The sequence below is a fragment of the Pseudomonas sp. Soil_N_39 genome, from assembly GCF_057655955.1.
Genome location: NZ_JBDGLI010000006.1, coordinates 184,486 through 295,302, shown reverse-complemented (window position 1 = coordinate 295,302; position 110,817 = coordinate 184,486). Strand labels below are relative to the sequence as shown.

Below are 110,817 nucleotides of genomic sequence, written 5' to 3'. Positions count from 1 at the left end.
GATGCGACGGCTGCTTGGATCTCTATTCCAAATGAAAGCTTCACCTTCACCGGCTCAGGCACCAGTTTCGTGTTCAAGCAGGGTGACGTGGCCACGCATCCGGGCACCAACAGCCAGAGCATCTTCCGCTGGGCCAGTCCTGTCACCGGCAATATCAACGTGCTGGGGCGGGTCAATGACCTGCATAACGCCTGCGGGGATGGTGTTGGCTGGTCGCTGAACCTGGGCGACACCGTGCTCCAGTCCGGGAGCCTGGTAAACGGCGGCAGCACTACCTTCATGTTGAACAGCGTCGCAGTCACGCCGACGTCTTTGCTTTATCTGGTCATCGACAGAAAGGCTAACAACTCTTGCGACGCGACCAGTGTGGACATGCTGATTACTCGCTAAGAACCTACTTAGCTAAAGGAAGTAAACCAATGAAAAAATTGTTCAGCATGTTGATCGCAGCCGTTCTGGCTACCCAGGCCATCCAAGCCATTGCCGAAACCTCACCTGTCGGCTCCTGGCAATTCGCTTACTACCACGTTCCGGGCGGTGGTTTTTATGCCAACCAAACGATCTGCTTCAAAGCGGACAATACCTGGTACTCAAGCTCGCAGGCTGGCTGGAAGGGCGCATGGTTCCAGAACGGCGACGATCTCCAATGGAATGGGAGTGTGCCAATGCCAGGGGCAGGGAGTGCCAACAATCTCGCGACCATTGCCATGGGTAAATTGGTGGTTGCTGGCTCGATGTCGGGTAACTACGCGGAATGGGCAGCACCCAGTACGCTGCCGCTGTCGTGGGACAGGCACTACACCTACACCATGACTTACAAAGGCGCGACCTGCGCTGCTCCGAAGTGACGCCAACCCTGTTCCATTAAAGGCATGTCGAAAGATCAGGCGTATTACTGAAAAGCCTGGGCAACCGGGCTTTTTGGAATGCCTGTGCAAGGCACTTCAAACCGCCGCCAATGGGAGGGCTTTCAATGCTGAAGGATTTCAGATGCGGTCACTGCAAGAGACTTCTGGCCCGCATGGGCGAGAACACCGAACTCCAGATCAAATGTGCCCGATGCGGGACGTTGAATCATGTGAAGGCCGCGAGCCTCGAGTTATCGCCTTTGAGCGGCATGGATGCGGAATTCTCCGCGATAGCTCATTTGACTTATAGGTAATCATATGGCTGGACGTACACGTATCCCCTTTCAAGGTAGCGGCACTTCCGTTCTTCCCGCCTACCAAACAATGACTGCAGGACAGTTCCTTCTCTCGCCGAACGGCCGCTTTAAGCTGCTGCTTCAGGCCGATGGGAATTTAGTATTGCAGGATAATGGCACGGTAGTGTGGGTGGCCAACGAGAAACAGCCCTACAGCTCAACGGTCCCACTGCGTTACCAGGTGCCGCCGCAGCTTTACGTTCAATATGGCGCATTCCTGGATGATCCTATCCGTAAGCGCACCTGGCTGACCGATAACAGCACCTTCACCAGTGACGATCAGTGGAACCGAACTCATATGGTGCTCCAGGATGACGGGAATATCGTCCTGATCGACTCGGTAGCAATCTGGAATGGCACGCCGTCTATTCCGCTGATGCCAGGTGCTAATGCGTCGGTAATTTTCTCAAGCCCCGTCGAGTTGGCACCCGGGATTCCGTATTTTTCTGGTGATGGTGCCTTGATATTCCAAGGGGACGGTAACGTAGTGAACTACGGTCCGAACTGGAGTGTGCGATGGTCCAGTTACACCCAAAACAAGGGAGCCGTGAAGGCTGTATTCCAAGCTGATGGGAATTTCGTGGTCTACGCCGCGAACGACAAACCCCTCTGGAACTCCGGCACGGATGGACATCCGGGCGCGGTACTTCGTTTACAACCAAATGGTGGCCTGGCCGTAATCAAGGATACGCCTGTTTGGGCGCGGTTCGGCTTCCAACCAACCTACCGCCCGATCCGCTTGTTCGATCCAAATTCTTTCAGGACGTTCGATATCTGGACGTGGAAGATTTGATAGCTAAAGCGCGTTTGGAGTGATGCCCAAGCGGGTACGAACGGGGTCTTCCCCGGGATACCTACTCGATACCAATCGGAGCCCCGCCATGATGCGGGGCTTTTTCATATCTCAAATGACTTGGCGCAACCGTCGGAAAATTCTGGCGGAGAGATGCCAGGGAAACATCTTGGTTCCTACACAATTATCAATCCCCCCAGGAAGCCTGACATGACAAACGAGCAACAAGCGTTGCTGGACATGCCGATCTGGCTGGTCATCGTGCTCGCCCTGGTGGGCGGGGTGTCCGGCGAGATGTGGCGCGCCGACAAGGAGGGCGCCCGTGGCTGGTCGTTATTGCGGCGCCTGGCCTTGCGCTCCGGTGCCTGCGTGGTCTGCGGCGTATCGGCAACCATGCTTTTGTACGCCCTCGGCATGTCGATCTGGAGCGCTTGCGCCCTGGGTTGCCTGACTGCCATGGCCGGTGCCGATGTGGCGATCGGTCTTTACGAGCGCTGGGTCGCCAAGCGGATCGGCGTTTGCGAAGTCCCTCCGCGGGACGTTCCTCCCGACCAGCCGTGAACCCACATCGCTGATCCCTACACAAGGAGGCGATCAATGCCCGTCCTTATCGAAAAACCGTCGCAGCTGTTCTTCGCCATTGCCCAGACGCTGCGCACCACTTACCCCACTTTGAAAATCGGCAGCCCCCAGGACTTCGATGGCACCGACGATCAACCCTGGGTGCTGATTGCCCTTGAGCGTGATGGACCCGGCCACCGTGCGAACGACGGGCGTATCGCCCATGTCCTGACGGTTTCCCTGCAAGTGGTCATGGCGGTTCCGGGCTGGGATGCCTGCGACTTGGCCGCTGAGCTGAAACACCTGGTTGTGGATAACCGCTGGGGGCTGTCGGGCGATCAATGCGACCTGCCCACGGAGCTCGACGGCCTGCCGTCCACGTTCATCAACCCGGCACGGCAATACACCGCCTGGACCCTTTCCTTCAACCAAACCCTGTACCTCGGCCCGACACTGCTGGAGGACCCACTGGGTATCCCGAAGTTTGCCCGCACCTGGGAAGTGTCGAACATCGACGACCCGGACCAATACACCGCACTCGAGGGGTGAGCCATGTTTGATGCGCTGTTACGGATGCATCTGGGGCCGATCATCGAGCGTCTGGCGCAGATGGAAACCGAGCTGGAAGACATGCATCGGCGGGCGGAGAGTTTCTGCCGCATCGGCGTTTGCCAGGAAGTCGACGCGGCCAGCAACACCTGCAAAGTCAGCCATGGCGGACTGCTGACCCCAGCGATCCGTTTTTTCAACCCGAGCGCCGGCGCCCAGAGCGAGTCGCGGATTCCGTCCGTGGGCGAGCAGTGCCTGTTGCTGAACCACGGCGGCGGCGAGAGCGGCGGGCAGGCGGTGGCGTTGTTCGGCCTCAACGGCGGCCAGTTCCCGCCCGTCTCGACCCAGGCCTCGCTGACGCGTCGCCTCTATCAGGACGGTACGGAAAACGGCTACGACCACGCCAGCCATGTCCTGCACTGGCAAAACGGCCCGGCGGCGTTCAGCGGTTCCCGTGAAGCCCTCCAACTGAGCATCGGCCCGTCGCAGTTGGCGATGACACCCGAGGCCATCGAATTGAAAGTCGGCGCCGTCGGCATTCGGCTCGACGCCTCCGGTGTGCACCTGAGCGGCCCGGTGGTGGATCACCAGGGACGCGTCATCAGTACCGCATAAGAGATTTCCTCATGATTGGAATCGATCGAAATACCGGCGCCACGGTCGACGACTGGCTGCAGTTCGTGCAGCGCGCCACCCGTGCATTGACCACGCCGTTGGGCACTCGCCAGAAGCGCCCGTTGTATGGCTGCGCCCTCACGCAGTTGCTGGGGCAGAACCTCGGCGACGACCTGCTGATCCTTGCCCAGAGCCACGCGGCCCAAGCGTTCTACAACCCGGACAACGGCATCGATGATTTCGAGCCGCAGGTCATTGTCGCCAGTCGGCACGGCGCCGGATTGTTGCTGCGTTTCGCTGGCACCTGGAAGAACCGCAAACAGACTTTCGAGGTGGTGACATGAGCATGTTGATACCCGGCCAGAACCAACTGGCCGAACCGACCATCGTCACCGTCGAAGCCTTCGAGGACTTGCTCGCAGAGTTCAAGACCTTCGTGGTCGAATACGTCGCCGCACGCTCTCCCGGTAGCGCCACCAAGTTGCTGGACAGCCTCGAAAACGAAAGCGAACTGCTGACCCTGGCCCTCGAGGCATTCTGTGTCCGGCTGCAAACCCACGAACGCAAATACAATGCCCGCATCAAGCAGATGTTGGCGTGGTGGGCCACGGGCACCAACCTCGACGCTCGCCTCGCGGACATGGGCCTTGAGCGTCAGCTGCTCGACCCGGGCGACCCGGCGGCCTTCCCGCCCATTCCCCCGGTCTATGAGAGCGATGATGATGCCCGGTTGCGTTATTACCTGGCGCCCCATGCTCCGGCGGCCGGCTCGCGCATGCAGTATCGGCGGGAGATTTTTACATTGGGGGAACGGCCGGTGGTGAAGGTGGATAGCACCGCATCCGGTGTCGTGACAGTGACCTACACCTTTGACCCTGACGGTTTTGCCGCTCAAATCAAGGACGGCAATGCCCGCCGTACCGCGCCTGGCGAGGTGATGGTGACGGTGCTGTCTCGTGAAGGCGATGGCAGGCCCTCTGCACAGTTGCTCGAAGGTGTTCGTCGACATTTCGCCCGTCCCGATGTCCGGCCGGAAACCGATCTGGTGACGGTGCAGGGCGCGCAGATAAAACCCTACAAGATTCGGGTCATCGCCAGGATCAACAGTGGTCCTGATTCAGGACTGACCCGCGCAGCGGCACAGCAGCAATTGCAAGGCTATGCCAATACATGTCATCGGTTGGAAGGCCGGGTGGATCCTAGTTGGATCGATTACACCCTCCATTCGGCCGGAGCGGTGCAACTTGAGATTCTCGAGCCGCTGGAGCCCATCGTGACCAGCGCTTTCGAAGCGCCCTATTGCACGACGGTAGACGTGGAGGTGCTCACGCTATGAGTGATTTCGCTGTGTTGCCGAGTCTGCTGCCGGCCAACAGTTCACCCCTGGAAAGGGCACTGGATCTGGGTTTCACCAAGCTGCTCGATCGCGTTCAGCCGCCGTTCCCCGAATTGATGAACCCGAGTGAGACGCCGTCCGCATTCTTGCCTTATCTGGCGGCGGATCGGGGCGTCAGTGAGTGGAATGCGGGAGCCAGTGAACTGGAAAAACGCCTGACCGTTTCATTGTCCTGGCAGATCCAGCGCCAGGCGGGCACCCGTCAAGCCTTGAACCACGCCGTTGAATCACTGGGGTTCACGCCTCACGTCACCGCTTGGTACGAGCAGCAACCTCGTGCCCACCCTTACACCTTTGATGTACAGGCGATCATTGGCCAGGACTGGTCCAGTGGCGATCACAATCGCTTGATTCAGCGGATCAATGCAGCCAAGAGCGAGCGCGACCAGGCCACCATCACCCTCGTGCATCAAACCCGCGGTGGCCTGGCAGCGGCGGCAGTTTTGTACGGGCCGCTGACTGACGGTGAGCTGTTTTTGTGCGGGGCACTGCCGCTACTCGATCTCGGTGCGCGGCTTATCGGCATTGGGATTTCCCAACGCTACACCATTAACGATTACGACCTCAGGGCGCAGTCATGACAGAAGACATTACGCGCTTGGTTCGCTTCACTTCCGCCGGCCTGGCCGAAGTGTTGCAGGCAAAGAACCAAGGCTTGAAAGGTGAGATCACTCACATCGGTGCCGGCACCGCCCGCTACGATCCCAATGGATCGGAAACGGCGCTTCGCAATGAGCGACAGCGTGTGCCAATCGTGGATTACGAAGACCTGGACCCAGGGCAGCTGAGAATGGCCGCTTTGTTTGAGGGGCCGGATGAATATGAGATTGGCGAGTTCGGTTTCTATCTTTCCACCGGCACGCTGCTGGCGGTGTATTCGGTGGCTGGAAAGCTGCTGACCTACAAAGCGGCTGCAGCACGAGTCTTGCAAAAGTTCACGCTGGATATTTCACCGTTGCCGGCGCAAAGCGTCACGGTGGTGGTCGGGTCCGACAACCTGAACATTCTATTGAGTGAAGAAATCGCCACGTTGGCTACCGCCAATATCGACAACATGGCGCGGCACGTGGGCCTGATGTTTCGAGTGATAGCGCTCGAAGCCAAATAATCAAATAGCACAAGGAACCTGAATGTGAGTCTGGAAACCACTATCGCGTCGCTGGTATCGGCGGCCAATAATTTGACCACGGTGGTCAATGGAAAAATCGGCAGTATCAACACAACCATGGCCACGGCTTTGACACAGTTCAATGAGTGGCGAAGCCAGAAGGATGTGGAAGGGGATCCAAGCGCCCTTGGCACGATTCGTCGCAATATCCTGCAGGGACACGTATACGGAACTGGCGGCGTCTATGGCGCAACAGCACAGGGGGATTTTGTTTCCACCAACCTGGGTGCCAGTTCAAATGTGTACATGCATTTCAAAGTGCCGCTTAACATCAATGTCAATTCGGAGATGTTCTGGTTCAACATCAAGGGCTACAGCTACGGCACAGCCAAAATAATCGACGAAACGCTGGTGGGGTATTCCTATCAGCCCACTCGGGTCCTGCAAAGCGTTTCGACCTTTGGGAATATGGCCCCTGCTGTCTATGCCGACACAAACGGTAATGTCGTCATGCGAATTCTGATTCCCAACGTTTATTACACCACCGTGCGTATCGACACCATGCGCGTGGGCAATGGTCGGCTATTCAATCTTGGGGATTTGACCACCAAGTTGTCGCTGGCCGAAACCGTTGTTTTCAGCTAAGGAATGAACATGTCTGATCTGTCCAACAATGACACACCCGAAATTCCACTTGCCGTACCGTCGCGTGAAATCGAATGGGCCGCCATCCGCACGCGTCGCAACCAACTTCTGCGAGACACGGATTTCACCCAACTACCGGACTTCCCAGCAACAGAAACTCAGCTTGCCGAGATCAAGGCTTATCGCCAGGCCTTGCGAGATATCCCCGAAACGGATGCGGAGCCGTCCAGGCTGCTCTGGCCTGTACTGCCAGATTTCATCAAGTAGACCACGACCGCGAGAGCGGTTTTTTTTCGCCCGCAATAAGCCCCGTGACGGGGCTTTTGTGTTTTTCGCGTCTGGAGAACCCGTAGATGCCCATTCGTAAGCAATACACCGTGCTGCTGCCATTTCCTGCCGGCGGCGGCCACTGGTCGAGCATCGGCCAGAAGCTCGAACTGCTGGATGTCGAGGCTAATGCCTTGCGCAGCGCCGGTCGCCTCGAGCTGACCAGCGTCCTGGAGGCGCACAAACAGGCTGTCGACACGCAAGCCATCCCAACCCAACCGGCCAAAAAGGCCACCACCAAAAAGGCTGAATAACCATGGCTGAGGTTTTGAACTTCGAGCACAACGGCATTACCGTCAATGCCACTGAATCTCCCGAGGCCATGGGTGGCCTGGGTGACAACGTCATTGGGCTGATCGGCACCGCGCCGAATGCCAACCCGCTGATCCCGAAAAACACCCCGTTCCGTATCAACAGCTTCACCACCCAGGCCCAGTTGGACCCGACCGGTGCCGAGGCGGGCACGCTGTTCCAGGCGGTCTACCAAATCCTCAAGGTGGTCAAGGTGCCGGTCTACGTCGTCATCGTCGAAGAGGGCGCGACCCCGGCCGACACCCAGAACAATGTGATCGGCGGCATCGAAGCGCAGACCGGTCGCAAGTTGGGCTTGGCGGCGTTGAGTGGGGTGGCCGAGGACCTGACCATCATCGGCGCGCCAGGCTTCACCGGCACCAAGGCCGTGGCCGGCGAGTTCGCTTCGTTCGGCAAGCGCATCAAGGCGCGTGTGGTGCTCGATGGCAAGGACGCCGCGGTCGCTGACCAAGTGACTTACAGCCAGGAGTTGGGCGGCGCTGACCTCGGTTTTGACCGTTGCCTGGTGGTGCACAACATGCCGGCGGTGTACTCCAAGGCGGCGAAGAAAAACGTCTTCCTCGCGCCGTCGAGCCTGGCCATCGCCGCGCTGGCCAAGGTCAAGCAATGGGAGAGTCCGGGCAACCAGGTGACCTTCGCCGAAGACGTCTCGCGCACGGTCGAATACAACATCCTCGACACCTCCACCGAAGGCGATCTGCTCAACCGCTACGGCGTCAGCTACTACGCCCGGACCATCCTTGGCGGCTTCTCGTTGTTGGGTAACCGCTCCATCACCGGCAAGTTCATCAGCTACGTCGGCCTGGAGGATGCCATCAGCCGCAAGCTGGTGAAGGCCGGCCAGAAAGCCATGGCCAAGAACCTGACCAAATCGTTCATGGACCAGGAGGTCAAGCGCATCAACGACTGGCTGCAAACCCTGGTGGCCGATGAAACCATTCCCGGCGGCAGCGTGTACCTGCACCCGGAATTGAACAGCGTCGAGAAGTACAAGAACGGCACCTGGTACGTGGTCATCGACTACGGCCGCTACGCGCCGAACGAACACATGATTTATCAACTCAATGCCCGCGATGAAATCATCGAGCAGTTCCTGGAGGACGTTCTCTAATGTTTACCAACCGCGTAAGACAGGCCATCGCGGCCACTCTGCAAGGCCTGCCGTTGTCGGCGACCGTGGAAGATTTCACTCCGCCGAAGATCGAATTCGAGATGGAAGAGATGCGTGGCGGCCGTTTCATTGGCGAGGAAATGGCCAAGGGCGGCAAAGTGCTGACAGCCAAGCTGACGCTGCAAGGTCTTGGTCCGGAAGTCATGCTGGCATTGGGCGTGACGGTGGGCGACGACATTCTGCTGAACGTGCGTGAAGCCGGCCAGGATCAGGACGGCAACACCTGGTTCACCTACCACACGGTGGGCGGCAAGTTGAAATCGCTCGAGGAGACCACGCTGAAAATGGGCGAGAAGCCCAAGACCATTCTTGATCTGTCCTGCCGCACCTACAACCGCCTGGAAAACGGCGTTCCGGTGATCGACATCGACGTGCGCACCCAGAAGTTCGTGCTCAACGGCGTCGACATCCTCGGTGATGCGCGTCGTGCGGTGTTGTTGCCCTAAGTCACTGCCAGCCCCTGTGGGAGCGAGCTTGCTCGCGATGGCGGAGTATCAGTCGACATCAATAGTGAATGTCAGGCCGCTATCGCGAGCAAGCTCGCTCCCACAGGTTGTCCCCCGATTTACCAAGGAATTGATTCATGTCCTGGATGCCTCCTACCCATGAGCTGTTGTCGCCGATCACCGGTGACGACGGCTCGCAGATCGAGCAACTCCCACTCAAGCCGCTGTACTACGCTGCGCAGAAAGACGCCCTGGCCCGCGCTGGCGATGACGAAGACGACCAGTTCTTCGAACTGGCCAAACTGGCCACCGGCCTGTCGGTCAAGGAACTCGACCAACTCAAGCGCCCGGACTACGTGACCATTGCGCAATACGTGCACGAAATGTCCACCCGCCCGGCGTCGCACTTTCTGGAATCGGTGGACGGCGCAGCGGCCGATCCCGACCAGGTGCCGCTGCTGCAACCGCTCGACGTCGCGGGCCGCAGCATGACTTCGCTGACCCTGGAAATGCCGGTGCTGCGCGCCACCAAGGCGATGAAAAAACTGAAGACGGCCAAGGAACGCGCCGAGTTCATCACCGCCCATTGCACCGGCCTGATGATCCCCGATCTCGATCGGCTGACCGTGCCCGACTGGACCCAGTTGCAGGTACGCATCGACGATTTTTTAAACAAACCGGCGGACTTCTTTCGGAGCGCGACATCGAAGTGATCCTCGATGTGGTGCCGCTCATTTACTCGGTAAGTGAGGCGGAAATCCTGGAGTGGGACGCCGGCAAGGCCTTGCGCCGCTACGACATCGCGATCACTCGCCTTGGCGTGAAACAGGAGTAGAGCGGGATGGCAGACGATAGATATTCGCTCAAATACACAGCCTTCGATGAGCGTGGGTTGGCGTTCGGTGATACCAGCCTCACCAGTGGCGTGTCGGCGCAAGGTGCGTTCGCCAGGGATCAACTGGCGAGCCTCGATCTGGCGCTGGAAACACTCGGGCTCAAGCTCGGACTGCTGACCACGGCGATCGAGTCGCTGACCGTGAAGCTGTCGGCGCAACGATTGTTCTCCCAAACGATGGGCGCCGACGCCAAGGGTGAGTCGGCCAATGAGCCCAAGGCTAAGTCGGGCGGTGGTATCGAACCACCGGCGCTGCTCAAACCCGCGATAGCGATGGATTCGGCCATGGCCGATCTGAAAAAGGCCACCCAATTTGGGCCGCGCCAGATTCAACAGGTGGCTGAGGCAACCCAGCAGATCGCCGCCGCTCCGCTGGTGGCGGCCGGGGGCACCACGGCGGTTGAAGTGGTGAAGATGCAAAGCCTGGCGGCCAGGAAAGGCATCGGTAGCGATGTGCACGATGCCTCGGAGCGACAGCTAGTCCTGTCGAATTTCGCCTCGGATGCTGGCGTCACCGCGGCGGCGTTCGAGATGCCGGCCATGAAGGCCGCCGAAATGCTGGCCGAATGGCGCATCTCCATGAAGCTCAGCGGCGCCCAAGCCTTTGACTTGGCGGATGCCGCCAACCAGTTGGGCAAATTACCCAATGGTGCGAAAGCGGCTGAGATCGGTGCGGTCTTGCAGAGTGACGGTGCGGCGGCGACGACGGCAGGCCTGGCCCCTGCGCAAGCCGCCGCGTTGACGGCGGCATTGCTCAATACCGGGGCCAAGCAAGCTGAAGCCGGCTTGGCACTGGATAGCTTCACGACGGCCCTTAGTAAGGGGGACCAGGCCTCCGTCACCGAACAAACGGCCTGGAAACAGCTGGGCCTGGCGCCCACGGCGGTGGCGGGCGGTTTGCGTGACAAGGACACGGCGCCTGGCACGGTGATGACGGTGCTGGCGGCCTTGAATGCGCAACCGGCCGACAAGCGCTCGGCCCTTGCCGCCACGTTATTCGGCAACGGCGATGAGGCGGTGTTGCGCATGGCGCAGAAACTGCCCGATGTGAACGCCGCCTTCTTGCAGGTGAAAGACCCAAGCCAGTACGCCACTTCACAATTGGGCAACGACGGCTCGGTGCGGCAGGACGCGTTGGCGCTGTCGAAAACCCAGCAAGGCCAGCTGAATATCCTCAACGCCCGCAGCGAGCGTTTGTCGGTGGCCACGGGCAATGCCTTGATGCCTTCGGCGGATACCTCGTTCCAGTGGCTGGGTTCGCTGGCCGATGGCATGAGTGAGTTGGCTGAATCCTCACCTAAAGCCGCCGCGGCCATCATATTGATTGGCGCAGCGATCAAACCGCTGGTGGGGGCGCTGCTCAAAGCGGTAGGGGATGAGATATCCAGTCAGGTGGCCAAGCGGGTGTTGGGGAGGGCCGCTCCGCGCCTTCCCGGCCGATTGGGTGAGGTGATCACCGAAGATTTCAGAAATTCTCGTGTGAACAAGCTGGATACAAGCAATGCCAACCAGCGTCCCGAATCCAGGCCGAAAATACGCGTCAGTACACGAGGCTCACAGGGGGGCGCAGGGCGTTTGTCACTCGGGCCAACCGCCTCGTTACGCTCGATGACTCGCAGGGCGCCCGGCCCATTAAAAGTCGTCGGCGCCGTCGCTGATGTGGCCGAGGGTGTGCTGACCGGCGACAAGCGAATGATGGGCGCAGGCCTGGGAGCCGCCGGTGGTGGCTGGGCAGGTGCTGCTGCGGGGTCTGCGGCCGGTGCCGCTTTGGGGAGTGTCGTTCCGGTGCTCGGCACTGCCATTGGTGGTGTGATTGGCGGACTGCTGGGCGGCTGGTTGGGGAGCGATGCCGGCGCGTCTCTGGGTGAAAAACTCGTTGCCCCCGCCGACAGGCTCGCCGCGCCAGACCAGGTCAGCAAAGACCTGGCCAGCACCCAGGCAACCACACAGCAAAACACCATGACCGCAAACATCTACATCAACGGCCAGGACCAGGCCAGCGCGAGTCAGTTGGCCAACCTGGTGGTGCAGCAGCTCTCGGGCCAATTCGGCTTAACGACCATGCCCAACTCACTGGCCATGCGCAGTGATGCGGCCCTGACCGACGGAGGTACGTGATGCGTCAACAAATGGCCCTCGGCAGCTTCATCTTTGGCCTGTCGAGAAATTTTGCGTACCACCAACTGGTGCATACGTCGGACGGTGGCTGGAAAAGCATCGACATTCTCACCAGCAAACCCAAGTCCAGCCAGATCGGCCAAGGCCTGCAAGGGCTGACGATCACGGGCAAGTCGATGTATGCGACCGCCATGGATCGTCTCGATGAGTTGCGCGCATTGCAGGCGCAGCGCGTCCCGCTGCCGTTGGTCGATGGCATCGGCCGCAACTGGGGCCTGTGGCAGATCAACAAGGTCACGGAAACCCAGACCGAAATCATTGATGACGGCACGGCGATGGTGGTCGGCTGGGTGGTTGAATTGATGGAGTTCGCCAATGCGTAGGGTTCGAAGTATCGCCGGTGATTCGGTGAATCTGTTGCTGTACCGCGAGCTGGAGCGTTGCGACGACATCGTCGAGGAAGCGCTCTGGCGGCTCAATCCAGGGCTGGCGGAATGGGGCCCGGTATTGCCGGCGGGCGTGTGGGTGGTCTTGCCGGAAGTGGACCTCAAGCCCGTGGCAACCCCACCGGTTTCGGCCTGGGATTAAGGAGGCGACATGTCATTGGGTTTCACGCCAGCGGTGGAAATTTATGGCGCGAACGCCGCGCTGCTCAACGAACGATTGCTCAGTTGGACACACGTCGACGCGGCGGGGATCGAGTCCGATCAGTTGACGCTCACCATCAGCCTGGACGGGCTTGAAGGATTGCCCAGTTTCGGTGGGAAAATCGGTCTGCGGGTCGGTTACCTGGAGTCGGGGCTGGTGGACAAAGGCGAGTTCGTCATTACCCGGCGCACGCCAACGCTGTTTCCCTTGAATCTCACACTAGTGGCCATGGCGGCCCCATTCAGCGCGGCGGACCAGACCGGGTTCAAGCAGCGTCGATCCGTCAGCCATGGCCCGACGACCCTGGGTGCGCTGTTTCGTCAGTTGACCTCCAGGCACGGGTTTTCACCCCGTGTGGCGCCGGACCTGTCGCTGATCAAAATCGAGCACATCGACCAGACCAACGAGACCGACATGGGGTTCCTGACGCGCTTGGCTCACCGTTATGACGCCGTCGCCAAGCCGATCAACGAGCTGTATGTGCTGGCCCGGCGCGGCCAGGTGAAGTCGCTATCGGGCAAGGTCCTGCCCGAGATGAAACTGTCGGTGACGACCAACAATCGCCCGGGCGACCACGCCTTCATTTCGGCCAAGTTTGATGAAACCGCCCGGGCCAAGTACCAGGGCTGCAAGACCCGGTGGTGGGATGCGGCGGCCGGCAAGCTGCAGGTCGAGGAGAGCGGCATCGCGCCGTTCAAGACCCTGCGCCAGCGCTTCCAGAGCGCCGACGACGCCCGAGCTGCCGGCGAAGGGGAGGTGCGCCGGATGCTGCGCGAAGCACTCAAGGTGACCATCGAATGCCCTGGCAACCCTGGACTGTCCGCCGAGGGCATCGTACTGCTGGACCCCACCTGGCCGGATTTCATGCGCGGTCGCTGGTCGATCGACAAGGTCACCGCCAGTGGCGACCGGGAAAAAAGCTACCGCTGCCTGATTCATGCAACCTGCCTGGATGCCAAAGCCTGACGCCACCAGCCCTTCTGTGGGAGCGAGCTTGCTCGCGATAGCGCCCTTACATTCAACATCCCCATTGCCTGACACACCGCAATCGCGAGCAAGCTCGCTCCCACAGTTTTTGTTCAGCGTTGTACATGCACGGCGTGCAACCGAGACCCTGGTGGGAGCGAGCTTGCTCGCGATTGCTGTAGGTCCGTCAACGCCATCCTGAATGTCAGACCGCAATCGTGAGCAGCACGCCGCCGGCGTTCTTGTGCTCACTTAAAAGGGATTTTTTCTAGAGGAAAATATGACTGCAATCGAAAAGGACTGCGACATCCTCGCCCGAACCCTGTGGGGTGAGGCTCGCGGCGAAGGATTGTCCGGCCAGATAGCCGTGGCCTGGACCATCCGTAACCGCGTGTTCGACGGTAACGCCAGATCCTGGTGGGGTGAAGGCTATGTCGGTGTCTGCCTGAAGCCCTATCAGTTCAGTTGCTGGAACAAAAGCGACCCGAACTTCCCGTACCTGAGTGGAGCAAAGGAAATCCCGTCGAAGCAGTTCGCCCAGGCGAAGCGGGCGGCTGACCTGGTGATCTCCGGCGCAGAGCCTGACATCACAGGCGGGGCCACCCACTACTACGCGAGCACGATGCTCAAGCCACCGGTCTGGGCCGAGCAGGCGAAACAGACCTTGCGCCTGGGCAATCACATCTTCTTCAAGGACGTGCCATGAACCCACTGGCATTGAAGGCGCTGGTCGTGGGCGGCTTGGCGCTGCTGCTGGTCGGCGCGACATGGAAGGTCCAGGACTGGCGCTACGGCAAACAGTTGGCGGAGCAGACCAGCTTGCATCAATCCGACCTGGAGCAGATCAGCAGCGCGGCTGTCGCTCAGGTACAGGCAGAGCAGAATAAGCGTCTCGCGCTCGAGCAACGCCTGTTTGTCAGCGAACAAACCCACTATCAGGTAATGACCGATGCCCAAAAAAATCAGGCTCATCTTCGCGATCGTCTCGCTACTTCTGATCTTAGGCTGTCAGTCCTCCTTGCCGAGGAACCGGCCGGTAGCTGCTCGGTGCCTGCCGCCGCCAGCGCCAGCGGCGTGGTTCATGGAAGAGCGAGAGCCGGACTTGACCCAGCGCATGCTCAACGAATTATCGCCATCACCGACGCAGGCGACCGCGGACTGATTGCCTTGCAGGCTTGCCAGGCCTACGTCAGGGCGCTGGGTCGGTAATCCGGCGAGCCTTGCAAGCGTCGACTGCTCGTGTACGGTAGGCCTCAATCGCGTGGAATCAGGAGAGCACCATGGACGACATTACCGAACTGGCCGCTGAACTGGGCAGGCGCCTGCAGTTGCTCAATGCCCACGTCACCACGGCCGAGTCCTGCACCGGCGGGGGTATTGCCGAGGCGATTACCCGGATTCCCGGGAGTTCGGCCTGGTTCGAGGCCGGTTACGTCACTTATTCCAATCGCCAGAAGAGCCAGCAGCTCGACGTACCGGCCGAGTTGTTCGAGAAGGTCGGGGCGGTCAGCCGCGAGGTAGTCGAGGCCATGGCACAAGGCGCCCAGCGCAAAAGCCTGGCGCGTTTTGCCGTGGCGGTCAGCGGGGTGGCCGGGCCGGACGGGGGCTCGCCGAGCAAACCGGTGGGCACCGTGTGGCTGGCTTGGGGCGTAGGCGAGACGCTGATCAGCGAGCTGCGCTTCTTTGCAGGCAACCGCGACGAGGTCCGCCGACAAACGGTGAAGGCCGCGCTAGAGGGGCTGTTGCAACATGCCGCTGTAGAAATCTCAAATCAGGGGTAGGCGATCCTCAATCGCTGTGGAATAATACTGGCTACTTATACAGGTGTTGGCCGTCAGGCCTTATTGATTACGTGAGGACTTTAATGGACGACAACAAGAAGAAAGCCTTGGCTGCGGCCTTGGGTCAGATCGAACGTCAATTCGGCAAGGGTGCCGTAATGCGTATGGGCGATCAGGACCGTCAGGCTATTCCTTCCATCTCCACCGGCTCCCTGGGCCTGGACATTGCGCTTGGCATTGGCGGTCTGCCAAAAGGCCGAATCGTTGAAATCTACGGTCCTGAATCTTCCGGTAAAACCACACTGACCTTGTCCGTGATCGCCCAGGCCCAAAAAGCCGGCGCGACCTGCGCCTTCGTCGACGCCGAACACGCCCTGGATCCGGAATACGCCGGCAAACTGGGCGTCAACGTCGACGACCTGCTGGTTTCCCAGCCGGACACCGGCGAGCAGGCCCTTGAAATCACCGACATGCTGGTACGTTCCAACGCGGTAGACGTGATCATCGTCGACTCCGTGGCGGCACTGGTGCCAAAGGCTGAAATCGAAGGTGAAATGGGCGACATGCACGTGGGCCTCCAGGCCCGCCTGATGTCCCAGGCCCTGCGCAAGATCACCGGTAACATCAAGAATGCCAACTGCCTGGTGATCTTCATCAACCAGATCCGTATGAAGATCGGTGTGATGTTCGGTAGCCCGGAAACCACCACTGGTGGTAACGCACTGAAGTTCTACGCCTCGGTTCGCCTCGACATCCGCCGTACTGGCGCGGTGAAAGAAGGTGATGAAGTGGTTGGCAGTGAAACCCGCGTCAAGGTCGTGAAGAACAAGGTGGCTTCGCCGTTCCGTCAGGCCGAATTCCAGATTCTTTACGGCAAGGGCATCTACCTCAATGGCGAGATGATCGACCTGGGTGTGTTGCACGGTTTTGTTGAGAAGTCGGGCGCCTGGTATGCCTACAACGGCACCAAGATCGGTCAGGGCAAGGCTAACTCGGCCAAGTTCCTGGCGGATAACCCGGAAGTTGCCGCTGCTCTCGAGAAGCAACTGCGTGACAAACTGTTGAGCCCGGTTGCAGACGTCAAGTCCGTGGCTAATCGCGAGCCCGTTGACGACCTGGCTGACGCTGACATCTGATTGATCCGATGACCGCCGTACTCGATACCCTCGTCGCGGTGCGGCGAACCGCGATGGACCTGCTCGCCAGGCGCGAGCACGGTCGAGTCGAGCTGACGCGTAAACTGCGTCAGCGCGGCGCGCCCGATGAGTTGATCGACACGGCCCTCGACCGTTTGACTGAAGAGGGCCTGCTATCGGAATCCCGTTACCTGGAAAGTTTCGTCGCTTATCGCGCCCGCTCCGGCTATGGTCCTTTGCGCATTCGTGAGGAACTGGGTCAGCGTGGCTTGCAACGCCCGGATATCGAGCTCGCCTTGCGCGAAAGCGGTATCGATTGGCAGGAGCAACTGACGGACACCTGGCGCCGCAAGTTCTCAGGGCATTTGCCCATCGATGCACGAGAGCGAGCCAAGCAAGGGCGTTTCCTGGCGTACCGAGGCTACTCCATGGAAATGATCAACCGTTTGTTCAGCGGTCGCGGTATGGATGATTAAACAAAAACGGCCCGCTATTTCGATAGCGGGCCGTTTTTTTATGGGCTCAGGTTACCTTGATCGGTTCCCAGGTGAGGGGATGGGGTTTTTGGGCGGGCTGGGCCCAGTTTTCCGGCAGGTTGATGTAGTCCACCAGTTCCCTCAAACGACCATGATTGCGGGCGTTGAAGGTAAACGTCAGCCGTGTCAGATGACTGAACCGCGCCTCGTCGTGCTCTTCGCCGCTGTAGTCATGTTGATGAAAACAATCGTTCAGGCACAGGTCGGCAAAATCTACCTGCATCTGCTGCAAGGCCTGCTCGCTTAGCTTGTGATTCATGCGGATCACGAACTGATGCTTGAGCCAGCGACTGGAGTGGAAGTTGCGGTAGAACTGATTGATTTCTTCCACGGCCTCTTCGGCGTTGTACACCAGGCGCATGAGTTTCATGTCAGTGGGCAGGATGTAGCGGTTTTCCTCCAACTGCTCGCGGATAAAGTCCAGGGCGCCTTGCCAGAACTTGCCCCCGGGCACATCCAGCAGGACCACCGGTACCAGTGGGCTTTTACCGGTCTGTATCAGCGTCAGGACTTCCAGCGCCTCATCAAGCGTGCCGAAACCGCCGGGACAGAGCACCAGTGCGTCGGCCTCCTTGACGAAAAACAGCTTGCGGGTGAAGAAGAAGTGGAACGGCAGCAGGTTCGACGTGCCTTCGACGGTCGGGTTTGCGTGCTGCTCGAAAGGCAGGGTGATATTGAATCCCAGGCTATGGTCACGCCCCGCGCCTTCATGGGCAGCGGCCATGATGCCACCGCCGGCACCGGTGATGACCATCATGTCCGAACGCGCCAACGAAGCGCCCAGCTCTCGGGCCAGGCCGTACAACGGATGTTCAATGGGCGTTCGGGCCGAGCCGAAGACCGTGACTTTGCGCCGGCCCTTGAATTGTTCGAGCGTACGAAAGGCCTGTTCCAGCTCCCTCAGGGCCTGCAGCGTGATCTTGGCATTCCAGCGGTTGTGATCTTCCTGGGCCATGCGCAGCACAGTCAGGATCATGTCACGGTAAATGGGGAGGTTGGGACTGTTGGGAGACACCAGGTTGAGTTGTTCTTCAACCTTGCGGGTGAGGTCGTGGCCGTGGTTCTCAAAATGACGACTGAGCAGGTCATTCGGTTTATAAGGCATTCAACTTCTCCTTCTTAACAGGACCCCGGCCCGGACGAGAGATTCGTCAGGGCCACGACACTTCGTGTGTCGTTGTCAGCTCAGGCATCTGCCTGGAGGGTAACCTGGCTTGACGCGGTCTGCGGCAGGGCGACCAAGCCATCCAGCGGGTTCTGCTTTTCCCTTTGATAAAAACAAGCACGCCAAAGTGTTGGCCGGGCAGCCTCTTTCTGCCCGATGCAAATACTAAGGATACTTCTGAATCTAGCTGATCTTTGCTGCCCTGATCATGGCGCTCAAAAGTGACCGTTGGCAACCGCTGGATAAGCGCACGGCAATATCGCGCCGCTCGTCAGATTGCCGGCCAGGTGCGTGCCGCTCTGATTTACTGATAACAAGCGTGCCAATGCAATTTGACGCCCAGGGCTGGGTGCCACGTGATGGATTGAAGCGGATCGGGCATGGAGGCGGGAGAGATGGCCAGGGTGACTCTGGAACTCGACAGGCAGTTGCACTTGATGCTGGTGGAATCGGCAAAGGCCAATCGGGTGAGTCTTGAGGAAGAATGCTGTCGTCGACTGGGCGGGCGGGCATGGCGCTCGCGCTACCTGCAGGCGCTGGTAGCGGAATTGCGCGCCGACGATGAGCAGCGGCGCGCAAGCTCGGGTTGATTACTTCTTCGTCTTGGCCGGTTTCGGGCAATCCGATTCCTGGAAGCGTTCGGTCGCGACCGGGCGGTTGGTCTTAACCTCGGTGAATTCGTAGCGCATCGTCGCGCCCTTGGCCATCAACTTGCGAAAGCCCGGATTGGTGCACACCGTGGAACCCAACTGGAAATACACGGCCTTGGGGTCTGCGCGCATTTTCTGGGCATGGCTGCTTTGCACGCTGAGGTGGTTGATCAACTCGGTGCCTTCGACGGTATAACCCTGGTCGAGAATGTCTTCGTTGATCGCCCGCGGCGTACCGACGCTACTTTCCTTGGCAACGTTCTGCAGCATCTTGTTCAGTTCGAGTTCTTTCAGCGAGGCAGCCTGAGCGCTGAAGGACGTCGCCAGCAGAACGGCAACGGTAGGGACGATAAGGCGCAGCATGAAACTCTCCTGGTTCAGTGACTGGTGGTTCGACCGATCACATGACTGTGCGTTCAGTGGTCGGGGATTATAGGGGAGCCCGGGTGGACGGTACAGGCTCGTGCGCTCTGGTAGACTGCCGGCCTTTATTGCCCTGCCGAGTGTTGTTCGTGTCGAGTTTTCCTGTCTGTCGGCGTCGTCCACGATGAATCACGCCCCTAATGCCGTAGCCCGCCTGCGTGACCAGCGCATCGATGAGGGCATCAAGCCGATTCAGGCCCGTGGCTGGCGCGCGCCCCGTTGCAGCGCCTGCCGGGTGATCGAGAGCCATTGCCTGTGCGCCTGGCGACCAAGCGTCGAGACACGTTCCGGGGTCTGCCTGATCATGACCAACAAAGAGGTGTTCAAGCCTAGCAACACCGGTTGGCTGATTGCCGATGTGGTGCGCGACAACCATGCGTTCATCTGGTCGCGCACCGAGGTCGATGAGCAACTGCTGGCGTTGCTGAACGACCCGCAATGGCAACCGTACCTGGTGTTTCCGGGCGAATACGTGGAGCCATCGCGGGTTACCCACACGGTAGACCTCGATCAGGCCAAGCGCCCGCTGTTCATTCTGCTGGACGCGACCTGGACGGAGGCGCGCAAGATTTTCCGTAAAAGCCCATATTTCGACCGGCTGCCGATCCTGAGCTTGTTGCCCGATAAACTGTCGCGCTACCGCTTGCGTCGTTCGACCCGCAGCGAGCACCTGTGCACCGCCGAGGTAGCGGCGTTGTGTCTGGAATTGGCAGGCGACAGCGACGCCGCGTCGGCCCTGGATGCCTATTTCGATGTGTTCAGCCAACATTACCTGGGCGCCAAGGGCCAGCAGGAAGTGAACGTGTCGACCCCGGCCCATGCCGAGTTGCAACCCTTCATTCGCACCCCGCAAGCAGTATTGGCCCAATAGTGGCCCATACTGGACGCAGGGGCGGCCGTGCTGCTTGACCACCCCGGCTTCGCTGGGCATGCTTGGCGCCGACCAGGGCGCCGACCACTGTTTGAAACGCTATGTTTGGCGTTGCACGTGCCCTGTGGATGCCGCTGCAGGGTGGTGTCTTGAGTTGTCTTGGCGAGGCGCGAATGCATCGGGCCTGCCATTAAAAACAGGATCATTTGAAAAATGGCCACATACGAAATCCTGATTGCCGATGACCACCCGCTCTTTCGCAGCGCGTTGCATCAGGCAGTGACCCTGGGCCTTGGCCCGGCTGTCCGGTTGACGGAGGTGGCCAGTATCGCGGAACTGGAGGTCCAACTGACGGCGAAGGCCGATTGGGACCTGGTGCTGCTGGACCTGAACATGCCCGGTGCCTACGGTTTTTCAGGACTGGTGCTGTTGCGCGGCCAATACCCGCAGATCCCCGTGGTCATGGTCTCGGCCCAGGAGGAAGCCTCGGTGATGGTCAAGGCCCGGGAGTTCGGCGCCAGTGGGTTCATCCCCAAATCCAGTTCCCTTGAAATGATTCAAAAGGCCGTGAAAGCGGTCTTGGACGGCGATGTCTGCTGGCCGCCCCAGGCGTTCGAGGCGGTGAGCGTGTCCGAAGAAGCCAAAGCCGCCAGCGCGGGCCTGGCCAGCCTCACGCCGCAGCAGTTCCGGGTATTGACCATGGTCTGCGAAGGCCTGCTGAACAAGCAGATTGCCTATGAGCTGAATGTGTCGGAGGCCACCATCAAGGCCCACGTCACGGCGATTTTCCGTAAACTGAATGTACGCACCCGGACCCAGGCGGCCTTGCTGCTGCAACAACTTGAGTCAATTTCGCCGCAGGCTTAATGCGCTGCTTCACGCTTTTTTGACCGGGTTTGAATTAGTTTCTCCACTCCTTTTCGATCAGTTGCTCACTCTATGTCACCTTTTAAAGGCCAGACCGGCCTGAAACGCATCCTTAACGCCTCCGGCTATTCCTTGGACGGGCTGCGCGCGGCTTTTGTCGGCGAAGCGGCGTTCCGTCAGTTGGTGTTGCTCAACGTTGTGCTGATTCCGTTGTCGTTCTTCCTGAACGTCAGCCGTGTCGAGCAGGCGCTGCTGATCGCCGTGTGTCTGCTGGCGTTGATCGTGGAATTGCTCAACTCGGCGGTGGAGGCGGCCATTGACCGCATCTCCCTGGAGCTGCACCCGTTGTCGAAAAACGCCAAGGACATGGGCAGCGCCGCCCAGTTCGTTGCCCTGACGATGATCGCGTTGGTGTGGGGGCTGATCCTGCTGTAACGGCTCAGGCAATGGTCGGCAGCACGATTTCGTCGCTGCGCTGGGCTCCGGCGGTGAACGCTCGGCACAATTCGAGGAATTCGCGCATGGCCGAGGTCTGGTACTTCTGTTTATGCCAGATGAAATAAAACTGCCGCGCCAGGTCCATGTCCGGGGTTTCCACCGCGACGAGGCTGCCGCGGCGGAAGGCGTCGCGCAGGGCCAGGCGTGAGATGCAGCCAATGCCCAGGCCGGACTCCACGGCGCGCTTGATCGCTTCGGTGTGTTCCAGCTCCAGGCGGATATTCAACGCGCTGCGGTGGTGGCGCATGGCCTGGTCGAAGGTCAGTCGCGTGCCGGAGCCCTGTTCCCGCAGAATCCAGGCTTCATGGGTCAGCTCCTCCATGGTTGCCTGGCCACGCTTGGCCAGTGGGTGTTGAGGGGCGCAGAACACTACCAGTTCGTCCTCGACCCAGCTTTGCACTTCGATGTCTGGATGGCTGCAGTCGCCTTCGATTAGACCCAGATCAATTTCATAGTGGGCAACTTGGTGCACGATATTGGCAGTGTTCTGCACGTGCAGCTTCACCTGGCTTTCCGGGTGGCGCTGCATGAACCCGCCGATCAACAAGGTCGCCAGGTAATTGCCGATGGTCAGCGTCGCGCCGACCGCCAGTGAGCCGAAACCGGATTTGCCATTGAGCAGGTCTTCGATCTCCTTGGCCTGGTCCAGCAGCGCCACTGCCTGGGGCAGCAGCTGTTTGCCCAGGGCATTGAGGCTCAGGCGTTTGCCGGCACGGTCGAACAATTGGCAGCTCGATTGCCGCTCCAGTTCGGTGATGGAGGTGCTGGCCGCCGACTGCGACAGATTGAGTTGCCCCGCAGCGCGAGACACGCTTTCTTGCTGGGCGACGGCGACGAAGACTTGTAGTTGACGTAGAGTAAATCGCATATCGATATAACCGATAACCCTTATCTTAATAATCCATTTAACAGATATTGTCGCCGCCATTAGAATGCGATGCAATTGCGCAGATTATCGGCGCAGGCACCATTCCCAGGAGTCCCCGTACATGAGCAACATGAACCACGAGCGTGTCCTCAGTGTTCATCACTGGAACGACACTCTGTTCAGCTTCAAGTGCACCCGCGATCCGGGCCTGCGCTTCGAGAACGGTCAGTTCGTGATGATCGGCCTGCAACAGCCCAACGGCCGCCCGCTTATGCGCGCTTACTCGATTGCCAGCCCGAACTGGGAAGAGCATCTCGAGTTCTTCAGCATCAAGGTGCCCGATGGTCCGCTGACTTCCCAGTTGCAGCACCTGAAGGAAGGCGACGAGATCATCATCAGCAAGAAACCCACCGGCACCCTGGTGCTGGACGATCTCAAGCCTGGCAAGCATTTGTACCTGCTCAGCACCGGCACCGGCCTGGCGCCGTTCATGAGCGTCATCCAGGATCCGGAAACCTATGAGCGTTTCGAGAAAGTGATCCTGTGCCACGGCGTGCGTTACGTCAATGAAGTCGCTTACCGCGAGTTCATCACCGAGCACTTGCCGCAGAACGAGTTCTTCGGCGAAGCCCTGCGCGACAAGCTGATCTACTACCCGACCGTGACGCGCGAGCCGTTCGAGAACGAAGGCCGCCTGACCGACCTGATGCGCAGCGGCAAGCTGTTCCGCGACATCGGCCTGCCACCGATCAACCCGCAGGACGACCGCGCCATGCTGTGCGGCAGCCCGAGCATGCTCGACGAGACCAGTGAAGTGCTCAACAGCTTCGGCCTGACCGTTTCGCCGCGTATGCGCGAGCCGGGTGATTACCTGATCGAGCGGGCGTTTGTAGAGAAGTAAGCCTGCATTTGTGGCGGCTGATAGATCGCTATCGCGAGCAAGCTCGCTCCCCGCTCCCACAAGGGGATTTGTGTTGAATCCAAACGCGTGAACAACACGAACCACCTGTGGGAGCGAGCTTGCTCGCGATGGCAGCGACTCGGTCCAGCTGCCAGACCATAAAAAGCCCGCGCTACCTGAAGAAGGTAGCGCGGGCTTTTTCATTTCTGGCGGTTACGATTTCGCCGGAATCACTTCCAGCACCCGGATCAACCTCGGCTGCGGATAATGCCAGCGAACATCCAAGTCCCAGAACTGCGCGCCGTACTCCCGTTCGGCGGTAGGAGTCTGGTACGCCGGGCGTGGGTCTTGGGCCAGGCACTGTTCAATCAGATCCACCAACGGTTCTTCCAGGCGCGTGGCATGCTCGTGCGCTTGAAGCAGGGCAGTGTCCGCCCATTGCACCGGAATGAGCTCAGGCGCGGCGCTGGCGATGCTGTTGGAGGCCGAGCCGATGATGTCGGCGTAGGGCACGTAGGGCTTGATGTCGAGCACCGGTGTGCCGTCCAGCAAATCGATACCCGAGAGCCACAGGCGCCCGGCTTCGACCCGTTCCAGCTTCACGACCGACTGGCCAATGCCGTTGGGACGATGGGTGGCGCGGGTGGCGAACACGCCCATGGACTTGTTGCCGCCCAGGCGTGGCGGCCGCACTTTCAAGCGTGGCTTGTCTTCCAGGGCCTGATGGAACAGGAACAGCAGCCAGACATGGCTGACTTGCTCCAGGCCTTGTACCGCCTCGCCCTGGTCGAACGGCGCCACCAGCTCCAGCACACCGCGCGCGGCCGGGGCCAGTTGCGGTTGACGGGGGATGGCGAACTTCTCCTTGAAACAGGAGCGGACGAAGCCGATGGGGGAGACGGTGTAGGTCATGGGCTGGGATCGAGGCGAGGTTGAAAGGGCATCATAGCGCGCGGCCAAGATTGACACTGTTCGTATGGCGAGAACGTTTTTGTGGCGAGGGGATTTATCCCCGTTGGGCTGCGCAGCAGTCCTAAAAGCAGTGAACTCAATCTGCCAGTGGTACACCGAGTTGTCAGGTTTGGGGGCCGCTTCGCAGCCCAGCGGGGATAAATCCCCTCGCCACAACAGCTCTGCAAAAGTCAGCAGATATTCAAGAGTCAGCGGCCCTTCAAGGTCAGCCGCGAACGCGCAGCGTCAGGCCCTTGAGGAAGTTGCGCAGCAATTGGTCGCCGCACGGGCGGTAGTTGGTGTGGCCGAATTTGCGGAACAGCGCGCTCAGTTCCGGCTTGGACACCGGGAACTCGGCGGCCTTGAGGATGGCGTGCATGTCGTCTTCCTTCAGCTCGAAGGCCACTCGCAGTTTCTTGAGGATGATGTTGTTGGTCACCGGCACTTCGATCGGCTGCGGCGGACGGCTTTCGTCCTTGCCACGCTTGAAGATCACCAGCCCATCGAGAAAATGCGCCATGACCTCGTCAGGGCAGAACACGAAACCTTCTTCCTCGTCTTTCTTGAGGTAGCCCGCCAGGTCCGCCAGGGAGACGTCCAGGCCGCCCAGCTTGATGATCTCGATGACTTTCTTGTCGCTGATGTCGAGCATGTAGCGCACGCTGCGCAGTACGTCGTTGTGAATCATGTGTGCAGTCCTGATCAATCGGCAGTGGGCGCCTGCGTTCGGTGCGGCGCCGGGAAAATTAGAATTTCTCTTTGGCAGACAGGTAGCGCCACTGGCCCAGCGGCACCTTGCCGATGGACACGCCGCCGATGCGAATGCGGCGAATGGCGACGACCTTGAGCCCGACCGCTTGGCAAAACAACGCGATTACGCCGGGCTGCGGGTTTTTCATGGCAAAGCGCAGGCGGTTCTCGTTCTGCCAACTGGCCTTGACCGCCGGCAGCTCCTTGCCCTTGTAGGTCAAGCCGTGGTTCAGGCGATTGAGGCCATGGGCGACCATTTCGCCTTCGACTTCCACCACGTACTCCTGTTCGATCTTGGCGGCGTCGGCGGTGAGCTTGCGCAAGATCTTCCAATCCTGGGTGAACACCAGCAACCCGCTGGCGTTGGCTTGCAGGTCGGCACTGGCGGTCAGGCGCAGGAAGTGGCCCTTGAGCGGCCGCTTGCCGAAGCGATGTTCTTCGCTCAGGGTCTGCGGTCCGAGAGAGGCCATCGCGGTGTCCACATCCGTGCCCGCCGGGACGTTCAGCAGGAGCGTCACCGGCTCCGGCGCGGTGGCCTTGGCCTCGGGGTCGAGTTCGACTTTCTGGGTCGTCACCTTGAACTGCGGCTCATCGATCACTTCGCCATCCACGGTGACCCAGCCGCCCTCGATGAACAGCTCAGCCTCCCGACGGGAACAGCCGACGAGTTCGATGAGGCGTTTGGAGAGACGAATCGGGTCAGTCATGACGGGGGCCGTAACAAAAAGAGGGTGGGCATTGTACCTGCCTGGGGCCGGTTAATCGCGGGTCCATTTGCCTCATGCCACTTTTAGCCGCGCCCAGCCTTCAGGTCAGGCTGTTTGTAGCGCATGTGCAGAAGGGGGTAGGGCTGGTTCATGCCATCTTTTGCCGAGCGCCCGACCACTTCGAAGCCTTGCTTGAGGTAAAAGCCCAAGGCTTGCGGGTTCTGTTCGTTGACGTCCAGTTGATCGGCGTTCAGGTGTTCCATGGCGTAGCGCAGCAACAGCTTGCCCAGGCCCTGGCCACGGTGTTGTGGGTCGATGAAGAGCATCTCGACCTTGCCGGCCGCGACACCGGCGAAACCGGTGATCCGCTGGCGCGCGTCCCGTGTGCAAATGAGCATCACCGCATCCAGGTAACGGGTGAGCACCAGGTTTTTCAGCAGTTCGATGTAACTGTCTGGCAGAAACTCATGGGTGGCCCGCACCGACGCCTCCCAAACCTGGGTCAGTTCCTGATAATCGCTCGGTTTCGGTGTATGGATGACCGAATGCTGGCGCATGTCCGCCTGTTCCTTGTGCTGGATGTCTTGGGTTTCTCCATACGATAGCCGTAAAAAAGCCCCGCATCTTGTCGCAAGAGCGGGGCTTTTCAATTTTTTGGCCTGTGGAACAACCTGTGGGAGCTGAGCTTGCTCGCGATGGCGGTGCATCAGTCAGCATGAATATTGACTGACACGACCCCATCGCGAGCAAGCTCGGCTCCCACAGGTATTGCAGGGGCCTGTATAGGGTGGCAGATCAACCGATCTGCTCAGCCCACAAATCGTATTCATCGGCGTCGGTCACCTTGCACCAGACTTTGTCGCCTGGCTTGAGGTTGCTGCCGTTGTCGATGAAGACGTTGCCGTCGATTTCCGGCGCGTCGAAGAAGCAACGGCCCACGGCGCCTTGTTCGTCCACTTCATCCACCAGCACTTCGATTTCACGGCCGATGCGCATTTGCAGGCGCGCCGAGCTGATGGCCTGCTGGTGCGCCATGAAGCGCTCCCAACGGTCCTGCTTGACGTCGTCCGGCACCACGTCCAGGTCCAGGTCGTTGGCCGGTGCGCCTTCCACAGGGGAATACTGGAAGCAGCCAACGCGGTCGAGCTGGGCTTCGGTCAGCCAGTCCAAGAGGTACTGGAAGTCTTCTTCGGTTTCGCCAGGGAAGCCGACGATGAAGGTCGAGCGGATGATCAGGTCCGGGCAGATTTCGCGCCAGTTCTTGATGCGGGCCAGGGTCTTGTCTTCGAAGGCCGGGCGCTTCATGGCCTTGAGGACTTTCGGGCTGGCGTGCTGGAACGGGATGTCCAGGTACGGCAGGATCTTGCCGGCCGCCATCAACGGGATCAGTTCGTCGACATGCGGGTATGGGTAAACGTAATGCAGGCGGACCCAGACGCCGAGGGTGCTGAGGGCTTCGCACAGTTCGGTCATGCGGGTTTTCACCGGCGCGCCGTTCCAGAAGCCGGTGCGGTATTTCACGTCGACGCCGTAGGCGCTGGTGTCCTGGGAGATCACCAGCAGCTCCTTGACGCCGGCCTTGACCAGGCGCTGGGCCTCGTCGAGCACATCACCCACCGGACGGCTCACCAGCTTGCCGCGCATCGACGGGATGATGCAGAAGCTGCAGCTGTGGTTGCAGCCTTCGGAAATCTTCAGGTAGGCGTAGTGGCGCGGGGTCAGCTTGATGCCTTGTGGCGGCACCAGGTCGATCAGCGGGTTGTGGTCCTGGCGCGGTGGCACCACCTCATGCACGGCATTGACCACCTGCTCGTACTGCTGCGGCCCGGTCACGGACAATACGCTTGGGTGCACATTGCGGATGTTGCCTTCTTCCACGCCCATGCAGCCGGTGACGATGACCTTGCCGTTTTCCTTGATGGCCTCGCCGATCACTTCCAGGGACTCGGCCTTGGCCGAATCGATGAAGCCGCAGGTGTTGACCACGACCACGTCGGCGTCCTGGTACGTGGACACGACGTCATAACCCTCCATGCGCAGCTGGGTCAGGATGCGCTCGGAGTCGACCAGAGCCTTCGGGCAACCCAGGGATACGAAGCCAACCTTCGGATTGGCGGGCGCGGTAGTGGTGGACATGTCTAACCTCGGTGTAGGGGGGATCGTCTCTTGCCGAGACAGGGCGCCTGGCGCGCCTCTGATCAAAAAGTGCGCAATTCTATCCAGGGTCGACGCACTTGACCAGCTTTATACCGGGAAATGCGACGAGTGCTGCGCTATGCTTCGCGCCTTTGCGCTCTGGCGATTGCTACAGTCAACAAAACGTCTGTAACAATACGTAAAACAGCGCATGCTGCCTCAACAAAGCATCGTGTTTCGTTGAAGAAGACAGGTCTGGAAATCGGGAGTGTTGGATGGGTCATGCAAGTAGTCAGGTGGCAGGCGCCGAGCATTCGGCAGCGAAGCCGCTGAGCATGCTGGTCGCGGCGGTCGGGGTGGTTTATGGCGACATCGGCACGAGCCCGTTGTACACCCTCAAGGAAGTGTTTTCCGGTGCCTATGGCGTGCCTGTCAATCACGATGGGGTGCTGGGGATTCTGTCGCTGATTTTCTGGTCGCTGATCTGGGTCGTGTCGCTCAAGTACATGATGTTCGTCCTGCGCGCCGACAACCAGGGCGAGGGCGGGATCATGGCGCTCACCGCCCTGGCGCGGCGAGCCGCGGCGGGAAGGGCGCGACTGCGGACATTCCTGGTGATCTGCGGCTTGATCGGCGCAGCGCTGTTCTACGGGGACAGCATGATCACGCCGGCGATTTCCGTGCTCTCGGCAGTTGAAGGTCTTGGCTTGGCGTTCGAAGGTATCGACCACTGGGTGGTGCCCTTGTCGCTGGTGGTGCTGGTGGGGCTATTCCTGATCCAGCGCCACGGCACTGCACGGATTGGCATCCTGTTTGGCCCGATCATGGTGACCTGGTTCCTGGTGCTCGGCGCCCTGGGTGTGTACGGCATCCTGCAACACCCGGAGGTATTGCAGTCGGTGAACCCGGCCTGGGCCGTGCGATTCTTTGTTGTCCATCCGGGCATGGGCGTGGCAATCCTCGGCGCGGTGGTGCTGGCGTTGACCGGCGCTGAAGCGCTGTACGCGGACATGGGCCATTTCGGTCGCAAACCGATTGCCCGCGCCTGGTTCATCCTGGTGCTGCCAGGTCTGATGCTCAACTATTTCGGCCAGGGCGCGTTGTTGCTGGGCGACCCGGAAGCGGCGCGTAACCCGTTTTATCTGCTGGCGCCGAGCTGGGCGCTGCTGCCGTTGGTAGGCTTGTCGACCCTGGCCACGGTGATCGCTTCCCAAGCGGTGATTTCCGGCGCGTTCTCCCTGACACGCCAGGCGATCCAGCTCGGTTACATCCCGCGCATGTACATCCAGCACACCTCCAGCGCCGAGCAGGGGCAGATCTACATCGGCGCGGTGAATTGGTCGCTGATGGTCGGCGTGGTGCTGCTGGTGCTGGGTTTCGAATCTTCCGGCGCGCTGGCTTCGGCCTACGGCGTGGCCGTGACCGGTACCATGCTGATGACCACGATCCTGGTGTCCGCGGTGATACTGCTGTTGTGGAAATGGCCGCCGCTGCTGGCGGTGCCGCTGTTGTTCGGTTTCCTGTTGGTGGACGGACTGTACTTCGCCGCCAACGTGCCGAAGATCATCCAGGGCGGTGCGTTCCCGGTCATCGCCGGTATCGCCTTGTTCGTGCTGATGACCACCTGGAAGCGCGGCAAGCAACTGTTGGTGGATCGCCTGGACGAAGGGGCATTGCCGTTGCCGATTTTCATCAGCAGCATCCGCGTGCAACCGCCCCACCGTGTCCAAGGCACCGCCGTGTTCCTGACGGCGCGTTCGGACGCGGTGCCTCACGCGCTGTTGCATAATCTATTGCACAACCAGGTGCTGCATGAGCAAGTGGTGCTGCTGACAGTGGTGTACGAAGACATTCCCCGGGTACCGCCGCAGCGGCGCTTCGAGGTCGATGCCTATGGCGAAGGGTTCTTCCGGGTGATCCTGCACTTCGGCTTCACCGACGAGCCGGATGTCCCGCAGGCACTCAAGCTCTGCCATCTGGATGACCTGGATTTCAGCCCGATGCGCACCACCTACTTCCTCAGTCGCGAGACTGTCATTGCCTCCAAGCTCGAAGGCATGGCCCGCTGGCGCGAGCAGTTGTTCGCCTTCATGTTGAAAAACGCCAACGGCAACCTGCGCTTTTTCAATCTACCGTTGAACCGGGTGATTGAACTGGGGACGCAGGTCGAGATGTAGCCTCAGGAAAACAAGAAGCCCTCGTTGTCTTGTGGTGGCGGGGGCTTTTTTGTGGGCGACACTCATGCTGACGCCAGAGTGAAGCCCTTGTGGGAGCGAGCTTGCTCGCGATAGCGGAGTGTCAGTTTGCACAGATGTTGAATATGCCACCGTCATCGCGAGCAAGCTCGCTCCCACAGGGGGCAGTTGAGCGGGCACAAAAAAGCCCCGGCAACCCTAAGGCTGCCGGGGCTTTTGTCAGGCGTGTAGCGGTTTACTGTTCGGCTGGTTTGCTCTGGCGCTTGTTGATCTCATCGATCAGGCGCTTGGCCAGGGCCGGGTAGTTCTCGTCGAAGTGGTGGCCGCCAGGCAGCTTGATGGCTTCGCCTACTGCTGTCTTGTCGGTGCAACCGCTTTCGTCGGCTTCTTCACCGCCGTAGATGCACACCACTTTTTCGGCTGGCAGCTTGGCCATTTCCGGGCCGGTGGCGGCTTCGGTGCCGGCGTTGCCGAGCCAGCCTTCGACTTCGATCTCGAAGCTGCCGGTGCGGGCGAAGGCTAGCAGGATGATCGCATCGACCCGCTGTTGTTCGGTGGCCGGCAGGCGATTGTAAATGGCCGGCAACACGTCGGCGCCGAAGGAGTAGCCGGTCAGGATGAAGCGCTTGGTGCCCCAGATCTGCCGGTAGTGCTGCATCAGCTCGGTCAGGTCCGCCGCGCTCTGCTCAGGGCTCTTGTGCTGCCAGTAGTAGCGCAGGGTGTCGATGCCGACCACCGGGTAGCCGATCTTGGCCATTTCATCGGCCACGTCGCGGTCCAGGTCGCGCCAGCCGCCATCTCCGGAGAGAAACAGAGTGACGGTGTCCCGTGTCTGGCTGGCTGGGACTTCCACCACCGGGATGCTCAGGCCGCCCTTGGCCTTGTCGGTGCCCACCAGGATTTTGCGCAGTTCGTTATTCAGCACTTGCGGCAGGTTGATGTCGTAGTCGCTGATGCTGGTCTCGGCATTCGATTGGTCGCGTACGAAACCGGCGCTGGTGTCGTCGGGGTTGTCGTTCCAGGCCACCAGCCAATGGCCGTGGGCTGCTTTTTTAGGCAGCAGGTGGGTGCAACCGGGTTTTTCCAGGGCCAGGTCCACCGAAACGGCCTTGGCCTTGTCGTCCTTCTGCTCGGCCAGCCAACGCCAGGCCAGCACGGCGCCAGGGCCGATGCCGCTGACCAGCGTGGCAGGGCCCTGGAGCTCCCTCAGGCCAGCCTGCAGGGCACGGCCTTGCAACATGCAGTCCTTGGGCAGGATCACCTGGACGATCTGCGCCGAGCCGCTGCGGCTGAGGGTCGTCAATTGTGTGTCGCTGAGCTTCTGGTCTTCATTGACCGCCACCAGTACCCGGGCTCGCGCCTTGGTACCGGGAGTGACGCGGGTCAGGGCTGCGCCATCGGCTGGCGCCAGTTGTTCCAGGGTCGGTTGCGGGGCTGGGCGGTTCCAGTACCAGTAACCGCCACCGAGAATCACCGCCAGCACCAGCAGGGCGGCCACTACGTATCGCCAGGAGCGTTGCATCATCAGCGTTTCACCAGTCCAGTCAGGCCGCCTGCAATCAGGGCGGCGGTATCGGCCAGCGCCACCAGCGGATCGAGTCCGGCGGGCACGGCCATGTAACGAGGTTCCCAGTCAGGCTGGAATTTGTCTTTGAAGCGGCGCAGCCCCTGGAAGTTATAGAGCTGCTCGCCACGGCGGAACACCATCGAGCCCAGGCGCTGGGTCAGCGGTGCGCCGCGTCTCGGTTGCAGGCCCGACAGCGGGACCATGCCGAGGCTGAAGCGGGCGTAGTCATGGTTTTTATAATGCTGGATGAGGCCGACCATCATGAACTCCATGGTCAGTTTCGGGGCCTCGGGGTGGGCACGCATCAGGTCGAGGCTGGCCAGTTCGTGGCTGTGGGTTTCCAACAGGTTGGCGAACGCCACCGGCCGGCCTTCGAAACGAATCACCGCGATGCGGAAATGCTTGAGGTAGTCATCGCTGAAACGCCCCAGGGAAAAACCTTTTTCCCGCACGTTCTTGCCGGTCAGCCAGGCATCGGAAATGATCTTGAGCTCATCCATCGGCGCCTGGCCCGGCTCGTGGATCTCCAGCGACAGGCCGTCACGGGTGCCGCGGTTCCAGGTGTAGCGCAAGTCCTTCATCTCTTTGCCCTTGGCTTCGAGATCGAAACGCTTGAGGTCGACCCGTGCTTCTTCGCCCAGCTTGATGGCCGTCAGGCCGATGTCCATGTAGTACGGCAGGTTTTCGGCGCGCACCTGATAGAACACGGGACGGGCATGGTAGATGTCACACAGGTCGCGGAACTGCCAGATCATTTCGGCCCGTTGCTGGGTTGGACCGATCGGGTCGTACAGCGCCACCAGGCTGCGGCCACGGCGGGCGTACATCAGGAACGCCTCGTCGTTGGGGTGAAACAGCAGTGCCTTGTCACCGGTCAGGGCCAGGCCGCCGTCGGGTTGCGAAGACGTCATGAGAATCGTCTTAGCCCGCTCCAGCTCATCAGCCGTCGGTAAATGGATCACCGGCCGTGCGGTGCGCAGCAGCCAGGTCAGGGATACCACTACCAGCAGTACTGCGGCGCCCAGCAGCGAGCGCAGGCCGCGAGGAGCGTCCGCATCGAGGGTGAACTGCCACCAGAGTTGATGGCTGTAGGGCACGTCCTGGTAGGCAAACAGCAGCAGCCAGGTCGACGCGCCGAGCACGCAGAGGCTGGCGATCAGGAACAGCGGGGAAAATGGCAGCTCGGTCAGGCGGCTCGGACGATAAAAGGAGCGCCGGAATACCGCCAGCAGGGCCGCTGTCAGGGTCAGCAGCGTGGCTTCTTCCCAGTCAAAACCCTTGAGCAGCGAGAGCAGGGCACCCACCAGGAGCAGCACCGTAGTCAGCATCCAGGCGGCCGACAGGCGACGACGCAGGCCTTGGGCGAGCAACAGGCACAACACGCCCACCAGGCTGGCGCCGAGGTGCGACGCGTCCACCAGCCGATGAGGAATCAGGAAGCCGATGTGCTCCAGGCGGGTGTCGATTTCCGGGGTCACGCCGGAAAACAGCAGCACCACACCGGAGAGGAACACCAGCACCGCCAGGATCGGCGCGGCGAAACCCGATGCCGCCCGCAGGCTCTGGCGTGTCTGGAACAGCCGTTGCGCCTCGTTGATCAGCAGCAACACGCAGGCCACCAGCATTGGCAGCAGCACGTAGATCAAGCGATACAGCAACAGCGCGGCGGCCAGCGGTGCGGCGCCGAGTTTGTCGGCAAACGCGGCCAGCAGGATCGCTTCGAATACCCCGACCCCGCCCGGTACATGGCTGAGCACGCCGGCGGCCAGCGCCAGCAGGTACACCAGCAGGAAGGCGCCGAACGGCGGTGCCTCAGGCAGCAACAGATACAACACAGTGGCGGCCGCGGCCACATCCAGCGCGGTGATCACCAACTGCAAGAAGGTCAGGCGGCGACCCGGCAGGCGCAGTGTGCGACGCCCGGCCTTTACCAGAAGGCTGTCCCGATACGGCTGCTCCGGCAGGCGGCGGCGGTAAATGCCGATGGCCAATACGCTGGTGAGCAGCAGCACCGCCACGGAAATCGCCCCGAGCAAAGCGGCAGGCAAGTGCAGCGCGGCAGACGCGGCGGGCAGGTTGCTGAGTGTCGCCAGGGCCGCCAACGGCGGCAACGCGCAGCCCAGGGACAGGCTGGCGAACAGCGTCATGTGGGCGACATCCGATGCCCCCAGGCCATGGCGTGCATACAGACGGTAGCGAACCGAACCGCCCGATAGCAGCGACAGGCCAATGGCATTGCCGATGGCGAATGCGGTGAACCCGCCCAGGACCATGGTTTGTGGCGGCAGTGTCACACCGGCGTAACGGCTGGCGGACCATTCGTAGCCCAAAAGAATGATGAAGCCGACGACCGTGGCGGCGATCGCACCGAGCAGGGCTGGCCGGGGCACTTCCAGAATCGAGTCGTGCAGGGCGTATAGATCGAGCTCGCTCAGCAGATGGCGGCAGGCAATCAATGCAATCGCAAACAGCAGCAGCGTTACCGCGAGGCCGATGGGCTGGCGGTACTGGCTGATCCGATCCAGCCAGCGCAGTCGTTCGGCTTTGATCGGTTGTGTCGCGGTAACGGAGTCTTGCGGGTCAGACGAGTGGGCGCGCATCAATCACCTCTTGAGCTATGCGCGACAGGATGGGGGTATCCAGCTAAGTTACCAATCCCCGCGGTAAAAAATAATTACAAAAAATTTGTAATGAGGCCTTTTTTCGTCAGGCACAAAAAAGGCCACTCTTTCGAGCAGCCTTTCTTGATATTTGGTTGCGGGAGCCGGATTTGAACCGACGACCTTCGGGTTATGAGCCCGACGAGCTACCAGACTGCTCCATCCCGCGTCTGTGTGGCGGCATTCTACAGGCGAACGCCCGAGTGTCAACCGTTAAAAGACGCAGGGGTCAAATAAACGGCCGATCCGTTGCTTGCCTTCCTAAATGCGTGGAATTAAAGGGAAATTGTCCTACAACTTGCAGTGCGCGGAGTATCGCAGGTTGCGTGTCTCTGATCGTGTGGTCAGAAACGAGCGCGCACAAAAAAGGCCACTCTTTCGAGTAGCCTTTCTTGATGTTTGGTTGCGGGAGCCGGATTTGAACCGACGACCTTCGGGTTATGAGCCCGACGAGCTACCAGACTGCTCCATCCCGCGTCTGTGTGGCGGCATTCTACAGAGGATCGAGCCGCTGTCAACCCTGGTGTCATAAAAACCTGTTCCGCTTCAAGCGCTTAGACTTGGAAAAGGCATTGTGACAGCGCTGTGACGCAGGCCTGGCAAGGGCTGTAGCTCTATTGGAGAGTGCGTTGCGATTGAAGAAGTAAATTTATGTAGGCGTTTTCGGGGCGCGACGAAGGATCTTTCAAACTACTGGTGCTATATACAGGTGCCGATGCGATACTGGTGGCCCGATTCGTCCCACATCCTGTTCTTCTATGACGCAACGTAAAATCATCCATGTCGACTGTGACTGTTTTTATGCCGCTATCGAGATGCGCGATGATCCGCGGCTGGCTGGCAAGCCTATGGCGGTGGGTGGCTCGGCGGATCGGCGGGGTGTGATTGCCACCTGTAACTATGAAGCGCGAGCCTACGGCGTGCGCTCGGCCATGTCTTCCGGCCACGCCTTGAAGCTCTGTCCGGACCTCACCATCGTCAAGCCGCGAATGGAGGCCTATCGGGAAGCGTCGAAGGAAATTCATACGATTTTCAGCGATTACACCGACCTGATCGAGCCGCTGTCCCTGGACGAGGCCTACCTGGACGTTTCCGCCAGCGCCCATTTCGGCGGCAGCGCCACCCGCATCGCCCAGGACATTCGCCGACGTGTTTCCAATCAGTTGCACATCACCGTGTCCGCCGGCGTCGCGCCGAACAAGTTCCTGGCCAAGATTGCCAGTGACTGGAAAAAGCCCAACGGGTTGTTTGTCATCACCCCGGACCAGGTCGAGGACTTTGTCTCGGCCCTGCCGGTCAGCAAGCTTCACGGTGTTGGCAAGGTCACCGCTGAGAAGCTGAACCGGCTCGGTATCGTCGATTGCCTGCAGTTGCGTGAATGGGACAAGTTGGCGCTGGTGCGAGAGTTCGGCAGTTTTGGCGAGCGGCTCTGGAGCCTGGCCCGTGGGATCGATGAGCGTTTGGTGCACAACGACAGCCGACGGCAGTCCATCAGTGTGGAAAATACCTACGATGTCGACTTGCCCGACCTGGTGAGTTGCCTCGACAAACTGCCGGAGTTGATGGAAACCCTCAAAGGGCGCATGGCGCGGATCGACAGCAGTTATCGACCGGGCAAGCCGTTCGTCAAAGTGAAGTTCCACGACTTCACCCAGACCACGCTGGAACAGGCCGGGGCAGGGCGGGACCTGGGCAGTTATCAGTTGCTGTTGACCCAGGCGTTCAACCGGGGCGGCAAGCCGGTGCGGTTATTGGGGATCGGGGTGCGGCTGGAGGATTTGCGGGGAGGGTTCGAGCAGTTGGAGTTGTTTGAGCGGTGAGGCTGCCACTTGGCTGAATGTCTTGCCTGACGTCCACTTTGTCGCGAGGGACGCTTGTGGGAGCAAAGCTTGCTCGCGATGGCATCCTTGAGGTCGCCATCGCGGGCAAGCCTTGCTCCCGCTGGTCTTGATCTACACAAACCCTTTGTCACCGGGGGTATTTCAATTCGCGCCCGGATCCGCCACCAAGCGCCCGCCATCCTTGGTCAGGGCTTTCATGAATTCGGCCTGCAGCTCCGGATCGTTGCGCGTCAGTTCGATCAGGCTCTGTTCCAGTTCACTGGCTTCTTCTTCAAGTCCCAGCTCCGACAGGCGCTTGACCCGATGAACCCACTGGCTCACCTCGTCATCTTCCAGGTCGTCGTAGATCAGCGCGTGCGCTTCCACCAGTTTGCTGCGCAAGGTGCTGCTGACGCTCAGGGATGAATCGCTGTGCACTTCGTCCTGGGCATCCGTCACGCTGATCTGCAACTTGCCGAACTGGCTCAGGTCCTGCTCGGCGAACGGGCTTTCCAGCAGGTTCAAGCGCAGCACGCCGTTACGGTCGGTGCTCAGCTCGAAGGTCTGCCGGGCGGCCTTGACTTCCACCGGGCGTTCGCTCCACGGCAGGCTCGAGTGTTCCGTGCGCTTGTCGCGCTGGATTTCGTCGATGCCCGCCAGGTTCTGCTGGGCACGGCCATGGGAGGGGACGTTCATGAACGGGTTGAGCCCGGCGAAACCGTAGCTGATCCAGTCGCGGGTCGCCGTGTCCGGCAGGCTGCCGAGGGCGAACACATTGACCACGTTCGCGCCGATACCGGCCACCACGGCCACCGCGCCCAGGGGAATCTCGTAGATCTCCCGCCAGGGTTGGTAAGGCGTGTATCGATCGTAACGGCGGGTGACCTCGAACTCAGTGACTTCGAAGGTCTTCTGCTCATGGATGCGCACCCGACGCTGCGGCAGGTCGAGCACCTTGGGTTCGCCCACGTCGATCTGCAGGCTGTGGTCGAGCAGTTTGCGCTCGACCCGCTCTTCGTGCTCGCTGCGTTGTGACATTTGGTTGGCACAGCCGCTGACCAGCAGGGCGCCGCACAGGGCGGCGCCACCGAGGCCTAAGGTGTTTCGCTTGAACATGACGTCTCTATCTGGTGTCAGCGGCGGATACGGGCCTGGAGGAACGACAGCACGTCGGCAACCGGCAGCGCTTGCGGCTCGGCCTCGGTGCGGCTCTTGTATTCCAGGTTGCCTTCGGCCAGGCCACGGTCACTGACGACGATCCGATGGGGGATGCCGATCAGTTCCATGTCCGCGAACTTGATGCCGGGGCTGGTTTTCTTGTCGCGGTCGTCCAGCAACACTTCGAAGCCGGCGGCCGTCAGTTCGGCGTAGAGCTTGTCGGTGGCTTCGCGCACCAGGTCGGTTTCATAGCGCAGCGGCACCAGGGCTACCTGGAACGGCGCGAGTGTGTCGCTCCAGATGATGCCTTTCTCGTCGTTGTTCTGCTCGATGGCGGCTGCCACCACGCGGGAAACGCCGATGCCGTAGCAACCCATTTCCAGGGTGACCGGCTTGCCGTTCTCGCCCAGCACTTCGCACTTCATCGCCTTGCTGTACTTGTTGCCCAGCTGGAAGATGTGCCCGACTTCGATGCCCCGCTTGATTTCCAGGGTGCCCTTGCCGTCCGGGCTCGGGTCGCCGGCCACGACGTTGCGCAGGTCCGCCACGGTTGGAACCGGCAGGTCGCGCTCCCAGTTCACGCCGAAGTAGTGCTTGTCGTCGATGTTGGCGCCGATGGCGAAATCGCTCATCAGCTCGACAGAGCGGTCGATGATGATCGGCAGTGGCAGGTTCAACGGGCCGAGGGAACCGGCACCGGCGCCAATGGCGTCGCGCAGATCGGCTTCGGTGGCCATGACCAGCGGGCTGGCGACGCCTGGCTGGTTGGCGGCCTTGATTTCATTCAGTTCGTGGTCGCCACGGACGATCAGGGCAATCAGCTTGCCGGCTTCTTCCGCCCGCACGATCAGGGTCTTGATGGTGCGTTCGATCGGCAGGTTGTAGCCTTCCACCAACTGGGCAATGGTCTTGGCGTTCGGGGTGTCCACCAGGCGCAGCTCTTCAGTCGGCGCGGCGCGGGAGGTTTCCCGTGGCACGGCTTCGGCTTTCTCGATGTTGGCCGCGTAGTCGGAGCCATTGCTGAAGACGATGTCGTCTTCGCCGGACTCGGCCAGCACGTGGAACTCATGGGAGCCGGCACCGCCGATGGAGCCGTTGTCGGCTTCAACCGGGCGGAATTTCAGGCCCAGGCGGGTGAACACGTTGCAATACGCCTGGTGCATGCGGTCGTAGGTGACTTGCAGCGAAGCCAGGTCGGCATGGAACGAGTAGGCGTCCTTCATGATGAATTCGCGACCGCGCATCAGGCCGAAGCGTGGACGGATTTCATCACGGAACTTGGTCTGGATCTGATACAGGTTGATGGGCAGTTGCTTGTAGCTGCTCAACTCATTGCGCATCAGGTCGGTGATCACTTCTTCGTGGGTCGGGCCTGCACAGAAGTCGCGACCGTGACGGTCTTTGATGCGCAGCAGCTCAGGGCCGTATTCTTCCCAGCGCCCCGACTCCTGCCACAGCTCGGCAGGTTGGGTGCTCGGCATCAACACTTCCAGGGAGCCGGCGGCGTTCATCTCTTCGCGAACGATGGCTTCCACCTTGCGCATGACCCGCAGGCCCATCGGCAGCCAGGTGTACAGGCCCGAGGCGAGTTTGCGGATCATGCCGGCACGCAGCATCAACTGATGGCTGATCACGACGGCGTCGGAAGGCGTTTCTTTCTGTGTGGCGAGCAAAAATTGACTGGTGCGCATGGTTGGCCGTTGTCGGTTGCTGATGACGAGAAGTGACGGAGCATTGTACGGGCGAGATGCCCTGGCGTACAGGCGCGTGGCCGGTCGCCAGGTGCGAACGCCGGTTTCCCTGGCGTTTGCTGAAGTTTCCTACGACTCTTCCGCAGGCCGGGTGGGCGCCGGTTCCTCGCTGGGTGTCGAATCCTGGCGACGGTTCTCCTGGAACCAGTGCAAGGCGATCAGCAGCAGGGTCGGCACGCCCAGCAGGGCGGTGATCAGGAAGAAGTTGTGGTAGCCGAATTTTTCCACCATCACCCCTGAATAACCCCCGATCAAGCGCGGCAGCAACAGCATGATCGAGCTGAGCAGGGCGTATTGGGTGGCGGAGAATTTCAGGTTGGTCAGGCTCGACAGGTAGGCGACGAACGCCGAAGTGGCCAGGCCGGAGCTGAAGTTGTCCAGGGAGATGGTGACAATCAGCATCTGCAGGTTGGCGCCCATGTCGGTCAACATCAGAAAGAGGATGTTGGTGGCGGCCGAGGCGACACCGCCGATGAACAGGATGGGCAGGATGCCGAAACGGACGATCAGCAGGCCGCCCATGCCGGCCCCGACGAGGGTCATGATCAGGCCGAAAATCTTGCTGACGCTGGCGATCTGGTCCTTGGTGAACCCTTGGTCGATGTAGAACACGTTGGCCATGACGCCCATGACTGTGTCGGACATCCGATAGGTTGCGATCAGTCCGAGCAGCAGCAGGGCCTGCCAGCGGTAACGCAGAATGAAATCGTTGATCGGCGTCAGCACTGGCGCCAGTCCGCGACGGCCCATGGCCGACAGGCACAGGGCCGTCAGGATGGTATAGAGGATGGCCCGCAGGAAGGCGCGGTCTTCGAGCAGCAGGTCGAGCAGGCTGACGCCCTCGAACAGCACGCTGGCAAAGTCGGTGTTGAACAACTGGGTGAACATCGCCGGGACGGAGACCAGCAGCACGATCAGCACGAATACCGACGCCAACTGATGAACGAACGTGTAGCGGCCGGCCTGCAATTGGGTGCGCAGCGGCACCGGCGGCTCGCGCATGAACAGTGAGGTGAGGAGCGCCGGGACCATCAACACGCCGAACAGCAGGTAAGTACCAGCCCAGGCCGAGTGTTTGTAGTTGAAACCGGTGGAACCAAAGCCTTCGGCGAAGAACAGGGCGCCGGCGGTGGCCAGCAGCGCGGCGATGCGGTAACCGGACATATAGCTGGCGGCGAGGGCGGCCTGGCGGGTGTCGTCGGCGATCTCCAGGCGATAGGCGTCGACGGCGATGTCCTGCGTCGCGGAGGCAAAGGCCACGATCACGGCGATGGCGATCAACCATGACAGGTGTTTTTGTGGATCGCAGAAGCCCATGCCGATCAGGCCGAGGATCACCAGCGCCTGGGACAGCACCAGCCATGAACGGCGACGCCCCAGTTTGCCCAGCAGTGGCAGGCGCCATTGGTCGAGCAGTGGCGACCAGACCCATTTAAAGGCATATGCCAGGCCGATCAGGCTCGCGTAGCCGATGGTTTCGCGGGCCACGCCGGCTTCGCGCAACCAGACTGAAAGCGTGGAAAACACCAGCATGTATGGCAAGCCGGCAGCGAAGCCAAGCAGCAACAGCACGAGCGTCGAGGGACTGGCATAGGCGGCGAGGGCGGCGCGCCAGGTTTTACGGGGCATGGGCTGGAGTCTGCCTCAAAAATTGCGAAAACAAAGCGCGCACTCTAACCGCTGTGCTCTACCGGGCGCCAGCCATGGCGCTGAATATCAACACGATTGTTCAGGACACTGACCCCTTCCATGCGCAGGCGTGCGCGCTGTTCATCCCCCGAGGCGCTGCCCGCCGGCAGACTGATCCGACCACCGGCAGCCAATACCCGATGCCAGGGCAGCTTGGTGTCGTTTGGCAACTGGCTGAGGGTTCTTCCCACCCAGCGCGCCGCGCGGCCCAGGCCGGCCATTTCGGCGAGTTGGCCATAGGTGACGACCTTGCCCGCCGGCACCTGGGCCAGGGTCAAGTAAAGGGTCGTGCGGCGGATTTGGGCGGCGTTCTCGGTGTCCGCAGGTGTGTCAGTCACGTAAAGTGTTCCTGAATGGGTGTCCGTCTGTAGATTAATTCCTACAGGGCTGGTTGAGAAATGAACTCATCAGCCCTACACGGGTCAGTCCTTGCTGAGGTGTCATCCTGGGGGATAATGCCGCCTTTTCACCGCAAACTTGAGCCCTTTATCGCTTATGTTGTCTAGAACCCTGCTATGCCTGGCTGTTACCAGCGCCTCCATGCCCTTGCTCGCCGACACTGTCTGGTTGAAGAATGGGGACAAACTCAGTGGCAAGATTACCGTTTTCGATGGCGGTAAGTTGCTGATCCAGACCGATTACGCCGGTGCGATTCCCATCGACTGGAAACAGGTCAAGACCCTGGAGAGCGATCAGCAACTCCTGGTCAAGCAGGATGCCTACACCGGCGAGAAGGCCAAGGCGCTGCAGGCGGCCGAGGATGGCAAGGTCACCCTGGCCAACGGTGATGCGCCCAAGACCGTCGAGCTGGCCAGTATCCAGCAGATCCTCAAGCCCAAGCCGGTGGTCGAAGACCTGGTGTGGAAAGGCAATATCGACGCCGCGCTGGATTACCAGCGTGCGGAAAACGATACCGATGATTACGACATCGATTTCAAGACCTCGGCCCGCCACGGCAGATGGCGGCACACCGCCGAAGGTGAATACAACCGTGAATTCCAGGATGACGTGGTTTCCACCGATAACTGGCGTCTGGAGTATTCCCTCGACCGGTTCCTGACGGACAAATGGTTCTGGCAAGGTCGCCTGAACTACAAGCGTGACAAAGTCGAAGACCTGGCGCGCCAGCGCGTGGTGGGTACCGGCCCGGGCTACCAGTTCTGGGATGATGAACTGGGGGCGTTCTCTCTGGGTTCGCTGCTGAACCGCACCGACTATGAATACCGCGACGGCGGCAAGGACAACTTCTATTCCGTCGCGATGAAGTGGGACTACAACCGCTACCTGATCGGCAAGCGCGTCGAGTTCTTCACCAACGGTGAAGTGGGCAAGCCACTGTCCGGCGTGGCGGAGTACGCCTATGACGCTGAAGTGGGGCTGCGCTACAAGGTCACTGATTGGGCGTCGCTCAACCTCAAGGCGGAGAAGGATGTCATCAAGGGTACTGAGGACAGCGATCTGAGCAAGACACGCTACACGGCTGGATTTGGCGTCACCTGGTAGTCCCAGGCTAGTAACAAGCCCTGTGGGAGCGAGCTTGCTCGCGATAGCGGTATGTCAGCAATATGAATGTTGACTGACACGCCGCTATCGCGAGCAAGCTCGCTCCCACAGTTTTTTGTGCGCCGGTAAAAAACGACAGGCACAAAAAAGCCCCGCTTTTGAGGGCGGGGCCTTTTACTAAAGCAAGTACAAGTTAGATAACTTGAACTTCTTCAGCTTGCATGCCTTTCTGACCGCGGGTAGCGATGAAAGAAACCTGTTGGCCTTCTTTCAGGCTTTTGAAGCCGTCGGATTGGATAGCTTTGAAGTGAACGAACAGGTCGTCACCGGATTGTGGGGTGATGAAGCCGAAGCCTTTTTCATCGTTGAACCACTTAACGGTACCGGTTTGGCGATTAGACATGGTGTAACTCCTTGAACAAAGATAACTGCGACTCAGGAAGAACCCTGGCCGAGACTGAGTGCAAAGAGCAGGAAAAATTCTTGTAGATGGTTGGATCGAAATTCAACATATCGTGTAGAGATTCTCAGTGACACAAGCAACACAGTGGCGCCACCTTAACCCTTTTTCCAGAATGTGCCAATGGTCTTTGCGAAGGTTTCTCTTATTTGGTGACTGACGGCGCGGGTGATGGCCGGCAGGACCCGGAAATCAAGGTGGATCGGCGAGATTTGCGTGCCGCGCTTTGAACCCGGCCCCGTGCCCCGGTAAGATGCCGGACGTATTTTTTCCACCTCGCTATTTCAGGAAACCGCCATGAGCATCAAATCGGACAAGTGGATTCGCCGCATGGCGCAAGAGCACGGCATGATCGAGCCCTTCGTCGAGCGCCAGATGCGTGGCGAAGGCGCCGACCGGCTGATCTCCTTCGGTGTCTCCAGCTACGGCTACGACGTGCGCTGCGCCGACGAATTCAAGGTGTTCACCAACATCAATTCGGCCACCGTCGACCCGAAGAACTTCGACGAGAAGAGCTTCGTCGACGTCAAGAGCGACGTGTGCATCATCCCGCCGAACTCCTTCGCCCTGGCCCGCACCGTCGAATACTTCCGCATTCCGCGCAACGTGCTGACCATCTGCCTGGGCAAGAGCACCTATGCCCGTTGCGGCATCATCGTCAACGTCACGCCGCTGGAACCCGAGTGGGAAGGCCACGTGACCCTGGAATTCTCCAACACCACGACCCTGCCGGCGAAAATCTACGCCAACGAGGGGGTGGCGCAGATGCTGTTCCTTGAATCCGATGAAGAATGCGAAGTGTCCTACAAGGACCGTGGCGGCAAGTACCAGGGCCAGCGCGGTGTGACCCTACCGCGTACCTGATTCTGACGAACAGTTGGAATTCCTGGGCGGGCAGACACTCTATTGCGTGTACTGCCCGTTTTTGCGTCAGCGCAACGGGCTTCGCCCAGGAGTTGCTCTATGAAGATCGATCCGCGAATCAGTGCCGAACTGGCAAAGCTCGAGCCCAATCAGATCGGCGTCATGGCCTGGTCACTGCTGGCCCATCCTGCCGAAGCGGCGGGCGGCATCCCCGGCCAGCCCGATCCCGATACGCCCAACGAACAGCCTACCGAACCCGGCGAGCCGACCCTGCCGGACGAGCCGCCTCCTGCGCCTGTTGCCTGATGAGACGATGGCCCGCCAGCGATAGCACAGAGTGCTTCAGTTGACGGGCCATATTTCGTTATCGCCGATGACAAAAATCCTGCAACCGCGGTCTTGCTCGACTCGATAGCCACCTGTGAAGGCGCCGAAGGCCGGCAGCAGGCTGATTTCACTGCCCAGCCGAAAGCAGGCCAGGCGCAGGCGCTGCCGGCCCTTGCCGCTCAGGTGGTAGACCGGGTGCACGTGACCGGCCAGCACATGGCGGCTGGGGTGTGGGGTGGGCTCGTGCTGCACGGCGAAAGGGCCCAGCAGCAACGGCTCCGGTACGACGCGGATGTTCAGCGCTGACGGTGGGTCGCCGGCGCGTTTGTCGTGGTTGCCACGAATCAGCGTCATGGCCACGTGCGGATGTCGTTCACGCCAATCGGAAAGTGCCTTCAAGGTGCCGGGCGCGTGAGAACCGGGGCCGTGGAGAAAATCTCCGAGAAAGATCAACTGTCGACACGCCAGGCGCGCCAGTAACCCATCCAACACCGCGATGTTGCTGGCGGTGGTGCCGTGGGGCACCGGTTGCCCGAGGCTACGATAGGCGGCGGCCTTGCCGAAATGAACATCGGCCACCATCAACGCTTGCTGATCGGGCCAATACAAGGCTTTTTCCGGGAGCAACCACAGCGCTTCGCCGGCCAGGCTGACGGGATACGGCGCTGGCATCAGGCGTCACCGCGATCGGCAGTCTTTTCCAGCTCGCTGACCATCCGCCGGATACGGTCGGCGAGTTTTTCCGAGCTCATGCTTTCCCGGAACCGCTCCACCAGCAGCGGGAACCCAAGCGGGGTGGGGCGCTTGATCACGTGCAGGTCCAGCTTCAAGGTATTGAGGCGTTGCAAGGTCTGCTCCAGTCGACGGATATCCAATTCTTCACGCAAGACTTCCTCCCCGGCCTGGGCCAGCAACAGATTGTCGGCGTCGTATTGTTTGAACACCTGGAAGAACAACCCACTGGAGGCCTGGACTTGCCGGGTGCTTTTCGGCGCACCGGGGTAGCCGGCGAAGACCAGCCCGGCGATCCGGGCGATTTCGCGAAAGCGCCTGAGGGCCAGCTCCCCGGCGTTCAGGCTCGCGAGCACATCGGCCAGCAGGTGATCGATGCTCAGCAGGCTCGGGGTCAGGTAGTGCGACCAATCCACTGCCGTGGCGCTGAGCAGTTCCAGGCCGTAGTCATTGACGGCAATGGAAAACGTCAGCGGTTGTTGCCGACTGACGCGCCAGGCCAGCAGGCTGGCCAGGCCCAGATGCACCTGGCGCCCGGCAAATGGGTACAGGAACAGATGCCAGCCTTCCCGGGACTTGAGGGCTTCGGCCAGCAACGTGTGTTGCGTGGGCAAGCCGGACCAGCGTTGTTGGGTCAACAGCAGGGGCTGCACGGCTTGCATCTCCGGGCCCTCGAAGCGGCCCGTGGCGGCTTCGCTCAAGCGGGCCACGACGGCGGCCGCCAGTTCGCTGGAAAGCGGCATGCGCCCACCGTTCCAGCGCGGCACGGCGGCCTTCTTGGCCTGACTGCGGCGCACGTAGGCGGTCATGTCTTCGACCCGGACCAATTCCAGCAGTCGCCCGGCGAACAGGAAACCGTCGCCGGGCCGCAGGCGAGCGATGAAGCCTTCCTCTACGCTGCCCAGGGTCTTGCCGCCGCCGCCCTTGCTCCAGAACTTCAATTGCAGGCTGGCATCGCTGACGATGGTGCCGATGCTCATGCGGTGACGCCGGGCCAGGCGGGCGTCAGGCACACGCCAGACCCCGTGTTCGTCCGGTTCGACCCGTCGGTAATCGGGGTAGGCGGTCAATGACAGGCCGCCGTGGCGTACAAAGGCCAGGGCCCAGGCCCATTCAGCCGGGTTGAGGTCGCGGTAGGCCCAGGCGCCACGTACCTCCTCGAACAGTTCTTCGGGAACGAAGCCGCCGCCCAGGGCCATGCTCACCAGGTGCTGCACCAGGACATCCAGTGGCTTGCGGGGGGATTCGCGGGGTTCGATGCGTCGTTGGGCCACGGCGTCCTGCGCGGCGGCGGCCTCGATCAATTCCAGACTGTGGGTCGGTACCAGCGTCACCCGGGAGGTCCGTCCTGGCGCGTGACCGGAGCGTCCGGCCCGTTGCATCAGCCGCGCCACCCCCTTGGCCGAGCCGATCTGCAGCACCCGTTCCACTGGCAGGAAATCCACCCCCAGGTCCAGACTGGAGGTGCAGACCACCGCTTTGAGCTGGCCGTCCTTCAATGCCTGCTCCACCCAATCCCGGGTGTCGCGCGACAGTGAGCTATGGTGCAGGGCGATCAGCCCGGCCCAATCGGGTCTTGCCTCAAGCAGCGCCTGATACCAGATTTCCGATTGTGCCCGGGTGTTGGTGAAGACCAGGCAACTGCGGCTGGCGTCGATTTCGGCGACGACTTGAGGCAGCATCTTCAGGCCGATGTGCCCGGCCCACGGGAAACGTTCGAGGGCCGGAGGCAGCAGTGTGTCAACCTGCAGCGCCTTGCCGTTGGCCCCTTGCACACTGATCCCGTTGCCTTGCGGGATCAACACCTGCTCGGCGTGGGCCTGGTTACCCAGGGTCGCGGACACGCCCCAGACGATGAGTTCGGGATGCCAGCGCCGCAAGCGTGCCAAGGCCAGTTGCAACTGCACGCCACGTTTGTTGCCGAGTAATTCGTGCCATTCATCCACCACGACCATGCGCAGGGTCGAGGCCGCGGCTTGCGCATCGGCCCGGGCGAGCATCAAGGTCAGGCTTTCGGGCGTGGTGATCAGCGCGGTGGGCAGGCGACGGCCCTGGCGGGCGCGCTCGCTGGCGCTGGTGTCGCCAGTGCGCAGGCCGACACTCCAGGGCACTTGCAGGTCGGCCAGGGGCGCTTCGAGGGCTTTGCCGGTATCGGCCGCCAATGCGCGCATCGGCGTGATCCACAGGACGGTCAGCGGTTCGGCCGGCGGCTTGCGTTTGCGTGGTTTGTCCGGCGGCGGTACCGGGCGGGCGAAACGGTTGAGGGCGGCAAACCACACCGCATAGGTCTTGCCGGCGCCGGTGCTGGCGTGCAACAGCCCGGATTCCCCGCGCTTGACCGCGGCCCATACCTGCTTCTGAAAGGCGAACGGCTTCCAGCCGCGGGCGCCGAACCACTGGTTTGCGAAATTGTTGGATGTCGCCATGCCTGCCGCGTGCGCCCTGGAAGTCCTTCTTCAGTGACCACGGCAGGATGCGAAAGGTTTTATGCGAGATAGCGTGGCGAGCGTGCTTTTGTGGCGAGGGAGCTTGCTCCCGCTGGGCTGCGAAGCGGCCCCCTGGATCTGGATGACATGCTGCGGAGGCTGCGCCTCCAGCGGGAGCAAGCTCCCTCGCCACAAAAGCAGCGTCTGGCGCCGAATGCCAGTCAGCTAAGCAGCAAACATGTGGGAGCAAAGCTTGCTCGCGATTGCGGTAAGCCAGCCGACTAAGATATTGGCGACTCTGCCGCTATCGCGAGCAAGCTTTGCTCCCACAGGATTTATGCCGTTTGTTCCTAACTGACAGGCATTGGCGCCTGGCGCCTTCTTTTCAGGGGAGTCCGAAGTTTATTTCAGGTTGCCACTGAGAAACTGCTTGAGCCGTTCGCTGGTGGGATTGCCCAGCACGTCTTCCGGAGCGCCTTCTTCTTCCACCAGGCCCTGGTGCAGGAACAGCACCTGGTTCGAGACTTTGCGGGCGAAGCTCATTTCGTGGGTCACCATGATCATGGTCCGGCCCTCTTCGGCCAGGCCCTGGATCACCTTCAGCACTTCGCCCACCAACTCCGGGTCCAGGGCCGAGGTGGGTTCGTCGAACAGCATCACCTCCGGTTCCATCGCCAGCGCACGGGCAATGGCCACGCGCTGTTGCTGGCCGCCGGAGAGAAACGCCGGGTACTGCTCGGCAACCCGCGCCGGCAGGCCGACCTTGTCGAGATAACGCCGGGCACGGTCGTCGGCTTCCTGCTTGCTCACACCCAATACCCGGCGCGGCGCCATGGTGATGTTTTCCAGCACGGTCATGTGGCTCCACAGGTTGAAGTGCTGGAACACCATGGCCAGGCGGGTGCGGATGCGTTGCAGTTCGTCGGCGTCGGCCACGTGCATGCCGTGGCGGTCCTTGATCATCCGGATCGGTTGGCCGTCCAGGGTCATGGCGCCGTCATTGGGTTGTTCCAGGAAGTTGATGCAGCGCAAAAAGGTACTTTTGCCCGAGCCGCTGGCGCCGATGAGGCTGATGACGTCGCCGGTCTTGGCCTTGAGCGAAACGCCCTTGAGCACTTCATGTTCGCCATAGCTTTTATGCAGGCCTTCGATGGTCAGTTTGTACATGGAGCATGCATCCTCAAGGCGAAAGTAGGTAGCCGCTGCGGTAGGCCTCGGTGCCGGCGACATGGGCGATCACCATGCCGGCCGTGGCCATGCGACGCAGCGAACGGGCGTACAGCAGCCCGGCGTTACGGCAATGAACGGGGGTGACGGTGTCGTTGACCGGGTCGATGATTTCCGCGATCAGTTGCCCCGCCTCCAGGTATTCGCCGGGCAGGGCGCTGTAGACCAGCAACCCGCCCACGGGCGTCGCCACCGGCTCGACCGCGGCCAGCGGCGTGGCCGGGTAGGGCAGTTCGGGCATGGGCATCGGTTCGCCGTCGATGGCGCCGAAGCGGATCAGGTATTCGATCAAGGCCTGGCAGTCGAGGCTCGCCAGCCCGTGGTTGACGTCACCCTGGCCACGCAATTCCACGGTCACCGAAAAACTGCCCAGGGGAATTTCGAAGCGTTCGCCGAAGCGTTCCTTGAGTTGCCACCAGAGCAGGGTGAAGCATTCGTCGAACGACTGGCCGCCCGAATCGGTCGCCAGCAGGCTGGCTTCAGCACCGATGTAGCGGGCCAGCGGCTCGACCTGGGGCCAGGCTTCGGGTGTGGTGTAGAGGTGGGCCACGGCTTCGAAGTCGCAATGCAGGTCCAGCACCATGTCGGCGTCGCAGGCCAGCCGTTGCAGGGCCAGGCGCAGGGATTGCAGTTGGGTGCCTGGGGTCTGCCGGGCGAGGGCATCGCGCAGGCTGGTGCGGATCAGCATCAGGTTGTGCTGCGGATCGTCGGTGAGCAGCTCCTCGATTTCGTTGCCGATCTCTTCGCTCAGGTCGACGAAGCGGCGGTTGAAGTTCTGCCCGCTCTCGGTTTCGTAGCGACCCAAAGGCACGTCCATCAGCACTTGTTCGAGGCCGATGGGGTTGGCGACCGGTACCAGCACGATCTCGTGGCGCAGGTGGCCCGACGCCTCGAGTTCGGCCAGGCGTTGCTTGAGGTGCCAGGCGACCAGCATGCCCGGCAGTTCATCGGCGTGCAGGGACGACTGGATATAGATTTTGCCGACGGCTTTTTCCGGGCCGAAGTGGAAGCTGTGGATCTTGCGTGCGGTCCCCGGTACCGGGGCCAGCAGGTCATGGATCTGGTGGCGCATGTGCGTGTGTGTCCTGGAACAAAAGCCCTAGTGGGTCGGCCCGAGGAAGGCCAGCCATCGGCGTTCGGCGAGGCGGAAGAGGCCCACCAGCGCAAAGGTGACGGTCAGGTAGATCAACGCGGCGATCCCGAACGACTGGAACGTCATGAACGTCGCCGAGTTGGCATCCCGGGCGACTTTCAGCACGTCTGGAACGGTAGCGGTGAACGCCACGGTCGTCGAGTGCAGCATCAAGATGACTTCATTGCTGTAGTACGGCAGCGAGCGCCGCAGCGCCGAGGGCATGATCACGTAGGCGTACAGTTTCCAGCCGGTCAGGCCGTAGGCCTTGGCCGCTTCCACTTCGCCATGGTTCATGTTGCGAATCGCCCCGGCGAAAATTTCCGTGGTGTAGGCGCAGGTGTTCAAGGCAAAGGCCAGGATCGTGCAGTTCATCGCGTCGCGAAAGAAACTGTCGAGCATGGGTTGGGCGCGTACCGCCTCGATGCTGTAGATGCCGGTGTAGCAGATCAGCAGCTGGATATAGAGCGGCGTGCCCCGGAACAGGTAGGTGTAGAACTGCACGGGCCAGCGTACGTAGAACCTGGGTGAAACCCGGGCGATGGACAGCGGGATCGACACCACGAAGCCGATCAGCAGCGAGGCGCTGAGCAGCCACAGGGTCATGGCCAGGCCGGTGATGTTGACGCCGTCGCTGTAAAGGAACGGCCGCCAATATTCCTGCAGAAGTTCGATCATCGCACCGCCTCCCGGGCTCCGGCGGCGTAGCGGCGTTCAAGCCAGCGCAGGATGAAATTGGACGCGCTGGTGATCAGCAGATAGATCAATGCCGCCAGCACCAGGAAGTAGAACAGTTGGTAGGTGCTCTTGCCCGCATCCTGGGCCGCCTTGACCAAGTCAGCCAGGCCGATGATCGACACCAGCGCGGTGGCCTTGAGCATCACCATCCAGTTGTTGCCGATACCCGGCAGGGCAAAGCGCATCATTTGTGGAAACACCACGAAGCGAAACCGCTGGCCACGCTTGAGGCCATAGGCCGTGGCGGCTTCGACCTGGCCCCGGGGGACCGCGAGGATCGCGCCGCGAAAGGTTTCGGTGAAATACGCGCCATAGATGAAGCCCAGGGTGATCACCCCGGCGCCGAATGGGTCGATCTCGATGTATTCCCATTCCATGAAGTCGGTAAACGAAGTCAGCCAGGTTTGCAGGCTGTAGAAGATCAACAGCATCAGCACCAGGTCGGGTACGCCGCGGATCAGCGTAGTGTAGAGCTGGGCAGGGATTCGCAGCAGTTTGACGCTGGACAGCTTGGCGCTGGCGCCCAGCAGGCCGAGCAAGACGCTCAACAATAAGGACAGGGCCGACAGCTTGATGGTCATCCAGGTGCCTTGCATCAGCAGCGGGCCGAAGCCCTGCAGGCTGAAGGCGGAGAGCCCCAGATTTTGTAGGAGTTGTTCGAACATGGAGGAGGCCTTTGGCAGAAAAAAAGCGCCCACCCGAGACCGGATGGGCGCCGCGCATTATTTGCCGCTGTACAGATTCAGATCGCCAAAGTGTTTTTTCTGGATCTCGGCGTACGTGCCGTCGTCGTGTAACGCTTTGATACCTTTATCCAAAAGCGCCTTCAGCTCTTTGTTACCTTTATTGATACCGATGGCGGTCTTGGATGGCAGCAGTTCGCTGTCCACCGGCTTGCTGACTTCATAGCCTTCGCCCTTTGGCGATTTCAGGAAGCCCAGCTCAGCCTGGAGCATGTCCTGGATCGCCGCGTCGAGGCGGCCGGAGGTCAGGTCGGCGTAGACCTGGTCCTGGTTCTGATAGGCCTGGGTCTTGACGCCAGCCTTGTCCAGCACGGCCTTGGCGTAGGCTTCCTGGATGGTGCCCTGCTCATAGCCGACGGTCTTGCCTTTGAGCGAGGCAACGTCTTCGCTCAGGCCCGAGCCCTTCTTGAAGACATAGGCCGTTGGGCCGGAGAACAGCTCGTTGGAGAAGTCTATGACTTTTTCCCGCGCCGGGGTCACGGTCATGGAGGAGATCACGCCGTCGAATTTTTTGGCCTTGAGGCCCGGGATCATGCCGTCGAAATCGCTTTCGACCCATTTGCATTTGACCTTCAGCTCTGCGCAGATCGCATTGCCCAGGTCGATGTCGAAACCGACCAGGCTGCCGTCAGCGGCCTTGGACTCGAACGGGGCGTAGGAAGGGTCGACACCAAAACGTAGTTCCTTGTATTCCTTGGCTGTGGCGACGCCAGCGGCCATGCACAACGCCAGTGCAGAAAGGGTCAGCAGTGCTTTTTTCATTATTGAGTCCCTAAAACCAATTTGAGCGCTTGTGGCGCGTAAGATTGTTACCGGTGAAGGTCTGAACGGTATGACGGCATAAAGGTAGCAATTTCCGAACCATAGTGCCGAACAAGTGTTTTAAAAGCACGGGCGGCGGGAGACGGAACGCAATGGTGCGCGGAGATGAGCGTACATCAAAAGTTGCACCAGGATGGCGCGGACTCTGCGTTTCTGTCGCTCGCAGAGTGCCTGCCGCTGCTGGGTAGCGATTAGCTGCGCAGGGGCCGGCCTTTGATGGGAAAGCCAGGGCGGCCTAACGGTTTTCGTCCCGTTTTTTCAAATCTCAGTATCGGATCTCAATGCGGGACTGCTGTGTGCGGTGTTGTTGGCAAGCGCTCGGCCAAGGGATTGCCCGGTCATTTCGACATACCGGTAGGTGAACATCGACACCAGAACGACCAATCCCACTACCAGCAAAGCGATGAGGTTATTGAGCGGTACGTTACCGAGGTCCAGGTAACGAGTCCCGTCGATCATCGGTGCAATGTCAACGCCAAGGATTTTTCTCGCCACCATAAACGCTGACACTACGCAAAACAGAACGGCCGCGTGGGTCAGGTAGATGGAATAAGACAACTTGCCGAGAAAACCGAAGCCACGTCGCGCCAACAACCGCGACACGGACCCGCCATCAAAGGCGAATATCACAACGATGACACCGAACACGGGGCTGGCCAACAGCTGCTTGGCTGCAAAATCGTTGACCACGAAAACCAGCGCCGCTGCCAGCGCCAGCACTTCAAGCGTTGTCAGCAACCAGGTCTGGGTCTGGTTGGGGCGGGGGAGCTTCACATACACGGTGTACGCCAGGCAACCGGTGAAAAAGTAAGCGAGGCCCCGGAGCGATTCGATGGTGAAGAAGGTATTGCCTGCATACATCAGCGCCAGGGCCACGAGTACCATCGTTGCCCACGCCCATGTCCGGATGCCGAAAGCGATGCCCAGGATAAGGGCGAAGATCATGTAGGTGTAATACTCGATACTGATGCTCCAAGACGGATAGTTGAACGACAGGGGATTAGTCAAATGCGTCCAGGATTGCAACAGCAGTGCATTTGGCAGAATTTCAGAAGGGGCGAACTTTCCTGAAAATGGCTCATTATTGAAGTCCATGCCTTTTTGGGCAGCCATATACCTGCCGCACTCTAACAATATAAAAATAGCCAGCATAAAGAGGTGCAGGGGCAGCAAACGGAAGGTCCGTGTTATGAAGAATTTGCGAAAAATAAACTGTGCGGAGCTGCCATAGGCATGCATCAATACAAAGCCACTCAATACAAAAAAGAAAGATACGAATATTTCGGCATGGCGAAATAACAACCATTCGGTAAAACTTCCGCTGACGCGCAAGTGGTAGAGCATTACTGAAATCGCCATCAACCCCCTGAAACTGTCCAATGAGTGAAACCGCTTCTCTACGCGCATTTTTTCAGGCTCCCTTGCTAGTGTGGGGGCACGTCTCGGTTTCACTGCGATCACCCTACCGTCAGGGGATGGTCTCGCCCGGCCTCACCGTGGGGAAGCTGCCGCTCGCTCCCCGAATGACTGTTGCATAAAAGGGCCTGGCGCAGGCGCTGGATGGGAGACACTTAAATAAATTCACTGATCTGATGTCACGTTAGCAGTGCTCTTTAAAAGAGCAAGTCGGTTTTTTCTGGTCGTGATAAATAGACTCGTGACGCAATTACGGCGTCAGAAAAGCTGCTAGCCTGCGGGACATCCATAGTTTTTTTAGAATCACATCACCCCGCACCAAAGCACATATCTTTAAATGCGGTTCATCGTCGATTCGCACTATTTTTATCAGGCATGTTACATAGCGACTACTGTGTCAAACGAATGTGGCAGAGCGGGCGGCTAGCATTTCAACAAATCTTGAAGCGTCGCCAATGTGTCGGCCTCTTCGCTGCTCTTGTCCTGGCGCCAGCGCAACATTCGTGGAAACCGCACCGCGATACCACTCTTGTGGCGTTTAGACAGGGCGATGCCTTCGAAGCCCAGTTCGAACACCAGGGTGGGGGTGACGCTGCTCACCGGGCCGAACTTTTCCACTGTGGTCTTGCGCACGATGCTGTCGACCTGGCGCATCTCTGCATCGGTCAGCCCTGAATAGGCCTTGGCGAATGGCACCAGGGTGCGCTCGCGACTGCCCGGCGGGTTGTCCCATACGGCGAAGGTGTAGTCGCTGTACAGGCTGGCGCGTCGGCCGTGGCCACGCTGGGCGTAGATCAGTACCGCGTCGACGCTGAACGGGTCGATCTTCCATTTCCACCACACGCCCATGTCCTTGGTGCGGCCTACGCCATACAGCGCGTTGCGGGCCTTGAGCATCATGCCCTCGACGCCGAGGCTGCGAGAGGCGTCGCGCTGCCGGGCGAGGTCGAGCCAGTCCTGGCCGGTGACCGTCGGCGAGGGCAACAGCACCGGGCTGTGAATACGGGCGATCAGCGCTTCCAGTTGTTCGCGGCGCTCGGCCTGGGGACGGCTGCGCCAGTCCTCGCCTTGCCATTCCAACAGGTCGTAGGCCATCACCACCACGGGGGCGTCGTCGAGGATTTTCTTGCTCAGGGTCTTGCGACCGATGCGCTGCTGCAACAGGGCGAAGGGTTGCACGGCTGGTTGCAACGGCGCGTCCGGGTCGAAGGCGTCTTCGGTGACCGACTGGGGGGCTTTCCAGACCACGATTTCACCGTCGATCACCGTGCCGTCAGGCAACGCCTGGGCCAGTGAATGCAATTCCGGAAACCGCTCAGTAACCAAGTCCTCGCCTCGCGACCAGACCCACAAATGGCCGTCGCGCTTGATCACCTGGGACCGGATGCCGTCCCATTTCCATTCCACCTGCCAGTCGCTGGCCGGCCCCAGTAGGGTGTCGAATTGCTCCACTGGCGCGGACAACGCATGGGCCAGGAAAAACGGATAAGGCTGGCCGCCGCGCTGGGCATGTTCATCGTCGGACTCGGCGGCGATCAGCTTGAGGTAACTGGCGGCCGTGGGGCGATGGGACAGATCGGTATAGCCCACCAGCCGCTGGGCCACCCGTTTGCTGTCCAGCCCGGCCATGGTCGCCAGGGCCCGGGTTACCAATAGCTTGGACACCCCAACCCGGAAGCTGCCAGTGATGAGTTTGATGCACAGCATCAGGCTCGGCCGGTCCAACTGCGCCCACAGCGCTGGAAGCCGTTCAGCCAGGACGTCGGGCGACTCTCCGCGCAATGGCAGCAGTTTCTCTTCGATCCACAGCGCCAGGCCTTCATCGGAGCTGTGGGGCGATTCGGGCAATACCAGCGAAATGGTTTCGGCCAGGTCGCCCACGGCCTGATAACTTTCCTCGAACAGCCATAGCGATAACCCGGATACCTGGACCGCCAGCTCCCGCAGGATTTTTACCGGCACCAGCTGCCGCGGACGCCCGCCGGAGAGGAAATACACGGCCCACGCCGCGTCCTGGGGCGGGGCCTTGGTGAAATAGTCCTGCATGGCGGTGAGCTTGGCATTGCTGGAAGTGGTGGCGTCCAGTTTGGCGTACAACTCGGCGAAGGCTTTCATGGCTCCTCCTCACCGCTGTCGATGGCCGTGGCGAGGTCTTCTTCGTCGTCGCCGTATTCGGTGGTGAATCCCTGGGCATTGAGGCCTTGCTCGCACAAGTGGCGCACCAGCACGGCAACTGACCCGTGGGTGACCATGACCCGTTCGGCGCCGGTCTGCTCGATGGCCCAGAGCAGGCCTGGCCAGTCGGCGTGGTCGGACAGCACGAAACCCCGGTCGACGCCGCGCCGCCGACGTGTACCACGCAGGCGCATCCAGCCGCTGGCGAAGGCATCGCTGTAGTCGCCGAAACGGCGCATCCAACTGCTGCCCCCGGCAGAGGGCGGGGCGATGATCAGCGCCTGGCCCATGATCGGGTCGTTCTTCTTGATATCACCGGCATAAATCGTTGGCGGCAGATAAACCCCGGCCTCGCGGTAGACCCGGTTCAGCGGTTCCACCGCCCCATGGGCCAGGATCGGGCCGAGGCTTTCATCAATGCCGTGAAGAATCCGCTGGGCCTTGCCGAAGGAATAACAGAACAACACGCTGGCCCGGCCGGCGGCGATGTTCCCGCGCCACCACTGGTTGATTTCGTCGAAAATCTGCGCCTGGGGCTGCCAGCGGTAGATCGGCAGGCCGAAGGTGGATTCCGTGATGAAGGTGTGGCATTTCACCGGCTCGAACGGGGTGCAGGTGCCGTCGGGTTCGACTTTGTAATCCCCCGACGCCACCCAGACCTCGCCTTGATATTCCAGCCGTACCTGGGCCGAGCCCAGCACGTGGCCGGCGGGGTGAAAGCTCAAGGTCACGCCATGATGCGACAGGCGTTCGCCGTAGGGCAGGGTTTGCAGGTTGATGTCCTGGCCCAGGCGTGACCGCAAGATACCTTCGCCGGGTGCCGCTGCCAGGTAATGGTGGTTGCCGCTGCGGGCATGGTCGCCGTGGGCGTGGGTGATGACCGAGCGTTCCACCGCCCGCCACGGGTCGATGTAGAAATCCCCGGGTGGGCAGTACAAGCCTTCGGGGCGGGCAATGACAAGATCCATGCAGTCACCGGAGCGATGGGCTTGTCAGGTAGAGGCGAGGGCGGGGGGAGAAGTTCTATCGGGTTTTTCGGGGTGCATGGGCTGGCGCCATCGCGAGCAAGCTCGCTCCCACATTGGCTTTGTGTTGAATCGCCATACCGAATTCAACACGACCCCCTGTGGGAGCGAGCTTGCTCGCGATGACTTCAGTCCAGACAACCCAGCACCCGTGGCGAGGGAGCAAGCTCCCTCGCCACAAAGTCCTGGGCTGCAGTTATTTGCCAGGCACCAGGGTCAATCGTGTCTTGCCATAGGCCCGATCAAAGTTCTGCGATTGCAACGGCAGGCTCTGGTACTGCCCCTTGATCCACGGATCAATGCCATTGGCATAGTGTGGGCTGACCGGGTTGCCGGACTGGCCAGCACCGTCCTGGATCATCAACGGCTCGGGCTGGCCGAAGTCGACGATAAAGCGCATGGCCGGCGCCAGGGTGGTGGTGAAATCCTGCCCCCAGGCGAACGCCGCCGTGTTGAGTGTGGTGGCGTCGCCACCGGCTGGCAGCGGGCCGCGTACGATCTGACCGTTGCTGTTCTTCCAGGCGCTGCGATGCAATTGGCCCCATTGCCAGGCCTTGTGGTCACCGCCCAACTGGCTGTCACCGGCGCTGATGGTGGCGGCCAGGCTGCGAGCCAGGATGACGGCCTTGTCTTCTTTCTGGGGTGTGCGCACATCGTCCCAGAACGGGCTGTCTTCCCGCCCCAGCAGATGATCGGCCTGGGCCGAGTAGGACAATTGGCCGTTGGCGACCAGCGCCTGCCATGCCGGGCTGCTGTCCGGGCCCAGCTCGTCGAGGAAAATCTGCTTCATGCTTTCCTGCAGGAACAGCTCGTAGATCGCCGCGTCGGCGGAGGTCGGGCTGAGCCGGCCATCGAACGCCATCAAACGGGTATAGGCCTCGCGAGCCTTGGCCCGGTCAGCCACCGGCAGGGCTTCGATGGCCTGTTTGAGTGGCTGGGTCATGCCCGGGGCTTCGAAGACTTGCTTGAGCTTGGCCGCGAGCGTCGTGGTCTGGTCGTATTGCATGGCGGTCAGGCTGCGGGTGTCGTGCTTGCCGGCGCCGGCCAGTTCGGCCATGCGTTCGCCACGCTCCGGCGAAGCCCAGGAATTGGACAGCTGCATGCCGTAGCCATGGGGAATGACCCGTTGATTGGCCGTGCCGAGCCAGCCCTGGGCCGGGTCTTGATCGTAGGGGTGCAGCATCGGGTCGGCGTAACCGTCCCAATCGTAGCGACCGTCCCAGCCCGGCGACGGCAACAAGCCTTCACCTTCACGGCGGTTCGGGTAGCGACCGGTGACTTGCCAGCCGATATGGCTGGCGTCGGCAAAGACCAGGTTCACGGACATGGCGCGGATTTCCCGGCTGGCATCGGAGGCTTTCTCGACGGTCTGTGCCCGGGACAGGTCGAAGAAGGCGTCCAGGGTCTTGTCGTCGCTGAAGCTCGGCGTCTGCAAGGCCAGGCCAAAGCCGTTGGCCATGGCCGGGCCCTGGGCACTGTTGAGCAGCGGGCCGTGGCGGGTTTCGAACACCGCTTCGCGAATCGGCCGCTGGCCTTTGATGAAATAGGTTTCGTTGCGCACGATCGCCGGTTGCCATTTGCCGTTGACCTCGTAGGACAGGCCATTGCCCTGGCGGCGGATTTTTTCCAGGAACAGGTCCTGGTTGTCCCCCAGCACGCTGGTCATGCTCCAGGCCACTTTGCCATTGAACCCGGCCAGGATCATCGGGATGCCCGCCACGGAAACCCCGGCCGCCTGGTACTTGGGCGCACGGATCTGTACCGGGCTCCACAGCCCCGGCATGCCCAGCGGCCCATGGCTGTCGCTGGCCAACAGGCTCTTGCCGCTGCGGCTGCGTTGCGGCGCGATGGCCCAGTTGCTTGCCGACGCAGCACCCAACAGGTTCAGCCCGGCCAATTGGTGGGTGGCCTTGCTGATTTCGTTCAGGCCCGGGATCTGGCCATTGAGGCGCAGGCCCTGGAGTTTGTCGGCCTCGGCCACGGGCAGTTGCTCGTCCGGGTAGGACGGGCTCAGCCAGGCGAGTTTATCGTTGGTGACGGTTTGGGCCAGCACCAGGTTGGCGATTTCTTCCGGCAGGTTGGCCGACTGGCTGAAATTCAGCAGGCAGAACATCAGCGCCGAATCTTCCGGTTTCCAGTATTCGGGTTTGTAACCGGTGGCGGCCAGGTCCGACGGCAACTTGTCGCGGTAACGGAACAGGTAGGCGTTGACGCCCCGGGCATAGACTTCGAAGAAGCGCTTGAGCCGCGGCGAAGACGCCTTGTACAGCTCGTCGGCGTTTTTCTTCAGGTTGACGGCGCGCATGTAGCGGTCGACGTCCAGCCGCTCGGCGCCGGACATTTCCGCCAATCGACCCTGGGCCAGCAGGCGCAGGGTCACCATCTGGGTGATGCGATCGCTGGCGTGGACGTAGCCGAGGGTGAACAAGGCGTCATGGAAGCTGTTGCTTTCGATCAGCGGCATGCCCGTGGCGTTGCGGCGGACGGAGACGTTCTGCGCCAGCCCCTTGAGCGGCTGCACACCGGACGTGGGCGGGACCGTGTCCTGGGCATTCCAGGTCTGGCATCCGCTCAAACCGAGCACACTGGCTACCGCGGCGGCAACACCGAGCCGGGGGATGAGGGAAATAGAGGCTGGCGAGGCCATGGCAAAGCTCCTGCGGGAGGGGGGTGGCACCAATAAAGGCGCTACGTTAGTGAGCAGGCGGGGGCCGCGCAAGCGGGGGGGAGGGTTATTTGTTGATTTGGCGATGAAAGCCCGTGGCCGGGTCATCGCTTTTGCGCGAAGGCTTGCCTGTTGGAAGAGGTGATGCTCAAGTGTGGACCATTCAAAGACCGAGCAAGAGAAGACTGGCATGGAGCTACAGAACGACGCAGCGCTGATCCTCATCGATCAACAAAAAGGCATCCTTCACCCCAGGCTCGGCCCTCGGAACAACCCCGAGGCAGAGCTGCGCATGCTGGAACTGCTGGCTTTCTGGCGACACACGGCGCGACCGGTGATTCACGTCCATCACCTGTCCCGCTCGCCGGACTCGGTGTTCTGGCCGGGGCAGTCGGGGGTGGAGGTCCAGCCACGGTTCGAGCCGATGGCCGGGGAATGGTTGGTGCAAAAACAGGTGCCGGATGCGTTCAGTGGCACCCACCTGGAGCAAGACCTGCGCAAAGCCGGTATCAGGCAACTGGTGATCGTCGGCGTGGCGACGCACAACTCGGTGGAGTCCACGGCGCGTACGGCTGGCAATCTGGGATTCGATACCTGGGTGGCCGAGGACGCCTGCTTTACCTTCGACAAAACCGATTACTTCGGCAACGCCCGTTCGGCAGCCGAGGTGCATGCCATGTCCCTGGGCAACTTGCACGGGGAGTATGCGACGGTGGTTGGTGTGAAGCGGATTCTGCAGGCGGGCTGATACATAAGCAGTGAATGTACCGGCCTCATCGCGAGCAAGCTCGCTCCTACAGTGGATTCTGCGGTGATCATTGGATATCGCCTCACCGCAATTGCCCTGTGGGAGCGAGCTTGCTCGCGAAGAGGGCGAGTCAGGTTAATCACTGCCAACTGGCCCACCGCATTCGCGAGCAAGCCCGCTCCCACAGAAGTCAGTGGTGAGACAAGGCTTGGCGAACGCCGGGAACCCCTGTGGGGAGCGAGCTTGCTCGCGATGACGGTCTAACAGGCGAAAAAGTATTGCGCCCAGCCCCTCAAGCCCCGTGGCACTTCTTGAATTTCTTGCCGTTGCCGCACGGGCAAGGGTCATTGCGGCCGACATCCTTCAGGGCGTTGCGCACCGGTTCCTGGTGGGCGTGGCCGCAGTTCGGGCCGTGGACGTGGCCGTGGTCATGGTCGTGATGATGGTCGTGATCATGGTTGCAATCAGGGCCGTGGACGTGGGGTTGCTGGGTCATCGGGGTTACTCCGCAATAAAATCGGCGGCGATTATCACGCCATTGCGCTCAAGGTGCACGTAGTGAGCGATGAATAATCCGGTTTCCAGCTCACCTTCCAGACGATAGGGGATCTGTTCCCGGGGTTTCTCCAGCAGCTTCACCACTTCCCGCACCTGTGGCCACAGGTTGGTGCGCACCGGCACCTTGAAGTAGGCGCTGTGCTTGGGGCGCACGGTGAACCAGTGTTCATGCTCACCTTCGGTCAGCAGCAGGTCGCCCAGGTGAATGCGGTAAGTCAGGCCACGAACAGTGAGGTCGCTGTCGCCGGGGTTGTCGACGCGAAAGTGCAGCATGAACTTCTGTTCCACCAGCCGGGCCCGCACCACCTCGACCTTGACCAGGTGCACCTGGGGTTCCGGGGCTTCTTCACCTCGCCAGGATGCACAGCCGCCGAGCCCAACGAACAGCAGCAGGCAGGTGATGCGTAGCAAGAATGATGAAGGGGTCATGTCCGTGCCTCTGGTTTATCTCCAGTCTAGCCCTATGGGCCGATGCACGAGCGTCGGACGTTTCCTAAATCAGCGATTGAAGTAACCGGCGCAGCACTTCTTGAACTTGTGCCCGCTGCCGCACGGGCAGCTGTCGTTGCGTCCTGTCTTGACCGGCACGGTCGGGTCGATGAAGTACCAGCGTCCGTCGTTCTGCACGAACGAAGACTGTTCACGGTGGCTATGCTCGCCCTGGCCGTCGTGCCAGCGTGCGGTGAACGTGACGAAGGCGTGTTCCGGTTGACCGCCGAACACTTCGCTGCTTTCCACGTTCAGTCCTAACCAGGTGCTGTTGGCGCTCCATTCGCTGATGGACTGGCGATCGAGGCCTTGCTGCTGGGCGGGCAGGGTGGTGGCGACCAGATAATCCACCAGGCCCAGCACATAGGCGCTATAGCGCGAGCGCATCAAGGCTTCGGCGCAGGGCGCCGGGTGACCGTCGTGGTAGTGGCCGCAGCAGGCCTCCAGTGAGTTGCCACTGCCGCAGGGGCAAATGGGTGAGTGCGAGCTTGTGTTCACGGTTACCACCAATATTTTCCAAAGTTTTCCGGGTTGGCCCAAAAACGTGAGTTGAGCCAGTCGGGGACCTGTTTGTATTCAAGCAGATCGTAGGTGAACAGGGTCAGCACCTGGTCTTCGCGCTGGAATCGCTCACTGGCTTGCAGGGCCAGGGAAAAAAAGTCCGTCTCTTGCCAGCCGCAGGCGTTGAGGTCGGCCAGCACGGCGATGCGGCTGGCGTTGAGATTACGGATGCCGCCCAACAGGTTCAGACCCTCGCGCTTGGGCAAATGCTCCAGGCAATCGAGCGCCAGGGCCAGGTCAAAACGTCGCGCCGCCACGTCCGCCGGCAACGCGCCGGGGCCGGCATGGATCACTTCGGTGTCGGGGTGGGCCTGCTGGAATGCTTCGAGTGCGGGAAAGCCGCTGGCACCGATCAGCAGCAGTGTTTTTGGGGCATAACGGTCAAGCACGGCGGCCAGGGCTTGCTGGGGCGTACGTGAAGAAATGGCAACGGTCATCGAAGTTCCTCAGTCAGAACCGCCACGATAGCCTGCCCGGACAGCATGGCCTAGAGCGGTTTGTCCCTGAATGTGCGCAAACGTCGCAAACGCGGGGCGAAAACCCGCAATTACCCAGGCTGGCGCAGATTCGAAGTCGGGTCTTTACTCCCCTGAATCGGCGACCAGCCGATCCCTCAAGGAGAAAACCCGATGAGCATAGTTCGGACAGCGTTACCCCTGGTTCTGCTAACCAGTGTGTTGACTGGTTGCGCAGGTTTGCAGAAAACCGACTGGCCGACCTGTGCGGCCGTCGGCGGTGCGATCGGCGCGGGATTAGGTGCCATAGAAAGTACTTCCTGGGCTGGCGGCGGCGCGCTGTATGTTGGCGGCATGGCGGCAGCTTATTGCTGGGTCAAGGGCGACGGCGACGAGGATGGCGATGGCGTGCCGGACAGCCGCGACAAGTGCCCGGGCACACCGAAGGGCGTGCAGGTCGATGCCGACGGTTGCCCACCACCCGCCCCGGTGCCGATGGTCGAAGAAGCGGTCGTGGTCAAGGAAGAAACCATCGTGATCCGCGACGTGCACTTTGAGTTCAACAAAGCCACGCTGACCCCGGCCGACAAAGATGTGCTGAGTACGGTCGCCACCCGGCTGAAACAGGAAACGTCCACCGCGCAACTGAGTGTCACTGGCCACACTGACAGCGTCGGCAGCGATGCCTACAACAAAAAACTGTCGCAGAAGCGAGCCGATTCGGTGGTGCAATACCTGGTCCAGAACGGCGTGCCGCGTGCCAGTTTTGTCTCGGTGTCCGGTGCCGGTGAGAGCCAGCCGGTGGCCGATAACAAGACCGCTGACGGCCGTGCGATGAACCGCCGCACGGAAATCAGGATAAACCGCTGAAACCCCTGTCATCCGCGGCTTGTAGAGTTGCGGATGCGGGTCTTTACTCCTGTGTGACCGGTATGGGCCGGTAACACAGGAGCCTTCACCATGAACGTTCTAATCAGGGCCGCCTTACCGGTACTGCTGGCGAGCAGTCTGTTGTCCGGTTGCGCCACTCACAGCGACGGCAGCGCACCCCTCAATCAACGCACCTGGCCAATCTGTAGCCTGATCGGCGGCCTGGTCGGCGGCGGGTTGGGGGCCATTGAAAGCAGCGGTTGGGCCGCCGGTGGCGCCGCATTGGGGCTGCTGGGCGGTGGTTTGATCTGCTACGCCCAGGATGGCGATGAAGACGACGACGGCGTGTTCGACCGCCGCGACCGTTGTCCCGATACTGCGGCCAATACACCGGTCGAGCATCACGGTTGCCCAGTGCCGCAATACCCGGCCAGTGCGCCGCCGGTCGAACCGCAAGCACCGGCCAGCGAGGTCATCACCCTCAACGACGCGGGCAAGGTGCTGTTCGATTTCGACAAATCCGACCTCACCGCAGAGGCTCGAAGCCAGCTCGATGGGCTGATGGGCAAGCTCAGCCATGCCAATGTCGCCAGTATCCGGGTGGTGGGCCACACCGACAGTGTCGGCACGGATGCCTATAACCAGGGGCTGTCCGAACGTCGGGCCAGCAGCGTCGTGGAGTATTTGCTGACCCAGGGCCTGGCCCCCGACAAACTCACCAGCGAAGGCAAGGGCGAAAGCGAGCCGGTGGCCGACAATGAGACCGACGAAGGGCGGGCGCAGAACCGTCGGGTTGAATTGCATATCCAGCGCTGAGGCGCGGCCCAGGGCTGCCGGGTCGTCGGGAGGGCGATCCGGTGGCCGAGGCTCGGGTTAGATTAAATTTGCCGGGCCCTCTGGCTTATCCGGCGCGCAAGCCGTTACTGTGCGCGCAAAGAATAATGCTTGATCAGGGGGGCGTATGAAGGTGTTTTGGGGGCTGGGGCGCTTGTTGACCCTGCTGTTCTGGCTGGTGGTGCTGGTCAATCTGGTCGTGCCGTTCGTCCATCCGCTGCATCTGCTGGTCAATGTCGCCGGCGCGTTTTTGCTGGTGCTCCATCTGCTGGAGCTGCTGTTGTTCAGGGCCAGTTTCCGTGGCCGCCCCGCGCCTGGACGTGATCGCCTCAGAGTGCTGCTGTTTGGCATCTTCCACCTGCAAACCCTCCCGACCGCGCCAGAGGCTTCCCATGCGTAAATTGTGTCTGCTTGCCGCACTCGTATGTCCGTGGGCTTCGGCCCAGGTGCTCCAGGTCGAAGGCCATTCGTTGATGCGCCTGCCCAACACCACCAGCACCCTGACCTTGGAACGCCTGGACGTGGCCGATTACGGCACGCTGCTGGTGCCTTCCAATGTCACTGAACTGACCATCGACCAATTGCATCTGGGGCGTGAGGCGCGGATCGCCATCGTGCCGGCGCAGCAGGTACTGGAAATGAAAGTGGCCCAGGCTGAATTGGCCGAGGGCAGCCAGATCACTTCACGTGGCGCACCGGGGACCTACACCAAGGCCGCGCGGCCGGGACGCGATCTCAACCTGCGTTTCAAGGTGTTGAACGCGCCGTTGTTGTCGGTGGATGCTCGCGGCGGCACCGGTGCACCGGGTTACGTTGGCCTTGACGGTGCCAATGGCCAGGCGCCGGGTTGCACCTGGGGTTCGGCCGGTCGCGGGGCCGACGGCAGCAATGGCAGCGATGGCCAGCCGGGAGCCGCTGGAGCGCAGGTGCGCCTGGAACTGCCCCTGGCTTACCCGGCCGAGCAGATCAAGGTGGCGGTGGACGGCGGTGCCGGTGGCGCGGCGGGGCACGGTGGCAAACCCGGGGCGGGAGGCAAGGCCAAGGGCTGCCTGGTCTATACCGCGGATGGCGGCAAAAGCGGCCGTCCTGGCGCTGATGGCCAGCCAGGGCCTGCCGGAGCGGCGGGGACGGTGACGGTGCAGCGGTTCTGAAGAAAATCTAATCCCGACCTGTGGGAGCGAGCTTGCTCGCGATGGCGTTGTGTCAGCCGATCAAGTATTGCCTGACGTGCCGCCATCGCGAGCAAGCTCGTTCCCACAGGGTTCGGTGCGCTATTTTCAGAACATCGGTCGCGCCGCGCCAATCGCCACCACCAGCAACCCGATCAACAGATTGATCCCCACCAACCGCCGGATCTTCCCTAGCACTGCCGCCCCCGCCGGCCAGTCCTGCGCCGTCACGGCGTTACGCAACGCCGGCAGTTGCAAGCTCTGGATGCGGATAAACAGCGCCGTCATCACCACATACAACCCCATCATCACCTGCACATAACGCGGCGCGGTTTCGAAACCGGCGAAGCGCAGATGGATCAGGCCTACGCCGCTGATCGGCAAAAGTACGACCGCGACCCAGACCCAGACAAAAAAACGCTGAAACACTTCTACCCATAGCTTGAGCCGGGCAGGGCCCTCAAGCGCCGTCATTGCGGCGGGGCGCAGGATCATCCAGGCGAAGAACATGCCGCCGACCCAGACCAGGGCCGCCAGTAAATGCAGGGTGTAGACAAGGGCAAAGGGTGTCATTGGGTTACTCCGTTCTGCGCAGGATTCATTAGCGGGGTATGATAGCCGCCGATCCGAACCACTGAAAATTTATCCAGCGTTTTTAGCGCCCGACCATTCATGATCAGCACCGAACTCAAAACCACGATCCAGGGCGCCTATTCGCGTTTTCTCGAAGCCAAGAGCCTCAAGCCGCGATATGGCCAGCGCCTGATGATTGCCGAAGTGGCAAAAGTCCTGGGTGACATCGACACCGACGACGAAGGTCGGCGCAGCGGCGAGCCTGCCGTCGTGGCGGTGGAGGCCGGCACCGGTACCGGCAAGACCGTGGCCTACAGCCTGGCGGCGATTCCCACCGCCAAGGCCGCCGGCAAGCGCCTGGTGATCGCCACGGCCACCGTCGCCCTGCAGGAGCAGATCGTCTACAAGGACCTGCCCGACCTGATGCGCAACAGCGGGTTGAGCTTCACGTTCGCACTGGCCAAAGGCCGCGGGCGCTACATGTGCCTGTCCAAGCTCGACATGTTGCTCCAGGAAGGCCATGCCCAGACCGCCACGGCCCAGTTGTTCGAAGAAGAAGGCTTCAAGATCGAGGTGGATGAAGCCAGCCAGAAGCTGTTCACCAGCATGATCGAGAAGCTGGCCGGCAATAAATGGGACGGCGACCGCGACAGTTGGTCCACCGCCCTGGAAGACGCCGACTGGTCCCGCCTGACCACCGACCATAGCCAGTGCACCAACCGCCACTGCCCGAACTTCGGCCAATGCGCCTTCTACAAGGCCCGCGAAGGCATGGGCAAGGTCGACGTCATCGTCACCAACCACGACATGGTCCTGGCCGACCTGGCCCTGGGCGGCGGAGCGGTGCTGCCGGATCCGCGCGACACGATCTACGTGTTCGACGAAGGCCATCACCTGCCAGACAAGGCCATCGGCCATTTCGCCCATTACACCCGGCTGCGTTCCACCGCCGATTGGCTGGAAACCACCGCCAAGAACCTCACCAAACTGCTGGCCCAGCATCCGTTGCCGGGTGACCTGGGCAAGTTCATCGAGCAAGTGCCGGAGCTGGCGCGGGAAATCAAGACGAACCAGCAGTTCATGTTCACCGCGTGCGAGCAAGTGGCCGATTTCAAGCCCGGCGAAGACGTCGAGGGGCGCGAGCGGCCACGCCACCGGTTTGTCGGAGGGGTGATCCCCGAGCACATGCGCGAAATGGGCATCGAGCTCAAGAAAGGTTTCGCGCGCCTGACCGACCTGTTCACGCGTCTGACCGATCTGCTCAAGGAAGGCATGGATGGCGAGGTCAACATCGGTATTGCCAGCAACCAGGCCGAGGAGTGGTACCCGCTGTTCGGCAGCCTGTTGTCCCGCTCCCAGGGCAACTGGGAGCTGTGGACGGCCTTCACCGCCGAAGACCCGGAAGACAACCCGCCGATGGCGCGCTGGCTGACCCTGGCCGAAAGCGGTTCGCTGTTCGACATCGAGGTCAATGCCAGCCCGATCCTGGCGGCGGAAATGCTGCGTCGCAACCTGTGGAACGTGGCCTACGGCGCGTTGGTGACGTCCGCCACGCTGACCGCCCTGGGCACGTTCGACCGCTTCCGCATGCGCGCCGGCCTTCCGAAGAAAGCCGTGACTGCAGTGGTCCCGAGCCCTTTCCATCACGCTGACGCCGGTGTGCTGCGGGTGCCCGACCTCAAGGCCGACCCACGGGATGCCCCTGCCCACACCGCGGCGATCATCCGCGACCTGCCGGAACTGGTGGAAGGCTCCCGGGGTACCCTGGTGCTGTTTTCCTCGCGCAAGCAGATGCAGGACGTGTTCGATGGCCTCGATCGTGACTGGCGCAAGCAGGTGTTCATCCAGGGCAACCTGTCGAAGCAGGAAACCCTGAACAAGCACAAGGCCCGGGTCGATGGTGGGGATTCCAGCGTGCTGTTCGGCCTGGCGAGCTTCGCCGAAGGCGTGGACTTGCCCGGCGCCTATTGCGAGCACGTGGTAATCGCCAAGATCCCCTTCTCGGTCCCCGACGACCCGGTGGAGGCGGCGCTGGCCGAGTGGATCGAAGCCCGCGGTGGCAACCCGTTCATGGAAATCTCCGTGCCGGACGCTTCGCTGAAGCTGGTCCAGGCGTGTGGCCGCTTGCTGCGTACCGAAGAGGACCGCGGCACCATCACCTTGCTCGACCGTAGGTTGGTGACCCAGCGCTACGGCAAGGCGATCCTCAATGCATTGCCGCCGTTTCGGCGGGAGATTTCCTGAGGCTGCTGCGATTTTGTAGCGAAGAAATGTAATTGTGGGAGCAAGGCTTGCCCGCGATGAAGGTACCTTGGTTTCAGAGAGACCACACAGGCCTCATCGCGGGCAAGCCTTGCTCCCACAGTTTCTCTTGCACAGGGACATGCTTAGCCAGCCGTCTTGCGGCGGTTCCCAAAACCCTGAATGGCTGAAACAATGCCAGTCACCTTAAAAGTGTTTGTTTCAAGGGAGTTACGGGTGCAAATTCAAGGCCATTACGAACTTCAGTTCGAGGCGGTGCGTGAAGCGTTCGCGGCGCTGTTCGATGATCCCCAGGAGCGCGGCGCGGCGTTGTGCATTCAGGTGGGCGGCCGCACGGTGATCGACCTGTGGGCCGGTACCGCCGACAAGGATGGCCATGAAGCCTGGCACAGCGACACCATCGCCAATCTGTTTTCCTGCACCAAAACGTTCACCGCGGTCACGGCCCTGCAACTGGTGGCCGAAGGCAAGTTGCAGCTGGACGCTCCGGTAGCCCGCTATTGGCCAGAGTTTGCCGCGGCCGGCAAGCAATCCATCACCCTGCGCCAACTGCTCTGCCACCAGGCTGGGTTGCCAGCGCTACATGAATTGCTGCCGCCCGAAGCGCTTTATGACTGGCAAGCCATGGTCGATGCCCTGGCTGCCGAAACACCTTGGTGGACACCGGGCGAGGGCCACGGTTATGCCGCGATCACTTACGGCTGGCTGGTGGGTGAGTTATTGCGCCGGGCCGATGGGCGTGGCCCGGGGGAGTCCATCGTGGCTCGCATCGCCAAGCCGTTGGGCTTGGATTTCCACGTCGGTCTGGCCGACGAGGAGTTTCATCGCGTGGCCCATATCGCCCGCGGCAAAGGCAACGCCGGCGATGCGGCGGCCCAGCGCCTGCTGCAGGTGACGATGCGCGAGCCCACGGCCATGACCACCCGGGCCTTTACCAATCCACCGTCGATCATGACCAGCACCAACAAACCGGAATGGCGACGCATGCAGCAACCGGCGGCCAATGGCCACGGCAATGCCCGTAGCCTGGCCGGGTTCTATGGGGGGCTGCTGGACGGCAGCCTGCTGGAAGGTGAAATGCTCGACGAACTGACTCGCCAGCACAGCTTTGGCGAGGATAAGACATTGCTGACCCAGACCCGTTTCGGCCTGGGTTGCATGCTCGACCAACCGGATGTAGCGAACGCGACCTACGGCCTTGGCCCGCGGGCGTTCGGTCATCCGGGGGCCGGGGGCTCCATCGGGTTTGCCGATCCCGAACATGATGTCGCGTTCGGCTTCGTGACCAACACGCTCGGGCCTTACGTCTTGATGGACCCGCGCGCGCAGAATCTTGCGCGGGTGCTTGCCACTTGTCTATAAAGCGCCATTGAAGGCGGCGGGCACCGGAACCTCGTGTCCTTTTCAGTTTCAAAGCGTCTGTTTATGCGGCCAAAACATGGCCTTGTTTTTTCATTTAGATCATTTTGTGGATATCCAATGTCATCGAATAAAACTCTCGCTCTGGCGCTGTGCTTCGCTATCACCGGTTGCGCACAAACCCCACAAAATGATGCCGAGGGCAGCAGCGGCTGGTGGCCGTTCGGTTCTTCCGACAAGGTCGCGGCCAAGGAAACGGCGCCAGCGGCGCCCCTGAAACCAGCTGCCGTCGCCCCGCAAGCCAAGGCCGAGGGCGCCAGCCACTGGTGGTGGCCGTTCTCTTCCGAGGAAACCGCCGCGGACGCCGCCAGAAAAGTCGAAGCAAAGGCAGAAGCGCAAGCCAAGCCTGAGGCCAAGGCGCCGGCAGCGGTTGCCAAGGCCGAAGCCGAAAGCAACGGCAAGTGGTGGTGGCCGTTCGGTGGCAAGGATCAGGAAACCGCCAAGGCGGTGCCGATGCCCGATCCTAAAGTCACCCAAGCTTGGCTCGACGACTACGAGCCGAAGCTGCGCACCGCCATCAAGGACAGCAAGCTCGAACTCGAGCGCCGCGATAACGTGCTAGTGGTTACCGCGCCCGTGGACGGCTCTTTCAACCCGGACCGTCCGGCCATGCTGCTGCCTGTGACCCTCGGCCCGTTCACCCGTGTGGCGAAGATCCTTGAAACCGACCCGAAGACTGCCGTGCTGATCCTCGGCCACGCCGATACTTCGGGCGCTGCACCGGCCAACCTCAAGCTCAGCCAGGAGCGTGCCCAGTCCGTGGCGGCGATTTTTCGCCTCAGCGGCCTGCAACGCGATCGCCTGATGCTGCGCGGCATGGGCGCAGTGGCGCCACGTGCGGCCAACGACAGCGTTGAGGGCCGCGCCTTGAACCGTCGTGTGGAATTGCTGGTCACGCCGGCCAACACCATGGTTGCGCTGCTGAGCAAATACAACATGCCGGCCCCGGCCCCAGTGACGATGGTTGCAGCCCAGGATGCGAAGCCTGTTGCCCCGGCGCCTGCGCCTGCGGCTAAAAAAGCAGTGGCCTCGACCACCAAAGCCTCGGCCAAGAAAGCACCGGCCAAAAAAGCCGCGGCCAAGGCGCCTGCAAAGAAGGCCCCGGCCAAGCCCGCTACCCCAGCGAAGAAACCCCAACCGGCCAAAGCCGCCACCGATACCAAGAAAGTCGCGGCCACCGATACCTCGAAGCAGTGATGGGCTAACACAAGGAACGCGCCATGACCCAACCGCTGGCTGATATGCGCCGCGACTACACCCGCGACGGCTTGACCGAGGCGCAAGCCCCGGCCGAGCCTTTTGCACTGTTCCACCAATGGTTTGCCGACGCGGTGAAAACCGAGCAGGCCCCGGTGGAGGCCAACGCCATGACCTTGGCGACGGTGGACGCAGAAGGGCGCCCGCATTGTCGGATCCTGCTGCTCAAGGGCCTGGATGCCCTGGGATTCACGTTCTTCACCAACTACGACAGTGCCAAGGGCCAGCAACTGACCGCGAATCCGTTCGCGGCCATGACGTTTTTCTGGCCGGCCCTGGAACGCCAGGTGCGCATCGAAGGCAAAGTGGTCAAGGTCACCGCGCAAGAGTCAGACGCCTATTACCAGGTTCGCCCGCTGGGCAGCCGCCTCGGCGCCTGGGCGTCACCCCAGAGCCGGGTGATTTCAGGGCGTGCGGAGCTGGACGATTTGCTCAAGGCCACCGAACAACGCTTCAGCGACAGCCAACCCCACTGCCCTGAGCATTGGGGTGGTTATCGTTTGCTGCCCGAGCGCATCGAGTTCTGGCAAGGCCGTCCCAGTCGCCTGCATGACCGCCTCAATTACCGCCTGCAAGGGGCGGGCTGGGTTCGCGAGCGCCTGGCGCCTTAGGGGGATAACCTGCCGCAGCGGTTTGCAGCCATTGCGGCAGGTCCCGACGCTTGATGCCTTGCTCCCGGGCGCGGGCCAATTGTTGCAGCATGTAGGTCTTTTTCTGCTCATCCTGCCCCGCCAGCGACAACGCCAGGTCGCGGTCGATCCAGCGTCTGATCCGCACGTACAGCCACCCGTGGAAGTACAGGCCGGCCACGGTGGTGACGACGATGATGAAATAATCCATGAAAAAATCCCTGGGTTGATGACGCAGGTTTCGTAAATTGGCGCTACTGTTTGGTGAATTTTTCCGGTGCGCCTGTATCCCACCTGAATGAAAACAATTTTATCCCGGCGAGGCCGTGACAGGCGTCAAGCTGCGGAGTTTAATGAATCCCTGTCTTTTGGAGTTGATGCTATGCGTAAGTCTGTTTTGCTGGTTGCTTCCTTTTCCACGATGGCGATGTTGCTTACTGGCTGTCAGTCGAGCCTGACCGGTGACTCCTACTCCCGTGACGAAGCGCGTCGCGTGCAGACGATTCGCATGGGGACTATCGAATCCCTGCGTCCGGTCAAGATCGAAGGCACCAAGACCCCTATCGGCGGTGCGGCGGGTGCTGTGGTCGGTGGTGTCGGCGGCAGTGCCATCGGTGGTGGCCGTGGCAGCATCGTCGCTGCCGTGATCGGCGCTGTGGCGGGTGGCCTGATTGGTTCCGCTACCGAAGAAGGCCTGACCCGTACCCAGGGTGTGGAAATCACTGTGCGTGAAGATGACGGCAGCATGCGTGCCTATGTGCAGCAGGTTCAGGAAAACGAGGTGTTCCGTGTGGGTGAGCGGGTTCGTATTTCCACTGTGGGTGGTACGAGTCGCGTTTCGCACTAAGCTGGAATCGCTTTGAGAAAACGGCGCTTTTTCCTGGACGGGAAGGCGCCGTTTTTTGTGGCTTCGTTTCGGGGGGGGCGGGGTGTATATCCATTTCTTCGGTAACGGCTACTGGCGGTTCCGCTCTTACAGCGGGTCACTTTTGGAAGAGCGCCAAAAGTAACCAAAAACGCTTTGCCCCACCACTCGGTGCCTCGCTTAGGCTCGGCATGCCTGAACGAAGGCATTGCTCCGTGGGCCGCCGCGAAGGGCCATCCATGGCCCAGCGCGGCTAACCCGGCATCCATGCCGGGTTACCCACTGCGCAATGCCTTCGTTCAGCCAGCGTGGTTAACGGGGCGCCCGAGATCAACGTCCACCGCGAGGCGGCCTGATAGCCGACCTGGCTCTTGGTTGGGACCGCGTTCCTCCTGTGGGAGCGGGCTTGCTCGCGAAGGCGGAGGGTCAGTTTGCGGTGATGTTGGATGTGCCGACGGCATCGCGAGCAAGCTCGCTCCCATAGGGGATCTTGGGTGTTCATGAGTCTTGTGTTCACCACAGACCCACTGTGGGAGCGAGCTTGCTCGCGATAGCGGTGGCTCAACCACATAGGGCCGGCATGTGCCCCGCTCTTGCTCTTGCTCTTGCTCTTGCTCTTGCTCCCCAGGTGTCAGGGTAGTTGTCGTGTCCCCGTTTTTTGAAAAGCATTCCGGGGGCGGCAAGAGTATGGTCATGCCTTTCTACTCAGTTGAACGCAAAGCCGCACTGCTAAAAATGATGCTTCCACCACTGAGTCTCTCGGCTGCGGAGGTCGCTCGCCGCGAGGGTTGCAGCGATATGTCTCTCCATTATTGGCGCAAGCAAGCTGCTGCCAGAGGAACACAATTGTCCGACGCCAAGCAACCGGCCGAAAATTGGTCAGCCGAATCCAAGCTGGCGATCATCATAGAAACAGGTTCGCTATCGGAACTGGAAATCGGTGAGTACTGCCGACGAAAAGGTATTTTCCCAGAGCAGATAACCGATTGGCGCAACGCTTTTATTGCCAGCAGCACGAAGCAATCAACCACGAAAACCGCGACTTCCGGCCAGTCACGGGACGATAAAAATCGTATCCGTGAACTTGAGCGCGAGTTGCGCCGCAAGGATGCAGCACTGGCTGAAACAGCGGCTTTGCTGGTGCTACGAAAAAAGCTCAATGCCTACTGGGGGAGCGACGACGAGGACAACTGACCTTGTTGCCAGAACGGTATTTACTCGTTGGTTGGCTCAATGAAGCCATCCTGGCGGGCGCCCGCAGGGCGCCTGCTTGTCAGGAGGTAGGCATTTCACTGAGGACGCTGCAACGCTGGAGCTTGCCGGAAGAAATCTTGGCAGATGGACGCACGACGACGCTCAGGCCGATGCCGAGCAACGCGCTCAGTGAGCTTGAACGACAAGGCATCGTGACGCTGTGCAACAGCAAAGCCTATGCGCATCTCCCACCGTGCCAGATCGTGCCGCACTTGGCCGACGAGGGACGATATGTGGCTTCGGAGGCGACCTTTTATCGTGTGCTACATGCGGCAGGTCAGCAGCATCATCGATCCCGAGCCAAGCGGCCACATCGCCATGAGGCACCGACCACTTACGCAGCAACCTCAGCCAATCAGGTGTGGTCGTGGGACATCACCTACCTGCCGTCCCCGGTTCGTGGGAAGTTTTACTACCTCTATCTGATCGAAGATATCTACAGTCGAAAGGCTGTAGGCTGGGAAGTTTATGAAGCAGAGAGCGGTGAAAAGGCCGCAGTGTTGCTGCAACGAAGCGTGACTCAGGAAAAGTGCTGGCGCCAGCCGCTGGTGCTTCACTCGGACAACGGTGCGCCGATGAAATCGGTGACGTTACTGACCAAGATGTACGACCTGGGCGTCACGCCGTCTCGCGGTAGACCACGGGTCAGCAACGATAACCCGTACTCGGAATCGCTGTTCAGGACGCTGAAATACTGTCCGCAGTGGCCGCAGGATGGATTTACCAGCCTGGATGATGCGCGTATCTGGGTGAGGGACTTTATGACCTGGTACAACACTGTGCACCGTCATAGCCGGATCCGCTTCGTGACACCGGCTCAACGTCACGAAGGGAAAGACCGGGAAATCTTGGCTCGCCGAGATGCGATATACAGACAGGCCAGAGAGAAAAGACCGGAACGATGGTCAGGCGAGACACGCAACTGGAGCCCTATCGGGACGGTGTATCTGAACCCTGAAAGGGAGCTGACCGTGGTGATAAAAGTCGCGTAGCACGACGGTGGACGCGACAACTACCTTGAAAAACGCCGTGCTCTTGCTCTTGCTCTTGCTCTTGCTCTTGCTCTTGCTCTTGCTCTTGCTTTGGCTCTTGATCTTGATCTGGACGCCCCGTTAAACCACGATGGCCGAACGCAGGCATTGCGCAGTGGGCATCCCGGCATGGATGCCGGGATAGCCGCGCTGGGCCATGGATGGCCCTTCGCGGCGGGCCCACGGAGCAATGCCGGAGTGAGGGCACACCGAGCCTAGGCGAGGTGCCGAGTGGTGGGGCAGAAGCGCTTTGGTTACTTTCGCGCTTTTCGAAAGTGACCCGCCGTCAGGGCGGAACCCTAAGTAGCCGTTACCGCAGCAATGGATATACACCCCGTGGGGCAGCCAGGAATCAGCCCGGCAATGCAGGCTGCTTACGACTGGCCGCCGCCGTCACCGCATAACCCAGCACCGCCGCCAGGATCGACCCGGTGAGAATCCCCATCCGGTCCATGCCCGCATAGTCACTGACACCCGGCTCAAACGCGAGGGAGCCAACGAACAGGCTCATGGTGAAACCAATACCGCACAGGATTGCCACGCCCAGTACCTGGCCCCAATTGGCCCCGGCGGGCAGGCTGGCGATGCCGATTTTCACGGCCAGCCAGGTCAGGCCGAAGACGCCGACGGTCTTGCCCAGCAACAGGCCGATGGCGATGCCCATTGGCACGTGATGGGTGAAACTCTCGACGGTAACGCCGCTCAGGGACAGCCCGGCGTTGGCGAAGGCGAACAGCGGCAGGATGCCATAGGCCACCCAGGGGTGCAGGGCATGTTCCAAGGTGAGCAGCGGCGAAGTCTCGGCGTTTTTCGTGCGCAGCGGGATGCAGAACGCCAGGGTCACCCCGGCCAACGTGGCATGGACACCGCTCTTGAGCACGCAGACCCAGAGGATCAGGCCCACGACCATGTAGGGGCCGAGCTTGACCACACCCATCCGGTTCATCGCCACCAGCGCGGCAATGCAGGCGGCCGCCAGCATGAGCGACAAGGTCGACAGGGCGCCGGAATAGAAGATGGCGATGATGATAATGGCGCCCAGGTCGTCGATGATCGCCAGGGTCATCAGGAACAGTTTGAGCGATACCGGCACCCGCTTGCCGAGCAAGGCCAGCACGCCGAGGGCGAACGCGATGTCGGTGGCCGTTGGAATCGCCCAGCCCGCGAGGGCGGCCGGATTGTCGCGGTTGAGGAACCAATAGATCAGGGCCGGTACCACCATGCCGCCAATCGCCGCCGCGCCCGGCAGGACGATTTGCGAAGGATTCGACAGCTGCCCATCAAGAATCTCGCGTTTGACTTCGAGGCCGATGAGCAGGAAGAACAGCGCCATCAGACCATCGTTGATCCACAGCAGCGCCGGCTTGGCAATCTTCAGTGCTCCGACCTGAGCCACCACGGGCGTGTCCAGGAAGTCTGTATAGAGCCAGGACAGTGGTGAGTTATTCAGCATCAGGGCCAGCACGGCAGCGGCGATCAAGAGCAGGCCACCGGCGGCTTCCAACTGAAGGAAACGTGTCAAAGTGCTACGAATTGGCAAGGTAGCTCTCCATTATCAGAATCAAAAAGATGGCACACCCTAACCCGTACTGTTAGTTGTTAAAACAAAAGTTATATTCTTTTTTGTTATATGACGTTACAAGGCCTGCGCCACGCAATCGGCAGTTACGGGCCATATTGGACCTTAGCTGTATCTGTGCGTGATGTCGGTTTTTTCCTAAGCTGGCGTCTGGTTTTTCCGAACGTCAGCCGTGCCTGCACGACCGCGTGATCTCCCCACGCCGAACCGATCCAGTGAGAAATACACCATGAACGACCACCGCCAGTGGGCCCGTGAAGCGATCCGCATCATCGAGGCAGACTTCCAGCGCAGCGCCGATACCCACCTGATTCCGCTGCCGCTGCCTGGCCTGCCGGGCATCGAGCTGTATTTCAAGGATGAGTCCAGCCATCCCACTGGCAGCCTCAAGCATCGGTTGGCCCGTTCGCTGTTTCTCTACGCGTTGTGTAACGGCTGGCTCAAGCCCGGTGCGCCGGTGATCGAGGCCTCCAGCGGCTCGACGGCGATTTCCGAGGCTTACTTCGCCAGGTTGTTGGGCTTGCCGTTCATTGCGGTGATGCCGGCGACGACGTCCAGGGAAAAAATCGCACAGATTGCCTTCTATGGCGGCCAGAGCCACCTGGTGGATGATCCTACGCAGATCTACGCCGAATCCGAACGCCTGGCCCGTGAGCATGACGGACATTTCATCGACCAGTTCACCTATGCCGAGCGCGCCACGGACTGGCGAGCCAATAACAACATTGCCGAATCGATCTTCCAGCAGATGCGCTTCGAGCAGCATCCGGAGCCCACCTGGCTGATTTCCAGCCCCGGCACCGGCGGCACCACGGCCACCCTGGGACGCTATGTCCGTTATCGCCAGCACGGCACCCGCGTGCTGTGTGCCGACGCCGAGCGTTCGGTGTTCTTCGACTACTACCGCAGTGGCGACGCCAGCCTGCGCCTGGATTGCGGTTCGCGCATCGAGGGTATCGGCCGGCCGCGAGTCGAAGCGTCGTTCCTGCCGAAAGTCATCGATGCGATGGTCAAGGTGCCGGACGCCTTGTCGCTGGCGGCCATGCATTACCTGGCCCAGCGCTTGGGACGGCGGGTCGGCGGGTCCAGCGGCACCAACCTGATCGGCGCACTCATGGCGGCCCGGCAGATGGCAGATGCGGGGGAGTCGGGGTCGATCGTGGCGATTTTGTGTGACGGTGGCGAGCGCTACGCCACGACCTATTACGACCCGGCCTGGCTCAAGGCCCAAGGCTATGAGTTGAGCGGGTTGATGGACATCGTGGCGGCAAGCGTGGAGCGCGGGGAGGCACTGCCGGAGAGTGTGTTGCGGGCGAACATCTGAATCTTGAAAACCCCGGGATCCCTTGTGGGAGCGAGCTTGCTCGCGATAGCGGTGGATCAGTCAACATCTGTGTTGAATGCCAGGCCGCCATCGCGAGCAAGCTCGCTCCCACAGGGTCATGCTGTTACTTGGGCCTGGGTTGGCTTGAATGAACAGCATTGGCGCTCCAAGAGCCCTCTGTCAGGCCTCGAGGCCGAGGATATCCCGCGCCACCGCTTCGGCGATCCGGATCCCGTCCACGCCCGCCGAGAGGATCCCGCCCGCGTAACCGGCGCCTTCACCCGCCGGGAACAGGCCCTTGACGTTCAGGCTCTGCAGCGATTCGTTGCGGGTAATGCGCAGGGGCGATGAGGTGCGGGTTTCGATGCCGGTCAGCACGGCGTCGTGCAGCGAGTAGCCGCGGATCTGTTTCTCGAACGCCGGCAAGGCTTCGCGGATGGCTTCGATGGCGAAGTCCGGCAAGGCCAGGGCCAGGTCCCCCAAGGACACCCCAGGCTTGTAGGAAGGTTCGACGCTGCCCAGTGCCGTAGACGGCTTGCCAGCGATGAAATCGCCCACCAGTTGCGCTGGGGCCTCGTAGTTGCTGCCGCCGAGCACGAAGGCGTGGGATTCCAGGCGTTCCTGCAACTCGATCCCGGCCAGCGGGCCACCCGGATAATCCACTTCCGGGGTGATGCCGACGACGATGCCGGAGTTGGCGTTGCGCTCGTTGCGCGAATACTGGCTCATGCCGTTGGTCACGACGCGGTTCGGCTCGGACGTCGCCGCCACCACGGTGCCACCCGGGCACATGCAGAAGCTGTACACCGAGCGGCCATTCTTGGCGTGGTGCACCAGTTTGTAGTCGGCGGCGCCGAGCTTCGGATGGCCGGCGTACTTGCCCAAGCGCGCGCTGTCGATCAGTGATTGCGGGTGTTCGATGCGGAAACCCACCGAGAACGGCTTGGCTTCCATGTACACGCCACGGCTGTGGAGCATGCGGAACGTGTCCCGGGCGCTGTGGCCGAGGGCCAGGATCACGTGTTTCGAATGGATGCGTTCACCGCTGGCCAGTTCGACGCCGACCAGTTGGCCGTCCTCGATCAGCACATCGGTAACCCGCTGCTGGAAGCGTACTTCGCCGCCCAGGGCACGAATCTGCTCACGCATGGTTTCCACCACGCCGGTCAGGCGGAACGTGCCGATGTGCGGCTTGCTGACGTAGAGAATTTCTTCCGGCGCCCCGGCCTTGACGAATTCGTGCAGGACCTTGCGGCCAAGGAATTTCGGATCCTTGATCTGGCTGTAGAGCTTGCCGTCGGAAAACGTCCCGGCGCCGCCTTCACCGAACTGCACATTGGACTCGGGGTTGAGCACGCTTTTGCGCCACAGGCCCCAGGTGTCCTTGGTGCGTTGGCGCACTTCCGGGCCACGTTCGAGGATGATCGGCTTGAAACCCATCTGTGCCAGCAACAGGGCGGCGAAGATCCCGCACGGACCGAAACCGACCACGATCGGCCGCTCGCTCAGGTTGGCCGGTGCCTGGCCCACCACTTTGTAGCTGACATCCGGCGCTTCGTTGACGTTACGGTCATCGGCGAACTGGCGCAGCAGGCTGGCTTCATCGCGCACCGTCAGGTCGATGGTGTAGATGAAGCACAGCTCGGAGGATTTCTTGCGCGCGTCGTAACTGCGCTTGAACAGGGTGAAGTCGAGCAGGTCATCGCTGGCGATGCCCAGGCGCTGTACGATGGCAGGGCGCAGGTCTTCTTCGGGGTGGTCGATCGGCAGCTTGAGTTCGGTGATTCGTAACATGGCGGGGTCCGGTTCGCGGGATGCACAACTGCACCAGGGCGTGAACCGGCGATTATAAGCCAAAAGCTGTGAATCAGTCGTCGCGTGCGCCACCGAAGTAGGCGCAGCCGCGTTGGACCTGGCCGTTGACCCGCAACTCGGCGCTCATGTGTTGCACGCTGCCAGTGACGCTGTCGACACAACGCGCAGGAGTGACCCAGAGCTCGACTTTCTGGCCGTTGGCCTCGGTGCCGAGGTTGAAGCGGCCATCGCCCAATTGCTCCTCGACGTAAGGCACCGCCAGCGGCGGCTGGCCTTCGCGGTCCAGCACCAGACCCTTGCCACTGGCCTTGAGCGTCCATTCAGGGCTGTGTCCCGCGGCGCGCAGGATCACCCGTTTGAAGTCAACGTCTTCACACGCCGTTCCCGCGCGCTCCAGGCGATACAGCTGTTCAACGTCCAACTGACTGTCGGCGCCGGCCGCTGCGCTGGAAACGATACGGCCGCGCACATCGGCAAAGAGCTTGCCCCGCTCATCGGCCAGGCTGGCGGCCTGTTGCAGCACGCTGGTACCACCGCTGTCGTTGACGACGTAGCGGCGTTGTTCCTGGCACGGCTGGAACACCAGCTTGCCATCGGCCGCTGTGAGCTCGCCCTGCATGCGCGTCTGGCCGGCGTGGGAGACGCTCTGACGTGGGGCGTCGAGCAATTGGCAGCCGGTGAACAGCGGCAGGAGGGCGATAAACAGCAGGGAGCGGGCGGCACGCATCATTGGGTCTCCAGACAAGTGCCGCCACGTTACTCAGACTGATCTCACACCACAACCCGTAGGAGCTGTCGAGTGCAACGAGGCTGCGATCTTGCCCCGGACAATTGAGTCGCGAGCGAAAGATCAAAATCAAAAGATCGCAGCCTGCGGCAGTTCCTACGGGTAGAGCATCGCTTAGCCTACGTGAAAGGTCTGACCGGTTTGCAGGCCTTCTACGCTCTTGGCGTAGGCCAATGCCACATCCACTGCGGGAACGGGTTTGAAACCGCGGAAATAAGGCGCGTATTTGTCCATGGCTTCCAGCAACACGTTCGGGCTCACCGAGTTGACCCGCAGGCCCCGTGGCAACTCGATTGCCGCGGCGCGCACGAAGCTGTCCAGGGCACCGTTGACCAGGGCCGCCGACGCACCGCTCTTGATCGGATCGTGGCTGAGCACGCCGGTGGTGAAGGTGAAGGACGCACCGTCGTTGGCGAATTCGCGGCCGATCAGCAGCAGGTTGACCTGGCCCATCAGCTTGTCTTTCAAGCCCAGGGCGAAGCTGTCTTCGGTCATGTCGGCCAGGGGCGCGAAGGTGACGTTGCCGGCGGCGCAGACCAGGGCGTCAAAACGGCCAGTCTTCTCGAACAGAGCGCGAATCGAGGCGCTGTCGCTGATATCCACCTGCAACTCACCGCTGTGGCGGCCAATCCGCACGATTTCGTGGCGGGGCGACAGTTCGCTATCAATGGCCGAACCGATGGTGCCGTTGGCGCCGATCAACAGGATTTTCATGAGCTGTTCCTTAATGGGTTGAACGAGTTTTCAGTCTAGAGATGTTTTTCCCGCTGATAATCATGCTAATAGGCAACCTTTGGTTTTCATTTGGAAACAATCCAATGAGCGAAATGGATGACCTGGCGGCGTTTGCCGTGTTGATGGAGGCTGGTAGTTTCACCTTGGCGGCCCAGCAATTGGGGTGCAGCAAGGGCCAGTTGTCCAAGCGCATCAGCCTGTTGGAGAGTCGGTTTTCGGTGCTGTTGCTACAACGCACCACGCGGCGCTTGAGCCTCACGGCGGCCGGGGCGGCGTTGTTGCCCCAGGCCCAGGCGCTGTTGGTGCAGGTGGAAAGGGCGCGTCAGGCATTGGCGCGGTTGAAGGATGACATTTCCGGGCCGGTGTGTATGACGGTTCCGGTTTCGTTGGGCGAAACCTTCTTCGAGGGCTTGTTGATGGAGTTCGCTCGTACGTATCCCAATGTGCAGATCGAGCTGGAGCTCAACAACGGTTACCGTGACCTGACCCGCGATGGCTTCGACCTGGCGATCCGTTCCGACGCCGCCATCGATGAGCGGCTGGTGGCTCGGCCACTATTGGCGTGGCACGAAATGACCTGCGCCAGCCCGGCCTACCTCGAACGCTATGGCGAACCTGAGACGCCCCAGGCCCTGGCCGAACACCGTTGCCTGCTCAACAGCCACTACAGTGGCCGGGAAGAATGGCTTTACCACCAGCAACATGAATTGCTGCGGGTCCGAGTGTCGGGGCCGTTCGCCAGCAATCACTACAGCTTGCTGAAAAAAGCCGCCCTGGCCGGTGCCGGAATCGCCCGGCTGCCGTCGTACCTGTTGCATGAAGAACTGGCCGACGGACGCCTGCATTGGCTGCTGCGCGACTACCAGACCCGGCGCATGCCGATGTACCTGGTGCACCCGTACCAGGGCGGCCTGCCCAAGCGCACCCAGGTGCTGGCCGACTACTTGATCGACTGGTTCAAGCGCAGCGGCGAGGCGCTGGATCGGCTCGCTCCCACAGGGGGCCTGCGCTGAACACAAGACTCATGAACACCCAAGATCCCTGTGGGAGCGAGCTTGCTCGCGAAGGCGGTGGCACATTCGGCATTTTTGCAGGCTGATGCACCGCTATCGCGAGCAAGCTCGCTCCCACAGGGGCTGGGTTCAGTCAGTGGGTGTAGCGCTTGGCGATCAGGTGATCGATGGACAACACCCCCGGCCCGCGGGCCATCAGGTAGAGCAAGACCGCCGCCCAGGTGCCATGGGTCGGGTAGGCATCCGGGTAGACGAACAGTTGAATGGTCATGGTCATGCCGAGCAAGGCCAGCGCTGAAAAGCGTGTCGCCAGGCCCAGCAGGATCAGCACCGGGAACACATGCTCGGCAGTGGCCGCCAGGTGCGCGGCCAGTTCCGGCGACAGCAGCGGCAGGGCGTATTCGCTTTTGAACAGGGGAATGGTCGAGTCCGCCAGGTGCGGCAGGCCGATCTGGAAGGTGCCGTCGAACAGGTCGATGGCCAGGCCTTCGATTTTGGTCTGGCCGGATTTCCAGAACACCGCGGCAATCGAGAAGCGTGCGATAAAGGCGATCAGGCTGTGGGGAATTTTCTCCAGCCATTGAATGAAACCGGCAATCAGGGCGTTCATGGGGATACCTGTTCGGCTAGGATTTGGGTGATGGCCTGGTGGCGGATGAGCCCCGCCAGGGTGTGCTCCAGGTCAAGATCGATTGAGGCCTCAATGGCAGCGGTCAGCGGCAACCCTTGTTGCAGGGCTGCGATGAACCCATGGGCAGCTTGACTGATCGCAAACACCTCCACGTCCAGGCCGTTGCGCAGCACCAAGGCGTTTTGCGCGGGAAAGGTTTCGAACGGCATCGGCGCGTGGTGCTGATGGGCGCCCCAGATCGTCACCACGGCGTAGGGGGATTGCAGCAGGCGCAGTGACGGGTGAAACCCGATCTTCAGATGCCCCGCCAGCGTGGGGGACGACAGCGCCGCCACGATTCGCTCTTGCGCCATGGGCTCGGCGTCGGCGGCATGCCAGGCTTGCACGTGCAGTCGCTCCAGGCGTGCGACGTCCGCCAGGTAAGGCACGCTGGCGGCGGGTTCGAAGTGTTCGATGAACTCGGCAAAGTCGCCCCCGTAGTCGTTCATCACCGGGCTTCGCGGCGGCGTCGATTGGACATAGACCCCGGCCATGGCCCGGAAAAATTCCTCGCCCACCAGTTGCGCCGCCACCGGGTAATTGTCAGCCAATGCGTTGATCAATGAGCTGAGCACGTTGTTGCGGTACACCACGAAACGGCTCTGCGGGTCCGCTCCATTGGCGCTGATCAGTCCGGGTGGACAGGCCTTGCGCGGGTCGAGCAGGGCGGCGGTGAATGCGTGCTGGCCGCTCATGACCGGGCTCCCGCGGCGCTTAACAGTTGATCGGCCTGGTGTGCTTCGGCCAGCAGCACCTCCCATGCAGGGACGTGGTTGTCGCGCTCGATCAAGGTGGCGACCGGCCCGGTCCGCTCCAGTGCCTTGAGGTACAGTTGCCAGACCGCGTGGTCGATGGGCGCGCCGTGATCGTCTATCAGCAGGCGCTCGCCGAGGCTGTCGGTATCTTCGGCAAAACCGGCCAGGTGAATTTCGCCGGTCGCTTGCAGGGGCAGGGCGTCGAGGTAGGCCAATGGATCGCGGCAGTGATTGACGCATGAAACGTAGACGTTGTTTACATCCAGCAGCAGGCCGCAGCCGGTGCGACGGATCACTTCGCTCATGAACTGTGGCTCGTCGAGGGTCGAGGTTTCGAAGGTCAGGTAGGTAGCCGGGTTTTCCAGTAACAGCGTGCGCTTGAGGCTGCTCTGCACCTGGTCGATGTGTTCGCAGACCCGGTCGAGGGTCGCTTCGTCGTAGGCCAGGGGGAGCAGGTCATTGAGGAACACCGGGCCGTGGCTGGACCAGGCCAGGTGTTCGGAAAAGGATTGGGGCTGATAGCGTTCGATCAATGCGGCCAGGCGCTGCACATGCGCGACATCCAGCGGCCCCTCCCCACCGATCGACAGGCCGACGCCGTGCAATGACAGCGGGTACTGTTCGCGTATCAGCCCCAGGAAGTGATGAAGCGGCCCGCCGGCCACCATGTAGTTTTCCGCGTGCACCTCGAAAAAGCCCAGATCCGGTCGGGTCAGGAGCACCTCACGAAAATGCTCGCTCTTGAGCCCCAACCCTGCCCTTGGCGGCAGCCGGCTAGCAGAGGCGAGGGACGGGGTGTTCAACATGGTGGCGGGCCTCAGGCGGATGCGATCAGGACTTGGCTTTGAACGCTTCGAGCTGGCCGAAACCGGTTGGGGAGGTTTTGCTTTCCATGGTGGTGCAAGTGCCTTTGGGGACCGATTTCCAGGCGTTGGCCTGATAGTCCATTTTTGCGGTACCGGCGCAGGTGGTGCCGGCGCCGGCGGCGCAGTCGTTCTTGCCTTTGAGGGCAACGCCGAAGCATTTTTCCATGGTGTCGTCGGCTGCGTGGACGGTCGAGACGGCTGTCATGCTCAGGGCAGAACCCAGGGCCAGGACCAAGGCAGCGGCGGACAGGGTGCGGGTCGAAGCAGTCATGATGATTCTCCAGTCATTCAGGGAAATGAACCGGCGTTAGCGCCGGTCTGCTGAACTAGAGAAGGGAGGTGGGAAAGCGTTACAGCGGGCTACCGATTTTTTTGTTTACTCCCGAAACCCAATGAGGTGAGAGTAGATTGTGTGGGAGCAAAGCTTGCTCGCGAAACAGGCGCCTCGATTTCTGAACGATCGCATCGCCTTCATCGCGGGCAAGCCTTGCTCCCACAAAAAAACGGCCCGAAGGCCGTTTTTTTACTGCGACAGACTCAACCCCCCAGGTACGCCTCGCGCACTTTCGGGTCGGTCAGCAGCGCTTCACCGGTGCCTTGCATCACCACGCGGCCGTTCTCCAACACGTATGCCCGGTCGGCGATTTTCAGCGCCTGGTTGGCGTTCTGCTCCACCAGGAACACCGTCACGCCGTCCTTGCGCAGTTGCTCGATGATGTCGAAGATCTGCTGGATGATGATCGGTGCCAGGCCCAGGGACGGCTCGTCGAGCAGCAGTAGCTTGGGTTTGCTCATCAGTGCACGGCCGATGGCGAGCATTTGCTGTTCGCCGCCGGACATGGTGCCACCGCGCTGGGTAAAGCGTTCTTTCAGGCGTGGGAAAAGGTGCAGGACCTTGTCCATCTGTTCCTGATAGTCGCCCTTGTCGGTGAAGAATCCGCCCATGGCGAGGTTTTCTTCCACGGTCAGTCGGGCAAATACCCGCCGACCTTCCGGCACTACCGCGATGCTCTTGCGCATGATGCGCGCCGAGTCCTGGCCCACCAGTTCCTCACCCATGTAGCGGATGCTGCCGCTATGGGCCTGGGGCGAACCGCAGAGCGTCATCAGCAGGGTGGATTTGCCGGCACCGTTGGCACCGATCAGCGTGACGATTTCGCCCTGGCGGACTTCGACGTTGACGCTGTGCAGGGCCTGGATCTTGCCGTAGAAGGTGGAAACGTTTTCGAACTGCAGCATTTACGCTTCCCCCAGGTAGGCTTTGATCACTTCAGGATTGTCGCGGATCTGTTCCGGCGTACCGTCGGCCAGGGGCGTGCCCTGGTTGATCACGACGATGTGGTCGGAAATGCTCATGACCAGCTTCATGTCGTGCTCGATCAACAGCACGGTGACGTTGTGCTCCTCGCGCAGCACGCCGATCAGCGCTTTCAGGTCTTCGGTTTCCTTGGGGTTCAGGCCGGCGGCCGGTTCGTCGAGCATGAGGATCCGCGGACGGGTCATCATGCAGCGGGCGATTTCCAGGCGCCGTTGCTGACCGTAGGCCAAGGTCCCGGCGGTACGGTTGGCAAACTCGGTGAGGTTGACCTTGTCCAGCCAGTACTCGGCGTACTCCATCGCCTCGCGTTCGCTCTTGCGGAACGCCGGGGTCTTGAACAGACCGGCAAAGAAGTTGGTGTTCAGGTGACGATGCTGGGCAATCAGCAGGTTCTCGACCGCCGTCATGTCCTTGAATAGCCGCACGTTCTGGAAGGTGCGCACCACACCCTTGCGGGCGATGTGGTGGCCGGGCAGGCCCTGGATCGGCTCGCCGTCCAGCAGGATGGTGCCGCCGGTGGGCTGGTAGAAGCCGGTCAGGCAGTTGAACACGGTGGTCTTGCCCGCGCCGTTAGGCCCGATCAGGGCTACCACCTGCTTCTCTTTCACGGTCAGGGCCACGCCGTTGACCGCCAGCAAACCGCCGAAGCGCATGCTCAAGTTTTCGACTTTCAGGATCTCGCGGCTCATTTGCGCAGCTCCATGTGGGGGCGTTGCATAGGCAGCAGACCTTGAGGACGCCAGATCATCATCAGCACCATCAAGGCGCCGAACATCAACATGCGGTATTCGCTGAATTCACGCATCATTTCCGGCAGCAGGATCATCACGATGGCCGCCAGGATCACGCCCAACTGCGAGCCCATCCCGCCCAGCACCACGATGGCGAGGATGATCGCCGACTCGATGAAGGTGAAGGACTCCGGCGTCACCAGGCCTTGGCGAGCGGCGAAGAAGCTGCCGGCAAAACCGGCGAATGCAGCACCGAGGGTGAAGGCCGACAGTTTGATCACGGTTGGGTTGAGACCCAGGGCACGGCAGGCGATTTCGTCTTCACGCAATGCCTCCCAGGCGCGGCCGATCGGCATGCGCAGCAGGCGGTTGATGACGAACAGCGCGGCCAGGGCCAGCAACAGGGCAACCAGGTAGAGGAAGATCACCTTGTTGATCGAGTTGTATTCCAGGCCGAAGTATTCGTGGAAGGTCTGCAGGCCTTCGGCGGCTTTACGTTCGAAGGTCAGGCCGAAGAACGTCGGTTTCTCGATGTTGCTGATGCCGTTCGGGCCACCGGTGATGTCGGTCAGGTTGCGCAGGAACAGGCGGATGATCTCGCCAAATCCCAGGGTCACGATCGCCAGGTAGTCGCCGCGCAAGCGCAGGACCGGGAAACCCAGCAGGAAACCGAAGGTGGCGGCCATCATCCCGGCGATCGGCAGGCAGATCCAGAAGCTCAGGCCGAAGTAGTGGGACAGCAGCGCATAGCTGTAGGCGCCGACGGCATAGAAACCGACGTAACCCAGGTCCAGCAGGCCGGCCAGGCCTACGACGATGTTCAGGCCCAGGCCGAGCATCACGTAGATCAGGATCAGCGTGGCAATGTCCACCGCGCCGCGAGAGCCGAAGAACGGCCACACCAGGGCCACGACGATCAGGCCCAGCACGATCCAGCGCTGGGTCGACGGCAAGGTCAGGAAGTTGCTGGCCTTGGCCGGGATCACCGGCAGGCCGGGCGAAGACTTCCATGCCGCGCTGATCTGTGTGCTGAACAGCACGCGCACGAACATCAGCAGCGAGCACACGGCGATGGTCGCCAGGATGGCCGGGCTGGTGCCGTGCACTTCCAGGTTGATGCCGACGATGGTCAGTTTAAGACCCAATACCGGGTAGGCCACGGCCCAGACCAGCAGGGCGCTGAAGAGCGCCGATTTGAGATGCCTAGTCATACTTTCTCAACCTCCGGACGGCCCAGGATGCCGGTCGGCCGGAACAACAGAACCAGAACCAACAAGCCGAACGCCACGACGTCTTTGTACTGGTCGCCGAAGATGTCGGCGCCAAAGGCTTCCGCCACACCCAGCACCAGCCCGCCGAGCATCGCCCCGGGGATGCTGCCGATGCCGCCCAGTACCGCGGCGGTGAAGGCTTTCAGGCCCACGAGGAAGCCGGCGTTGGGGTTGATCACGCCGTATTGCATGCTCAACAGCACCGCAGCGATGGCCGCCAGGGCCGCACCGATGACGAAGGTCAGGGCGATGATGTTGTTGGTGTTGATGCCCAGCAGGTTGGCCATCTTGATGTCCTCGGCACAGGCGCGGCAGGCGCGGCCCAGGCGGGAACGGGAGATGAACAACGTGAGGCCGAGCATGGCGACCAGGGTCACCACGAACACCACGATTTGCATGTAGGAAATCAGCACTTCATGTGCCCCGCCTGGCCCGATGGCGAAGTTGCCCGGAATCAGGTTGGGAATAGCTTTGTCCTTGGAGTCTTGCGAAAGCAGAACCGTGTTCTGCAGGAAAATCGACATGCCGATGGCGGAAATCAGCGGGATCAGACGGTTGCTGCCGCGCAGGGGGCGGTAGGCGATCCGTTCGATGCTGTAGCCATAGGAGCTGGTGACGACGATGCTCGCGATGAACGCTGCGGTCATCAACAGCGGGACACTGTCGAGTCCCATCATGGCCAGCCCGGCGATGGCGATGAACGCCACGTAGGAGCCGATCATGTACACCTCGCCGTGGGCGAAGTTGATCATTCCAATGATGCCGTAAACCATCGTATAGCCGATGGCGATCAGGGCATACGTGCTGCCAACGGTCAGGCCGTTAACCAGCTGCTGGAAGAAGTGATAGATGTCAGGCATTACAGCGCTCCTAAAAACCTGATACGCATTTCACTGGTGGAGTCATTTTCCCGCCCGGGCCCCGTGGATCTGCATCCACTTCGAGCACGAGGTTTGCCAGCGAACCGCTGATGACGGTTTTGAGATTTTCAGGTGGGGAGACTGGCGGATCACGCCAGCGCGGCCCAATACATTTAAAACAAAGCCCACGGCACGCCGTGGGCTTTATTGGCAGTCAGTCAGGCCAGGCCTTACTGAGGCGATACTTCAGTTTTAGGTTTGCCGTTGTGCCATTCGTAGACCACGAACTTGAAGTCCTTCAGGTCGCCGTTCTTGTCGAAGCTCAAGTCACCGGTTGGCGTCTTGAAGGTGCCGGCGTGGATGGCTTCAGCCACTTTGGAGGTGTCTTCGGACTTGGCAGCCTTGATACCTTCGGCGATGACTTCAACAGCCGAGTAGGACGGGAACACGAACGGGCCGCTCGGATCTTCCTTCTTGGCCTTGAAGGCGTCTGCCAGGGCAACGTTGGCAGGGTCCTGGTCGAAGGATTTCGGCAGGGTCACCAGCAGGCCTTCGGACGCATCCTTGGCGATTTGGGTGATCGAGTCGTTACCCACGCCTTCCGGACCCATGAACTTGGCCTTCAGGCCTTTTTCCTGGGATTGACGCAGGATCAGGCCCAGCTCCGGGTGGTAGCCGCCGTAGTAGACGAAGTCGACGTTGGCTTGCTTGAGCTTGGCGATCATCGAGGAGAAGTCTTTGTCGCCGGCGTTCACGCCTTCGAAGACGGCCACTTTCACGCCTTTGCCTTCGAGGGTTTTCTTCACGGCGCTGGCGATGCCTTCACCGTACTGCTGCTTGTCGTGCAGGACCGCAACGATCTTCGGCTTGACGTGGTCGGCAATGTAGTTGCCGGCCGCAGGGCCTTGGGCGCTGTCCAGGCCGATGGTGCGGAAGATCATCTTGTAGCCGCGAGCGGTGATGTCCGGGCTGGTAGCCGCCGGGGTGATCATGATCACGCCTTCGTCTTCGTAGATGTCCGAAGCTGGCTGGGTGGAGCTGGAGCACAGGTGGCCGACCACGAACTTGATGCCGTCGTTAACGACTTTGTTCGCGACCGCGACCGCTTGTTTTGGATCACAGGCGTCATCGTATTCAACGGCTTCAAGTTTCTTGCCGTCGACGCCGCCTTTGGCGTTGATCTGCTCGATGGCCATTTTCGCGCCACTGAACTGCATGTCGCCGTATTGGGCTACAGGGCCGGTTTTCGGGCCGGCGATGCCGATCTTGATGGTGTCGGCGGCAAACGAATGGCTGGCAACCCCGGCCAGAACCATAGCGGCAAACAGTTTGGAAATCTGCTTAGTAGCCTTAGTCATAGTGCTCCACTCATGCTGTTGTAGTTTTTATAGTCCTGGCGCCGTAGCAGCAGAACCGGGTCAGATATCTTGGATACCCTCGCGGAAAATGCCCCCGGCAACTGTACCGGTACAGTGTAGAGCGCCGATTGTTGGCAAGGGAAGCTGGCGCTTGGGGGCAAAACCTGGAGGTGTCGCTAAATTGAAAGAAAAAGACAGAATAGCGGCGGGGGTTGTCCGGTCGTTTCGGCAATCCTTGGCTTTCCTGCGCTTTTCAATCGGTGCTGCAATTACTACCGGGTTTTTCTGCCAGACCACCGACGTTATCATTCGCGCCGATTTCTTTTCCGGACAGGTCCCATGAATCAAGAACCTAGCACCCTCTATGCCAAGCTGCTTGGAGAAACTGCATCCATCACCTGGAAGGAGCTGGAGCCGTTCTTTGCCAAGGGTGCCCTATTGTGGGTCGATCCGGCACTGGATTTGATCGCCGCCGCCGAGGCCGTTGCCCAGGACGAAGGTACCAAAGTCGCCGCCTGGCTGGCCGCCGACCAGCTCGCCAAGCTGTCTGAAACGCGGGCGCTGGATTTTCTGGAACGCGATCCGCAGCTTTGGGCGGTGGTGGTTTCGCCGTGGATTATGATCCAGGAAAGGGCGTCGAATTGATCGGTGCACCAAGTTGGTTCGTGTTTTTGCGTTTGAAAAGTGTGTAGGTGAGTAGCGTGATAGCGCCCCTGCCGTGGCGAAACGCCACAGGGGAGGGTGACGTATACGTAACGGGAACAGTTTATGGGCCAGCCTTGGGGCTGATTAATTGTTTCTGGATGTTGTTCAGGGGATGGTTCAAGACCGCTATCGCGAGCAAGCTCGCTCCCACAGTGGGTCTGTGTACACAAAACCCTTGTGGGAGCGAGCTTGCTCGCGATCGAGACGCCGCGGTCTGTGCGCCAGCCTCAGTAAGTCCTGCCAGTATGGTTATTAAGGGAAATAACCTTGGTCTTGCCAATGCGGTGACGGTAGATCTCACGCAGGTACTTGATGGATTTCTTCACGCAGTCGCGGGACAGGCGGATGTCGTTGATCGAGACGAACTTGTCCTTGTCGTTGATCAGCTCGCGGTACTTCTTCTCGTACATCGGCTTGATCGCGTACCAGTTGGTGTCGAGGATCTTCGCCGGGTTTTCGAACTCGTTGAGCAGGTCGTCGATGCGTGCTTCGTCGAAGTCTTCGTTGATGATGAAGTCCAGGATCGAGTTGTCCAGGGTGTCGTCGAAGCGGTACGGGGTGCGGGCGAAGCAGCGTTTGATAAAGGCCACGATCAGGGTCAGGAAATCATCCGACAGGCACGGGCTCTTGGCGATCAGGGTGGTGAGTGATAGGTTGGCCGAGGCGCCGATCACCAACGCGTAACGCTTGAGCGTGGTGTTGGGGAACAGGCTGTTGAGGTGGGTCTTGAGCCGGTTCAGGTCCATGTAGGACAGCTTGTAATCCTTGGGCAGGGAGACGATGGACACCACCGACGAGCAATTCTTGAAGAAGTGCAGGTCATGCAGGGCCGCGGCGTCGTAGCCGGAGTTCTTGTACTGCTCCAGCGACGCCCGGTAGCGCTTGGATTCGATTGGCAACAGGCTGATGCCTTCGATGGCCTGGGTGACTTTGTTGAAATGCGGCAGGTCGATGGAGCGGAAGAACAGGTCGTCGATGTTCAGGCGCGGCGGCTCTTTCTCGAACACCTTGAACTTGTCGCCGCTCGGCGCCGGGGTTTCCGGGACGACGGACTCGGCGTAGGCAATCGCCACCGGGCCGGCCAGGCTCATGAACAGGTCGTTGGCGTCCAGGCGAATGGTCTCGCCAATGTCGATGCCGGCACGGCGGAAATAGTTCTGGTCGTAGTCGGTGGTGACAGCCTGGGCCGTCAGGATGTTGAAGATCTGCTGGGAGATGTACTGGTTGGCGTGCTTCTCCATGGCGTTGACATCAATGTTCTGGATGTTGCCGTCATCGCTTTCCTCGGCATAACGCATGATGTCGTTGGAGATCAGCATCATCGCGTTCCACGGGCGGATACGGCCCATCACGCTGGCTTCGCTGCTGTCTTCGTTGGCGAAGTTGTACGAGAAATCCCATTCTTCCGACAGGTACTTGCACAGCAGGCGTCCGGCGTTGATGTGCAGCGCTTCGGACATTTCGCTGCGGTGGTCGGAAATGTTCGGCAGTACGCAGATGCCGCTGGTGAAGATCGGCTCGAAGACGAAGGAGTGGCCGCTCTTGCTGTCGTGTTCGTCCATCGGTTTGGTGTCGAACGTCTTGTTCATGTACGAGTACTGCTGGGCCAGGCCGAACTCCGAGGCCATGCCCGAACCGGTACCGCCGCCGGCGCTGAAGATCGAGAAGTACAGGCGCGACTGGTTGGCCTTGATGCCGCAGCTGTCGATCAGGTACGAGTGGATCATTTTCCAGTCGGGGCTGGAGAAGCGCTGGGTGTCCTTGTTCAGGATGATCTTGGCCAGGTACTGGCCGAGGATCGGCGCGTTACCGGCGCCACCTGCGTGGACTTCCGACAGGTCCATGATTTTCATTTTGCTGTAGTCGCGCAAAAAGCCGCTTTTCTCGCCCTTGCGTGAGAAACGGATGCGCCCGGCGATGTCCTTGTCCAGGTCGCCGAGCATCACCAGCGGTTCCACCAGGAACACCGGTTTGCTGACCTTGCTCGTGCCCAGGCGCAGGTTGTTGCGGATCCACTGTGCGGGGCTGTAGCCCTTGTCGTTGTAGCCTTTGTCTTCGGCGTTGAATTCGTTGAGGTAGAACTTGCGGGCGTTGTACACCAGCTCGGCCACGTCCAGGGCGATGTTGGAGCCGCAGCGACCCAGGCCGATCAGGCACACCGACGGGAACTCTTGCTGGGCGCGGTCGTATTCGTCATCCACCAGGTGCGGCGGACGCGGGAACACGGTGTCACGCAGGCCGTCGAGGTTATCGAGGATACGGTCGGTGTTGGTTTCGGTGAAATACAGATACTGCTGGGTCGACAGGGGGCGTGGGGGGCTCGACGGCTTCGAGACTTCCGGGCCGTTGGCGGCCGGGCTCAAGGTCAGATCGGATACCGCAGTGGCTGTTTTTTTTGAGGTCATTGTGCGCCATTTGCCTGAACGGGTGACTCGATGAATGCACTCATCGAATCATCGCGGATGGGTACTCGCGCCGGGATAAACGCGAATGTCGGTCCAAGCGGTCAGGGCTGCAGCCTGAGCAGCGCTCGGGGTAATCTTTTCCTGATCTCGTTGAATCGGCCACCGGACTTCGATCTTTAACCAACAAAAGGCAAAATGATGGCAATTGTTACAGGAAGTTGATCGGTATCAAGAAAAACGCCGCGTCCCATGGCCGGGTATCAACCTTGCGAATGATTGGAGACAGCGCCCGTGCCGCTGTCTAGATTGCATATCCAGGCCACGGACCGTTGGCCCATAACAATAAAAGAGACGGACCCATGCAGAACTCGACCCAAGCGGCGAATGCCTGGCGCATTCTGTTCCTGTTGTTCCTGGCCAACCTGTTCAATTTCTTCGACCGCACCATTCCGGCGATCATCATCGAGCCGATCCGCATGGAGTGGAGCCTCAGCGACTTCCAGATCGGCATCATCGGCACCGCGTTTACCATCGTCTACGCCATTGCAGGCCTGCCCCTGGGGCGCATGGCCGATAACGGTTCGCGCAGCAAATTGATGGGCTGGGGCCTGGCGGCCTGGAGTGGCCTGACGGCGGTCAACGGCCTGGTGGGCAGTTTCTGGGCGTTCCTGGTGGTGCGCATGGGCGTCGGCATCGGCGAGGCAAGCTATGCGCCTGCGGCCAACTCACTGATTGGCGATCTGTTCCCGGCCCACCGTCGGGCGCGGGCGATGGGCATCTTCATGCTGGGCCTGCCGCTGGGCCTGCTGTTGGCGTTTTTCACCATTGGCGCGATGGTCAAGGCGTTCGACAGCTGGCGCGCGCCGTTCTTCATCGCGGCGGTGCCGGGGCTGGTGCTGGCGGTGTTCATGTTTTTCATCAAGGAACCCAAGCGCGGCGCGGCGGAAACCGTGCAGGTGTCCCAGGAAAAGATCGACCGGCCGGTTCGCCGGGTGCTGGCGATTCCCACCTTCCTGTGGCTGGTGCTGGCCGGGCTGTGCTTCAACTTCGCCACCTATGCCTGCAACTCGTTCCTGGTGCCGATGCTGCAGCGTTATTTCCTGATGCCGCTGCACGAGGCAGCTGTGGCGACTGGGATCATGGTAGGCGTGACGGGATTGTTCGGGCTCACCCTGGGTGGCTGGGTCGCGGACAAGATCCACCAGCGCGTGCCTAACGGCCGCCTGCTGTTTGCAGGGTTCAGCCTGGCGATTTCGACGGTCACCACGGCGTGGGCCCTGCATGCCGGGCGCATTGAAATCGGCGTGTTCGTGGCGGTGTTCAGCGTCGGTTGGCTGTTTGCGTACAACTTTTACACCTGCGTCTACACCGCGATCCAGGACGTGGTGGAGCCACGCCTGCGCGCCACCGCAATGGCGTTGTACTTTGCCGGGCTGTATTTGCTCGGCGGCGGCTTGGGGCCGGTGGTGGTGGGTGGTTTGTCCGACTACTTCGCCCGCACGGCCATGGCGGCGGCCGGCGTCGACCAGATGACCGAAGCGTTCAAGGCCATCGGCCTGCACGACGCGATGTACCTGATCCCGGTGGCGCTGCTCTTGACCATGGTGTTCCTGTTCCTGGCGTCACGCTGCTTCGTGCGCGATGCCAAGCGGATGAAGGATGGGATGAGCGCGCAGGTAGTGCCGGAGGGTGTCGCGGCGACGGCCTGATCGCATCTGTGGGAGCAAGGCTTGCCCGCGATGAAGGCGATGCGGTCTTTCAGAAAACCGAGGCGCCTGTTTCGCGAGCAAGCTTTGCTCCCACAAATCCCTCGCCACAGTTTTTTGTGCATTCTGGCTAGCGAGCTTTTTCATCCCGGCCCCGCAACAGGCGATCGGGCATCGCCACTGCCGCCGCCAGTCCCAGTAACGACACCGCCGCGCTGATCAACAGCAAATCCCGGAACGTCGCCTGCAATGCCTGGCGCAAGGCATGCTGCGCTTCCCCCGGGGTGGCGTTGAGGCCGTCCAGCAAGACGTTGCCGGCATGCCCTTCACCGATCAGCGACGTGCCGGCGAGCTGGGCGAAGCTTGAATTCTGCAGCAAGGCCAGCAGCAACGCCGACATCAGGGCTACGCCCACCGCGCCGCCGAGGGAGCGGAACAGGTTGGTGGTGCTGGTGGCGACGCCGATGTCCTGTTGCTGCACGGAGTTCTGCGAACCCACCAGCGACGTGGGGAACTGCATGCCCGAGGCGATGCCGCTGAGCAGCATGAACAGGCTGCTGAGCCAGAACGCGTCGGGCGCCGTGAAGGCCATTCCGAGGATGGCGAATGGAAAGAGCAGGGCGCCACTCAGGATCATCGGTTTGTAGCGCCCCGTAACCGAGGTACGGCGGCCGGCGAAATACGCGCCGATCGGCAGCCCTATCGCCAGCGGCAACAAGTGCAACGCCGCACTGTCGGCACCAGCGCCGGTCACGCTCTGGAAGCGCAACGGCACCAGCACCGTCAGGGAAATCGCCTGGAAACTGGTGAAGAACACCGTGCACCAGCACAGCACCGCACTGCGGTTGGCGAACAGGTGCATCGGTAGCAACGGTTCTCGCGCCCGGCGTTCGTGCCAGGCGAACACCCCCAGGGCTATCCCCGCGCAACCCAGCAACCCCAGCACTTCATGGCTGTGCCAGGCATGGCCCTGGCCGACTTGGGTGATCCCCAGCAGCAACGCCGTCAGGCCGATGATCAGCAACACGGTGCCCAGATAATCGATGATTGGCGTGCGTTGCGGCACTGGCAGCCCCACCAGGGTGCGTCGGGCCACCCGCCAGGCCACGAGGCCCAGTGGCAGGTTGATCCAGAACACCCAGCGCCACGACAGGTATTCGGTCATGTAGCCACCAAGCACCGGCCCGGCCACGCTGGCCACCGCGTACATGCTGCTGAAATACCCCTGATAGCGACCCCGCTCGCGGGGCGGGATGATGTCGCCGATGATCGCCTGGCTCACCGAAATCATTCCGCCGGCGCCGATGCCCTGGACAATCCGCGCCAGTACCAATTGCTCCATGTTTTGCGCCAGGCCACAGAACAGCGAGGCCAGGGTGAACAGGCCCATGCCGAACAGCATCAGCGGCCGGCGTCCGTAGAGGTCACCGAGTTTGCCGTAGATCGGCACCGACACGGTCATGGCGACCATGTAGCCGGAGATCACCCAGGCCAGCAGGCTGACGTCGGCAAATTGTGCGGAGATGGCCGGCATCGAGACGGCGACGATGGTCTGGTCCAGCGCACCCAGGAAAATCGCCAGCATCAGGGCCACCAGCACGCTGCGGATGGCCGGTTTCGGGGCTTGGGGCGTATTGAGCTGAGTCACGGCAGAACCTGCAGGCATCGCGCTGGAAAGGCGAATGGGACGAAGCCCGCAGTTTAAGTCGGTAGGCGGCTATTCGATAGCCTCGTAAGGAAGCCCGACGTAATTTTCCGCAATGGTTTTTCGGCCAGCCTCGGAGTCGAGGAAATATTCCAGCTCCGCTTCACTGATGCGCTGGTTGAAGGCGTCGTCGTCGAAACGGTGCAGCATCGAGGTCATCCACCAGGAAAACCGCTCGGCTTTCCAGACGCGTCGCAGGCAGATGGCCGAATATTGCTCCAGCAAATCCACACGGCCGTCGCGATAGACCTTGAGCAGGATGTTGAACAGCGTGCTGACATCGCTGGCCGCCAGGTTCAGCCCCTTGGCCCCGGTCGGCGGGACGATGTGGGCCGCGTCGCCCACCAGGAACATCCGCCCGTACTGCATCGGTTCGACCACGAAGCTGCGCAGCGGCGCGATGCTTTTCTCGATGGACGGGCCGGTCACCAGGGCTTCGGCCAGATCAAAGGGCAGGCGGTTTTTCAGTTCACCCCAGAAACGCTCGTCCGGCCAGTCGGCCACTTGCTCCTCGGCAGGGACTTGCAGGTAGTAACGGGTGCGGGTCTTGGAGCGCATGCTGCACAAGGCAAAACCGCGGTCGTGTCGAGCGTAGACCAGTTCCTCGTGGACCGGCGGGGTGTCGGCCAGCACGCCGAGCCAGCCAAACGGGTAGACGCGCTCGAAGACCTTGAGTTTTTCCGCCGGAATGGACTGTCGCGCCACGCCGTGGAAACCATCGCAACCGGCAATGTAGTCGCAGTCCAGGCGCCAGGTTTGCCCTTCGTGCTCGAAGGTCACGAAGGGCTGTTCGGTTTGCATGTCGTGGGGCTGGGCATCGCTGGCCAGGTACAGCGTGCGGGCGCCGGCGGCTTCGCGGGCGGCCATCAAGTCCCGGGTGACTTCAGTCTGGCCGTAGACCATGACGTTTTTACCGCCGGTCAGGCCCTTGAGGTCGATGTGCACCCGCCGATCATTGAGCACCAGTTCAAAGCCGTCGTGGGGCAGGCCTTCGGCGTCCATGCGTTGGCCCACGCCGGCCTGGCGCAGCAGGTCGACCATGCCTTGCTCCAGCACGCCGGCGCGGATGCGGCCCAGTACATAGTCCGGGGTCTGGCGTTCGAGGATGACAGTGTCGATCCCGGCGTTGTGCAGCAGCTGGCCGAGCAGCAGACCAGAGGGGCCGGCGCCGATAATAGCGACTTGGGTCTTGAGGATTTTCATTGTTCTTATGACTCGCACGAAGCACGCGACCAGGGTCGGTGTTGATTGTTATGGACCGAGTGCCTACATTTTTCGCTTGCGGACCTGTCAGTTGAAGGGGAAAACTGAGCCGATACCTGTTCTTTTCGCCAATTAGTGCGATTATCGCCCGCACCCCCAGGCCCGGATCCACGTTATGAAAAAACCTGATCTGCCTTCGATCCCGGTGTTCAAGCTCTACGGTGAGAGCCAGGAATGGCCGACGCCGGACCTGCTGCACTGCGAAACCATCTCCAAGCGCAGTCGCGAGCATCAATGGGAAATCAAACCCCATCGGCACGCCGATCTGTGTCAGTTGTTGTTTGTCTTCAAGGGCCAGGCAGAACTGGAAATCGAAGGCCGGCGCACGCAGCTCACCGAGCCGGCCGTGCAGATCCTGCCGCCGCTGTCGGTCCATGGCTTTCGTTTTTCCGAGGATGTGGAAGGTTATGTGGTGACGCTGGCGGCACCGCTGGTCACGCACCTGCAAGCGCAACTGGGGCATGCGGTCAATGTGCTGGCCCAGGCCGAAAGCTACCCGGCCCTTGAGAATGCCGAGTACCTCAATAGCTTGTTCAGCGCCTTGCAGAATGAATACATGGGGCATCAGCCGGCCCGGGAAATGCTGATGCATGCACTGGTCAGCGTGATCATGGTCTGGGTCAGCCGCCAGGTGATGCAGCGACACACCCAGGCCCAGCGCCCGCAACGGGCCCGGGAATACCTCAACGGCTTCATTCAGTTGGTGGAAGAAACCTATCGCGAGCACGTCAAGGTCGAAGATTTGGCCCATCGCCTGGGTATTTCCGTGTCCCACCTCAACGGCACCTGCCGGGAACTGGCGGGGCAACCGGCGTTGCAGATCATGCATGAGCGCCAGTTGCTGGAAGCCAAGCGCCTGCTGACCTACACCGGCATGACCATCTACGAGATTTCCGAGCTGCTCGGGTTTTCCGACCCGACCAACTTCACCCGGCTGTTCCGCCGCCGCGTCGGCATCTCGCCCAAGGCGTTCCGGGACCGGCTCAAGACCGATCAACAGGACGACTGACCACGCCTCAGCGCAGGGCGTTCAGGGTCGCGCTGTGGGGGATGCAGCGTTCGAAGTTGCAACTGGCGTGTTCACGGGGCAGTTGCCTGGCCTGCTCGACCCGGTAGGCCGCAGTGCCATACAGCGCAAGCGTGGCGGCGCAGGTGACGAAAATGGCGAGGCGTCTTTTTATTTTGATGTTCATGGCGGTGACCTCTGAACGAATACCCGGGGGTACTACATTGAGCATAGGTCAGCCGTGGCGGGTTGCCAGCCAGGCAAGTGTTGCATTTAGCCCGATATTCAGAACACTGATAACCCCCTGTTGGTGGGAGTAGACCTGTGGGAGCAAGCCTTGCTCCCACAGGTCTGTTCCCACAAACAGGGGATAGGGGGCTTTGGGATCGGTTACGCCAGATGTTCAGGCTTCATCGGATCCCCTGGCTTGACGTCCAGTTGCTTGCGCACGTCTTCGAACATTTCGTCGTAGTACTTGTGCATCGAGCCGATGCTGGCGGTCTTGGGCAAGCCGTATTGCTGGGCGATACGCGTGGCATGGCGGGCGAAGTCGAAGGCCTGGTCCTTGGCCAGGAAGAAGGTCTCGTCCAAGGTCTTGTCTTCCACCGTGCCATGCACCCGGAACGACATGCCTGCGCCCTCCCTGGGGTCCTGCTCAACCTTGTAGTCGATGCACAGGTTGTAGCTGAAATCATCCTTGTTCAGCGCATGGCGCTCCATGTGCAGGTGACCGGGTTCGAACATGGCCATAAAACGACTCTCCTTCGAAGGCATGGGTGTAGGACAGACCCTGGATCCGCCCTGCAAGTTTCCTGTTATCGATAAGCGATGCCGGGTGTCGACGTGCTGATGCGCGTGCCGGCAGTGCCCTGGACGATAGCATCGATGTCCGACAGCGAACCGATCACCGCGACCTTGCCCGTGTTGCGCGCGAATTCGCAGGCGGCCTGCACCTTCGGCCCCATGGAGCCGGCGGCGAAGCCGAGGCGGTCCATTTCGTCGGGGTGGGCCTGGGCGATGGCTTTCTGGGTCGGTTTGCCGAAGTCGATGAACGCGGCGTTGACGTCGGTGGCGATCACCAGCAGATCGCTTTCCAGCTGTTCGGCCAGCAGCGCCGAGCACAGGTCCTTGTCGATCACCGCTTCCACGCCTTGCAGCTTGCCGTCGGCGTCGTACATCGTCGGAATGCCGCCTCCGCCGGCGCAGATCACGATGCTGCCTTTTTCCAGCAGCCATTTGATCGGGCGGATCTCAAAGATGCGCTTGGGCCTGGGGCTTGCGACCACGCGACGAAACTTGTCGCCGTCGGGGGCGATGGTCCAGCCTTTTTCAGCGGCCAGTTTCTGCGCCTCCTCCTGGCTGTAGACCGGGCCGATAGGCTTGGTGGGGTTCTGGAAGGCCGGGTCGTTGCCATCCACTTCGACCTGGGTCAGCAGCGTGGCGAAGGGAACTTCGAAGTCCAGCAGATTGCCCAGTTCCTGTTCGATGATGTAGCCGATCATGCCTTCGGTTTCGGCGCCGAGCACGTCCAGCGGATACGGCGTGACCGAGGTGTAGGCCGCCGCCTGCAACGACAGCAGGCCGACCTGCGGGCCGTTGCCGTGGGCGATGACCAGTTGATTGCCGGGGTGGATCTTGGCGATCTGTTCGGTCGCGGTGCGGATGTTGCTGCGTTGATTGGCCGCGGTCAGGGGTTCACCCCGACGCAGGAGGGCGTTACCGCCCAGGGCAACGACGATGCGCATGGTGCTGTCCTTTCAAAAATGGGTCGAACAACGCAGTTCCCCCTGTGGAAGCTGGCCTGTGGGAGCAAGGCTTGCCCGGGATGCAAGCACCTCGGTGTAACTGATGGACCGAGGCGATGCCATCGCGGGCAAGCCTTGCTCCCACAGACCTTACCCCCAGAGATCTGCTTCTACAGAGAGCAAGCTGCGTTGGGTTCTAGATATCCGCCAACGCCGCCACCAGGATTGCCTTGATGGTGTGCATGCGATTCTCCGCCTGCTCGAAGGCGATGTTGGCCGGGGACTCGAATACCTCCTCGGTCACTTCCACGCCGTTGGCCAGGTTCGGATAACGGGCGGCGATGTCTTTGCCGACCTTGGTTTCGCTGTTATGGAACGCTGGCAGGCAGTGCATGAATTTCACCCGCGGGTTACCCGAGGCTTTCATCATTTGCGCGTTGACCTGGTAGGGCAGCAATTGCTCGATGCGTTCATCCCAGGCTTCCACCGGTTCACCCATGGACACCCAGATATCGGTGTGGATGAAGTCCACGCCCTTGACCGCTTCCTTCGGGTCTTCGGTGATGGTGATGCGTGCGCCACTTTCGGCAGCGAAGGCCTGGCACTGGTCGATGAAGTCCTGGTGCGGCCACAGGGCTTTCGGTGCGCCGATGCGTACGTCCATGCCCAGTTTGGCGCCGATCATCAGCAGCGAATTGCCCATGTTGTAGCGGGCATCGCCCAGGTAGGCGTAGCTGATGTCATGCAGCGGCTTGTCGCTGTGTTCGCGCATGGTCAGGGTGTCGGCGATCATTTGGGTGGGGTGGAATTCGGCGGTCAGGCCGTTGAACACCGGCACCCCGGCGAACTTGGCCAGTTCCTCGACGATCTCCTGTTCGAAGCCACGGTATTCGATGGCGTCGAACATCCGCCCCAGGACCCGGGCGGTGTCTTTCATGCTTTCCTTGTGGCCGATCTGCGACGACACCGGGTCGATGTAGGTGACGTGGGCGCCTTGGTCATGGGCCGCGACTTCGAAGGCGCAGCGGGTGCGGGTCGAGGTTTTCTCGAAGATCAGCGCGATGTTTTTGCCTTGCAGGTGTGGACGCTCGGTGCCGGTGTATTTGGCACGCTTGAGGTCGCGGGACAGGTCCAGCAAGTAATGCAGCTCGCGAGGGGTGTGGTGCATCAGACTCAGCAGGCTGCGGTTGCGCATATTGAACGCCATGATGTGGATCTCCTCAGGTGTAGGTTATCCCCGGGGCCGGTCTCTGCCGTGGGATGGAGAGCGTTGCCGGCCCAGGCTCAAAGGTCAGTAATCGATCGGGTCGCGGATGATCGGACAGGTCATGCAATGACCACCGCCCCGGCCACGGCCCAGCTCGCTGGCGCTGATGGTGATGACTTCCACGCCGGCCTTGCGCAGCAGGGTGTTGGTGTAGGTGTTGCGGTCGTAGCCGATCACCACGCCCGGTTCCAGGGCCACCACGTTGTTGCCGTCGTCCCATTGCTCGCGTTCGGCGGCGAAGCTGTTGCCACCGGTTTCCACTACCCGCAATGCCGGCAGCTTGAGGGCCGAGGCTACGGTGTCGAGGAAGCTGCCTTCTTCGCGGCGCACATCGATGCCGCCGGGCTTGCTCTCGTCAGGGCGCAGGGAGAAGGCGACAATCTGGCTCACCACTTCCGGGAAAACCGTGACCAGATCGCGGTCGCAGAAGCTGAACACGGTGTCCAGGTGCATGGCGGCCCGGGATTTCGGCAGGCCGGCGACGATCACCCGCTCCACGGCCTTGTGCTTGAACAGGTTCAGCGCCAACTGGCCGATGGCCTGGCGGGACGAGCGTTCGCCCATGCCGATCAGCACCACGCCGTTGCCAATGGGCATCACGTCGCCGCCTTCGAGGGTGGCGTTGCCATGTTCCTGGTCCGGGTCGCCGTACCAGACCTGGAAATCCGCCTGGGTGAACTCGGGGTGGAATTTATAGATGGCGCTGGCCAGCAGGGTTTCCTGGCGCCGCGCCGGCCAGTACATCGGGTTCAGGGTCACGCCGCCGTAGATCCAGCACGTGGTGTCGCGGGTGAACTGGGTGTTGGGCAGCGGCGGCAGGATGAAACTGGAGTGCCCGAGGAAGTCGCGGAACATCTGGATGGTCTTGCCACCGAAGCTGTCCGGCAGGTCATCGGCCGAGACGCCGCCGATCAGAAATTCGGCGATATGGCGCGGTTCCAGGCTGCGCAGCCACGAACCGACTTCATTCACCAGGCCCAGGCCCACCGAATTGGCGGTGATCTTGCGCTGCAGGATCCAGTCCAAGGCTTCGGGGATGGCGACGATGTCGGTCAGCAGGTTGTGCATTTCCAGCACGTCGATGTCCCGCTCGCGCATCTTGGTGACGAAATCGAAATGGTCGCGCTTGGCCTGGTTGACCCAGATGACGTCATCGAACAGCAGCTCGTCGCAGTTGTTCGGGGTCAGCCGTTGGTGGGCCAGGCCTGGGGAACAGACCATGACTTTACGTAATTTTCCGGCTTCGGAATGAACGCCGTACTTCACTTTTTCCGTGGTCATTACACATCCTCCCGTTAAAACAATCAGCCAACTACAAGGTCAGGAAGCCGTCGTAGAGCCCGTAGGCCGCCACCAGGGCGCCTGCGATCACTGCGGCGAAAATCAGCTTCTCGACAGCGGTGAAAATCGGTTTGCCCAACTCGTGCTTGGCCTTGGCGAACAGAATCGCGCCGGGGGCATAGAGCAGGGCGGAGAGCAGCAGGTACTTGATCCCGCCGGCATACAGCAGCCACACCGCGTAGATCAGGGCGATGGCGCCGATGAGCAGGTCCTTGCGGCGCTCGGCCAGGGCGTGTTCATAGGTCTCGCCGCGCACCGCCAGCAGCACGGCGTAGGCCGCCGACCACAGGTACGGCACCAGGATCATCGAGGTGGCGAGGTAGATCAGTGACAGGTAAGTGCTGGCCGAGAACAGGGTGATGATCAGGAACAGCTGGACCATCGCGTTGGTCAGCCACAGGGCATTGGCCGGTACGTGGTTGGCGTTCTCCCGACGCAGGAACTCGGGCATGGTGTGGTCCTTGGCGGCGGCGAACATGATCTCGGCGCACAGCAGCACCCAGGACAGCAGGGCGCCGAGCAACGAAATCACCAGGCCGACGCTGATCAGCACCGCGCCCCAATGCCCCACGACATGCTCCAGCACAGCGGCCATGGACGGGTTCTGCAACTTCGCCAATTCCGGCTGGGTCATGATGCCCAGGGACAGCACGTTCACCAGCACCAGGAACAGCAACACGGTGATGAAGCCGATCACGGTGGCCTTGCCGACGTCGCTGCGTTTCTCGGCGCGGGCGGAAAAAATACTCGCGCCCTCAATGCCGATGAACACCCACACGGTGACCAGCATCATGCGCCGCACTTGGGTCATCACGCTGCCCAGGTCCGGATTTTTCAGGCCCCAGATGTCGGCGGTGAAGATATCGAGCTTGAAGGCGAACACCGCGATCAGCACGAACAGTACCAGCGGCACGATCTTGGCCACGGTGGTCACCAGGTTGATGAACGCGGCTTCCTTGATGCCGCGCAGCACCAGCCAATGCACTGCCCACAACAACACCGAGGCGCCGATCACCGCTGCGACGGTATTGCCTTCGCCAAAGATCGGGAAGAAGTAGCCCAAGGTGCTGAACAGCAACACGAAGTAACCGACGTTGCCCAGCCAGGCGCTGATCCAGTAGCCCCAGGCCGACGAAAAGCCCATGTAGTCGCCGAACCCGGCCTTGGCGTAGGCATACACGCCGCCGTCCAGGTCGGGCTTGCGGTTGGCCAGGGTCTGGAACACGAAGGCCAGGGTCAGCATGCCGACAGCGGTGATGGCCCAGCCGATCAGCACGGCGCCGACATCGGCACTGGCGGCCATGTTCTGGGGTAGGGAGAAAATCCCGCCACCGATCATTGAACCCACTACCAGGGCGACCAGCGCACCCAGTCGAAGTTTTCCGGGGGTATCAGACATTGCATGACTCCCATGCGAGGGAAGAGAGTCACCAGCCTAAGTCGATTCGAACGGTCGGCAGCTGATCTGGGTCAGGTAACCTGTGGACGCGAGCTCGCTCGCAATGGCGCAGACAATTTGGCGACGGGTGGGCCGCTATCGCGAGCAAGCTCGCTCCCACAAGGGGTTAGCGTTGTACACAAATAAGTTTCCGCTGCAGATCCACTGTGGGGGCGAGCTTGCTCGCGAAGGCGGTTTGGCGGCGTGCCGCTATCGCGAGCAAGCTCGCTCCCACAAGGGGTTGGCGTTGTACACAAATAAGTTTCCGCTGCAGATCCACTGTGGGAGCGAGCTTGCTCGCGATAGCGATTGAACGGTCACCACTGCGCGCGATGAGCCCCGAGCTCGGCGGCTGGCAAGGCCCACTGCAACGGCGTTGCGGAAATTTTCAGCGGTACCTGCAATCGATGCGCCGGGCCCCAGGGTGTCTGCTCCACCAGGAGTCCCTGGTCGCTCTCGTCTTCAGGTCGCAACCCGGCCTCGCTTGCGGCCCCACGCTCGATCAACAGCTTCGCCGTGCGCGCCAGTGACAAGCGGGCCGAGCCGCCGTGGCCGCTTTCCAGGCGCCGGGTCAACAGCACCAGGACACTGGCCGCCAGCAGATAGCCGGTGCCATGATCCAGCGCTTGCACCGGCAGCGGCGTCGGCTTGTCGCTGTGTTTCCAAGCCATGCCGGCTTCGGCAATGCCGCTGCTCATTTGCACCAGGCTGTCGAAGCCGCGACGGTTCTGCCACGGGCCGCTCCAGCCGTAGGCATTGAGGCTGACGTCGATCAGGCCCGGGGCCAGTTGCCGGCGCTGCTCGGCGCCATAGCCCAGGTGTTCCAGGGCATCGGCACGGTAGCCGTGCAGGAGAATGTCGGTGTCCTTGAGCAGTGCCTCGAACGCTGCTCGATCATCGGCCCGATGCAAGTCGAGGCGGGCGCAGCGTTTGCCCAGGGTCACTTCCGGGACCACACCGGGCTCGTTCCAGGTTGGCGGATCGATGCGCAGCACGTCGGCCCCCAGGCCCGCGAGGAAACGGCTGGCGATGGGGCCGGCCAGCACGCGGGTCAGGTCCAGGACCTTGAGGCCCGCCAGCGGCTGAGTCACGGCGCCGAGCCAGGGTTTGCGCTGCTCCGCAGTCGTTTCACTCAGGTGCACCAGCGGCTCGGCATTGACCGCCAGCCCCTGAGGGTGGGTTTGCCAGGCCTGCCACGAACGCATCTCGGCGGCGCAACCGCCGGCGTCGACCACGGCCTGTTCCAGCTCGGCCTTGTTCCAGCGGGCCACCCTGGCCGCCATGTCGGCGCGGTCGGTGCAGGTGCCGAGGACCTTTTCTGCGGCCAGGCGATGATGCGGTGCGTTGGTGTGCAGGCGAATCCAGCCGTCGGCGCTGGCGTAGTCGCCGGCCACCGCGTCCCACATTGGCGGCACGCTCCAGCCGATGGGGCGCAGGGACGTGGAGAACCAGAACGACGCCAGGCGCCGGTCGACTTCGACGGGTGGCCGGCGGCCGGTTTGCTGGTGGATGAGCGCGGCGGTCGCCTGGCCGGCCGCGGCGATGCTGGCGCTGGCCAACTCCGTGACGGCGAAGGCCGAGGGCAGGGCGCCTTCACCGCTGAAGGTGATTGGGGTCGTGGGCAAGCCGAGTGCGGCTTGCATGGACGTGAGCAGATCGGCCATCGAAAGCCCTCCAGTACGAGAGGGCGATCATAGTTCAAAAATCCGTTGGGGGCCGCTTGGCGGCCCAGCGGGAGCAAGCTCCCTCGCCACAATTGCCTTGCACCTGTTCCGGTCGCGACCAGATCCACAGGTTGCCCAGGCCCATGCCAGCGAGCGCCAGGTAAACCGGCCAGCCGTGGTCGAGCATCACCAGCATCAATCCTGCGCAGAGCAGCATGCTGGCGGTGGCGCCGACCTTGGCCCGGCGGGGGATGACCTTGCCGTTGCGCCAGTTGTGCAACATCGGCCCGAATAGCCGATGGTTCTCCAGCCAGGCGCTCAGGCGCGGTGAGCTGCGGGTCGCGGCCCAGGCGGCCAGCAGGATGAACTCGGTGGTCGGCAGGCCGGGCACGACGATGGCGACCAGGCCGATGGCCAGGCTGGTGTAGGCGAGCAGGGCGAAGAGCCATTGGGTGAGTTTGGAGGGCGTGTGGCTCATGTATTTCTATCCGACATGCACTTTCCCCTGTGGGAGCGAGCTTGCTCGCGATAGCGGTGTGTCAGGCGCATGAAGGGCGACTGGTCTGGCGTCATCGCGAGCAAGCTCGCTCCCACACGGGTTCCTGGGGGGCGGCAAGTTATGTATCCACCATAAATCCCAGTGGGAGGCGGTGACCGTCAGGCCAACTCGGCCGCATAGGCCTGTTCCAGCAGCACGGTGAAGCGGTTGAAGGCAGCCAGTGCGCCTTTATCCACCTCGGCTTCCTGCAGTTCGGTAAAGGCCAGGCCGTCGAGGGTGCGGGTGAAGGTTTTCCAGCCTTCGGCGCGTCCGCCGGCAGGTTCCGCCAAATGGCGGGCGCCGAAGGTTTCGCTCAGCCCCAGGCCCACGGCACGCTTGATCAGGAACGCGGCGCCGAGCTTGGAGCCTTCTGAGACGAACAGCCAGCCCAGGGCTTCGGCCTGGGTCGGGTTGTTCACCGCACCGGCCACCTGCGCGGGGACTTCGGTGTCCAGGTCGGCGAGATCCGCCTTGGCTGCGTCGGCCCGGCATCGGGCCGGCAGGTCGGGGATCAGGGCGGACAGCTCGGCGTCGTTGTACAGCGCCACCAGTTCCGACTGGAACAGGTACTGGGCGACGACGAAACGGGCGAAGCTGGCCGGGGTTTCGAACGGGGCGTGGGCCTTGACCAGCGCGTCGAGTTTGCTGTGGGGTTCGTGGGTGATCTGGTTCAGGCGTTGGGAGCGGGAAGCGGGGCGTTGTGATGTCATGAAAAATTCCTTCGAATGAGAACGTGTGGCGAGGGGGTGTGGGAGCAAAGCTTGCTCGCGAAACAGACGCCACGATCTCTGGAAAGACCGCATCGCCTTCATCGCGGGCAAGCCTTGCTCCCACATGTCTCTCCTCGCCAAAGGTGTCTGTTTTGCCTGGGCAACCGAGTCAGATATCCCAGATCAGGTTCACCGCGAAGTTACGCCCAGGCGCCGTCAGGCGATCGAGGTTGGCGGGGTTCAGCACCGCCGCTTCGCCAACACTGTCGTAGCCGCGCACGTCATCCCACAGCCAGTACTTCTTGTCGGTGAGGTTGTAGAGACCGCCGCTGACGGTCACGTCGCGGGTCACCTTGTAGAAACCCGTCAGATCGAGGATGCCGAAGCCTGGCGTCTTGAACTGGCTGCTCACGCCATCGGGCGAGTTGAAGTTGCTGTCGTCGACGCGGTCTTTTTTCTTGACCAGGGTCCAACTGAGCAAGGTGCCGAACTGCTCCTGGTCGTAGCCCAGGCCGAACACGCCGGTCAGCGGGTTGACGCTGTTGAGCGGTTCGCCCGTGTCGTTGTTTCGCCCGTAGAGGTAGGCCACTGAGCCTTGGGTATAGAGGCCTTTCGGCGCCCCCAGCACGTCCAGGTCCAGGCGTCCCTTGACTTCGGCGCCCTTGATGGTGGCGTGCTTGATGTTGTTGCTCTGGAAGGTCAACTGGTTGGCGCCGGGGGTGATGGCGTCCTCGTTGATGAAATCGCGGTACTTGTTGTAGAACACCGCCACGTCGAACGAACCGGAATCGAAACGGCCCTTGAGCCCCGTCTCATAGCTTTTGCTTTTTTCCGGTTCCAGATCTGGGTTGGGCTCGACGCTGTAGCCGGCGTCGGGGTTTTCGAAGCGGCCATACAAGGCCTTGGCGGTCGGTGTGCGGAAGCCTTCGGCGTACTGGCCGTACCAGGTGTACTCGTCGCTCAGGGCATAGGTCAGGCCGAACTTGGGTGAGACGCGATGCCAGGTCTTGTTCCTGCCGCTGACGTTACCGCCGCCGGTAGGGTCCACAGCGTTGAGGAATTCCTGAGTCAGGTGCGGCTTGAGCTGGGTGTAGTCGTAGCGCAGGCCCGGCGTGAAGGTCCAGCGCTCCCAGCTGATCTGGTCCTGGGCGAACAGGCTGTAGGTGTTGATGGTCGGGTCCGGGAAATCACTGACCTTTGCCAGCACGTCCCGGGTGCTGATGGCGCCCACCGCGGAGCAACCGGCGCCGACCGCCAGGCACACGCCATTGCCGCTGCGCGAGCCGGTGACTTTCTGTTGCTTGATGGTGGTGCCGTAGGTCAGCGCGTGATCGGTGTCGGCGACGCTGAAGGCCTTGTCCAGTTGCGCATCGAAGACCCACTGCTTTTCTTCGTAGAGGGTATCCCGGGTACGCAGGACCTGGCGGGTGATCGGGAAGTAAAACTCGGCGGTGCTCTGGTCGGTCTTGGCGACCTGATGGTTGAGGCTCCATTTGACGTGGTCGGCCAGCAGGCTGTCGAGGGCGAAGCGGTGCTCCAGGCCGAAACGCTCGCGGGTGATGGTGTCGTTGCCGGTGCGCCACTGGTACATGCCGCCGGGCAATACAAAGTCGGGGATCGCCGGCTGGCCGTTGGCGTAGGGGCCGCCGTAGGCGCTTTTCAGGTCGCTGTCGCGGTCGTCCTTGTATTTCTCGTAGACCAGGCCAAGGCGTGCATCATCGCTGTAGTTCCAGCCGAGCTTGGCCAGCACGTTGTTGGCGCGCACGTCTTGCGGGTTGGCGGCGGTGCGGTCCAGGCCGGTGCTGTTGTGGCTGCCGTAGGATTGGGTTTCGTGACCGTCGCGCTGGCTGTAGTGGAGCAGGCCGTCGAAGGGGCCGCTGCGACCGGCGACGGTGGCGGACTTGAGCCAGCTCTCGTCGGCGGAGCTGTAGCCGGTCTTCAGCCGCGCGCCAACGTCCTCGCCCGGCTTGATGATGTCGTCCGGATCGAGGGTGAAGTAGCTCACGGCACCGCCGATGGCATTGCTGCCGTACAGCACCGAGGCCGGGCCGCGGAGGATTTCCACGCGCTTGATGATTTCCGGGTCGACGTAATTGCGCTGGGTCTTGGCGTAGGGGCCGTTGAAGAAATCGCCGGGTACTTCCACGCCGTCGACCTGGGTCAGGATCCGGTTGCCGTCGATGCCGCGAATGTTATAGCCGCTGATGCCGCCGCGTTGGCCCGCACCGCCCACCGACACGCCCGGTTCATAGCGCACCAGGCCTTTGAGGGTATTGACGTTGTTGCGGTCCAGTTCCTGGCGGTCGTGGACGGTGACCGTGCTCGGGACGCTGGTGATGTCTTGCTCCTGGCGGGTGGCGCTGATGGTCACCTGCTGCAGCTCCATCGCGCTGCCGCTGCTGCGCCTTTCCAGGACGATGCTGTTGTCGCCCAGCTTGCGGTAGTCCAGGTGGGTCCCCACCAGCAGGCGTTCCAGGGCTTTTTCCGGCGGCAGCGAGCCGTTCACTCCTGGCGACGCGACGCCTTCGGCCAGTTCCGCTGGCATGCCGACTTGCCAGCCGGTGACCGCGGTGAATGCATTCAAGGCCGAGACCAAGGGCTGCCGGGCGATGGCAAAGGTGTAGTCGCCCATGTTGCGGGCAGCGGGTTGTACGGTATTGGCGGCCAGGGCGAGCGGCGCGGTGCCGGCCATCAGGATGGCGGCGGTGAGCAGTGACAGCGTGCAAGAGGGGGCAAGAAACCGGCAAGTAAGGCGAGAGGACATCGATAGCGCTCCGTGTCGCATCTGTTATAGGTGCAGATCGCATCGCTGGATGCGAATCAATTGCATTGGCTATAACGAGACGAACCAGCGGAGCCTATCGAGTAAAAATAATTCTCATTTAGTTCAAGATCACCAGCGCCGGGAATTCCTGGAGCCGCGCCGAGGTGATATGGGCCAGGGAGCGAACCACGTCCAACGGCTGATCGAGGCGGTAATTGCCGGTCACCGCGACATTGGCCAACTGTTCGTTACTGTTGATGATCCAGCCGGGGTAGTAGCGGCGCAGCTCGGCCAGTACCTGGCTCAGCGGCCGATTCTCAAACACCAGCCGCCCCTGGACCCAGGCCAGGTCCGTGTTGGCATCGAGCCGGGCCGGGCGGTCGAAGCCGTTGGGGCCGATGCGGATACTTTCGCCGGCCGACAACCGTACATGGGTGTCGTTGCGGTTGGCCCGCAGGTCCACATCGCCGCGCTGCACCTGGACCTGGGCCACGCCGTCGAGGTAACGCACGGCGAACGTGGTGTCGCTGACGCTGGCGGTGACCGGGCCGGCGTCGATTTCCAGCGGCAGGGTGCGGTTGCCCGGCACTTCGAAGAAGGCCTCGCCCTTGTACAAGTGGGCCACGTGCCGTTGTTCGCTGAACGTGCTGGAGAAGGCCGAGTCGGTGTTGAGCAGGACCTTGGAACCGTCCTCCAATTGCAAGCGCTGGCGCTCACCGACCACCGTCAGGTGATCGGCCTGGAAATGCAGGGGCAGGTCGCTGAAGTTGAACAGGCCGAGGAACACTACCGCGGCGGTGGCCAGGGGTTTCCAGTGGGCGCGCAGGCGCGACAGCGCGGTGACCTTGGGTGCGGTTGCAAGTCGGCGGGCACCCTCCAGCACCTGCGGGCCGTTCCAGATCGCCTGGGCCCGAGCGAACGCCTCGCCGTGACGTGGATCGGCCGCCAGCCAGGCCTGGAACTGCCGCGTCTGTTCCTCGCTGGGGCTGTCCAGCAGGATCAGCCAGTCCAGCGCCTGCTCCATGGCATGGGCGGTTTCCGGCGTCGGCGCAGGAGAAGGGGAGTTGTCCGTCACGGTGGGTTCTCGTTCCTCGGTTCAGCGGCAAGTTACAAGCTTCAAGCTTCAAGTCGCAAGCACAAGCCCGCATACAACTTGCAGCTTGCAGCTCGAATCTTATCGCTGCAGCTGTCCCACACAGATCGCCATGATCAGTTTGAGTTCCTTTTGCACCGTGCTCAGGGACACGCCCAGCCGTTCGGCGATTGTCTGGTAACTGTGGCCATGCAGGCGGCTGAGGATGAAAATCTGCTGTTGTCGCGGGCTCAGGGCCTGCAGGCTGACGTCCAGGCGCTCGAGCAGTTGTTGGGCATGGGCGGCGTCCTCGGCACTGCTCTGGGGAGCGGCGACGTTATGG

The 110,817-nt window shown here is 61.4% G+C and carries 111 protein-coding genes, 2 tRNA genes and 1 pseudogene (2 of these 114 cut by a window edge); 51 read left to right on the top strand and 63 right to left on the bottom strand.

The window, feature by feature from the left end:
- The 22 genes from AC3A5O_RS12190 to AC3A5O_RS12085 all read left to right on the top strand — a co-directional run.
- Positions 1-390, top strand: the 3' portion of a protein-coding gene (locus AC3A5O_RS12190; RefSeq protein ID WP_122565441.1) for a hypothetical protein. Its footprint begins 255 nt before the window's first position; 390 of the gene's 645 nt are visible here — the last part of the coding sequence; its start codon lies off the left edge, out of view; it ends in the stop codon at positions 388-390.
- A 29-nt stretch (positions 391-419) separates the two neighbouring features.
- Positions 420-848: a hypothetical protein gene (locus AC3A5O_RS12185; RefSeq protein ID WP_122565440.1), complete on the top strand. Its 429-nt coding sequence runs from the start codon at positions 420-422 to the stop codon at positions 846-848.
- Positions 849-973: 125 nt separating this feature from the next.
- Positions 974-1,162: a Com family DNA-binding transcriptional regulator gene (locus tag AC3A5O_RS12180; protein WP_122565439.1), complete on the top strand. Its 189-nt coding sequence runs from the start codon at positions 974-976 to the stop codon at positions 1,160-1,162.
- A gap of 4 nt (positions 1,163-1,166) precedes the next feature.
- Positions 1,167-1,997 carry a putidacin L1 family lectin-like bacteriocin gene (locus AC3A5O_RS12175; protein ID WP_122565438.1) on the top strand — a complete coding sequence of 277 codons (831 nt, stop codon included), beginning with the start codon at positions 1,167-1,169 and terminating at the stop codon, positions 1,995-1,997.
- 210 nt (positions 1,998-2,207) lie between these two features.
- Positions 2,208-2,558: a phage holin family protein gene (locus tag AC3A5O_RS12170; RefSeq protein WP_135843944.1), complete on the top strand. Its 351-nt coding sequence runs from the start codon at positions 2,208-2,210 to the stop codon at positions 2,556-2,558.
- Positions 2,559-2,594: 36 nt separating this feature from the next.
- Positions 2,595-3,107 carry a hypothetical protein gene (locus tag AC3A5O_RS12165; protein ID WP_305469952.1) on the top strand — a complete coding sequence of 171 codons (513 nt, stop codon included), beginning with the start codon at positions 2,595-2,597 and terminating at the stop codon, positions 3,105-3,107.
- Between the two features lie 3 nt (positions 3,108-3,110).
- Entirely contained in the window at positions 3,111-3,722 is a 612-nt protein-coding gene (locus AC3A5O_RS12160; protein ID WP_122565434.1) for a phage baseplate assembly protein V, read from the top strand.
- Positions 3,723-3,733: 11 nt separating this feature from the next.
- A complete protein-coding gene (locus tag AC3A5O_RS12155; RefSeq protein ID WP_014336817.1) occupies positions 3,734-4,066 on the top strand; it encodes a phage baseplate protein in 333 nt (110 codons plus the stop codon).
- A complete protein-coding gene (locus tag AC3A5O_RS12150; RefSeq protein ID WP_305482824.1) occupies positions 4,063-5,058 on the top strand; it encodes a baseplate J/gp47 family protein in 996 nt (331 codons plus the stop codon). Before AC3A5O_RS12155 ends, AC3A5O_RS12150 begins: the two co-directional genes overlap by 4 nt.
- Entirely contained in the window at positions 5,055-5,699 is a 645-nt protein-coding gene (locus tag AC3A5O_RS12145; protein ID WP_487753215.1) for a phage tail protein I, read from the top strand. Before AC3A5O_RS12150 ends, AC3A5O_RS12145 begins: the two co-directional genes overlap by 4 nt.
- Positions 5,696-6,226, top strand: a complete 531-nt coding sequence (locus AC3A5O_RS12140) for a hypothetical protein (protein ID WP_122565430.1) — start codon at positions 5,696-5,698, stop codon at positions 6,224-6,226. Before AC3A5O_RS12145 ends, AC3A5O_RS12140 begins: the two co-directional genes overlap by 4 nt.
- A 24-nt stretch (positions 6,227-6,250) precedes the next feature.
- Positions 6,251-6,871, top strand: a complete 621-nt coding sequence (locus tag AC3A5O_RS12135) for a hypothetical protein (protein WP_122565429.1) — start codon at positions 6,251-6,253, stop codon at positions 6,869-6,871.
- Positions 6,872-6,880: 9 nt separating this feature from the next.
- Positions 6,881-7,138 (top strand): tail fiber assembly protein, encoded by a 258-nt coding sequence (locus AC3A5O_RS12130; protein WP_122565428.1) that lies wholly within the window; start codon positions 6,881-6,883, stop codon positions 7,136-7,138.
- An 86-nt stretch (positions 7,139-7,224) separates the two neighbouring features.
- The gene (locus AC3A5O_RS12125; RefSeq protein ID WP_122565427.1) at positions 7,225-7,452 is read left to right on the top strand and encodes a hypothetical protein; all 228 of its coding nucleotides are present in this window, start codon (positions 7,225-7,227) and stop codon (positions 7,450-7,452) included.
- A 2-nt stretch (positions 7,453-7,454) separates the two neighbouring features.
- Positions 7,455-8,621 carry a phage tail sheath protein gene (locus tag AC3A5O_RS12120; protein WP_487753214.1) on the top strand — a complete coding sequence of 389 codons (1,167 nt, stop codon included), beginning with the start codon at positions 7,455-7,457 and terminating at the stop codon, positions 8,619-8,621.
- Complete coding sequence (locus AC3A5O_RS12115; RefSeq protein WP_305469963.1) at positions 8,621-9,127, top strand: phage major tail tube protein; 507 nt, start codon at positions 8,621-8,623, stop codon at positions 9,125-9,127. Before AC3A5O_RS12120 ends, AC3A5O_RS12115 begins: the two co-directional genes overlap by 1 nt.
- Before the next feature lie 137 nt (positions 9,128-9,264).
- Entirely contained in the window at positions 9,265-9,840 is a 576-nt protein-coding gene (locus AC3A5O_RS12110; RefSeq protein ID WP_487753213.1) for a phage tail assembly protein, read from the top strand.
- A 128-nt stretch (positions 9,841-9,968) separates the two neighbouring features.
- Entirely contained in the window at positions 9,969-12,140 is a 2,172-nt protein-coding gene (locus AC3A5O_RS12105) for a phage tail tape measure protein (protein WP_305469966.1), read from the top strand.
- Positions 12,140-12,523: a phage tail protein gene (locus tag AC3A5O_RS12100; RefSeq protein WP_122565421.1), complete on the top strand. Its 384-nt coding sequence runs from the start codon at positions 12,140-12,142 to the stop codon at positions 12,521-12,523. Before AC3A5O_RS12105 ends, AC3A5O_RS12100 begins: the two co-directional genes overlap by 1 nt.
- Entirely contained in the window at positions 12,516-12,728 is a 213-nt protein-coding gene (locus AC3A5O_RS12095; RefSeq protein WP_063322730.1) for a tail protein X, read from the top strand. The genes AC3A5O_RS12100 and AC3A5O_RS12095 overlap by 8 nt, the downstream gene beginning before the upstream one ends.
- Before the next feature lie 9 nt (positions 12,729-12,737).
- On the top strand, positions 12,738-13,754 hold the full coding sequence (locus AC3A5O_RS12090; RefSeq protein ID WP_122565420.1) for a contractile injection system protein, VgrG/Pvc8 family: 1,017 nt from the start codon (positions 12,738-12,740) through the stop codon (positions 13,752-13,754).
- A 280-nt stretch (positions 13,755-14,034) separates the two neighbouring features.
- Entirely contained in the window at positions 14,035-14,460 is a 426-nt protein-coding gene (locus AC3A5O_RS12085) for a cell wall hydrolase (RefSeq protein ID WP_122565418.1), read from the top strand.
- Between the two features lie 65 nt (positions 14,461-14,525).
- Here the strand turns inward: AC3A5O_RS12085 and AC3A5O_RS12080 are convergent.
- A pseudogene (locus AC3A5O_RS12080) lies at positions 14,526-14,621 on the bottom strand (hypothetical protein); the annotation flags it as partial.
- Positions 14,622-15,034: 413 nt separating this feature from the next.
- Between AC3A5O_RS12080 and AC3A5O_RS12075 the strand changes: the two are divergent.
- The 3 genes from AC3A5O_RS12075 to recX all read left to right on the top strand — a co-directional run bounded on the left by AC3A5O_RS12075 (position 15,035) and on the right by recX (position 17,147).
- A complete protein-coding gene (locus AC3A5O_RS12075) occupies positions 15,035-15,535 on the top strand; it encodes a CinA family protein (RefSeq protein WP_305491796.1) in 501 nt (166 codons plus the stop codon).
- A gap of 83 nt (positions 15,536-15,618) precedes the next feature.
- Positions 15,619-16,671, top strand: a complete 1,053-nt coding sequence (gene recA / locus AC3A5O_RS12070; protein WP_014336835.1) for a recombinase RecA — start codon at positions 15,619-15,621, stop codon at positions 16,669-16,671.
- Positions 16,672-16,679: 8 nt separating this feature from the next.
- A complete protein-coding gene (gene recX / locus AC3A5O_RS12065; protein WP_053118941.1) occupies positions 16,680-17,147 on the top strand; it encodes a recombination regulator RecX in 468 nt (155 codons plus the stop codon).
- 46 nt (positions 17,148-17,193) lie between these two features.
- On the opposite strand, the gene AC3A5O_RS12060 is transcribed toward recX, so the two are convergent.
- Positions 17,194-18,312 carry an LOG family protein gene (locus AC3A5O_RS12060; protein WP_122565415.1) on the bottom strand — a complete coding sequence of 373 codons (1,119 nt, stop codon included), beginning with the start codon at positions 18,310-18,312 and terminating at the stop codon, positions 17,194-17,196.
- Positions 18,313-18,767: 455 nt separating this feature from the next.
- On the opposite strand from AC3A5O_RS12060, the gene AC3A5O_RS12055 reads away from it, so the two are divergent.
- The gene (locus AC3A5O_RS12055; protein ID WP_122565414.1) at positions 18,768-18,962 is read left to right on the top strand and encodes a hypothetical protein; all 195 of its coding nucleotides are present in this window, start codon (positions 18,768-18,770) and stop codon (positions 18,960-18,962) included.
- Here the strand turns inward: AC3A5O_RS12055 and AC3A5O_RS12050 are convergent, their stop codons facing one another.
- Positions 18,963-19,385, bottom strand: coding sequence for a quorum-sensing-regulated virulence factor family protein (locus tag AC3A5O_RS12050; RefSeq protein ID WP_003198359.1), 423 nt, complete (start codon positions 19,383-19,385; stop codon positions 18,963-18,965).
- Between the two features lie 184 nt (positions 19,386-19,569).
- On the opposite strand from AC3A5O_RS12050, the gene AC3A5O_RS12045 reads away from it, so the two are divergent.
- The 3 genes from AC3A5O_RS12045 (at position 19,570) to AC3A5O_RS12035 (ending at position 21,618) form a co-directional block, all read left to right on the top strand.
- Positions 19,570-20,316 (top strand): tRNA-uridine aminocarboxypropyltransferase, encoded by a 747-nt coding sequence (locus AC3A5O_RS12045; RefSeq protein WP_122565412.1) that lies wholly within the window; start codon positions 19,570-19,572, stop codon positions 20,314-20,316.
- A 213-nt stretch (positions 20,317-20,529) separates the two neighbouring features.
- Positions 20,530-21,183: a response regulator transcription factor ErdR gene (gene erdR / locus AC3A5O_RS12040; protein WP_122565411.1), complete on the top strand. Its 654-nt coding sequence runs from the start codon at positions 20,530-20,532 to the stop codon at positions 21,181-21,183.
- Positions 21,184-21,255: 72 nt separating this feature from the next.
- A complete protein-coding gene (locus AC3A5O_RS12035; RefSeq protein WP_053118952.1) occupies positions 21,256-21,618 on the top strand; it encodes a diacylglycerol kinase in 363 nt (120 codons plus the stop codon).
- A gap of 4 nt (positions 21,619-21,622) precedes the next feature.
- Here AC3A5O_RS12035 and AC3A5O_RS12030 read toward each other — a convergent pair whose 3' ends face one another.
- Complete coding sequence (locus AC3A5O_RS12030; RefSeq protein ID WP_063322709.1) at positions 21,623-22,549, bottom strand: LysR family transcriptional regulator; 927 nt, start codon at positions 22,547-22,549, stop codon at positions 21,623-21,625.
- Between the two features lie 121 nt (positions 22,550-22,670).
- Between AC3A5O_RS12030 and fpr the strand changes: the two genes are divergently transcribed.
- Positions 22,671-23,450 carry a ferredoxin-NADP reductase gene (fpr, locus tag AC3A5O_RS12025; RefSeq protein WP_003184787.1) on the top strand — a complete coding sequence of 260 codons (780 nt, stop codon included), beginning with the start codon at positions 22,671-22,673 and terminating at the stop codon, positions 23,448-23,450.
- 213 nt (positions 23,451-23,663) lie between these two features.
- On the opposite strand, the gene tsaA is transcribed toward fpr, so the two are convergent.
- From tsaA to rimO, 5 genes are all read right to left on the bottom strand, one after another.
- Positions 23,664-24,362 (bottom strand): tRNA (N6-threonylcarbamoyladenosine(37)-N6)-methyltransferase TrmO, encoded by a 699-nt coding sequence (tsaA, locus tag AC3A5O_RS12020; RefSeq protein WP_122565409.1) that lies wholly within the window; start codon positions 24,360-24,362, stop codon positions 23,664-23,666.
- 265 nt (positions 24,363-24,627) lie between these two features.
- A complete protein-coding gene (locus AC3A5O_RS12015; protein ID WP_053182473.1) occupies positions 24,628-25,089 on the bottom strand; it encodes a YehS family protein in 462 nt (153 codons plus the stop codon).
- Between the two features lie 58 nt (positions 25,090-25,147).
- The gene (locus tag AC3A5O_RS12010) at positions 25,148-25,858 is read right to left on the bottom strand and encodes an rRNA pseudouridine synthase (protein WP_003198375.1); all 711 of its coding nucleotides are present in this window, start codon (positions 25,856-25,858) and stop codon (positions 25,148-25,150) included.
- An 83-nt stretch (positions 25,859-25,941) separates the two neighbouring features.
- A complete protein-coding gene (locus tag AC3A5O_RS12005) occupies positions 25,942-26,415 on the bottom strand; it encodes a GNAT family N-acetyltransferase (protein ID WP_122565408.1) in 474 nt (157 codons plus the stop codon).
- A 238-nt stretch (positions 26,416-26,653) separates the two neighbouring features.
- Positions 26,654-27,994, bottom strand: a complete 1,341-nt coding sequence (gene rimO / locus AC3A5O_RS12000) for a 30S ribosomal protein S12 methylthiotransferase RimO (protein WP_014336847.1) — start codon at positions 27,992-27,994, stop codon at positions 26,654-26,656.
- A gap of 335 nt (positions 27,995-28,329) precedes the next feature.
- On the opposite strand from rimO, the gene AC3A5O_RS11995 reads away from it, so the two are divergent.
- Complete coding sequence (locus AC3A5O_RS11995) at positions 28,330-30,171, top strand: potassium transporter Kup (RefSeq protein WP_436278759.1); 1,842 nt, start codon at positions 28,330-28,332, stop codon at positions 30,169-30,171.
- A gap of 253 nt (positions 30,172-30,424) precedes the next feature.
- Here the strand turns inward: AC3A5O_RS11995 and AC3A5O_RS11990 are convergent, their stop codons facing one another.
- The 4 genes from AC3A5O_RS11990 to AC3A5O_RS11975 all read right to left on the bottom strand — a co-directional run bounded on the left by AC3A5O_RS11990 (position 30,425) and on the right by AC3A5O_RS11975 (position 34,893).
- Positions 30,425-31,714: a virulence factor family protein gene (locus AC3A5O_RS11990; protein WP_122565405.1), complete on the bottom strand. Its 1,290-nt coding sequence runs from the start codon at positions 31,712-31,714 to the stop codon at positions 30,425-30,427.
- On the bottom strand, positions 31,714-34,356 hold the full coding sequence (gene mprF / locus AC3A5O_RS11985; protein WP_122565404.1) for a bifunctional lysylphosphatidylglycerol flippase/synthetase MprF: 2,643 nt from the start codon (positions 34,354-34,356) through the stop codon (positions 31,714-31,716). Before mprF ends, AC3A5O_RS11990 begins: the two co-directional genes overlap by 1 nt.
- A 152-nt stretch (positions 34,357-34,508) precedes the next feature.
- A tRNA-Met gene (locus AC3A5O_RS11980) sits at positions 34,509-34,585 on the bottom strand.
- A gap of 231 nt (positions 34,586-34,816) precedes the next feature.
- A tRNA-Met gene (locus AC3A5O_RS11975) sits at positions 34,817-34,893 on the bottom strand.
- Positions 34,894-35,174: 281 nt separating this feature from the next.
- On the opposite strand from AC3A5O_RS11975, the gene dinB reads away from it, so the two are divergent.
- Positions 35,175-36,236, top strand: coding sequence for a DNA polymerase IV (dinB, locus tag AC3A5O_RS11970; protein ID WP_060738936.1), 1,062 nt, complete (start codon positions 35,175-35,177; stop codon positions 36,234-36,236).
- A 162-nt stretch (positions 36,237-36,398) separates the two neighbouring features.
- On the opposite strand, the gene AC3A5O_RS11965 is transcribed toward dinB, so the two are convergent.
- From AC3A5O_RS11965 to AC3A5O_RS11950, 4 genes are all read right to left on the bottom strand, one after another.
- The gene (locus AC3A5O_RS11965; protein WP_305469977.1) at positions 36,399-37,352 is read right to left on the bottom strand and encodes a hypothetical protein; all 954 of its coding nucleotides are present in this window, start codon (positions 37,350-37,352) and stop codon (positions 36,399-36,401) included.
- Positions 37,353-37,369: 17 nt separating this feature from the next.
- Positions 37,370-39,085 (bottom strand): proline--tRNA ligase, encoded by a 1,716-nt coding sequence (locus AC3A5O_RS11960; RefSeq protein ID WP_122565402.1) that lies wholly within the window; start codon positions 39,083-39,085, stop codon positions 37,370-37,372.
- A 129-nt stretch (positions 39,086-39,214) separates the two neighbouring features.
- Positions 39,215-40,774: an AmpG family muropeptide MFS transporter gene (locus AC3A5O_RS11955; protein WP_122565401.1), complete on the bottom strand. Its 1,560-nt coding sequence runs from the start codon at positions 40,772-40,774 to the stop codon at positions 39,215-39,217.
- A gap of 44 nt (positions 40,775-40,818) precedes the next feature.
- Positions 40,819-41,172 (bottom strand): MGMT family protein, encoded by a 354-nt coding sequence (locus AC3A5O_RS11950; protein WP_122565400.1) that lies wholly within the window; start codon positions 41,170-41,172, stop codon positions 40,819-40,821.
- A 157-nt stretch (positions 41,173-41,329) separates the two neighbouring features.
- On the opposite strand from AC3A5O_RS11950, the gene AC3A5O_RS11945 reads away from it, so the two are divergent.
- Positions 41,330-42,337 carry a DUF481 domain-containing protein gene (locus tag AC3A5O_RS11945; protein ID WP_487753212.1) on the top strand — a complete coding sequence of 336 codons (1,008 nt, stop codon included), beginning with the start codon at positions 41,330-41,332 and terminating at the stop codon, positions 42,335-42,337.
- Positions 42,338-42,530: 193 nt separating this feature from the next.
- Here the strand turns inward: AC3A5O_RS11945 and AC3A5O_RS11940 are convergent, their stop codons facing one another.
- The gene (locus AC3A5O_RS11940; protein ID WP_002554837.1) at positions 42,531-42,740 is read right to left on the bottom strand and encodes a cold-shock protein; all 210 of its coding nucleotides are present in this window, start codon (positions 42,738-42,740) and stop codon (positions 42,531-42,533) included.
- Between the two features lie 354 nt (positions 42,741-43,094).
- Between AC3A5O_RS11940 and dcd the strand changes: the two genes are divergently transcribed.
- Entirely contained in the window at positions 43,095-43,661 is a 567-nt protein-coding gene (gene dcd, locus AC3A5O_RS11935) for a dCTP deaminase (RefSeq protein ID WP_003184751.1), read from the top strand.
- Between the two features lie 99 nt (positions 43,662-43,760).
- Positions 43,761-43,967 carry a hypothetical protein gene (locus AC3A5O_RS11930; RefSeq protein WP_122565397.1) on the top strand — a complete coding sequence of 69 codons (207 nt, stop codon included), beginning with the start codon at positions 43,761-43,763 and terminating at the stop codon, positions 43,965-43,967.
- A 36-nt stretch (positions 43,968-44,003) separates the two neighbouring features.
- Here the strand turns inward: AC3A5O_RS11930 and pdeM are convergent, their stop codons facing one another.
- The 11 genes from pdeM to AC3A5O_RS11875 all read right to left on the bottom strand — a co-directional run bounded on the left by pdeM (position 44,004) and on the right by AC3A5O_RS11875 (position 59,071).
- Positions 44,004-44,660: a ligase-associated DNA damage response endonuclease PdeM gene (gene pdeM / locus AC3A5O_RS11925; protein WP_305482842.1), complete on the bottom strand. Its 657-nt coding sequence runs from the start codon at positions 44,658-44,660 to the stop codon at positions 44,004-44,006.
- Positions 44,660-47,146 (bottom strand): ligase-associated DNA damage response DEXH box helicase, encoded by a 2,487-nt coding sequence (locus AC3A5O_RS11920; RefSeq protein ID WP_122565395.1) that lies wholly within the window; start codon positions 47,144-47,146, stop codon positions 44,660-44,662. Before AC3A5O_RS11920 ends, pdeM begins: the two co-directional genes overlap by 1 nt.
- Before the next feature lie 402 nt (positions 47,147-47,548).
- Complete coding sequence (locus AC3A5O_RS11915; RefSeq protein ID WP_122565394.1) at positions 47,549-48,313, bottom strand: ABC transporter ATP-binding protein; 765 nt, start codon at positions 48,311-48,313, stop codon at positions 47,549-47,551.
- A gap of 13 nt (positions 48,314-48,326) precedes the next feature.
- Positions 48,327-49,445 carry a succinylglutamate desuccinylase/aspartoacylase family protein gene (locus AC3A5O_RS11910; RefSeq protein WP_122565393.1) on the bottom strand — a complete coding sequence of 373 codons (1,119 nt, stop codon included), beginning with the start codon at positions 49,443-49,445 and terminating at the stop codon, positions 48,327-48,329.
- A gap of 27 nt (positions 49,446-49,472) precedes the next feature.
- Complete coding sequence (locus AC3A5O_RS11905) at positions 49,473-50,183, bottom strand: ABC transporter permease (protein WP_122565392.1); 711 nt, start codon at positions 50,181-50,183, stop codon at positions 49,473-49,475.
- Positions 50,180-50,908, bottom strand: coding sequence for an ABC transporter permease (locus tag AC3A5O_RS11900; RefSeq protein WP_025212190.1), 729 nt, complete (start codon positions 50,906-50,908; stop codon positions 50,180-50,182). Before AC3A5O_RS11900 ends, AC3A5O_RS11905 begins: the two co-directional genes overlap by 4 nt.
- Positions 50,909-50,965: 57 nt before the next feature.
- A complete protein-coding gene (locus tag AC3A5O_RS11895; protein WP_122565391.1) occupies positions 50,966-51,748 on the bottom strand; it encodes a transporter substrate-binding domain-containing protein in 783 nt (260 codons plus the stop codon).
- Between the two features lie 318 nt (positions 51,749-52,066).
- On the bottom strand, positions 52,067-53,215 hold the full coding sequence (locus tag AC3A5O_RS11890; RefSeq protein WP_460079965.1) for an acyltransferase family protein: 1,149 nt from the start codon (positions 53,213-53,215) through the stop codon (positions 52,067-52,069).
- A 432-nt stretch (positions 53,216-53,647) separates the two neighbouring features.
- A complete protein-coding gene (locus AC3A5O_RS11885; protein ID WP_122565389.1) occupies positions 53,648-55,339 on the bottom strand; it encodes an ATP-dependent DNA ligase in 1,692 nt (563 codons plus the stop codon).
- Positions 55,336-56,367 carry a ligase-associated DNA damage response exonuclease gene (locus AC3A5O_RS11880; protein ID WP_305491803.1) on the bottom strand — a complete coding sequence of 344 codons (1,032 nt, stop codon included), beginning with the start codon at positions 56,365-56,367 and terminating at the stop codon, positions 55,336-55,338. Before AC3A5O_RS11880 ends, AC3A5O_RS11885 begins: the two co-directional genes overlap by 4 nt.
- A gap of 253 nt (positions 56,368-56,620) precedes the next feature.
- Positions 56,621-59,071: a penicillin acylase family protein gene (locus AC3A5O_RS11875; RefSeq protein WP_487753211.1), complete on the bottom strand. Its 2,451-nt coding sequence runs from the start codon at positions 59,069-59,071 to the stop codon at positions 56,621-56,623.
- A 208-nt stretch (positions 59,072-59,279) separates the two neighbouring features.
- On the opposite strand from AC3A5O_RS11875, the gene AC3A5O_RS11870 reads away from it, so the two are divergent.
- Positions 59,280-59,837: a cysteine hydrolase family protein gene (locus AC3A5O_RS11870; RefSeq protein WP_122565386.1), complete on the top strand. Its 558-nt coding sequence runs from the start codon at positions 59,280-59,282 to the stop codon at positions 59,835-59,837.
- A 292-nt stretch (positions 59,838-60,129) separates the two neighbouring features.
- On the opposite strand, the gene AC3A5O_RS11865 is transcribed toward AC3A5O_RS11870, so the two are convergent.
- The 4 genes from AC3A5O_RS11865 to AC3A5O_RS11850 form a co-directional block, all read right to left on the bottom strand.
- Complete coding sequence (locus AC3A5O_RS11865) at positions 60,130-60,333, bottom strand: SEC-C metal-binding domain-containing protein (protein ID WP_003198420.1); 204 nt, start codon at positions 60,331-60,333, stop codon at positions 60,130-60,132.
- Between the two features lie 5 nt (positions 60,334-60,338).
- Positions 60,339-60,824 carry an LEA/WHy family protein gene (locus AC3A5O_RS11860; protein WP_122565385.1) on the bottom strand — a complete coding sequence of 162 codons (486 nt, stop codon included), beginning with the start codon at positions 60,822-60,824 and terminating at the stop codon, positions 60,339-60,341.
- Positions 60,825-60,893: 69 nt separating this feature from the next.
- Entirely contained in the window at positions 60,894-61,382 is a 489-nt protein-coding gene (locus AC3A5O_RS11855; RefSeq protein ID WP_205929590.1) for a YchJ family protein, read from the bottom strand.
- Positions 61,383-61,384: 2 nt separating this feature from the next.
- Positions 61,385-61,882, bottom strand: a complete 498-nt coding sequence (locus AC3A5O_RS11850; RefSeq protein WP_122565384.1) for a DUF6231 family protein — start codon at positions 61,880-61,882, stop codon at positions 61,385-61,387.
- 192 nt (positions 61,883-62,074) lie between these two features.
- Between AC3A5O_RS11850 and AC3A5O_RS11845 the strand changes: the two genes are divergently transcribed.
- From AC3A5O_RS11845 to AC3A5O_RS11830, 4 genes are all read left to right on the top strand, one after another.
- Positions 62,075-62,770: a PA1041 family peptidoglycan-binding anchor lipoprotein gene (locus AC3A5O_RS11845; RefSeq protein ID WP_122565383.1), complete on the top strand. Its 696-nt coding sequence runs from the start codon at positions 62,075-62,077 to the stop codon at positions 62,768-62,770.
- Positions 62,771-62,860: 90 nt separating this feature from the next.
- On the top strand, positions 62,861-63,586 hold the full coding sequence (locus AC3A5O_RS11840) for a PA1041 family peptidoglycan-binding anchor lipoprotein (protein ID WP_487753210.1): 726 nt from the start codon (positions 62,861-62,863) through the stop codon (positions 63,584-63,586).
- Between the two features lie 145 nt (positions 63,587-63,731).
- Positions 63,732-64,004, top strand: coding sequence for a DUF1145 domain-containing protein (locus AC3A5O_RS11835; RefSeq protein WP_063322681.1), 273 nt, complete (start codon positions 63,732-63,734; stop codon positions 64,002-64,004).
- Positions 63,997-64,755, top strand: coding sequence for a collagen-like protein (locus tag AC3A5O_RS11830; RefSeq protein ID WP_122565381.1), 759 nt, complete (start codon positions 63,997-63,999; stop codon positions 64,753-64,755). The genes AC3A5O_RS11835 and AC3A5O_RS11830 overlap by 8 nt, the downstream gene beginning before the upstream one ends.
- Before the next feature lie 126 nt (positions 64,756-64,881).
- Here AC3A5O_RS11830 and AC3A5O_RS11825 read toward each other — a convergent pair whose 3' ends face one another.
- A complete protein-coding gene (locus AC3A5O_RS11825; protein ID WP_122565380.1) occupies positions 64,882-65,346 on the bottom strand; it encodes a DUF2269 family protein in 465 nt (154 codons plus the stop codon).
- Between the two features lie 99 nt (positions 65,347-65,445).
- On the opposite strand from AC3A5O_RS11825, the gene dinG reads away from it, so the two are divergent.
- From dinG to pdxH, 4 genes are all read left to right on the top strand, one after another.
- Positions 65,446-67,590, top strand: coding sequence for an ATP-dependent DNA helicase DinG (gene dinG, locus AC3A5O_RS11820; RefSeq protein ID WP_122565379.1), 2,145 nt, complete (start codon positions 65,446-65,448; stop codon positions 67,588-67,590).
- 234 nt (positions 67,591-67,824) lie between these two features.
- Positions 67,825-68,970, top strand: coding sequence for a serine hydrolase domain-containing protein (locus tag AC3A5O_RS11815; protein WP_305469989.1), 1,146 nt, complete (start codon positions 67,825-67,827; stop codon positions 68,968-68,970).
- Between the two features lie 117 nt (positions 68,971-69,087).
- Entirely contained in the window at positions 69,088-70,224 is a 1,137-nt protein-coding gene (locus AC3A5O_RS11810; protein ID WP_487753209.1) for an OmpA family protein, read from the top strand.
- Between the two features lie 23 nt (positions 70,225-70,247).
- A complete protein-coding gene (gene pdxH, locus AC3A5O_RS11805; protein ID WP_122565376.1) occupies positions 70,248-70,895 on the top strand; it encodes a pyridoxamine 5'-phosphate oxidase in 648 nt (215 codons plus the stop codon).
- On the opposite strand, the gene AC3A5O_RS11800 is transcribed toward pdxH, so the two are convergent.
- A complete protein-coding gene (locus AC3A5O_RS11800) occupies positions 70,843-71,124 on the bottom strand; it encodes a hypothetical protein (RefSeq protein ID WP_122565375.1) in 282 nt (93 codons plus the stop codon). The two genes, pdxH and AC3A5O_RS11800, sit on opposite strands and share 53 nt — an antisense overlap.
- A gap of 171 nt (positions 71,125-71,295) precedes the next feature.
- On the opposite strand from AC3A5O_RS11800, the gene AC3A5O_RS11795 reads away from it, so the two are divergent.
- Complete coding sequence (locus AC3A5O_RS11795) at positions 71,296-71,760, top strand: outer membrane lipoprotein (protein WP_024776354.1); 465 nt, start codon at positions 71,296-71,298, stop codon at positions 71,758-71,760.
- Positions 71,761-72,471: 711 nt separating this feature from the next.
- A protein-coding gene (locus tag AC3A5O_RS11790) for an IS3 family transposase (protein WP_487753208.1) occupies positions 72,472-74,024 on the top strand; the annotation gives its coding sequence in 2 pieces (ribosomal slippage) (positions 72,472-72,934 and positions 72,934-74,024; 1,554 coding nt in all).
- A 391-nt stretch (positions 74,025-74,415) separates the two neighbouring features.
- Here the strand turns inward: AC3A5O_RS11790 and nhaA are convergent.
- Positions 74,416-75,603 (bottom strand): Na+/H+ antiporter NhaA, encoded by a 1,188-nt coding sequence (gene nhaA / locus AC3A5O_RS11785; RefSeq protein WP_487753207.1) that lies wholly within the window; start codon positions 75,601-75,603, stop codon positions 74,416-74,418.
- A 268-nt stretch (positions 75,604-75,871) separates the two neighbouring features.
- Here nhaA and AC3A5O_RS11780 point away from each other — a divergent pair, with 268 nt between their 5' ends.
- Positions 75,872-76,966 (top strand): PLP-dependent cysteine synthase family protein, encoded by a 1,095-nt coding sequence (locus AC3A5O_RS11780; RefSeq protein ID WP_122566878.1) that lies wholly within the window; start codon positions 75,872-75,874, stop codon positions 76,964-76,966.
- 180 nt (positions 76,967-77,146) lie between these two features.
- Here the strand turns inward: AC3A5O_RS11780 and AC3A5O_RS11775 are convergent, their stop codons facing one another.
- The 3 genes from AC3A5O_RS11775 to AC3A5O_RS11765 all read right to left on the bottom strand — a co-directional run bounded on the left by AC3A5O_RS11775 (position 77,147) and on the right by AC3A5O_RS11765 (position 80,282).
- The gene (locus tag AC3A5O_RS11775) at positions 77,147-78,760 is read right to left on the bottom strand and encodes an NAD(P)/FAD-dependent oxidoreductase (RefSeq protein ID WP_305469992.1); all 1,614 of its coding nucleotides are present in this window, start codon (positions 78,758-78,760) and stop codon (positions 77,147-77,149) included.
- 73 nt (positions 78,761-78,833) lie between these two features.
- A complete protein-coding gene (locus AC3A5O_RS11770) occupies positions 78,834-79,508 on the bottom strand; it encodes a COG3650 family protein (protein ID WP_487753217.1) in 675 nt (224 codons plus the stop codon).
- A gap of 174 nt (positions 79,509-79,682) precedes the next feature.
- Entirely contained in the window at positions 79,683-80,282 is a 600-nt protein-coding gene (locus AC3A5O_RS11765) for a short chain dehydrogenase (RefSeq protein WP_122566876.1), read from the bottom strand.
- A 104-nt stretch (positions 80,283-80,386) separates the two neighbouring features.
- Here AC3A5O_RS11765 and AC3A5O_RS11760 point away from each other — a divergent pair, with 104 nt between their 5' ends.
- Positions 80,387-81,316 carry a LysR family transcriptional regulator gene (locus AC3A5O_RS11760; protein WP_487753206.1) on the top strand — a complete coding sequence of 310 codons (930 nt, stop codon included), beginning with the start codon at positions 80,387-80,389 and terminating at the stop codon, positions 81,314-81,316.
- Positions 81,317-81,449: 133 nt separating this feature from the next.
- Here AC3A5O_RS11760 and AC3A5O_RS11755 read toward each other — a convergent pair whose 3' ends face one another.
- The 9 genes from AC3A5O_RS11755 to AC3A5O_RS11715 form a co-directional block, all read right to left on the bottom strand.
- Complete coding sequence (locus AC3A5O_RS11755) at positions 81,450-81,926, bottom strand: DoxX family protein (protein ID WP_487753205.1); 477 nt, start codon at positions 81,924-81,926, stop codon at positions 81,450-81,452.
- Positions 81,923-82,681, bottom strand: a complete 759-nt coding sequence (locus AC3A5O_RS11750; RefSeq protein WP_487753204.1) for an HvfC/BufC N-terminal domain-containing protein — start codon at positions 82,679-82,681, stop codon at positions 81,923-81,925. Before AC3A5O_RS11750 ends, AC3A5O_RS11755 begins: the two co-directional genes overlap by 4 nt.
- Positions 82,678-83,547 carry an MNIO family bufferin maturase gene (gene bufB, locus AC3A5O_RS11745; protein WP_305470003.1) on the bottom strand — a complete coding sequence of 290 codons (870 nt, stop codon included), beginning with the start codon at positions 83,545-83,547 and terminating at the stop codon, positions 82,678-82,680. Before bufB ends, AC3A5O_RS11750 begins: the two co-directional genes overlap by 4 nt.
- Before the next feature lie 25 nt (positions 83,548-83,572).
- Positions 83,573-83,878, bottom strand: a complete 306-nt coding sequence (locus tag AC3A5O_RS11740; RefSeq protein ID WP_122566871.1) for a BufA1 family periplasmic bufferin-type metallophore — start codon at positions 83,876-83,878, stop codon at positions 83,573-83,575.
- A gap of 266 nt (positions 83,879-84,144) precedes the next feature.
- A complete protein-coding gene (locus AC3A5O_RS11735; protein WP_003184675.1) occupies positions 84,145-84,846 on the bottom strand; it encodes an ABC transporter ATP-binding protein in 702 nt (233 codons plus the stop codon).
- Complete coding sequence (gene livG / locus AC3A5O_RS11730) at positions 84,847-85,614, bottom strand: high-affinity branched-chain amino acid ABC transporter ATP-binding protein LivG (RefSeq protein WP_060738896.1); 768 nt, start codon at positions 85,612-85,614, stop codon at positions 84,847-84,849.
- Positions 85,611-86,867 (bottom strand): high-affinity branched-chain amino acid ABC transporter permease LivM, encoded by a 1,257-nt coding sequence (locus tag AC3A5O_RS11725; RefSeq protein ID WP_053182535.1) that lies wholly within the window; start codon positions 86,865-86,867, stop codon positions 85,611-85,613. The genes livG and AC3A5O_RS11725 overlap by 4 nt, the downstream gene beginning before the upstream one ends.
- Positions 86,864-87,787 carry a high-affinity branched-chain amino acid ABC transporter permease LivH gene (gene livH / locus AC3A5O_RS11720; protein ID WP_487753203.1) on the bottom strand — a complete coding sequence of 308 codons (924 nt, stop codon included), beginning with the start codon at positions 87,785-87,787 and terminating at the stop codon, positions 86,864-86,866. Before livH ends, AC3A5O_RS11725 begins: the two co-directional genes overlap by 4 nt.
- 230 nt (positions 87,788-88,017) lie before the next feature.
- On the bottom strand, positions 88,018-89,145 hold the full coding sequence (locus tag AC3A5O_RS11715; protein ID WP_122566869.1) for a branched-chain amino acid ABC transporter substrate-binding protein: 1,128 nt from the start codon (positions 89,143-89,145) through the stop codon (positions 88,018-88,020).
- 339 nt (positions 89,146-89,484) lie between these two features.
- On the opposite strand from AC3A5O_RS11715, the gene AC3A5O_RS11710 reads away from it, so the two are divergent.
- The gene (locus tag AC3A5O_RS11710; RefSeq protein ID WP_053119051.1) at positions 89,485-89,790 is read left to right on the top strand and encodes a DUF2288 domain-containing protein; all 306 of its coding nucleotides are present in this window, start codon (positions 89,485-89,487) and stop codon (positions 89,788-89,790) included.
- 287 nt (positions 89,791-90,077) lie between these two features.
- On the opposite strand, the gene AC3A5O_RS11705 is transcribed toward AC3A5O_RS11710, so the two are convergent.
- Positions 90,078-92,255, bottom strand: coding sequence for a hypothetical protein (locus AC3A5O_RS11705; protein ID WP_305470008.1), 2,178 nt, complete (start codon positions 92,253-92,255; stop codon positions 90,078-90,080).
- A gap of 359 nt (positions 92,256-92,614) precedes the next feature.
- Between AC3A5O_RS11705 and AC3A5O_RS11700 the strand changes: the two genes are divergently transcribed.
- Complete coding sequence (locus AC3A5O_RS11700; RefSeq protein ID WP_305482866.1) at positions 92,615-93,964, top strand: spinster family MFS transporter; 1,350 nt, start codon at positions 92,615-92,617, stop codon at positions 93,962-93,964.
- Positions 93,965-94,091: 127 nt separating this feature from the next.
- Here the strand turns inward: AC3A5O_RS11700 and AC3A5O_RS11695 are convergent, their stop codons facing one another.
- Positions 94,092-95,609: an MDR family MFS transporter gene (locus AC3A5O_RS11695; protein WP_305482868.1), complete on the bottom strand. Its 1,518-nt coding sequence runs from the start codon at positions 95,607-95,609 to the stop codon at positions 94,092-94,094.
- A 69-nt stretch (positions 95,610-95,678) separates the two neighbouring features.
- Positions 95,679-96,869: a 4-hydroxybenzoate 3-monooxygenase gene (gene pobA, locus AC3A5O_RS11690; RefSeq protein ID WP_305470012.1), complete on the bottom strand. Its 1,191-nt coding sequence runs from the start codon at positions 96,867-96,869 to the stop codon at positions 95,679-95,681.
- A 175-nt stretch (positions 96,870-97,044) separates the two neighbouring features.
- Between pobA and AC3A5O_RS11685 the strand changes: the two genes are divergently transcribed.
- Positions 97,045-97,938 carry a helix-turn-helix domain-containing protein gene (locus AC3A5O_RS11685; RefSeq protein ID WP_122566862.1) on the top strand — a complete coding sequence of 298 codons (894 nt, stop codon included), beginning with the start codon at positions 97,045-97,047 and terminating at the stop codon, positions 97,936-97,938.
- Between the two features lie 7 nt (positions 97,939-97,945).
- Here AC3A5O_RS11685 and AC3A5O_RS11680 read toward each other — a convergent pair whose 3' ends face one another.
- From AC3A5O_RS11680 to AC3A5O_RS11625, 12 genes are all read right to left on the bottom strand, one after another.
- Positions 97,946-98,122 carry a hypothetical protein gene (locus tag AC3A5O_RS11680; protein WP_163006774.1) on the bottom strand — a complete coding sequence of 59 codons (177 nt, stop codon included), beginning with the start codon at positions 98,120-98,122 and terminating at the stop codon, positions 97,946-97,948.
- A 203-nt stretch (positions 98,123-98,325) separates the two neighbouring features.
- Positions 98,326-98,685 carry a DUF5064 family protein gene (locus AC3A5O_RS11675; RefSeq protein WP_487753202.1) on the bottom strand — a complete coding sequence of 120 codons (360 nt, stop codon included), beginning with the start codon at positions 98,683-98,685 and terminating at the stop codon, positions 98,326-98,328.
- A 65-nt stretch (positions 98,686-98,750) separates the two neighbouring features.
- Positions 98,751-99,680 (bottom strand): carbamate kinase, encoded by a 930-nt coding sequence (arcC, locus tag AC3A5O_RS11670; RefSeq protein ID WP_305470014.1) that lies wholly within the window; start codon positions 99,678-99,680, stop codon positions 98,751-98,753.
- Between the two features lie 196 nt (positions 99,681-99,876).
- Positions 99,877-100,887: an ornithine carbamoyltransferase gene (locus AC3A5O_RS11665; RefSeq protein WP_122566859.1), complete on the bottom strand. Its 1,011-nt coding sequence runs from the start codon at positions 100,885-100,887 to the stop codon at positions 99,877-99,879.
- 84 nt (positions 100,888-100,971) lie between these two features.
- Positions 100,972-102,228, bottom strand: coding sequence for an arginine deiminase (gene arcA / locus AC3A5O_RS11660; protein ID WP_122566858.1), 1,257 nt, complete (start codon positions 102,226-102,228; stop codon positions 100,972-100,974).
- 31 nt (positions 102,229-102,259) lie between these two features.
- On the bottom strand, positions 102,260-103,687 hold the full coding sequence (gene arcD, locus AC3A5O_RS11655; protein WP_487753201.1) for an arginine-ornithine antiporter: 1,428 nt from the start codon (positions 103,685-103,687) through the stop codon (positions 102,260-102,262).
- A gap of 356 nt (positions 103,688-104,043) precedes the next feature.
- Positions 104,044-105,390: a CoA transferase gene (locus tag AC3A5O_RS11650; RefSeq protein ID WP_487753200.1), complete on the bottom strand. Its 1,347-nt coding sequence runs from the start codon at positions 105,388-105,390 to the stop codon at positions 104,044-104,046.
- Positions 105,391-105,424: 34 nt separating this feature from the next.
- Positions 105,425-105,868 (bottom strand): YbaN family protein, encoded by a 444-nt coding sequence (locus tag AC3A5O_RS11645; RefSeq protein ID WP_305491813.1) that lies wholly within the window; start codon positions 105,866-105,868, stop codon positions 105,425-105,427.
- 179 nt (positions 105,869-106,047) lie between these two features.
- On the bottom strand, positions 106,048-106,638 hold the full coding sequence (locus AC3A5O_RS11640; protein ID WP_487753199.1) for a biliverdin-producing heme oxygenase: 591 nt from the start codon (positions 106,636-106,638) through the stop codon (positions 106,048-106,050).
- Between the two features lie 169 nt (positions 106,639-106,807).
- Positions 106,808-109,402 (bottom strand): TonB-dependent receptor, encoded by a 2,595-nt coding sequence (locus AC3A5O_RS11635; protein WP_487753198.1) that lies wholly within the window; start codon positions 109,400-109,402, stop codon positions 106,808-106,810.
- Between the two features lie 118 nt (positions 109,403-109,520).
- Positions 109,521-110,426: a FecR family protein gene (locus AC3A5O_RS11630; protein WP_122566852.1), complete on the bottom strand. Its 906-nt coding sequence runs from the start codon at positions 110,424-110,426 to the stop codon at positions 109,521-109,523.
- Between the two features lie 150 nt (positions 110,427-110,576).
- Positions 110,577-110,817: the 3' end of an RNA polymerase sigma factor gene (locus AC3A5O_RS11625; protein ID WP_122566851.1), read on the bottom strand. 266 nt of this gene lie beyond the right edge of the window; the window shows 241 of its 507 coding nt (coding positions 267-507); its start codon lies beyond the right edge, outside the window; the stop codon is at positions 110,577-110,579.

Coding starts and splice junctions, on each gene's coding strand:
- AC3A5O_RS12120 (WP_487753214.1), top strand. CDS start 7,455: ATGGCTGAGGTTTTGAACTTCGAGCACAACGGCATTACCGTCAATGCC.
- dcd (WP_003184751.1), top strand. CDS start 43,095: ATGAGCATCAAATCGGACAAGTGGATTCGCCGCATGGCGCAAGAGCAC.
- AC3A5O_RS12175 (WP_122565438.1), top strand. CDS start 1,167: ATGGCTGGACGTACACGTATCCCCTTTCAAGGTAGCGGCACTTCCGTT.
- AC3A5O_RS11860 (WP_122565385.1), bottom strand. CDS start 60,824: ATGACCCCTTCATCATTCTTGCTACGCATCACCTGCCTGCTGCTGTTC.
- AC3A5O_RS12105 (WP_305469966.1), top strand. CDS start 9,969: ATGGCAGACGATAGATATTCGCTCAAATACACAGCCTTCGATGAGCGT.
- AC3A5O_RS11930 (WP_122565397.1), top strand. CDS start 43,761: ATGAAGATCGATCCGCGAATCAGTGCCGAACTGGCAAAGCTCGAGCCC.
- AC3A5O_RS12010 (WP_003198375.1), bottom strand. CDS start 25,858: ATGACTGACCCGATTCGTCTCTCCAAACGCCTCATCGAACTCGTCGGC.
- AC3A5O_RS12130 (WP_122565428.1), top strand. CDS start 6,881: ATGTCTGATCTGTCCAACAATGACACACCCGAAATTCCACTTGCCGTA.
- AC3A5O_RS11920 (WP_122565395.1), bottom strand. CDS start 47,146: ATGGCGACATCCAACAATTTCGCAAACCAGTGGTTCGGCGCCCGCGGC.
- AC3A5O_RS12100 (WP_122565421.1), top strand. CDS start 12,140: ATGCGTCAACAAATGGCCCTCGGCAGCTTCATCTTTGGCCTGTCGAGA.
- AC3A5O_RS11945 (WP_487753212.1), top strand. CDS start 41,330: ATGTTGTCTAGAACCCTGCTATGCCTGGCTGTTACCAGCGCCTCCATG.
- AC3A5O_RS11880 (WP_305491803.1), bottom strand. CDS start 56,367: ATGGATCTTGTCATTGCCCGCCCCGAAGGCTTGTACTGCCCACCCGGG.
- AC3A5O_RS11915 (WP_122565394.1), bottom strand. CDS start 48,313: ATGTACAAACTGACCATCGAAGGCCTGCATAAAAGCTATGGCGAACAT.
- AC3A5O_RS11895 (WP_122565391.1), bottom strand. CDS start 51,748: ATGAAAAAAGCACTGCTGACCCTTTCTGCACTGGCGTTGTGCATGGCC.
- AC3A5O_RS12140 (WP_122565430.1), top strand. CDS start 5,696: ATGACAGAAGACATTACGCGCTTGGTTCGCTTCACTTCCGCCGGCCTG.
- AC3A5O_RS11940 (WP_002554837.1), bottom strand. CDS start 42,740: ATGTCTAATCGCCAAACCGGTACCGTTAAGTGGTTCAACGATGAAAAA.
- arcD (WP_487753201.1), bottom strand. CDS start 103,687: ATGTCTGATACCCCCGGAAAACTTCGACTGGGTGCGCTGGTCGCCCTG.
- AC3A5O_RS12075 (WP_305491796.1), top strand. CDS start 15,035: ATGGACGACATTACCGAACTGGCCGCTGAACTGGGCAGGCGCCTGCAG.
- AC3A5O_RS11850 (WP_122565384.1), bottom strand. CDS start 61,882: ATGACCGTTGCCATTTCTTCACGTACGCCCCAGCAAGCCCTGGCCGCC.
- AC3A5O_RS12170 (WP_135843944.1), top strand. CDS start 2,208: ATGACAAACGAGCAACAAGCGTTGCTGGACATGCCGATCTGGCTGGTC.
- AC3A5O_RS11875 (WP_487753211.1), bottom strand. CDS start 59,071: ATGGCCTCGCCAGCCTCTATTTCCCTCATCCCCCGGCTCGGTGTTGCC.
- AC3A5O_RS11865 (WP_003198420.1), bottom strand. CDS start 60,333: ATGACCCAGCAACCCCACGTCCACGGCCCTGATTGCAACCATGATCAC.
- AC3A5O_RS11685 (WP_122566862.1), top strand. CDS start 97,045: ATGAAAAAACCTGATCTGCCTTCGATCCCGGTGTTCAAGCTCTACGGT.
- AC3A5O_RS11995 (WP_436278759.1), top strand. CDS start 28,330: ATGCTGGTCGCGGCGGTCGGGGTGGTTTATGGCGACATCGGCACGAGC.
- AC3A5O_RS11765 (WP_122566876.1), bottom strand. CDS start 80,282: ATGAAAATCCTGTTGATCGGCGCCAACGGCACCATCGGTTCGGCCATT.
- AC3A5O_RS12030 (WP_063322709.1), bottom strand. CDS start 22,549: ATGCGATTTACTCTACGTCAACTACAAGTCTTCGTCGCCGTCGCCCAG.
- AC3A5O_RS12055 (WP_122565414.1), top strand. CDS start 18,768: ATGGCCAGGGTGACTCTGGAACTCGACAGGCAGTTGCACTTGATGCTG.
- AC3A5O_RS12115 (WP_305469963.1), top strand. CDS start 8,621: ATGTTTACCAACCGCGTAAGACAGGCCATCGCGGCCACTCTGCAAGGC.
- dinB (WP_060738936.1), top strand. CDS start 35,175: ATGACGCAACGTAAAATCATCCATGTCGACTGTGACTGTTTTTATGCC.
- AC3A5O_RS11830 (WP_122565381.1), top strand. CDS start 63,997: ATGCGTAAATTGTGTCTGCTTGCCGCACTCGTATGTCCGTGGGCTTCG.
- AC3A5O_RS11715 (WP_122566869.1), bottom strand. CDS start 89,145: ATGACTAAGGCTACTAAGCAGATTTCCAAACTGTTTGCCGCTATGGTT.
- AC3A5O_RS11900 (WP_025212190.1), bottom strand. CDS start 50,908: ATGTTCGAACAACTCCTACAAAATCTGGGGCTCTCCGCCTTCAGCCTG.
- AC3A5O_RS11905 (WP_122565392.1), bottom strand. CDS start 50,183: ATGATCGAACTTCTGCAGGAATATTGGCGGCCGTTCCTTTACAGCGAC.
- mprF (WP_122565404.1), bottom strand. CDS start 34,356: ATGCGCGCCCACTCGTCTGACCCGCAAGACTCCGTTACCGCGACACAA.
- AC3A5O_RS11800 (WP_122565375.1), bottom strand. CDS start 71,124: ATGGATTATTTCATCATCGTCGTCACCACCGTGGCCGGCCTGTACTTC.
- AC3A5O_RS11845 (WP_122565383.1), top strand. CDS start 62,075: ATGAGCATAGTTCGGACAGCGTTACCCCTGGTTCTGCTAACCAGTGTG.
- recA (WP_014336835.1), top strand. CDS start 15,619: ATGGACGACAACAAGAAGAAAGCCTTGGCTGCGGCCTTGGGTCAGATC.
- arcA (WP_122566858.1), bottom strand. CDS start 102,228: ATGACCACGGAAAAAGTGAAGTACGGCGTTCATTCCGAAGCCGGAAAA.
- AC3A5O_RS11810 (WP_487753209.1), top strand. CDS start 69,088: ATGTCATCGAATAAAACTCTCGCTCTGGCGCTGTGCTTCGCTATCACC.
- AC3A5O_RS12090 (WP_122565420.1), top strand. CDS start 12,738: ATGTCATTGGGTTTCACGCCAGCGGTGGAAATTTATGGCGCGAACGCC.
- AC3A5O_RS11835 (WP_063322681.1), top strand. CDS start 63,732: ATGAAGGTGTTTTGGGGGCTGGGGCGCTTGTTGACCCTGCTGTTCTGG.
- AC3A5O_RS11630 (WP_122566852.1), bottom strand. CDS start 110,426: ATGGAGCAGGCGCTGGACTGGCTGATCCTGCTGGACAGCCCCAGCGAG.
- AC3A5O_RS12155 (WP_014336817.1), top strand. CDS start 3,734: ATGATTGGAATCGATCGAAATACCGGCGCCACGGTCGACGACTGGCTG.
- arcC (WP_305470014.1), bottom strand. CDS start 99,680: ATGCGCATCGTCGTTGCCCTGGGCGGTAACGCCCTCCTGCGTCGGGGT.
- AC3A5O_RS12015 (WP_053182473.1), bottom strand. CDS start 25,089: ATGATTCACAACGACGTACTGCGCAGCGTGCGCTACATGCTCGACATC.
- AC3A5O_RS12005 (WP_122565408.1), bottom strand. CDS start 26,415: ATGCGCCAGCATTCGGTCATCCATACACCGAAACCGAGCGATTATCAG.
- AC3A5O_RS12165 (WP_305469952.1), top strand. CDS start 2,595: ATGCCCGTCCTTATCGAAAAACCGTCGCAGCTGTTCTTCGCCATTGCC.
- pdxH (WP_122565376.1), top strand. CDS start 70,248: ATGACCCAACCGCTGGCTGATATGCGCCGCGACTACACCCGCGACGGC.
- AC3A5O_RS12045 (WP_122565412.1), top strand. CDS start 19,570: ATGAATCACGCCCCTAATGCCGTAGCCCGCCTGCGTGACCAGCGCATC.
- tsaA (WP_122565409.1), bottom strand. CDS start 24,362: ATGACCTACACCGTCTCCCCCATCGGCTTCGTCCGCTCCTGTTTCAAG.
- AC3A5O_RS11705 (WP_305470008.1), bottom strand. CDS start 92,255: ATGACCTCAAAAAAAACAGCCACTGCGGTATCCGATCTGACCTTGAGC.
- AC3A5O_RS12050 (WP_003198359.1), bottom strand. CDS start 19,385: ATGCTGCGCCTTATCGTCCCTACCGTTGCCGTTCTGCTGGCGACGTCC.
- AC3A5O_RS11955 (WP_122565401.1), bottom strand. CDS start 40,774: ATGCCCCGTAAAACCTGGCGCGCCGCCCTCGCCGCCTATGCCAGTCCC.
- AC3A5O_RS11965 (WP_305469977.1), bottom strand. CDS start 37,352: ATGTTCAAGCGAAACACCTTAGGCCTCGGTGGCGCCGCCCTGTGCGGC.
- AC3A5O_RS11635 (WP_487753198.1), bottom strand. CDS start 109,402: ATGTCCTCTCGCCTTACTTGCCGGTTTCTTGCCCCCTCTTGCACGCTG.
- AC3A5O_RS11735 (WP_003184675.1), bottom strand. CDS start 84,846: ATGCTGCAGTTCGAAAACGTTTCCACCTTCTACGGCAAGATCCAGGCC.
- AC3A5O_RS11960 (WP_122565402.1), bottom strand. CDS start 39,085: ATGCGCACCAGTCAATTTTTGCTCGCCACACAGAAAGAAACGCCTTCC.
- erdR (WP_122565411.1), top strand. CDS start 20,530: ATGGCCACATACGAAATCCTGATTGCCGATGACCACCCGCTCTTTCGC.
- AC3A5O_RS11780 (WP_122566878.1), top strand. CDS start 75,872: ATGAACGACCACCGCCAGTGGGCCCGTGAAGCGATCCGCATCATCGAG.
- AC3A5O_RS12095 (WP_063322730.1), top strand. CDS start 12,516: ATGCGTAGGGTTCGAAGTATCGCCGGTGATTCGGTGAATCTGTTGCTG.
- AC3A5O_RS11825 (WP_122565380.1), bottom strand. CDS start 65,346: ATGACACCCTTTGCCCTTGTCTACACCCTGCATTTACTGGCGGCCCTG.
- AC3A5O_RS12035 (WP_053118952.1), top strand. CDS start 21,256: ATGTCACCTTTTAAAGGCCAGACCGGCCTGAAACGCATCCTTAACGCC.
- AC3A5O_RS11645 (WP_305491813.1), bottom strand. CDS start 105,868: ATGAGCCACACGCCCTCCAAACTCACCCAATGGCTCTTCGCCCTGCTC.
- AC3A5O_RS12180 (WP_122565439.1), top strand. CDS start 974: ATGCTGAAGGATTTCAGATGCGGTCACTGCAAGAGACTTCTGGCCCGC.
- AC3A5O_RS12060 (WP_122565415.1), bottom strand. CDS start 18,312: ATGCCTTATAAACCGAATGACCTGCTCAGTCGTCATTTTGAGAACCAC.
- dinG (WP_122565379.1), top strand. CDS start 65,446: ATGATCAGCACCGAACTCAAAACCACGATCCAGGGCGCCTATTCGCGT.
- AC3A5O_RS12185 (WP_122565440.1), top strand. CDS start 420: ATGAAAAAATTGTTCAGCATGTTGATCGCAGCCGTTCTGGCTACCCAG.
- AC3A5O_RS11840 (WP_487753210.1), top strand. CDS start 62,861: ATGAACGTTCTAATCAGGGCCGCCTTACCGGTACTGCTGGCGAGCAGT.
- AC3A5O_RS11885 (WP_122565389.1), bottom strand. CDS start 55,339: ATGAAAGCCTTCGCCGAGTTGTACGCCAAACTGGACGCCACCACTTCC.
- AC3A5O_RS12150 (WP_305482824.1), top strand. CDS start 4,063: ATGAGCATGTTGATACCCGGCCAGAACCAACTGGCCGAACCGACCATC.
- AC3A5O_RS11910 (WP_122565393.1), bottom strand. CDS start 49,445: ATGCGCCACCAGATCCATGACCTGCTGGCCCCGGTACCGGGGACCGCA.
- AC3A5O_RS11755 (WP_487753205.1), bottom strand. CDS start 81,926: ATGAACGCCCTGATTGCCGGTTTCATTCAATGGCTGGAGAAAATTCCC.
- AC3A5O_RS11775 (WP_305469992.1), bottom strand. CDS start 78,760: ATGTTACGAATCACCGAACTCAAGCTGCCGATCGACCACCCCGAAGAA.
- AC3A5O_RS12085 (WP_122565418.1), top strand. CDS start 14,035: ATGACTGCAATCGAAAAGGACTGCGACATCCTCGCCCGAACCCTGTGG.
- AC3A5O_RS11710 (WP_053119051.1), top strand. CDS start 89,485: ATGAATCAAGAACCTAGCACCCTCTATGCCAAGCTGCTTGGAGAAACT.
- AC3A5O_RS11760 (WP_487753206.1), top strand. CDS start 80,387: ATGAGCGAAATGGATGACCTGGCGGCGTTTGCCGTGTTGATGGAGGCT.
- livH (WP_487753203.1), bottom strand. CDS start 87,787: ATGCCTGACATCTATCACTTCTTCCAGCAGCTGGTTAACGGCCTGACC.
- AC3A5O_RS12145 (WP_487753215.1), top strand. CDS start 5,055: ATGAGTGATTTCGCTGTGTTGCCGAGTCTGCTGCCGGCCAACAGTTCA.
- AC3A5O_RS11890 (WP_460079965.1), bottom strand. CDS start 53,215: ATGCGCGTAGAGAAGCGGTTTCACTCATTGGACAGTTTCAGGGGGTTG.
- rimO (WP_014336847.1), bottom strand. CDS start 27,994: ATGTCCACCACTACCGCGCCCGCCAATCCGAAGGTTGGCTTCGTATCC.
- AC3A5O_RS11650 (WP_487753200.1), bottom strand. CDS start 105,390: ATGGCCGATCTGCTCACGTCCATGCAAGCCGCACTCGGCTTGCCCACG.
- AC3A5O_RS11700 (WP_305482866.1), top strand. CDS start 92,615: ATGCAGAACTCGACCCAAGCGGCGAATGCCTGGCGCATTCTGTTCCTG.
- fpr (WP_003184787.1), top strand. CDS start 22,671: ATGAGCAACATGAACCACGAGCGTGTCCTCAGTGTTCATCACTGGAAC.
- AC3A5O_RS11795 (WP_024776354.1), top strand. CDS start 71,296: ATGCGTAAGTCTGTTTTGCTGGTTGCTTCCTTTTCCACGATGGCGATG.
- AC3A5O_RS11770 (WP_487753217.1), bottom strand. CDS start 79,508: ATGCGTGCCGCCCGCTCCCTGCTGTTTATCGCCCTCCTGCCGCTGTTC.
- recX (WP_053118941.1), top strand. CDS start 16,680: ATGACCGCCGTACTCGATACCCTCGTCGCGGTGCGGCGAACCGCGATG.
- AC3A5O_RS11740 (WP_122566871.1), bottom strand. CDS start 83,878: ATGACTGCTTCGACCCGCACCCTGTCCGCCGCTGCCTTGGTCCTGGCC.
- AC3A5O_RS12110 (WP_487753213.1), top strand. CDS start 9,265: ATGTCCTGGATGCCTCCTACCCATGAGCTGTTGTCGCCGATCACCGGT.
- AC3A5O_RS11750 (WP_487753204.1), bottom strand. CDS start 82,681: ATGAGCGGCCAGCACGCATTCACCGCCGCCCTGCTCGACCCGCGCAAG.
- bufB (WP_305470003.1), bottom strand. CDS start 83,547: ATGTTGAACACCCCGTCCCTCGCCTCTGCTAGCCGGCTGCCGCCAAGG.
- AC3A5O_RS11680 (WP_163006774.1), bottom strand. CDS start 98,122: ATGAACATCAAAATAAAAAGACGCCTCGCCATTTTCGTCACCTGCGCC.
- AC3A5O_RS11640 (WP_487753199.1), bottom strand. CDS start 106,638: ATGACATCACAACGCCCCGCTTCCCGCTCCCAACGCCTGAACCAGATC.
- AC3A5O_RS12160 (WP_122565434.1), top strand. CDS start 3,111: ATGTTTGATGCGCTGTTACGGATGCATCTGGGGCCGATCATCGAGCGT.
- AC3A5O_RS11870 (WP_122565386.1), top strand. CDS start 59,280: ATGGAGCTACAGAACGACGCAGCGCTGATCCTCATCGATCAACAAAAA.
- pdeM (WP_305482842.1), bottom strand. CDS start 44,660: ATGCCAGCGCCGTATCCCGTCAGCCTGGCCGGCGAAGCGCTGTGGTTG.
- AC3A5O_RS11675 (WP_487753202.1), bottom strand. CDS start 98,685: ATGGCCATGTTCGAACCCGGTCACCTGCACATGGAGCGCCATGCGCTG.
- AC3A5O_RS12125 (WP_122565427.1), top strand. CDS start 7,225: ATGCCCATTCGTAAGCAATACACCGTGCTGCTGCCATTTCCTGCCGGC.
- AC3A5O_RS11665 (WP_122566859.1), bottom strand. CDS start 100,887: ATGGCGTTCAATATGCGCAACCGCAGCCTGCTGAGTCTGATGCACCAC.
- livG (WP_060738896.1), bottom strand. CDS start 85,614: ATGAGCCGCGAGATCCTGAAAGTCGAAAACTTGAGCATGCGCTTCGGC.
- AC3A5O_RS11725 (WP_053182535.1), bottom strand. CDS start 86,867: ATGACTAGGCATCTCAAATCGGCGCTCTTCAGCGCCCTGCTGGTCTGG.
- pobA (WP_305470012.1), bottom strand. CDS start 96,869: ATGAAAATCCTCAAGACCCAAGTCGCTATTATCGGCGCCGGCCCCTCT.
- AC3A5O_RS11990 (WP_122565405.1), bottom strand. CDS start 31,714: ATGATGCAACGCTCCTGGCGATACGTAGTGGCCGCCCTGCTGGTGCTG.